Annotated in this window: 107 protein-coding genes (1 of these 107 cut by a window edge); 47 read left to right on the top strand and 60 right to left on the bottom strand. The window is 71.0% G+C overall.

Annotated features, from left to right (window positions below):
- Positions 1–2,371 carry the 3' portion of a glycoside hydrolase family 9 protein gene (locus HD593_RS00535; RefSeq protein WP_185100174.1) on the top strand. Its footprint begins 158 nt before the window's first position, so the window shows 2,371 of its 2,529 coding nt (coding positions 159–2,529); the start codon falls outside the window, past its left edge; it ends in the stop codon at positions 2,369–2,371.
- Between the two features lie 80 nt (positions 2,372–2,451).
- Positions 2,452–2,871, top strand: a complete 420-nt coding sequence (locus HD593_RS00530; protein ID WP_185100173.1) for a hypothetical protein — start codon at positions 2,452–2,454, stop codon at positions 2,869–2,871.
- A 1-nt stretch (position 2,872) separates the two neighbouring features.
- Here HD593_RS00530 and HD593_RS00525 read toward each other — a convergent pair whose 3' ends face one another.
- The 3 genes from HD593_RS00525 to HD593_RS00515 are packed head-to-tail and all read right to left on the bottom strand — an operon-like array spanning position 2,873 to position 4,851.
- Positions 2,873–3,541, bottom strand: coding sequence for a hypothetical protein (locus tag HD593_RS00525; RefSeq protein WP_185100172.1), 669 nt, complete (start codon positions 3,539–3,541; stop codon positions 2,873–2,875).
- 6 nt (positions 3,542–3,547) lie between these two features.
- Positions 3,548–4,546, bottom strand: a complete 999-nt coding sequence (locus HD593_RS00520) for a WXG100-like domain-containing protein (protein WP_185100171.1) — start codon at positions 4,544–4,546, stop codon at positions 3,548–3,550.
- The gene (locus HD593_RS00515; RefSeq protein WP_185100170.1) at positions 4,537–4,851 is read right to left on the bottom strand and encodes a hypothetical protein; all 315 of its coding nucleotides are present in this window, start codon (positions 4,849–4,851) and stop codon (positions 4,537–4,539) included. The genes HD593_RS00520 and HD593_RS00515 overlap by 10 nt, the downstream gene beginning before the upstream one ends.
- A gap of 139 nt (positions 4,852–4,990) precedes the next feature.
- Between HD593_RS00515 and HD593_RS00510 the strand changes: the two genes are divergently transcribed.
- From HD593_RS00510 to HD593_RS00495, 4 genes are read left to right on the top strand one after another with little or no spacing between them, the layout of a single operon-like run.
- Positions 4,991–5,380 (top strand): YbaB/EbfC family nucleoid-associated protein, encoded by a 390-nt coding sequence (locus tag HD593_RS00510; protein ID WP_185100169.1) that lies wholly within the window; start codon positions 4,991–4,993, stop codon positions 5,378–5,380.
- 27 nt (positions 5,381–5,407) lie between these two features.
- Positions 5,408–5,788 carry a YbaB/EbfC family nucleoid-associated protein gene (locus HD593_RS00505; protein ID WP_185100168.1) on the top strand — a complete coding sequence of 127 codons (381 nt, stop codon included), beginning with the start codon at positions 5,408–5,410 and terminating at the stop codon, positions 5,786–5,788.
- A gap of 58 nt (positions 5,789–5,846) precedes the next feature.
- Positions 5,847–6,470 carry a TetR/AcrR family transcriptional regulator gene (locus HD593_RS00500; RefSeq protein ID WP_185100167.1) on the top strand — a complete coding sequence of 208 codons (624 nt, stop codon included), beginning with the start codon at positions 5,847–5,849 and terminating at the stop codon, positions 6,468–6,470.
- A 47-nt stretch (positions 6,471–6,517) separates the two neighbouring features.
- Positions 6,518–7,951 carry a pyridoxal phosphate-dependent decarboxylase family protein gene (locus tag HD593_RS00495; RefSeq protein WP_312903298.1) on the top strand — a complete coding sequence of 478 codons (1,434 nt, stop codon included), beginning with the start codon at positions 6,518–6,520 and terminating at the stop codon, positions 7,949–7,951.
- A 6-nt stretch (positions 7,952–7,957) separates the two neighbouring features.
- Here the strand turns inward: HD593_RS00495 and HD593_RS00490 are convergent, their stop codons facing one another.
- The 3 genes from HD593_RS00490 to HD593_RS00480 all read right to left on the bottom strand — a co-directional run bounded on the left by HD593_RS00490 (position 7,958) and on the right by HD593_RS00480 (position 12,272).
- A complete protein-coding gene (locus HD593_RS00490) occupies positions 7,958–9,082 on the bottom strand; it encodes a monooxygenase (RefSeq protein ID WP_185100166.1) in 1,125 nt (374 codons plus the stop codon).
- A 100-nt stretch (positions 9,083–9,182) separates the two neighbouring features.
- On the bottom strand, positions 9,183–10,265 hold the full coding sequence (locus HD593_RS63150) for a sensor histidine kinase (RefSeq protein WP_185100165.1): 1,083 nt from the start codon (positions 10,263–10,265) through the stop codon (positions 9,183–9,185).
- Between the two features lie 54 nt (positions 10,266–10,319).
- Entirely contained in the window at positions 10,320–12,272 is a 1,953-nt protein-coding gene (locus tag HD593_RS00480) for a family 10 glycosylhydrolase (protein ID WP_185100164.1), read from the bottom strand.
- A 178-nt stretch (positions 12,273–12,450) separates the two neighbouring features.
- Here HD593_RS00480 and HD593_RS00475 point away from each other — a divergent pair, with 178 nt between their 5' ends.
- Entirely contained in the window at positions 12,451–14,022 is a 1,572-nt protein-coding gene (locus tag HD593_RS00475) for a golvesin C-terminal-like domain-containing protein (protein ID WP_185100163.1), read from the top strand.
- A gap of 51 nt (positions 14,023–14,073) precedes the next feature.
- On the opposite strand, the gene HD593_RS00470 is transcribed toward HD593_RS00475, so the two are convergent.
- From HD593_RS00470 to HD593_RS00460, 3 genes are read right to left on the bottom strand one after another with little or no spacing between them, the layout of a single operon-like run.
- Entirely contained in the window at positions 14,074–15,027 is a 954-nt protein-coding gene (locus tag HD593_RS00470) for a S66 peptidase family protein (protein ID WP_221524551.1), read from the bottom strand.
- Entirely contained in the window at positions 15,024–15,785 is a 762-nt protein-coding gene (locus tag HD593_RS00465; RefSeq protein ID WP_185100162.1) for an SDR family NAD(P)-dependent oxidoreductase, read from the bottom strand. Before HD593_RS00465 ends, HD593_RS00470 begins: the two co-directional genes overlap by 4 nt.
- A 19-nt stretch (positions 15,786–15,804) precedes the next feature.
- The gene (locus HD593_RS00460) at positions 15,805–16,383 is read right to left on the bottom strand and encodes a TetR/AcrR family transcriptional regulator (protein ID WP_185100161.1); all 579 of its coding nucleotides are present in this window, start codon (positions 16,381–16,383) and stop codon (positions 15,805–15,807) included.
- 183 nt (positions 16,384–16,566) lie between these two features.
- Between HD593_RS00460 and HD593_RS00455 the strand changes: the two genes are divergently transcribed.
- Together HD593_RS00455 and HD593_RS00450 are read left to right on the top strand one after the other, a co-directional pair.
- Positions 16,567–16,968, top strand: coding sequence for a hypothetical protein (locus HD593_RS00455; RefSeq protein WP_185100160.1), 402 nt, complete (start codon positions 16,567–16,569; stop codon positions 16,966–16,968).
- Positions 16,969–17,012: 44 nt separating this feature from the next.
- Positions 17,013–18,095 (top strand): serine hydrolase domain-containing protein, encoded by a 1,083-nt coding sequence (locus tag HD593_RS00450; protein WP_185100159.1) that lies wholly within the window; start codon positions 17,013–17,015, stop codon positions 18,093–18,095.
- Here the strand turns inward: HD593_RS00450 and HD593_RS00445 are convergent.
- From HD593_RS00445 to HD593_RS00430, 4 genes are read right to left on the bottom strand one after another with little or no spacing between them, the layout of a single operon-like run.
- Entirely contained in the window at positions 18,082–19,290 is a 1,209-nt protein-coding gene (locus HD593_RS00445; protein WP_185100158.1) for a hypothetical protein, read from the bottom strand. The genes HD593_RS00450 and HD593_RS00445 overlap by 14 nt on opposite strands.
- Positions 19,287–19,796, bottom strand: a complete 510-nt coding sequence (locus HD593_RS00440; protein WP_185100157.1) for a SigE family RNA polymerase sigma factor — start codon at positions 19,794–19,796, stop codon at positions 19,287–19,289. The genes HD593_RS00445 and HD593_RS00440 overlap by 4 nt, the downstream gene beginning before the upstream one ends.
- 60 nt (positions 19,797–19,856) lie before the next feature.
- Complete coding sequence (locus HD593_RS00435; RefSeq protein WP_185100156.1) at positions 19,857–20,180, bottom strand: hypothetical protein; 324 nt, start codon at positions 20,178–20,180, stop codon at positions 19,857–19,859.
- Between the two features lie 34 nt (positions 20,181–20,214).
- Positions 20,215–21,270 (bottom strand): glycosyltransferase family 9 protein, encoded by a 1,056-nt coding sequence (locus HD593_RS00430; protein WP_185100155.1) that lies wholly within the window; start codon positions 21,268–21,270, stop codon positions 20,215–20,217.
- A gap of 84 nt (positions 21,271–21,354) precedes the next feature.
- On the opposite strand from HD593_RS00430, the gene rfaE2 reads away from it, so the two are divergent.
- Complete coding sequence (gene rfaE2, locus HD593_RS00425; protein WP_185100154.1) at positions 21,355–22,770, top strand: D-glycero-beta-D-manno-heptose 1-phosphate adenylyltransferase; 1,416 nt, start codon at positions 21,355–21,357, stop codon at positions 22,768–22,770.
- A gap of 39 nt (positions 22,771–22,809) precedes the next feature.
- On the top strand, positions 22,810–23,346 hold the full coding sequence (locus tag HD593_RS00420) for a hypothetical protein (protein WP_185100153.1): 537 nt from the start codon (positions 22,810–22,812) through the stop codon (positions 23,344–23,346).
- Here the strand turns inward: HD593_RS00420 and HD593_RS00415 are convergent.
- Positions 23,343–24,887, bottom strand: coding sequence for an IucA/IucC family C-terminal-domain containing protein (locus HD593_RS00415; protein ID WP_185100152.1), 1,545 nt, complete (start codon positions 24,885–24,887; stop codon positions 23,343–23,345). The genes HD593_RS00420 and HD593_RS00415 overlap by 4 nt on opposite strands.
- An 80-nt stretch (positions 24,888–24,967) precedes the next feature.
- On the opposite strand from HD593_RS00415, the gene HD593_RS00410 reads away from it, so the two are divergent.
- The 4 genes from HD593_RS00410 (at position 24,968) to HD593_RS64175 (ending at position 30,343) form a co-directional block, all read left to right on the top strand.
- On the top strand, positions 24,968–26,512 hold the full coding sequence (locus HD593_RS00410; RefSeq protein WP_185100151.1) for an IucA/IucC family protein: 1,545 nt from the start codon (positions 24,968–24,970) through the stop codon (positions 26,510–26,512).
- A 112-nt stretch (positions 26,513–26,624) separates the two neighbouring features.
- Complete coding sequence (locus HD593_RS00405) at positions 26,625–27,380, top strand: STAS domain-containing protein (RefSeq protein WP_185100150.1); 756 nt, start codon at positions 26,625–26,627, stop codon at positions 27,378–27,380.
- A gap of 49 nt (positions 27,381–27,429) precedes the next feature.
- Positions 27,430–28,440: a chemotaxis protein CheB gene (locus tag HD593_RS00400; protein ID WP_185100149.1), complete on the top strand. Its 1,011-nt coding sequence runs from the start codon at positions 27,430–27,432 to the stop codon at positions 28,438–28,440.
- Between the two features lie 28 nt (positions 28,441–28,468).
- Entirely contained in the window at positions 28,469–30,343 is a 1,875-nt protein-coding gene (locus HD593_RS64175; RefSeq protein WP_185100148.1) for a CheR family methyltransferase, read from the top strand.
- Here the strand turns inward: HD593_RS64175 and HD593_RS00390 are convergent.
- From HD593_RS00390 to HD593_RS00380, 3 genes are all read right to left on the bottom strand, one after another.
- The gene (locus HD593_RS00390; protein ID WP_185100147.1) at positions 30,340–31,449 is read right to left on the bottom strand and encodes a sialidase family protein; all 1,110 of its coding nucleotides are present in this window, start codon (positions 31,447–31,449) and stop codon (positions 30,340–30,342) included. The genes HD593_RS64175 and HD593_RS00390 overlap by 4 nt on opposite strands.
- 157 nt (positions 31,450–31,606) lie before the next feature.
- Positions 31,607–32,314: a class F sortase gene (locus HD593_RS63140; RefSeq protein ID WP_281402438.1), complete on the bottom strand. Its 708-nt coding sequence runs from the start codon at positions 32,312–32,314 to the stop codon at positions 31,607–31,609.
- A gap of 2 nt (positions 32,315–32,316) precedes the next feature.
- Positions 32,317–32,892 (bottom strand): hypothetical protein, encoded by a 576-nt coding sequence (locus tag HD593_RS00380; protein WP_185100146.1) that lies wholly within the window; start codon positions 32,890–32,892, stop codon positions 32,317–32,319.
- A gap of 208 nt (positions 32,893–33,100) precedes the next feature.
- On the opposite strand from HD593_RS00380, the gene HD593_RS64170 reads away from it, so the two are divergent.
- Positions 33,101–34,507, top strand: a complete 1,407-nt coding sequence (locus HD593_RS64170; protein WP_185100145.1) for a dihydrolipoyl dehydrogenase family protein — start codon at positions 33,101–33,103, stop codon at positions 34,505–34,507.
- 138 nt (positions 34,508–34,645) lie between these two features.
- Here HD593_RS64170 and HD593_RS00370 read toward each other — a convergent pair whose 3' ends face one another.
- The 4 genes from HD593_RS00370 to HD593_RS00355 form a co-directional block, all read right to left on the bottom strand.
- Complete coding sequence (locus HD593_RS00370) at positions 34,646–35,077, bottom strand: STAS domain-containing protein (protein ID WP_185100144.1); 432 nt, start codon at positions 35,075–35,077, stop codon at positions 34,646–34,648.
- 44 nt (positions 35,078–35,121) lie between these two features.
- Complete coding sequence (locus HD593_RS00365) at positions 35,122–35,661, bottom strand: MarR family winged helix-turn-helix transcriptional regulator (protein ID WP_185100143.1); 540 nt, start codon at positions 35,659–35,661, stop codon at positions 35,122–35,124.
- 73 nt (positions 35,662–35,734) lie between these two features.
- Positions 35,735–36,730 carry a hypothetical protein gene (locus tag HD593_RS00360; protein WP_185100142.1) on the bottom strand — a complete coding sequence of 332 codons (996 nt, stop codon included), beginning with the start codon at positions 36,728–36,730 and terminating at the stop codon, positions 35,735–35,737.
- A 141-nt stretch (positions 36,731–36,871) separates the two neighbouring features.
- The gene (locus HD593_RS00355) at positions 36,872–38,077 is read right to left on the bottom strand and encodes a hypothetical protein (protein ID WP_185100141.1); all 1,206 of its coding nucleotides are present in this window, start codon (positions 38,075–38,077) and stop codon (positions 36,872–36,874) included.
- A gap of 293 nt (positions 38,078–38,370) precedes the next feature.
- Here HD593_RS00355 and HD593_RS00350 point away from each other — a divergent pair, with 293 nt between their 5' ends.
- The 3 genes from HD593_RS00350 (at position 38,371) to HD593_RS00340 (ending at position 42,949) form a co-directional block, all read left to right on the top strand.
- Positions 38,371–40,509, top strand: a complete 2,139-nt coding sequence (locus HD593_RS00350; RefSeq protein WP_312903297.1) for a transglycosylase domain-containing protein — start codon at positions 38,371–38,373, stop codon at positions 40,507–40,509.
- Positions 40,510–40,737: 228 nt separating this feature from the next.
- The gene (locus HD593_RS00345) at positions 40,738–41,709 is read left to right on the top strand and encodes a LacI family DNA-binding transcriptional regulator (RefSeq protein ID WP_185100139.1); all 972 of its coding nucleotides are present in this window, start codon (positions 40,738–40,740) and stop codon (positions 41,707–41,709) included.
- Positions 41,696–42,949, top strand: a complete 1,254-nt coding sequence (locus HD593_RS00340; RefSeq protein WP_185100138.1) for a serine/threonine-protein kinase — start codon at positions 41,696–41,698, stop codon at positions 42,947–42,949. The genes HD593_RS00345 and HD593_RS00340 overlap by 14 nt, the downstream gene beginning before the upstream one ends.
- Positions 42,950–43,038: 89 nt before the next feature.
- Here HD593_RS00340 and HD593_RS00335 read toward each other — a convergent pair whose 3' ends face one another.
- On the bottom strand, positions 43,039–44,415 hold the full coding sequence (locus tag HD593_RS00335; RefSeq protein WP_185100137.1) for a glycoside hydrolase family 12 protein: 1,377 nt from the start codon (positions 44,413–44,415) through the stop codon (positions 43,039–43,041).
- Between the two features lie 262 nt (positions 44,416–44,677).
- Between HD593_RS00335 and HD593_RS00330 the strand changes: the two genes are divergently transcribed.
- Positions 44,678–45,739 carry a lytic polysaccharide monooxygenase gene (locus HD593_RS00330; protein ID WP_185100136.1) on the top strand — a complete coding sequence of 354 codons (1,062 nt, stop codon included), beginning with the start codon at positions 44,678–44,680 and terminating at the stop codon, positions 45,737–45,739.
- Complete coding sequence (locus tag HD593_RS00325; protein WP_185100135.1) at positions 45,736–46,263, top strand: hypothetical protein; 528 nt, start codon at positions 45,736–45,738, stop codon at positions 46,261–46,263. The genes HD593_RS00330 and HD593_RS00325 overlap by 4 nt, the downstream gene beginning before the upstream one ends.
- A 211-nt stretch (positions 46,264–46,474) precedes the next feature.
- Here the strand turns inward: HD593_RS00325 and HD593_RS00320 are convergent, their stop codons facing one another.
- Both HD593_RS00320 and HD593_RS00315 read right to left on the bottom strand, forming a co-directional pair.
- A complete protein-coding gene (locus HD593_RS00320; protein ID WP_379478845.1) occupies positions 46,475–49,318 on the bottom strand; it encodes a glycoside hydrolase family 9 protein in 2,844 nt (947 codons plus the stop codon).
- Positions 49,261–52,152 (bottom strand): glycoside hydrolase family 48 protein, encoded by a 2,892-nt coding sequence (locus HD593_RS00315; protein WP_312903296.1) that lies wholly within the window; start codon positions 52,150–52,152, stop codon positions 49,261–49,263. Before HD593_RS00315 ends, HD593_RS00320 begins: the two co-directional genes overlap by 58 nt.
- Before the next feature lie 319 nt (positions 52,153–52,471).
- On the opposite strand from HD593_RS00315, the gene HD593_RS00310 reads away from it, so the two are divergent.
- Entirely contained in the window at positions 52,472–54,829 is a 2,358-nt protein-coding gene (locus HD593_RS00310) for a glycoside hydrolase family 6 protein (protein WP_379490933.1), read from the top strand.
- Between the two features lie 126 nt (positions 54,830–54,955).
- Here HD593_RS00310 and HD593_RS00305 read toward each other — a convergent pair whose 3' ends face one another.
- From HD593_RS00305 to HD593_RS00285, 5 genes are all read right to left on the bottom strand, one after another.
- On the bottom strand, positions 54,956–55,354 hold the full coding sequence (locus HD593_RS00305) for a DnaJ family domain-containing protein (protein WP_185100133.1): 399 nt from the start codon (positions 55,352–55,354) through the stop codon (positions 54,956–54,958).
- A 13-nt stretch (positions 55,355–55,367) separates the two neighbouring features.
- Positions 55,368–56,267 (bottom strand): dihydropteroate synthase, encoded by a 900-nt coding sequence (gene folP / locus HD593_RS00300; protein ID WP_312903295.1) that lies wholly within the window; start codon positions 56,265–56,267, stop codon positions 55,368–55,370.
- A gap of 33 nt (positions 56,268–56,300) precedes the next feature.
- Positions 56,301–56,774, bottom strand: coding sequence for an ATP-binding protein (locus tag HD593_RS00295; RefSeq protein ID WP_185100132.1), 474 nt, complete (start codon positions 56,772–56,774; stop codon positions 56,301–56,303).
- Positions 56,775–56,876: 102 nt separating this feature from the next.
- The gene (locus HD593_RS00290) at positions 56,877–57,926 is read right to left on the bottom strand and encodes an NAD-dependent epimerase/dehydratase family protein (RefSeq protein ID WP_185100131.1); all 1,050 of its coding nucleotides are present in this window, start codon (positions 57,924–57,926) and stop codon (positions 56,877–56,879) included.
- A 52-nt stretch (positions 57,927–57,978) separates the two neighbouring features.
- Positions 57,979–59,160, bottom strand: coding sequence for a zinc-dependent alcohol dehydrogenase (locus HD593_RS00285; RefSeq protein WP_185100130.1), 1,182 nt, complete (start codon positions 59,158–59,160; stop codon positions 57,979–57,981).
- A gap of 80 nt (positions 59,161–59,240) precedes the next feature.
- Between HD593_RS00285 and HD593_RS00280 the strand changes: the two genes are divergently transcribed.
- The gene (locus HD593_RS00280; protein ID WP_185100129.1) at positions 59,241–59,519 is read left to right on the top strand and encodes a hypothetical protein; all 279 of its coding nucleotides are present in this window, start codon (positions 59,241–59,243) and stop codon (positions 59,517–59,519) included.
- Between the two features lie 79 nt (positions 59,520–59,598).
- Positions 59,599–60,957 carry a carbohydrate-binding protein gene (locus HD593_RS00275; protein WP_185100128.1) on the top strand — a complete coding sequence of 453 codons (1,359 nt, stop codon included), beginning with the start codon at positions 59,599–59,601 and terminating at the stop codon, positions 60,955–60,957.
- On the opposite strand, the gene ispG is transcribed toward HD593_RS00275, so the two are convergent.
- Together ispG and HD593_RS00265 are read right to left on the bottom strand one after the other, a co-directional pair.
- Positions 60,954–62,120 (bottom strand): flavodoxin-dependent (E)-4-hydroxy-3-methylbut-2-enyl-diphosphate synthase, encoded by a 1,167-nt coding sequence (gene ispG / locus HD593_RS00270; RefSeq protein WP_185100127.1) that lies wholly within the window; start codon positions 62,118–62,120, stop codon positions 60,954–60,956. The two genes, HD593_RS00275 and ispG, sit on opposite strands and share 4 nt — an antisense overlap.
- Positions 62,108–63,856, bottom strand: a complete 1,749-nt coding sequence (locus HD593_RS00265) for a 1-deoxy-D-xylulose-5-phosphate synthase (protein ID WP_185100126.1) — start codon at positions 63,854–63,856, stop codon at positions 62,108–62,110. The genes ispG and HD593_RS00265 overlap by 13 nt, the downstream gene beginning before the upstream one ends.
- Before the next feature lie 122 nt (positions 63,857–63,978).
- Between HD593_RS00265 and HD593_RS00260 the strand changes: the two genes are divergently transcribed.
- The 5 genes from HD593_RS00260 to HD593_RS00240 are packed head-to-tail and all read left to right on the top strand — an operon-like array spanning position 63,979 to position 71,105.
- Positions 63,979–65,028, top strand: coding sequence for a polyprenyl synthetase family protein (locus tag HD593_RS00260; protein ID WP_185100125.1), 1,050 nt, complete (start codon positions 63,979–63,981; stop codon positions 65,026–65,028).
- Between the two features lie 15 nt (positions 65,029–65,043).
- Entirely contained in the window at positions 65,044–65,985 is a 942-nt protein-coding gene (locus HD593_RS00255) for a 4-hydroxy-3-methylbut-2-enyl diphosphate reductase (protein ID WP_185100124.1), read from the top strand.
- A gap of 30 nt (positions 65,986–66,015) precedes the next feature.
- A complete protein-coding gene (locus HD593_RS00250; RefSeq protein WP_185100123.1) occupies positions 66,016–67,431 on the top strand; it encodes a family 2B encapsulin nanocompartment shell protein in 1,416 nt (471 codons plus the stop codon).
- A 46-nt stretch (positions 67,432–67,477) separates the two neighbouring features.
- Positions 67,478–68,854: a family 2B encapsulin nanocompartment shell protein gene (locus HD593_RS00245; protein ID WP_221524550.1), complete on the top strand. Its 1,377-nt coding sequence runs from the start codon at positions 67,478–67,480 to the stop codon at positions 68,852–68,854.
- Positions 68,855–68,861: 7 nt separating this feature from the next.
- Positions 68,862–71,105: a terpene synthase family protein gene (locus tag HD593_RS00240; RefSeq protein WP_312903294.1), complete on the top strand. Its 2,244-nt coding sequence runs from the start codon at positions 68,862–68,864 to the stop codon at positions 71,103–71,105.
- Here the strand turns inward: HD593_RS00240 and HD593_RS00235 are convergent.
- Complete coding sequence (locus HD593_RS00235; protein ID WP_185100121.1) at positions 71,029–71,379, bottom strand: STAS domain-containing protein; 351 nt, start codon at positions 71,377–71,379, stop codon at positions 71,029–71,031. The genes HD593_RS00240 and HD593_RS00235 overlap by 77 nt on opposite strands.
- Positions 71,380–71,848: 469 nt before the next feature.
- Between HD593_RS00235 and HD593_RS00230 the strand changes: the two genes are divergently transcribed.
- A complete protein-coding gene (locus tag HD593_RS00230; RefSeq protein ID WP_185100120.1) occupies positions 71,849–72,322 on the top strand; it encodes a C40 family peptidase in 474 nt (157 codons plus the stop codon).
- A 151-nt stretch (positions 72,323–72,473) separates the two neighbouring features.
- Here HD593_RS00230 and HD593_RS00225 read toward each other — a convergent pair whose 3' ends face one another.
- From HD593_RS00225 to HD593_RS00205, 5 genes are all read right to left on the bottom strand, one after another.
- Complete coding sequence (locus HD593_RS00225; protein WP_185100119.1) at positions 72,474–72,776, bottom strand: hypothetical protein; 303 nt, start codon at positions 72,774–72,776, stop codon at positions 72,474–72,476.
- A gap of 468 nt (positions 72,777–73,244) precedes the next feature.
- Entirely contained in the window at positions 73,245–73,547 is a 303-nt protein-coding gene (locus tag HD593_RS00220) for a hypothetical protein (protein ID WP_185100118.1), read from the bottom strand.
- 340 nt (positions 73,548–73,887) lie between these two features.
- A complete protein-coding gene (locus tag HD593_RS00215; protein ID WP_185100117.1) occupies positions 73,888–74,190 on the bottom strand; it encodes a hypothetical protein in 303 nt (100 codons plus the stop codon).
- Between the two features lie 332 nt (positions 74,191–74,522).
- Positions 74,523–74,969 (bottom strand): MarR family winged helix-turn-helix transcriptional regulator, encoded by a 447-nt coding sequence (locus HD593_RS00210; protein WP_185100116.1) that lies wholly within the window; start codon positions 74,967–74,969, stop codon positions 74,523–74,525.
- On the bottom strand, positions 74,966–75,583 hold the full coding sequence (locus HD593_RS00205) for a DJ-1/PfpI family protein (RefSeq protein WP_185100115.1): 618 nt from the start codon (positions 75,581–75,583) through the stop codon (positions 74,966–74,968). Before HD593_RS00205 ends, HD593_RS00210 begins: the two co-directional genes overlap by 4 nt.
- Before the next feature lie 61 nt (positions 75,584–75,644).
- Between HD593_RS00205 and mads6 the strand changes: the two genes are divergently transcribed.
- Positions 75,645–76,991, top strand: a complete 1,347-nt coding sequence (gene mads6 / locus HD593_RS00200; protein WP_185100114.1) for a methylation-associated defense system protein kinase MAD6 — start codon at positions 75,645–75,647, stop codon at positions 76,989–76,991.
- A gap of 82 nt (positions 76,992–77,073) precedes the next feature.
- On the opposite strand, the gene HD593_RS00195 is transcribed toward mads6, so the two are convergent.
- Complete coding sequence (locus HD593_RS00195; protein WP_185100113.1) at positions 77,074–77,877, bottom strand: FKBP-type peptidyl-prolyl cis-trans isomerase; 804 nt, start codon at positions 77,875–77,877, stop codon at positions 77,074–77,076.
- Between the two features lie 108 nt (positions 77,878–77,985).
- Between HD593_RS00195 and HD593_RS00190 the strand changes: the two genes are divergently transcribed.
- On the top strand, positions 77,986–79,029 hold the full coding sequence (locus tag HD593_RS00190; RefSeq protein WP_185100112.1) for a DUF2293 domain-containing protein: 1,044 nt from the start codon (positions 77,986–77,988) through the stop codon (positions 79,027–79,029).
- Between the two features lie 10 nt (positions 79,030–79,039).
- Positions 79,040–79,414, top strand: a complete 375-nt coding sequence (locus tag HD593_RS00185) for an MmcQ/YjbR family DNA-binding protein (RefSeq protein ID WP_185100111.1) — start codon at positions 79,040–79,042, stop codon at positions 79,412–79,414.
- Here HD593_RS00185 and kynU read toward each other — a convergent pair.
- Genes kynU through HD593_RS00150 form a run of 7 tightly spaced genes read right to left on the bottom strand, consistent with a single transcriptional unit; the run spans position 79,407 to position 85,870 of the window.
- Positions 79,407–80,615, bottom strand: coding sequence for a kynureninase (gene kynU / locus HD593_RS00180; RefSeq protein WP_185100110.1), 1,209 nt, complete (start codon positions 80,613–80,615; stop codon positions 79,407–79,409). The genes HD593_RS00185 and kynU overlap by 8 nt on opposite strands.
- Positions 80,612–81,742, bottom strand: coding sequence for an ABC transporter substrate-binding protein (locus HD593_RS00175; RefSeq protein ID WP_185100109.1), 1,131 nt, complete (start codon positions 81,740–81,742; stop codon positions 80,612–80,614). Before HD593_RS00175 ends, kynU begins: the two co-directional genes overlap by 4 nt.
- Before the next feature lie 13 nt (positions 81,743–81,755).
- Positions 81,756–82,724 (bottom strand): amidohydrolase family protein, encoded by a 969-nt coding sequence (locus HD593_RS00170; protein ID WP_185100108.1) that lies wholly within the window; start codon positions 82,722–82,724, stop codon positions 81,756–81,758.
- The gene (locus HD593_RS00165) at positions 82,725–83,240 is read right to left on the bottom strand and encodes a 3-hydroxyanthranilate 3,4-dioxygenase (RefSeq protein ID WP_185100107.1); all 516 of its coding nucleotides are present in this window, start codon (positions 83,238–83,240) and stop codon (positions 82,725–82,727) included.
- A complete protein-coding gene (locus tag HD593_RS00160; protein WP_312903293.1) occupies positions 83,237–83,674 on the bottom strand; it encodes a RidA family protein in 438 nt (145 codons plus the stop codon). The genes HD593_RS00165 and HD593_RS00160 overlap by 4 nt, the downstream gene beginning before the upstream one ends.
- The gene (locus tag HD593_RS00155; protein ID WP_185100106.1) at positions 83,671–84,468 is read right to left on the bottom strand and encodes a 2-keto-4-pentenoate hydratase; all 798 of its coding nucleotides are present in this window, start codon (positions 84,466–84,468) and stop codon (positions 83,671–83,673) included. Before HD593_RS00155 ends, HD593_RS00160 begins: the two co-directional genes overlap by 4 nt.
- On the bottom strand, positions 84,461–85,870 hold the full coding sequence (locus HD593_RS00150) for an aldehyde dehydrogenase family protein (protein ID WP_312903292.1): 1,410 nt from the start codon (positions 85,868–85,870) through the stop codon (positions 84,461–84,463). The genes HD593_RS00155 and HD593_RS00150 overlap by 8 nt, the downstream gene beginning before the upstream one ends.
- Positions 85,871–86,010: 140 nt before the next feature.
- Between HD593_RS00150 and HD593_RS00145 the strand changes: the two genes are divergently transcribed.
- From HD593_RS00145 to HD593_RS00125, 5 genes are all read left to right on the top strand, one after another.
- Positions 86,011–86,715: a dienelactone hydrolase family protein gene (locus HD593_RS00145; protein WP_185100104.1), complete on the top strand. Its 705-nt coding sequence runs from the start codon at positions 86,011–86,013 to the stop codon at positions 86,713–86,715.
- A 54-nt stretch (positions 86,716–86,769) separates the two neighbouring features.
- On the top strand, positions 86,770–87,324 hold the full coding sequence (locus HD593_RS00140) for a VanZ family protein (RefSeq protein ID WP_185100103.1): 555 nt from the start codon (positions 86,770–86,772) through the stop codon (positions 87,322–87,324).
- 141 nt (positions 87,325–87,465) lie between these two features.
- Positions 87,466–88,218 (top strand): GntR family transcriptional regulator, encoded by a 753-nt coding sequence (locus HD593_RS00135; protein WP_185100102.1) that lies wholly within the window; start codon positions 87,466–87,468, stop codon positions 88,216–88,218.
- Between the two features lie 123 nt (positions 88,219–88,341).
- On the top strand, positions 88,342–88,584 hold the full coding sequence (locus HD593_RS00130) for a hypothetical protein (RefSeq protein WP_185100101.1): 243 nt from the start codon (positions 88,342–88,344) through the stop codon (positions 88,582–88,584).
- Between the two features lie 164 nt (positions 88,585–88,748).
- Complete coding sequence (locus HD593_RS00125; protein WP_185100100.1) at positions 88,749–89,315, top strand: hypothetical protein; 567 nt, start codon at positions 88,749–88,751, stop codon at positions 89,313–89,315.
- Positions 89,316–89,319: 4 nt separating this feature from the next.
- Here HD593_RS00125 and HD593_RS00120 read toward each other — a convergent pair whose 3' ends face one another.
- Positions 89,320–90,378, bottom strand: a complete 1,059-nt coding sequence (locus tag HD593_RS00120) for a coiled-coil domain-containing protein (protein WP_185100099.1) — start codon at positions 90,376–90,378, stop codon at positions 89,320–89,322.
- Positions 90,379–90,528: 150 nt separating this feature from the next.
- On the opposite strand from HD593_RS00120, the gene HD593_RS00115 reads away from it, so the two are divergent.
- Positions 90,529–91,050: a gamma carbonic anhydrase family protein gene (locus HD593_RS00115; protein WP_379478844.1), complete on the top strand. Its 522-nt coding sequence runs from the start codon at positions 90,529–90,531 to the stop codon at positions 91,048–91,050.
- Here the strand turns inward: HD593_RS00115 and HD593_RS00110 are convergent.
- Positions 91,022–91,783, bottom strand: a complete 762-nt coding sequence (locus HD593_RS00110; protein WP_185100097.1) for a hypothetical protein — start codon at positions 91,781–91,783, stop codon at positions 91,022–91,024. The genes HD593_RS00115 and HD593_RS00110 overlap by 29 nt on opposite strands.
- Positions 91,784–91,977: 194 nt before the next feature.
- Between HD593_RS00110 and HD593_RS00105 the strand changes: the two genes are divergently transcribed.
- Positions 91,978–93,294 carry a hypothetical protein gene (locus tag HD593_RS00105; protein WP_221524549.1) on the top strand — a complete coding sequence of 439 codons (1,317 nt, stop codon included), beginning with the start codon at positions 91,978–91,980 and terminating at the stop codon, positions 93,292–93,294.
- A gap of 499 nt (positions 93,295–93,793) precedes the next feature.
- Here the strand turns inward: HD593_RS00105 and HD593_RS00100 are convergent, their stop codons facing one another.
- The 7 genes from HD593_RS00100 to HD593_RS00070 form a co-directional block, all read right to left on the bottom strand.
- Entirely contained in the window at positions 93,794–94,075 is a 282-nt protein-coding gene (locus tag HD593_RS00100; protein WP_080044376.1) for a metal-sensitive transcriptional regulator, read from the bottom strand.
- A 29-nt stretch (positions 94,076–94,104) separates the two neighbouring features.
- The gene (locus HD593_RS00095) at positions 94,105–95,172 is read right to left on the bottom strand and encodes a glycosyltransferase (protein WP_185100095.1); all 1,068 of its coding nucleotides are present in this window, start codon (positions 95,170–95,172) and stop codon (positions 94,105–94,107) included.
- Entirely contained in the window at positions 95,169–95,963 is a 795-nt protein-coding gene (locus HD593_RS00090; protein WP_185100094.1) for a hypothetical protein, read from the bottom strand. The genes HD593_RS00095 and HD593_RS00090 overlap by 4 nt, the downstream gene beginning before the upstream one ends.
- A 147-nt stretch (positions 95,964–96,110) precedes the next feature.
- A complete protein-coding gene (locus HD593_RS00085; protein ID WP_185100093.1) occupies positions 96,111–98,216 on the bottom strand; it encodes a (Fe-S)-binding protein in 2,106 nt (701 codons plus the stop codon).
- 139 nt (positions 98,217–98,355) lie between these two features.
- Positions 98,356–98,940 (bottom strand): TetR/AcrR family transcriptional regulator, encoded by a 585-nt coding sequence (locus tag HD593_RS00080; RefSeq protein ID WP_185100092.1) that lies wholly within the window; start codon positions 98,938–98,940, stop codon positions 98,356–98,358.
- A gap of 30 nt (positions 98,941–98,970) precedes the next feature.
- Entirely contained in the window at positions 98,971–99,744 is a 774-nt protein-coding gene (locus HD593_RS00075; protein WP_221524548.1) for a class I SAM-dependent methyltransferase, read from the bottom strand.
- On the bottom strand, positions 99,741–100,550 hold the full coding sequence (locus tag HD593_RS00070) for a sugar phosphate isomerase/epimerase family protein (protein WP_185100091.1): 810 nt from the start codon (positions 100,548–100,550) through the stop codon (positions 99,741–99,743). Before HD593_RS00070 ends, HD593_RS00075 begins: the two co-directional genes overlap by 4 nt.
- 56 nt (positions 100,551–100,606) lie before the next feature.
- Between HD593_RS00070 and HD593_RS00065 the strand changes: the two genes are divergently transcribed.
- Genes HD593_RS00065 through disA form a run of 5 tightly spaced genes read left to right on the top strand, consistent with a single transcriptional unit; the run spans position 100,607 to position 104,577 of the window.
- A complete protein-coding gene (locus HD593_RS00065; protein ID WP_185100090.1) occupies positions 100,607–101,305 on the top strand; it encodes a class I SAM-dependent methyltransferase in 699 nt (232 codons plus the stop codon).
- Between the two features lie 42 nt (positions 101,306–101,347).
- Positions 101,348–101,716, top strand: a complete 369-nt coding sequence (locus HD593_RS00060; RefSeq protein ID WP_185100089.1) for a MerR family transcriptional regulator — start codon at positions 101,348–101,350, stop codon at positions 101,714–101,716.
- Between the two features lie 2 nt (positions 101,717–101,718).
- Positions 101,719–102,024, top strand: coding sequence for a thioredoxin (gene trxA / locus HD593_RS00055; protein ID WP_221524547.1), 306 nt, complete (start codon positions 101,719–101,721; stop codon positions 102,022–102,024).
- A 30-nt stretch (positions 102,025–102,054) separates the two neighbouring features.
- Complete coding sequence (gene radA, locus HD593_RS00050; protein WP_185100087.1) at positions 102,055–103,461, top strand: DNA repair protein RadA; 1,407 nt, start codon at positions 102,055–102,057, stop codon at positions 103,459–103,461.
- A 39-nt stretch (positions 103,462–103,500) separates the two neighbouring features.
- Positions 103,501–104,577 (top strand): DNA integrity scanning diadenylate cyclase DisA, encoded by a 1,077-nt coding sequence (gene disA, locus HD593_RS00045; RefSeq protein WP_185100086.1) that lies wholly within the window; start codon positions 103,501–103,503, stop codon positions 104,575–104,577.
- A 137-nt stretch (positions 104,578–104,714) separates the two neighbouring features.
- Here the strand turns inward: disA and HD593_RS00040 are convergent, their stop codons facing one another.
- The gene (locus tag HD593_RS00040; RefSeq protein ID WP_221524546.1) at positions 104,715–105,410 is read right to left on the bottom strand and encodes a hypothetical protein; all 696 of its coding nucleotides are present in this window, start codon (positions 105,408–105,410) and stop codon (positions 104,715–104,717) included.
- A gap of 229 nt (positions 105,411–105,639) precedes the next feature.
- Here HD593_RS00040 and HD593_RS00035 point away from each other — a divergent pair, with 229 nt between their 5' ends.
- Positions 105,640–106,401: an HhH-GPD family protein gene (locus HD593_RS00035; protein WP_246547338.1), complete on the top strand. Its 762-nt coding sequence runs from the start codon at positions 105,640–105,642 to the stop codon at positions 106,399–106,401.
- 17 nt (positions 106,402–106,418) lie between these two features.
- On the opposite strand, the gene HD593_RS00030 is transcribed toward HD593_RS00035, so the two are convergent.
- Genes HD593_RS00030 through HD593_RS00020 form a run of 3 tightly spaced genes read right to left on the bottom strand, consistent with a single transcriptional unit; the run spans position 106,419 to position 107,738 of the window.
- Positions 106,419–106,880 carry a GNAT family N-acetyltransferase gene (locus HD593_RS00030; RefSeq protein WP_185100084.1) on the bottom strand — a complete coding sequence of 154 codons (462 nt, stop codon included), beginning with the start codon at positions 106,878–106,880 and terminating at the stop codon, positions 106,419–106,421.
- 51 nt (positions 106,881–106,931) lie between these two features.
- Entirely contained in the window at positions 106,932–107,348 is a 417-nt protein-coding gene (locus HD593_RS00025) for a cupin domain-containing protein (protein WP_185100083.1), read from the bottom strand.
- A gap of 12 nt (positions 107,349–107,360) precedes the next feature.
- Entirely contained in the window at positions 107,361–107,738 is a 378-nt protein-coding gene (locus tag HD593_RS00020; protein ID WP_185100082.1) for a cupin domain-containing protein, read from the bottom strand.
- 61 nt (positions 107,739–107,799) lie between these two features.
- Here HD593_RS00020 and HD593_RS00015 point away from each other — a divergent pair, with 61 nt between their 5' ends.
- Complete coding sequence (locus HD593_RS00015; RefSeq protein ID WP_185100081.1) at positions 107,800–108,270, top strand: MarR family winged helix-turn-helix transcriptional regulator; 471 nt, start codon at positions 107,800–107,802, stop codon at positions 108,268–108,270.
- 4 nt (positions 108,271–108,274) lie between these two features.
- On the opposite strand, the gene HD593_RS00010 is transcribed toward HD593_RS00015, so the two are convergent.
- Together HD593_RS00010 and HD593_RS00005 are read right to left on the bottom strand one after the other, a co-directional pair.
- Complete coding sequence (locus HD593_RS00010) at positions 108,275–109,213, bottom strand: sugar phosphate isomerase/epimerase family protein (RefSeq protein WP_185100080.1); 939 nt, start codon at positions 109,211–109,213, stop codon at positions 108,275–108,277.
- Between the two features lie 576 nt (positions 109,214–109,789).
- Positions 109,790–112,225 (bottom strand): ATP-dependent Clp protease ATP-binding subunit (locus HD593_RS00005; protein WP_185100079.1); only part of this gene is annotated, 2,436 nt, incomplete at its 5' end.

Below are 112,225 nucleotides of genomic sequence, written 5' to 3'. Positions count from 1 at the left end.
CACCGTGCAGGACGGCCGGGCCTGCGCCGACATCCCCGGCGGCACCGCCAACCCGTGGGACGTCATCATCGGCCAGAACGACCTCCCCCTGGTGGAGGGCGAGACGTACGCCTACCGGTTCTTCGCCTCCGCGACCCCGGCCAAGGTCGGCAGGGCGCTGATCCAGCTCCCCGTGGACCCCTGGACGCAGTACCTGTCGGCCGCGCCGGAGATGAGCGTCTCGGGCAACAGCTACTCCTACACGTTCACCGCTCCCGTGTCGCTGCCGAACGCGCAGGTGGTCTTCCAGTTGGGCGGCAGCGCCGAGCCTTGGAGGTTCTGCATGGACGACGTGTCGCTCAAGGGCGGCGCCGAACCAGAGGAGTACGAGCCGGACACCGGCCCGCGCGTCCGCGTGAACATGGTGGGTTACCTGCCCGCGGGCCCCAAGAAGGCCACGCTGGTCACCGAGGCGACCGAGCCGCTGGAGTGGGAGCTGAAGAACGCCGACAAGGAGACGGTCGCCAGCGGCGAGACCGTCCCCAGGGGTGTGGACGCCAGCTCCGGCCAGAACGTGCACACGCTCGACTTCGGCTCCTATCGCAAGGCGGGCGAGGGCTACACGCTGACGGCCGACGGTGAGACGAGCAGGCCGTTCGACCTCGCGGCCGACCTCTACGACCGGCTCCCGGTGGACGCGCTGAAGTTCTACTACACCCAGCGCAGCGGCATCGAGATCCGCGACGACCTCAGGCCGGGTTACGGCAGGCCCGCGGGCCACGTCGGCGTCGCGCCGAACCAGGGCGACGTGGAGGTGCCCTGCCAGCCGGGCGTCTGCGACTACAGCCTGAACGTCAAGGGCGGCTGGTACGACGCCGGCGACCACGGCAAGTACGTCGTCAACGGCGGCATCTCCGTGCACCAGCTCATGGCCACCTACGAGCGCGACAAGGCCGCGTTCGGAGACGGCCAGCTCGACATCCCGGAGAGCGGCAACGGCCGGCCGGACATCCTGGACGAGGCCCGCTGGGAGCAGGAGTTCCTGCTGAGCATGCAGGTGCCGGACGGCAAGCCGTTCGCGGGCATGGCGCACCACAAGATCCACGACCAGAACTGGACCGGCCTGCCCCTGCTGCCGCACCTGGACCCGCAGCTCCGCGAGCTGCACCCGCCGTCCACGGCGGCCACGCTGAACCTGGCGGCGACGGCCGCGCAGGCCGCCCGCCTGTACGCCCCGTACGACGCCGCGTTCGCCGCCAGGAACCTCGCGGCGGCCCGCAAGGCGTGGGCGGCGGCCAGGGCGAACCCCGAGAAGTACGCCGACCCGAACGACGGCGTCGGCGGCGGCGCGTACAGCGACGGCGACGTGAGCGACGAGTTCTACTGGGCGGCGGCGGAGCTGTTCATCACGACAGGCGAGAAGGAGTTCAGGGACTTCGTGCTGGCCTCGCCGCACCACACCGGCGACGTCTGGCGCGAGCGCGGCTTCGACTGGGGCAACACCGCCCAGCTCGGCCGCCTGGAGCTGGCGACCGTGCCGAACGCGCTGCCGGACCGGGCCCGGGTGCGGGAGTCGGTGGTCGAGGGGGCCGAGAAGTACCTGGCGATCCAGACGGCGCACCCGTACGGCCTGCCGTACAACCCGCCGGACTTCGACTGGGGCTCCAACAACCTGGTGCTGAACAACATGGTCGTCATGGCCACCGCCTACGACCTGACCGGCCGGGAGAAGTACCGCGCGGCCGTGCGTGAGGGCATGGACTACATCCTCGGCCGCAACGCGCTCAACCAGTCGTACGTCACCGGTTACGGCGAGGTGGCCTCGAAGAACCAGCACAGCCGCTGGTACGCCCGCCAGCTCGACCCCGCCCTGCCGAACCCGCCGGTCGGCACGCTGTCCGGCGGCCCGAACTCCGCCATCCAGGACCCGCTCGCGCAACGGCTGCTCACGGGCTGCAAGCCGCAGTTCTGCTACATCGACCACATCGAGTCGTGGGCCACGAACGAGCTGACCATCAACTGGAACTCCCCGCTGGCCTGGGTCTCGGCGTTCCTGTCCGACAGGGGCGGGCGCGCGGACTGCCGGGTCCGCTACACCGCGCACGGCGCGTGGCCCGGCGGGTTCACCGCGCAGGTCGTGATCGAGAACACCGGCAAGGAGCCGGTGGACGGCTGGAGCCTGCGCTGGTCGTTCCTGAGCGGTCAGCGCGCCGGGCACGCCTGGGGCGCGGCGCTGTCGCAGTCCGGCTCGGTGGTTACGGCGAAGGACCTGCGCTGGAACGGAAAGATCAAGCCGGGGCAGAAGGTGACGTTCGGGTTCAACGGCACGAACGCCTCCGGCCCCAACCCGGCGCCCGAGGTGTTCCACCTCAACGGCGTGCGCTGCAAGTAACGGAGAGAGTCCCCTGGGCGTCGCGGATGCCCAGGGGATTTCCGAATGAGCCGATCGGGGTCCTGATACGTCCTAGGGACATGAGGATCTGGCGAATCGTGCTCCTGCCCGTGCTCGTGCCGGTGCTGAGCACGTCCATGGCTCCGGCGCAGGCGGAGGTCGCCCCGAAGCGGGTGCTCGTGGAGCTGCGCAAGCAGGGCGGCTTCGCGGGGCTGAACGACCGCGTGATCGTCTTCGGCAACGGGTGCGCGCGGCTCAGCCGCCGTACGGGGCCGACCATCGACAAGTGCCTGACCGCCAAGGAGGAGCGCAGGCTGCGCGGCCAGCTCAGGCACCTGAAGATCGGCCGGTCGCAGCGGGCGCCGCAGGGGGCGGACTTCATCACGTTCACGCTGGCCTACGACAGGCGCCGGGCCAGTGTTTACGACCTGCCCGCGACCTGGCAGCCTGTGGTCAGGCACCTGGACCAGATCATGGAGAAGTACTGGGCGCCCGACTGAGTCAGTCTTCGTCCTCCAGCAGGCCTTGGGCGAACGAGCGGATCTCCTCGTCCTCCGCGGCTGCGGCGTGCATGAGCAGGTTCGGATCCTCCTCGGACCAGCGTGCGGCGACCGCGGCGGCGAACAGCCTGGCCACGAGGTCCGGCCCTTCGAGCCGGGCCACGACGTCACGCGGATCGGGCTGCTCGTCGTCGTGCCGGACCAGCCACTCGGCCGACTCCTTGACGCGGCCCGGTTCCAGGCTCATCGCCCCTGCTCTGAGCTGCTCGGTCGAGGCCTCGAACAGGAACCCGAGCACCTTCCAGCGAACGGCGCTCTCGGGATCCAGGCTCAGGTTCATGGTCTGGGCGATAAGCGGGCCGTTCCAGGTCCGGCCGTTGACGAGCACGACGTCGATCGCGAAGAAGCGCACCTGACGCAGCGGATGGGACAGCAGAGCGGGGACCTCGCCGATCAGCGCGCCGCCGAGCTCCCCCAGCTCGGACAGCAGCCAGGCGCCGGTCCGGATGAGCTTGTCGTCACCGCTGTGCAGCAGCCTGACGAGGTTGGTGACGGGGTAGCCGGCCCAGAACTCGTCGAGCAGGTCGTTGGAGGCCGGGCCTACGACGGCGTCGTCGGCCGCATGCGTCAGGAGACGCTGGATTAGGTCGTCACCGGTTTGTGTCTGCATCGGCCATCACCACCATCTCTTCCGCTTGCCTTCCTCTTCGATCTTGCGAAGAGCCTCCTGCTCTCTGCGAATTCTCTCCTCGTGCCCGACCTCCTGGCCGAGCCGGTCCTGCTCCTGCCGTCTCTTCCTGATGCTTCCCCGTAGCGCGTCCCTGGCCGCCTTGCCCTGCTCCTCCGACATGCCCCTCGTTCCGTTGGGCAGTTCGCCGTGCACCTTTCCTGTCGAGTCTCTCCTGAACCAGCCTCCGCCACCGCCGCTGCTGCCGCCGCTGCTGCCTCCACCCCGTCCGCGGCCCCTGCCACGGCCTCCGGAGTTGTCCCTGTTGTTGCGGCGGCCCATCTGGGCCATGCCGTCCCGGACGGAGCGCGGGCCGTTCGGGTTCCTGAGCCCGGAGGGCCGGACAGGCACCCGGCCACCGGCTCCGGCCAGCGCCGGAGTTCCTCCGGGGCCTCCCGGGCGGCGCAGGTTGTCCAGGATGCGGCGCATCGGATCGGTCACCCGGCGGGCCATCGCAGGAGCCAGCACCCTCCCGGTGCCCTCGGCGCCCTCGCGCATCACCTTGGCCATGGCCTGCCGCGTCAGGTACATCCGTGCGGTGGCCGCCGTGACACCCACCGCGCCGCCGAAGGCCACCGCCTGGACGACCGAGGCCAGCCCGGCCGCCGCTTGCATGCCCACGGCCACCTTCACCGCGCTCACCACGGCGGCGGTGCCGTCGAGCGCCACCGGCGCCACCCGGGCGGCGGCCGCGGCCTGGGAGACGTGGCCGCTGTCGCCGCCGACCCGGTTCCAGTGCTGCGCCGCCGCCATGGCGGACTCACCGCGGTGGAACTGCTGCGTCCTGCGGACCGACGCGTCGGCGGCCTCGCCCACCGGCTGCGATCCGGCCTGTACGGTACGCCAGGCGCCGGCGTCCTTCTTGATCTCGTCCTCGTCGATGTTCGGCCACGGCACGCCGAGCATCCCGAGGAACCCGTTCAGTTCGGGCGGGAGTGTCAGGCCCATGAGATGCGTCCCACGTCCTCGGCGATGACCGCCTCGGCCGCGCTCGTGGTTCTGGCCGTGGCGGCGAGCCCTTCTCCGGTGCCGGTGATCTCTCCAGAAACCCCCAGGAGAGCCATCAGCGAGACCTGGGTGCACTCGGCGTAGGCGGCGGCGAAGCCGCCGAACAGCCCGTCGTCACCCCAGGAGGAGACTCCGTTGCCCCGTTCCCACAGCCGCTGCAGCGCGGCCTGGTAATCCGCCCCGTGGGTGCCGACGTGCTCGGCTTCGCGCCCCATCGCACCCGACGCGATCTCGAATCCCGTCATGGCCGGTCACCATAGCGACATATGTCGGTGATCGCGTAACTATCACCGTTCATGAGATACACATCTCACTGTCAAGATCGAGGTGGGTGTGTGCCACACTGAGCCATCGATCTGTTCTGCAACGTTCACGGAGGTCGACATGCGGTCACCTGCGCCCGAGGACGACGCCGAGTACCTGGCCCAGTACCTCGCTCAGAGCCGCCAGATCATGCGTGACCTGCAGGCGGCACGGGCGGCCATCCTGCAGGTGGAGGGCCGAGCCCGCAGCGACGACGGCCTGGTCGAGGCGAGCGCCGACGGGCACGGCGGGCTGACCGGGCTGCGCATCGACCCGCGGGCGCTGCGTTCCGGCGAGGTGGAGCTCGGCCGGAAGGTGACGGAGGTCCTGCGCTCGGCCCAGGAGGACGCCGCCCGCCACGCGCAGGAGATCGCCGACAAGGTCGCGGGCAGCAGCGCGGCCCTGCCCGAGCCGCTCGACGAGACGTTCGTGCGAGCGAGGGTCGAGCAGGCGGCCCAGGATCTGCTCTAGCAAGCGACCTTCTACAGGAGGCAACACGTGTTCGGCCCGCAACTCGACCCCGCCCACATCAGAGACGAGGATCTCGATGAGGCGGCCCAGCAGGGTGAGCGGATGCTGGCCTGGCTGGAGACGGCACGGGAGGAGCTCGAGCAGGTCACCGGCGCAGGCGAGAGCCCGTCGGGCCAGGTCAGGGCGCGCGTGGACGCGAACGGCAGGGTCCTCGACGTCGCGTACGGCACCCGTGCCCTGCGGATGGGCAGCCAGGAGCTGGCGGACGAGACGCTCGCGGCGGTGCGCGTGGCAGGCGCGGACGCCGAGCGGCAGATTCACGACCTCATGCGGGAGGCGATGCCCGGCTACGACCCGGTTGCGGCCCGCGCGGAGCTGGAGGGGCTGCTGGACGGCGAGCCGCACTAGCTCTCGCTCTCCATCAAGTGATTGACCGGGAGGATGCGACCGAACTACCTTCGGTCGCATGACCTCAGGCCAGGCCGACGCGATACTCAAGGTCGCTACGCAGCTCTTCGCGGCGCTCGGCTACGACGGCACCTCCACCCGCCAGATCGCCGACGCGGCCGGGCTGAACATCGCGACCGTCAACTATCACGTGGGCGGCAAGCGGGAGCTCTACCTCGCCGTCATGGAGGCCGCGCACCGTGCGGAGAAGTCGGCGCTGGACCAGGCGCTGGCCAGGCTGGAGGACGGCGACGACCCCGTGGCCGCCATGCACCGGCTGGCCGACGACTACCTCGACTTCTGCGTGACCCACCCCGAGGTGCCCGCCCTGTGGATGCACCGCTGGCTCTCCGACGCCAGTGACGTCGCGGAGCTGGAGCGCCAGTACGTGCAGCCGCTGCTCGACGCGGTCTCCGCCGCGCTGCGTCCCGCGGTCGAGGCCGGGCTGATCGCCGCCGAGACGGATCTCGACTACACCGTGTGGAGCGTCATCTGGACCGTGCACGGTTTCGCCAAGGGCGGCGTGCTCGACGCGGAGGGCCGCCGCAGGGCGGCCGGCGACCGGGCCGCGCTGCGCCGCTTCCGCGCCCACCTGCACCAGTGCCTGCACCGCATGCTCGGCCTGCCCGGCAACCCCCGGTGAACCGGCTGCGGGCCATGTGCCCGGCTCACGACGGAGAAGGAGCTCGTGTGAACCTGCCGCCGATGGGGAGGCCCGTCGCAGACCTGCTGGCCGAGGTGGCCCGGCTCAAGCAGCACGACCTGCCGGTACGCGGCGGCCAGGTGACCGCCTACGTCTACGACACCGGCCGGGCCGAGGTGAACGACGCCGCGACCCGCGCGTACCTGGAGATGCTGGAGGTCAACTGCCTCGACCCGACCGCGTTCCCCAGCGTGGTGGAGATGGAGAAGCAGGTCGTCGGCGCGGTCGCGGACCTGCTCGGTGGTGGGCAGGGCGGCGGCCACGGCATCTTCACCAGCGGCGGCACCGAGTCGATCATGCTGGCCGTCAAGGCCGCCCGCGACCTGGCCGCCCGCCCCCGGCCGAACCTGGTGCTGCCGGTCACCGCGCACCCCGCCTTCCACAAGGCGGCCCACTACCTGGGCGTCGAGGTCAGGGCCGTGCCGGTGGACCTGGAGACGTACAAGGTGCGGGCCGGCGACATGCAGGAGGCGATCGACGGGAACACGATCCTGGTCGTGGTCTCCGCGCCGTCCTACCCGCAGGGCGTGATCGACCCGGTCGGGGAGGTGGCGGCCGTGGCCGCGGCGGCGGGCGTGCCGTGCCACGTGGACGCGTGCGTGGGCGGCTGGCTGCTGCCCTGGCTGCGGGAGGCCGGCGCGGCGGTACCGCCGTTCGACCTGTCGGTGCCGGGGGTGACGTCGATCTCCTGCGACCTGCACAAGTTCGGCTACGCGCCCAAGGGCGCCTCGGTGCTGCTGTTCGCCGACCCGGCGGCGCGGCGCAGGGCGTACTTCGCGTCGGCGGCCTGGCCCGGGTACACGATCATCAACGCGACCGTGCAGAGCTCCAGGTCGGCGGGCCCGCTCGGCGGCGCCTGGGCCACCCTGCAGGCGCTGGGCCGCGCCGGCTACGCCGAGCTGGGCCGGGCCACGCTGGAGGCGACGCGCAGGCTGCGCGCCGGCCTGGCCGCGATCCCGGGGTTACGGGTGCTCGGCGAGCCCGAGTCGTCGCTGGTGGCCTTCGCCGGCGACGGCGTGGACGTGTTCGTGCTGGCCGACGAGGCGCGGGCGCGGGGCTGGTTCCTGCAGCCGCAGCTCTCCTACGCGGGCATCCCGGCCAACCTGCACATCACGGTCACCGGGGTCACGCTGGCCGGGGTCGAGGCCATGCTGAAGGTGATCGCGGAGTCGGCGCAGGCGGCACGCGAGCGCGGGCCCGTGGTGCTGCCGGAGGGGCTGGTCGAGCTGGTGGCCGGGCTGGACCTGGAGGCGATCGACGACGCGGCGTTCGCGGGGCTGAGCTCGTCGGTCGGGGTGGACCTGCGCCCGGGGGCGGGGCAGCCGGAGATGGCGACGGTCAACACCGTCCTCGACTCGCTGCCCGCCCCCGCGAGGGAGGCGGTGCTGGTGCGCTTCCTGTCGGTCATCTACGGCCGCTGATCCACCTCAGGCGGCCGACGTGATGGCGATGCCCAGGCACATCTCGTCGCTGGTGCCGTCGCCCCAGACGACGTACCGGGGTGGGGTGTCGCGCAGCTGCGGCAGCAGGGCGCGCAGGCCGGCGTCGTGCGTGCAGGTGACCCGTACGACGTCGCCCTTCCGGACCTCCACCGGGGCGGGCAGCAGCCGCAGCGACTGGTCGTCGAAGTTGTACTGGGGCACGTCGAGCAGCGTGCGCGCCTTGGCGGTGCCCGGGTTGAGCTCCACCTTGATGGCGCGGCCGAGCAGGTGCATGTGCCCGGCCAGCGCGTGCACCGTGAACGGGGCCTCGACGGGCACGTCGCAGTGCTGGGTCGGCCCCGGCTCGGCCGGGCCGCAGTACCGCTCCAGCAGGCGCACCTGCGTCAGGCTGTCGCGTCCGAACCGCTTGCCGACGTCCCGCACGGCGGCGTCCCTGTCGCACAGCGGCCCCGACTCGCTCGGCGTGCAGGGCAGCTCGACGGGGGCGAAGAACAGCCCGGTCTCCAGCGGCTCCAGCCGCCGGTCCGTGACGCGCAGGCGGATGCCGGAGCGGTCGGTGCCGGGCTCGCCCTTCACGCCCAGCAGGTTGTAGTGCACCTGCATGATCAGGCGGCTGCCCGGCGGCAGGTCGTAGCCGTACTTCGGGTCGAGGAGCGCCTCCTTGGTGCCGGGCGCCCAGTGCGCCACCCAGCCCGCGTCGCCGATGCCGGCGTCGCCGAAGCAGGACCAGCCCTGGCCTGGGGTGCTCTCGTCCAGCTCGCGCGCCCGCTCGACCTGCTCGGGCGCGAGCCTGAAGAAGATCGCGTGGTGCACGATGGCGGTGTTCTGGGGCTCGAACCGGGCGCCGGTCAGCGACACCCGGCCGGTCAGGCCCGGGTCGATGAGGAAGCAGCGGTAGTCGTCCGTGCCGCCGTTGGGCGGCCCCGGCGTGTACGGCTCCGCCATGGAGAGGTCGAGGAACCGCTCACCCTGCCGCAGCGGGGACGCCACGGGTGCGGGCTCGGAGGCGTGCCCGGAATGCCCCGGTGAAGCCGGAGCCGCCGGAACGCCGCAGGAAGCGAGCAGGACGGCCGCGGCGAGCGCGGCGGCCGTCCGGGCGAATCGCGTCATGACGTCAACCCTCGCCCGCGGAGGGCCGCCGGGCATCCTTCCCCGGGATGCTTTCGCTACTTCCCTGGGATGACCCGCCCGTCACACCACGGTCGCGCTCTCAGGAGGTGGGGAAGGTGGCCTCGACGCGGAAGCCGCCGTCGTCCAGCGTGCGGCACACGAGCGTGCCGCCGGCCAGCTCCACGCGCGTCCGCAGGTCGGGCAGGCTCATCCCGGGGCCGGCGGCGGCCACCCAGGCGTCCGGCAGGCCGCCGGTGTTGCGGACCACGATCCGCACGTTGCCCGGCGCGTACCGCACCTGGACCCGTACCTCCGCACCGGGCGCGTGCTTGCGCACGTCGGCCAGGGCCGCCTCGGCCACCAGGTACGCCGTCCGCCCCACCAGGCCGGAGACGGGCACCGGGGTGCCGTCCACCGTCAGCTCGACCGGCACGCCGTCGCGGGCCGAGTCGATCACCAGCGGCCGCAGGTCGGGCAGCGGCAGCCCCAGGTCGAAGCCCTCGCCGGTGCCGCGCCGCAGCAGCGCCACCATGTGCCGCAGCTCGTCGAGCGCGTCGCAGCCCGTCGCGCGGATGTCCTCGGCCGCCGCCCTGGCGCGGTCGTCGCCGGCGGCCAGGGCCAGCACGCCGGCCTGCAGCACGATCCGGCTGACGCGGTGGGTGACGACGTCGTGCATCTCTCCGGCCAGCCGTTCGCGCTCGATCCGCTCGGAGCGCTCCGCCAGCTCGGCGCGGAGCCGGTCCCTGGCGGAGACGTACAGGCCGTACGTGACGGCGAGCGCGATCACCGCCTCGCTCCTGGTGATCAGTTCGAGCCGGTCGGGCAGGGTCAGCACGGCGAAGGCGATCACCAGCACCGGCGTCCAGCGGCACAGCGGGCGCCGGTCGGCCGCGAACACCACCGCGCCGTACGCGGCGAACGGCGCCGCCGGCGGCCACAGCGGCGCCCCTTCCGCGGGCAGCGGGACGGCGAACGGCACGACCAGGGCCAGCACCGGCACGGCGAGCGCGGTGCCCGCGCAGATCCACGCGACGGCGAGGGGCGCCCGGCGCATCCACAGCAGCGGCAGCGCCCCCGCCAGCACGATCACCAGCCCCGGGCCCGCATAGCCTGTCGCGGGCGTCAAGCCTGCCGCGACCAGGACCGCGGCAGCGTCGATCGGTCGCGCGCGGGCACCGTCCACCGCCTCATCGTACGATCACCCGGCGTGTCTGCCCATCCCCGGACGCGTAGCGGATCAGAGCCTGGTGATGCGGACCGCGTCGGCGATGACGTACCCCGTCGTGGAGGTCCAGCGGCTCACGCCGACCACGTTGTAGGTGCCGGCGTTCAGCGTGAAGGTGCCGAGGTCACGCCAGGCGCCGCCGCCCGTGCGCTGGTCGACGGTGACCGTCCGGTTGCCGCCGGAGGCCGCCACGACGTACGGCGTCGCGCTGTTGTAGCCGGCGTCGGCCGGGTACCACACCTCCACCCGGTAGCTCCCCGCGCTGGGCACCGCCGCGCGGAACCAGGCCGGGTCGCTGGCCGCGACCGGCTCGGCGAAGCGGTAGTCGGTGCCGTGGAGCTGCCCGGAGTACGTCGAGGTGCCCCAGGCCGAGCCGGCGGCGAACCCGGCGTCCGCGTTGTCGATCACCACGCTGAACCCGCCGGGCGACGTCGAGGTGACGGCCCGGCCGGCGCTGGGCGCGCTCTCCTGGTGGGTGCGGTTGAGCGCGGTCACGTAGTACGTGTACGCGGGTCCGGTGGCCGTGGTGTCGGTGAACGTGGTCTGCCTGGTCGTCCTGACGAGGTTGCGGGCGTCGGCGAAGAAGCACGGGTCGGCCGCCGGCGGGGTGCCGTCCACCCGGTAGACGGCGTACGACGTGCCGGAGCCCGTCCAGGAGAGCTGCACGCCGTTCGACCCCCGGGTGGCCGAGGTGATCGCGGGCGCGGCGGGCGCCGCCGCGGAGCCGCGCGCGGGCAGCAGCGCGGGCTTGCTGTAGTGCGCGTTGACGACCCTGGTGAACGCGCCGATCCGGTCGGCCTTGACGTCCTTGGCGCTGAAGTAGATGTCGCCGGCCACCTCGGGATGTTGCCGGTTGTCGTGCAGGTGGTCGCTCAGCTCGGCCGGGTCCTGCCACGCGGCGTCCTGCCCTGACGCGCCGGCCCGGTAGGCCGCCTGGCCGATCACGAGCTGCACCCCGGTGCCCCTGACCTGCTCGGACCACCAGGCGGTGAGCACCTCGTAGGCGGCCGTGGAGAAGCCCAGGTGCCAGTAGATCTGCGGCGCCAGGTAGTCCACCCAGCCCTGCTTGACCCACTGCCGGCTGTCGGCGTAGATCGCGTCGTACGACTGCAGCCCCGAGGTGCGCGAGCCCAGCGGGTCGGTGCCCGCGTTGCGCCAGATCCCGAACGGGCTGATGCCGAAGGAGACGTGCGGCTTGGCGGCGTGGATGCGCTGGTCGAGCTCGCGTACGAGCAGGTTGACGTTGTTCCGCCGCCAGTCGGCGACGTTGCCGAACGAGCCGCCGTACCTGTCGAACGTGGCCGCGTCCGGGATGCTCTGGCCGCTCACCGGATACGGGTAGAAGTAGTCGTCGAGGTGCACGCCGTCCACGTCGTAGCGGGAGACGGCGTCCATGATCGCGTCCTCGATGAAGTCGCGTACCTCCGGGATGCCCGGGTTGTAGTAGAGCTTGCCGCCGTAGGCGAAGCGCCAGCCGGGGTTCCGCCGTGCGGGGTGCGTGGCGACCAGCCTGGACGGGTCGTCGTGGTTGGCGATCCGGTACGGGTTGAACCAGGCGTGGAACTCCAGGTTGCGGGCGTGGGCCTCGTTGACCATGAAGGCGAGGGGGTCGTAGCCCGGGTTGCCGCCCTGGGTGCCGGTCAGCCACTGCGACCACGGCTCGTACGGCGAGGGCCAGAACGCGTCGGCCGTCGGCCTGACCTGCACGACCACGGCGTTCATGCGTTTGGACACGGCCAGGTCGAGCCAGGCCCGGAACTCCGCCTGCTGCGCCGACACGCTCAGCCCGGTGCGGCTGGGCCAGTCGATGTTGGCGACCGAGGACACCCACATGGCTCTGAGCTGCCGCTTCGGGGTGGCCGGATCGACGGTGCAGGCGGCTGCGACTGCGACTGGGGGGTGGAGTGGACTGACGAACGCGGCGATGAGCACCGCGAGGACGACGGTACGCAGGAGCGCGGTCACGAAGGGAAGTTTCAGCGCATTCGACAGAAAGCGCAATAGTCTTCACAAACATCGGAGGTCACTCAACCTCCGAACAAAGGCGATAAGTTTCACTTAACTCAGATGTAATGTCAATTATCGACATCAGTCAGAGGATTGTCGTAGCGTGCACCCGTCACCTGTGAACGAGGAGCACCCCATGACTCTCGCCCGCACGCGATTAGTAGCAGCCCTCGCCACCTCGATCCTCGCCCTCGCCCCCCTCACCGCCGCCCAGCCCGCCTGGTCGCAGACCCAGGCGGCAGCGGTCAAGGAGACCCCGCTGGCCGCGGCCTTCGCCAAGGCGGCCGCCGCCCACGACGTGCCCCGCGACCTGCTCGTCGCCCTCGCCTACGCCGAGACCCACCTCGACGGCCACAACGGCGAGCCCAGCGCCAGCAACGGCTACGGCGTGATGCACCTGGTCAGCAACCCCACCAACCACTCGCTGGAGAAGGCGGCCGAGCTCACCGGGCTCCCCGCCGACAAGCTCAAGGCCGACGACGAGGCCAACGTGCTCGGCGGCGCGGCCGTGCTCCGCTCCCTCGCCGACAAGCTCGGCCTCGACGCGACCGCCAGGAAGGACCCCGGCGACTGGTACCGCGCCGTCGCCCAGTACGGCAACGCCTCCTCCCCCGAGCTGGCCCGCCTGTACGCCGACGCCGTCTACGAGCAGCTCGGCCTCGGCATCGACCTGCGCGGCGTCCAGGTCAAGCCGCAGGAGATCACCGCCGACCGCGGCGAGTACGCCGGCGTCCGCGACCTGAACGCCCGGGCCGGCAAGCAGGCCGGCGAACCGGCCGAATCCCCGGTCGCCATCGCCAGCACCGACTACCCGCCGGCCGCGTGGGTCCCGGCCAGCTCCAGCAACTACCGCGTCTCCAGCCGCGAGACCAGCTACAACATCGACCGGGTGGTCATCCACGTCACCCAGGGCTCCTACGCCGGGACCATCTCCTGGTTCCAGAACCCCAGCGCGCAGGTCTCCGCCCACTACGTGGTCAAGTCCTCCAACGGCGCCATCACCCAGATGGTCCGCGACAAGGACGTCGCCTGGCACGCCGGCAACTCCACCTACAACAACCGCTCCATCGGCATCGAGCACGAAGGCTGGGTCAGCGACCCCTCCTGGTTCACCGACGCCATGTACCGGGCCTCGGCCGCGCTGACGCGCTACCTCTGCGACAAGTACGGCATCCCGAAGACCAGGACCGGCATCATCGGCCACAACGAGGTCCCCGGCGCCACCCACACCGACCCGGGCTCGCACTGGAACTGGACCACGTACATGAACTACGTGACCGGTGGCGGCGGCACCCCCTCGTGGACCACCACGGTCGACAACGCCACCTCCGGCCAGTTCACCGCCAGCGCCAACTGGGGCACCTCCACCTACTCCAGCCAGCGCCACGGCACCGACTACCGCTTCGCCGACCCGGTCGCCGCCAGCGACCCGGCGTGGTACTCGGCCACGATCCCGAGCGCCGGGACGTACCAGGTCGAGGTCTGGTATCCGGCCGATCCCGGGTACAACAGCTCGGCGCCGTACATCGTGGCGACGTCCGGCGGCAACCAGACGGTGTACGTCGACCAGCGCTCCGGCGGCGGGGCCTGGCGCAGCATCGGCTCGTTCTCGCTGAACGCCGGCACCTACAACGTGGTCGGGGTGAGCCGGTGGACCTCCGGCACCGGCTACGTGATCGCGGACGCGGTCCGCATCAGCAGGCAGTAGCCCCCTTCCGGGTGACGGCCCGCGCCCGCAACCCCTCCCGGGCGCGGGCCGTCACGCCACCGCCGGCTGGACGACCAGGGTTCCCGCGTACGTGTCGATCGTCGCCTCGCTGCCGAGCGGGATGGTCGGCGGGTCGTCAGCGTGCCCCGCGGGCAGCCCGCCGAGCACGGGGACGCCCAGCCCGCACAGCCGGTCGCGCAGCACGTCGGCGATCCCCCACCCGCCGAGCGCCGGATCGCCCAGATCGCGCTCGAACCCCAGGAACTGGCCCAGCGCGATGCCCCGCACCCCGTCGAGGGCTCCGGAGCGGATCAGCTGGGTCAGCGCCCGGTCGACCTCCCCCAGGCCGGTGCCGCGCTGGTGTTCCAGGAAGAGGATCGCTCCCCGGAGGCTCGGCAGCCCGGCTCCCGCCTCCGTACGGATCGCGTCCAGGTTGCCGCCGAGCAGGATGCCCGTGGCGGTGCCCTCGACGGTGACCGGGGCGGTGGTCTCCGACGGGTTCCGGCGGACGGTGACGGGCTCGGTGGTCATCAGGGCCCGGCGCAGCGCCCGCGCCGATTCGGGGCCGGTGGCCGGCTCGTACCAGTTGACGAAGGGCCCGTGGAGGACGGCCAGCCGGCAGCGGGCCCACGCGGCGAGCAGGAGGTGGGTGATGTCGCTGAAGCCGACCAGGGGTTTCGGGTCCCGCCGCAGCGCCGTGTAGTCGAGCTCGTCCACGATCCGGTAGGTGCCCTTGCCGCCCCTGGTCGCGAACACCGCCCGGACGCCGGGATCCCGGAACGCGGCGTCCAGATCGGCGACGCGGTCCTCGTCGCGGCCTGCCAGGTAGCCCCACTGATCGAAGACGTGCTCGCCCAGCTCGACCCGCAGGCCCCAGGAGGTCAGCAGCTCCACGCCACGGGCCACCAGGTCACGGTCGGGCGGGCAGGCGGGGGACACGAACCGGACTCGATCTCCGGCTCTCAGGCGCGGCGGCCGTAAGATCGGCAGGCTGTCGGCGCTCACGCCGTGGCCCCTCCGTCGATGACGTGGTCGGCTCCCACCACGAAGCTCGACTCCGATGACGACAACCACAGCGCCGCGGCCGCGATCTCCTCGGGGGTCGCCACGCGCCCGATGGGCAGCGCGGTCCGCATCCGCTCGTCCCGCTCCTCCCGCGTCTCCCCCGGGCGCGACGACATGGGCGTGTCGATCGGCCCCGGGCTGAGGGCGTTGATGCGGACGCCGTCGGCGATGTGGTCGCGGGCGGCAGCACGCGTCAGGTGGCTGACCGCGGCCTTCGAGGCGACGTACGCGCTCGCCCCCGCCAGCCGCCAGTGCGCCCCGAGGTTGGAGGAGATGTTGACGATGGCCCCTCCGCCGTGCGCGCGCATGTGGGCGATCTCGTGCTTCATCGACAGGTACACCCCCTTGAGGTTGACCGCCAGGACGTCGTCCCAGACATCCTCGTCGTAGTCGGCCAGCGGCGCCAGCGTGCCGAAGACTCCGGCCGCGTTGAGCGCGACGTGGAGACCGCCGAAGCGGGAGACGGCGGCCTCGACCATGGCGGCGGCCTCGGTGGAGCGGGTGAGGTCCGCGGTGAACGCGCCGGCCCGGCCGCCGCCCTCCTCGACGAGCTTCACGACCTCCGCCAGCCGGGCCGCGTCACGGCCGGCGACGAGGACCGCCGCGCCCTCCCGCGCGTACGCCAGCGCCGCCGCCCGCCCCACGACCCCGCTCGCGCCCGTGACGAGCGCGACCTTGCCCTCAAAACGTCCAGTCATTATTCAAGACCAATCATTCTCAAATTTGGACAGCCGTCATGGCCTGCTCGACCGCGTCCCGCAGCCTGCGCGGGTCCGGGTCGGCCCGGCCGAGCACCCTGAGCCCCTGCAGCAGCACGAGCAGGAACCTGGCCAGCGCGTACGGATCCTTGCCCGCCGGGATCTCCCCCTGGGCGCGCGCCCTGACGAGCGTGCCGGCCAGTGCGGTCTCCAGCCCCGCCCAGCTTGTCGCCACCTTGGCCAGCACGGTCGCGTCGCGCGAGGCGAACTCCACGGCCGTGTTGACCACCATGCAGCCCCGCCGCAGGTCATCGGCCAGGATCTCGGCGACGTACGAGTCGAGCAGGGCGCGGATGGCGGGCAGCGCGGGCCCCGGCTGGGACAGCGACCCGACCACGTTGCGCTGCTCCAGGTAGCGCTCCAGCGCCTTCAGGTACAGCTCGCGCTTGCCGCCGAACGTCGCGTAGATGCTCGCCCGCGCCACGCCCAGCCGCTCCACCAGGTCGGCCATCGAGGTCGCCTCGTAACCGCGCTCCCAGAACAGCTCCAGCGCCTGCTGCAGCGCGGCCTCCGGATCGAACTCCTTGCTCCTTGCCACGCGACGAACGCTAGCACTATTGAGAACGATCGGTCTAGTTAGGGATCGGCAGGCGGAGTGGTATCAGGGGCCGCGTCAGCACGGCGACAGGCCGGTGTCAGCGCGGTCCGCGATCGTCATCGACATGAACGGCGCGACACCCCGCCCGTTCCACCCGAACCTCACCCAAGGAGCGCACCCGCCATGTCGATCACCCTCTCCGACCAGGACCAGCTCACCCTCCGCACCGCCGCCTGGGGCGCCGTCTCCCTGATGTCGGCCGCCGGCGCCGCCGGCTCGGCCCACAAGGCCGCCACCAACGGCTCCATCGCCCTGACCTCCGCCACCGGCCTGACCGGCCACGTCCTGGCCAAGGCCCCCAAGGGCCTGTCCGGCAAGACCGTCGCCGCCCTCGCCGACCAGGTCCTGCCCGCCCTGACCGCCTCCACCGCCCTGCTCAAGCAGCACGCCCCCGACGAGGCCGGCAACTTCCGCCGCACCGTCACCGTCGCCATCGACGCCGCCCTCCAGTCCCAGACCGGCGACCCCAGCCCCACCATGACCGAGATGGCCCGCAAGATCACCGAAGCCCTCGACGCCGCCTGACCCCACGACCTTCAACAAAGACACCCAGCAAAGGAGCACCTCACATGTCCACCACCCACGACCGCCCCGAACTGCGGCGGATCCTCCAGGAGATGATCGACGCCGGGTTCGTCGGAGTGACGCTGCGCGTCAACGACGAGCAAGGCGAGTGGACCGGCAGCGCCGGAACGAGCGAGCTGGGCGGCACCGAGCCGGCGCCGATCGACGGTCACGTGCGGATCGGGAGCAACACCAAGACCTTCACCGCCGCCGCGGTGCTGCGCCTGGTCGCCGAGGGCCGGATCGACCTGGACACCCCCGTGCACGACTACCTGCCCGAGTTCGGCCTGGACCAGCGGATCACCGTCCGCATGCTGCTGCAGCACACCAGCGGCATCTTCAACTTCACCGGCGAGTACTACGAGGACGGCACCTTCGTGCCCGGCATCCCCGCCACCCAGGCGGGCAAGGACTGGGTGGACAACCGCTTCCACACCTACCAGCCCGAGGAACTGGTCCGCCTGGCCCTGTCCAAGCCCGCCCGGTTCGAGCCCGGCACCGACTGGAGCTACGCCAACACCAACTACGTGCTGGCCCGCCTGCTGATCGAGCGCGTCACCGGCCGCCCGATCGCCGAGGAGATGCAACGGCTGATCATCGGCCCGCTCGGCCTGACCGGCACCCACCAGCCCACCACGGAAACCGACCTCCCGGCCCCGCACCCGCACGCGTACTACCGCGTCGAGGAGGAGACGGTCGATGTCACCCGGCTCAACCCGTCCTGGATCTCCAGCGGCGGCGACATGATCTCCACCACCCGCGACCTGCACACCTTCATCACCGCCCTGCTGACCGGCAAGCTACTGCCCGCCGGGCTGCTCGCCGAGATGTGCACCCCGGAAGCCAAGGCCAGTTACGGCCTGGGCCTGTTCATCCAGCCGGCGCCCGGCGGCGGCACCCTCATCACCCACAACGGCGGCGCCGCCGGCCACGCCGCACTCATGTACAGCACGCCCGACGGCGCCACCACCCTGACCGCCACGCTCAACTACGTCGACGACGCCACCATGTCCATGGCGGCCGCCTTCCAGGAGGCGAACCAGCGGCTCATCCAGGCGGTCTTCGGCACCGGCGTCACCTCGGAGTGAGCACCCAGCGCCAGGCGCCGTCACCGTTGCTGTCGCGGTTGGCGGCGAGCTGGGTCATCCTGGAGCCGTCCACGCTGACCAGCACCAGGCCGTTGTTGAACTCGTCCTCGCACTTCCCCGCACAGCCCAGGGCGATGACGTTCTCGTCATCCGCCCAGGCGTGCAGTTGCAGCACCCGTTGCCGCCCGGCGACCTGCCCCGTCCCCACCTCGGTGATCTTCGTGGGCAGGCCGTCGTCACCCAGCACGAGCCGGCCATTGGGGGAGATGGCGGAGATGCCCGTCATACGGCGGTACTGCTCCCCCTCGGGTGCGTCCGTGGGCTCGCCGTCCAGGGTGTAGAAGAGCCGGTCGGGCTCGGTGACCGTGGGCGCCCAGATCAGCGTGCCGTCCAGGCTCCAGCCGAGGTCCTGGCGGTTGTTCATGTTGAACGGCTTGCCTGGCTCGTCGCCGGGGAGACTGTCGCCCAGCGGAGGCAGCTCGTGGTAGGCCGTCTCGCCCGTCCGGGTGTCGATGACGTAGTAGCCGGTACGCGGGCTGCCGGTCCTCACCGGGTGCATCTGGTCGCCCTCGCCCTCCATGAGGTCGGGGTAGCTGGAGTAGGCGGTGGCCAGGATCCTGGTGCCGTCCGGGGACCAGGCCACGGATCCCACGGAGTGCTCCAGCTCGAACCAGCCCAGCATCTGCCGGGTGTTCAGGTCCATCACCCCGACCCGCCTGCCGAGCAGGTCCCCCTCGATCACCGCCGCGACCTGCATCCCGGGGGCGACGTCCACCCACGCGTACGGCGTCTGCTCGTAGCCGTCGGTGCGCGGGTCGTACAGGGACCAGGTGTACCGCATCCGCTTCTGGTCGCCGGAGACCGGCTCCAGGCTGGTCCGGTAGTACGCCGACACGGCCATCCGGCCGGCCGCGATGAGCTTGGCGGGCGGGCTGTGCTCGACGTCCGTACGCACGTCCGTGGGCGCGGGCGACGGCCGGGGCGGCAGCGGGATGCCGGTGGCCGGCCGTACGACGGGCTCGGGCTCGCCCTGCCCGGTGACGAACACGGCGATGGCCGCGATCATGGCCGCGACCAGCACGGCGGCACCGTACGGCTTCCAGGCGCGCCTCCGTAGCGCCCGGTCGGCCAGGCCAGGCGGCACCCTGGCCTCGTCGGCCCAGTCCTCCAGCGTGTCGCGAAGCAGCCGGGTCACGTGGTCACCTCCAGGTCACGGGCCAGCTCGGGGGCGATCTCGCGCAGCCGCGCCAGCGATCGGTGCGCGGTGCTCCTGACCGTGCCGATGGAGCAGCCCAGGACCCGGGCCACGTCCTGCTCGGGCAGGTCCTCGTAGTACCGCAGCACCAGCACCGCGCGCTGGCGGGCGGTGAGCCTGGCCAGCGCGGAGCGCAGCACCAGGCGCAGCTCGCTCTGGTGGTGCGCGTCGCGCGCCTCCCGTTCTGGCGGGCCGGCCTGCAGCACCTCGCCGCGCCGCGTGCTCGCCCGCCACCAGCTGATCTGCTGCCGGTACATGATCTGCCTGGCGTACGCCTCCGGCGCGGCCACCCGCCGCCATCGGGCGGCCAGCTTCGTCAGCGCGGTCTGCACCAGGTCCTCGGCCGCGTGCTGGTCACCACCGGTGAGCAGGAACCCGAGCCGCATGAGGGCAGGAGAACGCGCGTCCACGAACTCGCGGAACCGTTGCTCGTCCGCGGCGTCCACGGTCACCTCCAGGGGATCGACATCACCCTCTCAGACGCCGCGCGGCACCTCCCGCTATGCCTACCGCATCAGATCGGGGCCCTCGTCCTCCTCCGGCCAGGCCGACCGGTGCTCCTCCGGCGGCCCGGCCTGCCTGGGCACCTCCAGCAGCCCCAGCGTGTCCTGCTCGCCCCTGCGGGCGATCACCTCGTTGATCGCCTCGGTCAGCTCCCGCTTGTCGTAGGGCCCCTCGGGCAGCTCGTTGAGGTGCGTCAGCAGGTCCGCGGACAAGTTCACGTGCCGGGAGGCCTGCGCGTACACCTCCCGCATCACCACCCGTTCGCGCCCCTGGAACGCCTCCTCAATGGCCTGTCGCAGCTCGTCGAGCACGGCGTGGTCGGTCATCGGTCCTCCTCAGGCAGGGTCGGCACCCGCTCGGTCATCGGTCCCCCTTGGCCAGCAGGTCCTCCACCTGCTCCGTCACCATGTCCACCGAGACGTCGCGCACCCAGGACTCGTCGTGCGGGCAACGTTCGGCGGCCGGGTCCACGCCGTCCGCGCCGCAGCTCGGGCAGGACGTGGTCCAGGAGATCAGCGGCCGGTGCGCGGTCCTGCTGAGCGGGCCGGCCTGGATCAGGTTGCCGCACCAGTAGACGGCGACCGTGGGGGTGCCGACGGCCGCGGCCAGGTGGCGGGGGCCGGTGTCGTTGGCGATCAGGAGGTCGCAGCGTTCGTACAGGGCGGCGAGCGCGCCGAGGCCGAGCGCGCCCACGACGGGGATGGCGGGCCGCCGCATCGCCTCGACCACGCCCATCACCAGCTCCCGCTCCGCCCGCGTGCCGGTCACGACCACGGGCCGGCCGGTCAGGTCGGCCACCTCGGCGAAGCGCTCCACCGGCCAGCGCCGCCGCGGGTCGGTCGCACCCGGATGCACGGCCACCAGGCCGGCCGGCGGCTGCCCGAGCGCGCGCGACAGCTCGGCGCGGTCGGCCCCGGTGACCGTCACCCGCGGCTCCAGCCCGCCGTCCACCGCGCCGACCAGCGCCGCGACTTGCAGGAACCGCAGGGTCTCGTGGTGGTAGTCGGTGTACGGCACCCAGCGGTCCAGCCGCTCGGCCCCCGGCGCGCGCAGCCCGGCGGTCACCCGGGCCCCGAGCCGGCGCACGAACGGGTTGGAGAACCGGCCGCCACCGTGGATCTGCACCGCCAGGTCGAACTCCCGCTGCCGCAGCCGCGCGCACAGCTCCTCGGGCGCCGGGTGGCCGGGCTCCCGGGTGGAGACGCCGGAGATCGGCGGCAGCGCCACCACGTCGTCCACGGGCCCCGGCCGCCCGGTGAGGAAGCCGGCGTGCCAGGCGGTGCCCAGCAGCGTCAGGCGCGCGCCGGGGTAGGCGCGCTTGAGCGCGTCCAGGGCGGGCACGGCCATGAGGTAGTCCCCGATGGCGTTGGCCCGCAGCACGGCGATCCGCCGGACGTCCCCGATCAGCGCTGTCATAGCGGCCTGGCTACCCGGGGCCTCGCGTGCGTAACTTCCGCTATATGGGGTTTGAGCTGGTCTTTTACTGGTACTCGCTCCTTTATGGGCACAGATGGGATCGTCAACGCCGTGGTCGTCGGCGACGTCATGCTCGACTCGTGGCTGCACGGCTCGGCCAAGCGCCTCGCGCAGGAGGCGCCGGTGCCCGTGATGAGCCTGGAGCTGACCGAGGACGCCCCCGGCGGCGCCGCCAACACCGCCGCCAACCTGGTGGCGCTCGGCGCCCGTGTCCGGCTCGTCGGCGTGATGGGCGACGACGCCTGCGGCGAGAAGCTGGAGCGCTCGCTGCGGATGCTCGGCGTCGGCGCCGACCTGGTGACCGTGCCGGGGCGGCGCACCGCGCACAAGCGGCGGCTGATCACCAGCGGGCAGCTCACCGCCCGCTACGACGAGGAGGATCTGTCCGTCATCCCGGAGGCGGCCGAGCGCGAGCTGCTCGGGCGGGTCGTCGAGGCCGTGGCGCAGGCCGACGTGGTGGTGGCGTGCGACTACGGCGGCGGGGTGTTCACCCCGGCCGTCCGGCAGGCGCTGGTGGGGCTGCCGCTGCTGGTGGTGGACGCGCACGGGGTGGCGCCGTGGCGGGAGTGCGCGCCGGCCGCGGTGCTGCCGAACTACGCCGAGGTCGTCCGCCTGCTCGGCGACGACGGCGGAGCGGTGGACCGGCCCGCGTACCTGATGGGCCGGTCCGAGCGGCTGCTGGAGCTGACCGGCGCCGGGATCGTGGTCACCACGCTGGACGGCGAGGGCACGCTGCTGCACAGGAAGGGCCATCCGCCGTACCGGACCTACGCCAGGCCCGCGCCGCAGCACATGGCCACGGGAGCCGGCGACACGTACACGGCCGCGTTCGCGCTCTGGCTGGCGACAGGGGCCTCGCCGGAGGAGGCGTCGGAGGCGGGGCAGGCGGCGGCCGGCGTGGTCGTACGCCGCCAGGGCACCGCCGTCTGCACCCGCTACGACCTGCTGCGCGCGCTGCGCCGCCAGGAGGGCACGGTGCAGACGGCCGAGCGGCTGGCCCAGCTCCTGGACGAGCACCGGCGCAGGGGCGAGCGGGTGGTGTTCACGAACGGCTGCTTCGACGTGCTGCACCGGGGCCACGTGACGTACCTGGAGCAGGCGGGGCAGCTCGGCGACGTGCTGGTGGTGGCGGTCAACAGCGACGCCAGCGTGGCCAGGCTGAAGGGCCCCGGCCGGCCGGTGAACCCGTGCGAGGACAGGATGTCCGTGCTGGCCGCGCTCAACGACGTGGACTACGTGACCGAGTTCGACGAGGACACGCCGGAGCGGCTGATCAGGATGATGCGGCCCGAGCTGTACGTGAAGGGCGGCGACTACACCGCGGAGATGTTGCCGGAGGCACCGCTGGTCCGCGCGCTCGGCGGGGAGGTGCGGGTGCTCGGCTACCTGCCCGACCGCTCCACGACCGCGATCATCGGCCGCATGCGCTCGCTGCCGTAGCGAGGTTTAGCCGCCGTGCCGTTCGGTAGTCGGGACTCCATGACACAGACCCTGCAGACCCCTTCCCACCTGCGCGGACACGTACAGCCCGAGCGGGAGCGCAAGCCGATCGCGCGGGCGGCCGCCAGGGGCGCGATCGCCTCCATGGCGATGTCGGGGCTGCGGCAGCTCACCACCGCGCTCGGCATGGTGCCGAGCACCCCGCCGGAGTCCGTGATCGAGCACACCGCGCCCAGGGCCTTCCACGACGTCCCCGCCGAGCGGCGGCCTGCCGTGGTGGAGATCGTGCACTGGGTGTACGGGGCGGCCGGCGGCGCGTTCTTCGGCTGCCTGCCACGGGCGGTACGCCGGCGGCGGTGGGCGGGGCCGGCCTACGGGCTGCTGGCCTGGGCCGCCTTCGAGGTGGCGATCGCGCCCTCGCTGGGCCTGCAGCGCCGGCACGGCACGGCCGAGCGGCTGGCGCTGCTGGCCGACCACGTGCTGTACGGCATGGTGGTGGCCGCTTCGCCGTGGCCGCACGAGGACCGTCCCGCGAAGGACCGCGAGCAGCCGCCCTGGCTCCAGGAGCGCCCCTAGGGGGTGAAGAGCCGCAGCGGGTTGGGGATCGGCACCCAGCGCATGGCCGCGCCATCGGCGTCCAGCCAGCGCAGCAGCAGGTTGGCCTTGGCGGGGATGTGCGCGGCGGCCAGCAGGTCGCGCAGCTCCGGCGGGTCGCCGTACTCCTTGGCCGCGGCGGCGAACGCGGCTCTGGCCCGCGCCCACAGCTCGTCCCGCAGCCGGGGGTGCCGGGCCGTCACCGCGCCGGCGATCTCGCACAGGTTGTTGGTGAGCAGGCAGTACACGAGCCGCTCCCAGGCCCGGACGCCGCCCAGCACGGGCGCGCCGAGACCCGGATGGCGCTCGGCGACGAGCTTGATCCCCTCGTGGTCGCGGAACAGCGCCTGCCCCGGCATGCCGTGCTCGTCCACCGCGATCAGCACGTTCTGCAGGTGACATTCGAGCACCACCCCGTGCCGCAGGTACGCGTGCAGGACCGGCGGCACGACGTGCTCCAGGTACCGCTCCCACCACACGAGCGCCCCGTCCTCGTCGAGGGCGTCGAGCGGGTTGCCGGGGAAGCCCTCGCTGATCCCGGCCGCCAGCAGCGCGGTCAGCCCGGGGAGCAGGTGCTCGCCCAGCCCGTCGCGGACGATCACGGCCAGCGCCTCGCCCCCGTCCCCGCCCAGCCGGGCGCTGCGCCAGCCGCGGTCGCGCAGCACGGCCGGGCGCGGCAGGTGGCGGGGCAGGTCGTCGAAGGCCACGTCCACCAGGGCCGCCACGAGCGAGAGGCGGCGCAGGTCGTGCAGCCACAGGCGGCGGACGTCGTTGGTGATCCGCACGTCCAGGCTGAACTTGCAGAACAGGTCGGCCTCCGGCAGGTACACCGTGCGGATGGACGCGGTGGCCACGGCGGCGGCCGTGACGCCCACGGGGCGCAGGCCGGTCCCGCCCAGCAGCTCCAGTTGCCAGGGATGGGCGGGCAGCAGGGTCAGGCCGTCGCCGGGGAGGCCGCCGAGCCGGTCCAGGGCGCTCGCGTCCCCGTCCTCCACGAGGTCGTCGGCGGGCACGCCGAGCAGCGGCAGGGGGAAGCTCGCCCGCACCTCGGGCGAGTAATGCAGCCAGGACTCCGGACGGCCGCCGCCGCGGGCCTTGGGCGCGGGGTGGTAGCGGTGCCCGGCGACGAGCGCCTGCTCGGAGCGCAGGTACGCGTCGGCGGGCGGCACGGTCGTGCGCCTGGCCGCCAGCAGGGTGGCCGTGACGTCCCGGCTGTCGAGGATCTCGGCGGGCAGCACGTCGTTGGCGACGCCGGTGGCCGCCCGCAGCTCGGCGGCCGTCAGCGCGACCAGCTCCGGCAGGGGCAGCGGGCACCAGCCGTCGGGGGTACGCAGGGCCGGGGCGGAAGGGAACCGGGTGCCGCCGACCCGCAGCAGGTGACCGCTCGCGGGCAGCAGGAAGGTGCCGGGCTCGGCGGGCCTGGCCACCTCGCGGATGAGGCAGTTCAGCAGCGCCGTCACGGCGAGGGACTCTGCTTCGAGCCCTGACCCTGCGGCGGGCAGGAGGCCGTCGGTGAAAGCCATGGCGACCCTACTCCTACCCTTTGTCCCCATTGGTGCCCTCAGCGTAGCTATCAGGCTTGTTTCTGGGGAAGATGGGGGTTATGAGGCGTTTAGAGGGTGAGTTCGCCGCCGAACTGGCCCTCGTCCGGCCCGACCTGTCCGACCGCTACGCCGCGGCACTCCCCGGCGCGCGGGCCGCCGTCATGGGCAGGTTGTGGCGGGGACTGCTCTACGAACCGCTCCCCGGCCTGACCGCCGCCGGGCACGCGCGGCTGCTGCTGGCCGACGGGCGCGAGCTGACGGGGCGGGAGCGGCGGCCGTACGACCTCGGGGAGGAGCCCGCGCTCTGGCTGGACGGGCGGCCCCACACCCACCCGGCCGAGCTGCTGGCCGCCCTCGGCCTGCCCTGCACGGACCGGCTGGTCGAGGACCTCGACCACAGCGTCGCCTCCATGGCCCTGTCCCGCGCCGGCGCCTCACCGCAGCCGGGCGACACCCCGGAGGATCACGAGCAGAGCGTGGTGGACGGCCACCCCTACCATCCGGGGTGCCGCAACCGGCCGGGCGTGTCCGTGGCCGAGCAGCTCGCGTACATGCCCGAGCACCGCCCCACCGTCGCCCTCGACCTGCTGGCCCTGCTCCTGCGCGACTGCCTCGTCTCCGGGCCGTGGCCCGCCTCGCTCGTGGACGGCGACCGGCTGCTGATGCCCGTGCACCCGTGGCAGAGCCGGCACGTCCTGCCCGCCCTGGGCCTGCGCCCGCACGCCACGGGCGCCATCAGGGCCCGCCCGCTCATGTCCGTACGCACCCTCGCCCCCCTCGACGGCGGCCCGCACCTGAAGACCGCGTTCACCACCCGGATGACCTCGGGCGTCAGGGACATCTCCCCCGGCTCGGTACGCGACTGCGTCCCCCTGTCGAGCCTGCTCACCACGCTGTCCGCCCGGTGCGGCGGCGGCCTGCGCATCGCCCGCTACCTGACCGGGGCCGCCGGCCTGGTGAACGGCGAGCACAGCGCCGACCTGTCCTGCATGCTCCGCGAGCCCACCCCCGAGAAGGGCCCCGTGCTGCCCGTCGCCGCCGTCACCCGGGCGATGGCGTACGACCCGGCCGCCTGGCTGGCCGCGTTCGCCCGGCTCGCCCTGGCGGACACGCTGGGGATGCTGGCACTCGGGGTGGCGCTGGAGGCGCACGGGCAGAACCTGCTGGTAGCGCTCGGCGGGGACGGACTGCCGTACCGGCTGATCTACCGCGACCTGGCCGACGTGCGGATCAGCCCCGCCAGGCTGGCGCGCAACGGGATCGAGCCGCCGCCGGTCAGCGCCAGGCTGCTCAGCGACGATCCGGCGGTCCTGCACGCCAAGCTCTTCGGCTCGCTGGTGGGCACCACGTTCGGCAGCCTGATCGCCCTTTTCGGCCGGCGCGACAGGGTGGTCGAGCGGCGGCTCTGGGCGATCGTGGCCGCCGCCGCCCGCGAGGCGTCCGGGGCGCTGCCGGACACGCGGGACGTACGCGCCGACCGGGAGGCCCTCTTCGCCGAGCGCATCCCGGTGAAGGCCCACCTGGTCGCGCGGCTGGACGGCGCCCCGCCGGGCGACAGCTGGACCGGTCTGCCCAACTTTCTCAGCGTCCGGCAGGGTAGTTGACGGGGAATCGCCTGGCCCTTTGGGCTGCCGGGCGAGAGGATGGAGGGCGAGCCGGAATCTGCCACGCGCGGCCGTCCCCAAGGCGCGCCGACACAGAGAGAGGGGGCTCGCCATGATGCAGCTGTCGGTGCGCCTCGTGCCCGTCGACGACGTCACCCTGGTGATCGCGCTGACCGGGGAGCTCGACTCGACGACGAAACCGGTCCTGGCGGCCTTCCTCGACCCGCTGCCGCAGACCCCGGTCAAGCAGGTGCTGGTGGCCGCGGGCGACCTGTGGTTCTGCGACCTGAACGGGCTCGAGCTGCTCGCCCGTACGCACCGCGCGTTGCAGGAGAAGGACGGTTACCTGGCCCTGGCCGAAGCGCAACCGTCGCTGCGCCGGCTCATCGCGCTGATGAGCGAGCGGTCCCCGGCGATCCCCATGTTCACCAGCATGCCGGAGGCCCTCGCGGCGGCCGGCGTCGAGGCGTACCGGACCCCGGAGCCGCCCGTGAAGCGCCGTCACCTGCCGCGCATGCGTCCCGTGCTCCGTACCCAGCCCTCCGCCCGGGAGCAGGCCCGGCCGCGACGCGAACCGGAACCCGCGCAGGCCCGCCCGGCCGACCCGCCCATCGAGCTCGACGCGAGCCGGCTACCGAAGATCATCTTTGAGTCGCGCTCGCTGCGCCACGAGATCCGCCATCAGCAGCAGGCACTGCAGGACCGGCTGCACATCGCGACCGAGGCCCGCACGCGGCTCCTCAGGAGCCGCCGCCGCTGCGACGACAGCCTGCTGGCCATGCGCAGCAGCCTCTCGGAAGCACGGTCGATCCTGACACTCGGCCAGACACGCCGGGTGACTCCGCACTTTTCCGATCGCGGGCCCTGACCGGGCACGCGCATGCATGAGGCCCGCCCCCGCGGATAGAGGGCAGGACATGGTGCCTGCAGGACGTGACGTGGTCGTGGTCGCCGCTTCGGCGGGCGGTGTCGAGCCGCTGCGGGTCCTGCTGAGCGAGCTGCCGTCGGACCTGCCGGCGGCGGTGCTGGTGGTGTTGCACGTGCCGCCGCAGGGCAGCAGCGTGCTGGCCAGCATCCTGGACCGGGCAGGGCCGCTCAAGGCGGCCCCCGCGGAGGACGGAGAGACCCTGCGCCCGGGCCGCGTGTACGTCGCCCGGCCCGATTTCCACCTGCTCCTGAACGAGGGTCAGGTCCGCCTGTCGCGGGGCCCGCGGCACAACGGGCACCGCCCGGCGGCCGATCCGCTGTTCATGAGCGCGGCCCTGGACGCGGGAGCACGCACGGCGGCCGTGGTGCTGAGCGGCACGCTCGACGACGGGGCGAAAGGATGCGAGGCGGTCGACAGGCGTGGGGGCGCGGTCGCCGTACAGGATCCGGAGGAGTGCGCCTTTCCCGGCATGCCGGCGGCCGCCATGAGGGCGGTGGCGGCAGCGCGGGCGCTCCCGGTACGCGAGATCGCCCGGTGGATCATGGAACAGAGCCGCATCCCTGTGAGTGCGGAGGACCAGGTGTGCGACAGCGAGATGGAGCGTGAGGTCGAGCAGTTCCTGCGGGAGGCTCCGTCGCTGGGGGAGCCCGAAGGAGAGCTGATCGCCTTCAGCTGCCCGGAATGCAACGGGCCCATCTACGAGCAGCGGAGCAGCACGACCCACCGGTACGTCTGCAGGGTGGGTCACGCGTGGTCCCGGGACAGCATGATGAACGCGCAGTCGGACGCTGTCGAACGGGCCCTGTGGGTCGCGATCCAGCGGCTGGAGGAGCGGCTGCGCGTGCTCGAACGCATGCGCCGCTCCGCCGAGGAGCGGGGCCAGCACGTGTCGCTGCGTTACTTCGACGAGGAGCTGGAGCGTACCAGCGAGGCGTTGAGCACCATTCGCATGCTGCAATCCAGCATCGGTCGCGATGGTGACACCCTGCTGACGGATTGAGCAGCCAGGATCGGCGTAGGCTTCGTTCGTGACCACAGAGGAAGAGCGTGAGTTCGACGACCTCCTCCTTCTCCTCAAGGAGACACGCGGTTTCGACTTCACGGGTTACAAGCGCAACACCTTGATCCGGCGGATCGCCCGCCGCCTCGAGGCGCTGAAGCTGCGCGACTACGGCGAGTACCGCGACCTCCTGGAGCTGGAGCCGGAGGAGTTCACGCGGCTCTTCGACAGCCTCCTGATCAACGTCACCAGCTTCTTCAGGGACGCCGCCGCGTGGCAGCGGATGCGCGAGCTCGTCATCCCCGCCCTGCTCGGCCAGAAGCCGGCGGGCCAGCCCATCAGGATCTGGAGCGCCGGCTGCGCCACCGGCGAGGAGGCCTACACCATCGCCATGGTGCTGGCCGAGGAGCTCGGCCTGGACGAGTTCCGCGACCGGGTCAAGATCTACGGCACCGACCTCGACGAGAAGGCGCTGCACGCCGCCAGGACGGGCGTCTACACCGACCGGTCGCTCGCCGACGTGCCGATCGATCTGCGCGAGACCTACTTCGAGCAGGTGGACAACGGCTTCACCTTCCGCCGCGACCTGCGCCGCCAGCTCATCTTCGGGCGCAACGACCTCACCCACGACGCGCCGATCTCCCGCGTCGACCTGCTGCTGGCCCGCAACACGCTGATGTACTTCAACACGGAGATGCAGCTCAACATCGTCCGGCGCTTCCACTTCGCGCTGTCCGACCCGGGGTTCCTGTTCCTGGGCAAGGCGGAGATGCTGCTCAACCACAGCGACAAGTTCGAGCCGGTCGACCTGCGGATGCGCCTGTTCAGGAAGATCAGGTCCGTCCACCACGGCAACCGCGCGCCGTGGTCGGTCGCCGGCGCCGCCGCGGACCTGGCCGCACGCCTGCCTACGCTGGCGTCCGTGGCGCTCAGCTCCGGTCCCGTGGCCCAGATCGTCGTGGACGTCTCGGGCAACCTGGCGCTGGCCAACTCCAGGGCCGAGGCCCTGTTCAACCTCAACCCGCGCGACATCGGCCGCCCCTTCCAGGACCTGGAGGTCTCCTACCGCCCGGTGGAGCTGCGCTCGGTCATCGAGCAGGCCCGCCACGACCTGCGCCCGGTGGAGCTGCAGGAGGTGGTCTGGCACCGCGTCGGATCACCGGAGGCCGGCGTCTTCGACGTCTCCGTCGTCCCCCTGCTGGGCTCGGGCAACCTGGTCGGGATGGGCATCCACTTCTACGACGTCACCCGCTACCGCAAGCTCAGGGACGAGCTGGAGCAGGCCAACAGGCAACTCGAACAGGCCTACGAGGAGCTGCAGTCGCTCAACGAGGAGCTGGAGACCACCAACGAGGAACTCCAGTCCACCAACGAGGAGCTGGAGACCACCAACGAAGAGCTCCAGTCCACCAACGAGGAGCTGGAGACGATGAACGAGGAGCTCCAGTCCACCAACGACGAGCTCCAGCACATCAACGACGCCCTGACGGCCCGCACGATCGAGCTCGACGACGTCAACAGCTTCGTCTCCTCGGTGGTGCGCAGCCTCGGCGACGCCGTGGTGGTGCTGGACGGCGACCTGCGGGTGGTGGTCTGGGGGCCGGGGGCCGAGGAGCTGTGGGGGGTGCGCTCCGACGAGGCCGTCGGCGAGCCGCTCTCCGGGCTCGACATCGGCCTGCCGCTGGAGCTGCTCCTGCCGCGCCTGCGCACCGCCCTCGCCGACGGTTCCAGCCCGCTCTCGACGGTGGACGGGCTGGTCCTCGACGCGGTCAACCGCCGCGGCCGGCCGGCGCCGCTGACCGTGCAGCTGTCACACCTGCGTACGGAGGACGACGCCGTACACGGGCTCATCATGGTGATGAACATCCTCAACGCCGACGGCCGGACTCCGGCCGGCCCCTAGGCAGGCGGCGCGGCCAGCTCCGAGACGGGGATGCGGCGGAAGGCGATGCTCTCGTACGGGCCGAAGTTCCCCGTCTCGAACAGCAGGCCCACCGTGTCGCCGTCCACCCGCACCAGGTCGGAGTAGGCGGCGGGCAGCCCGGACACCGTGTGCACGGCCCGCCAGGTCACGCCGTGGTCGTGGCTGGCGCGCACGGTCATCAGCGCCCGCGCGTCGGGCGCCGCCGGGCCCGAGAACAGCAGCACCTCCGGCGACTCGCACCACAACACGCTGCCCTCCACCACCGGCCCTGCCAGCCCCGCCTGCGGCCGGAACGGCAGCTCCAGCGTCTGCCCGCCATCGGCGGAGTAGGCGTCGGCCCTCGTGCCGGGGGCGGTGGAGTCGGTGCGGGTGTTGACGTAGATCCGGCCGCCGGGCAGCTCGGTGCCGGTGGTCTCGTTCACGTTGACGTACCCGTCGGGGTTGTCGTCCACGTACCCGATCCGCCAGGTCTGCCCGCTGTCGTCGCTCAGCAGCGAGTGGCCCCCGTTGTACTTGCCCTCGGTCCCGTTGTCCTGCCCGCTGGGCGGCAGCGAGTGGTTGGCGGGAACGACGACGCGGCCCGCGTGCTTGCCCTGGCGCAACACGAGCGCGTGGCCCGGCGTGGTCGCGTACCACCGCCACTCGGGCCGCTTCGTGCCCTGCGTGATCTCCCTGGCCTCCGACCAGGTGACCCCGTCGTCCTCGCTGACCTGGACGAACACCCGCCGCCCGTCGGCCGCCGAGACCTGGCCGCGCCTGATCTTCTCCTCGGTGGCCGAGGGGCCCTGCCGTACGAAGACCAGCAGGATCCGGCCGTCGTCCAGCACCACCGGCGCCGGGTTCCCGGCCGTACCCCGCCGCGGCTCCGTCGCCACCACCTGCAGCTCGCCCCACGTGCGGCCGCCGTCGGACGATCGTCTCAGCACCAGGTCGATGTGCCCGGAGTCGGACGCCGATCCCCGCCGCCCCTCCGCGAACGCCAGCACCGTCCCTGCCCGGGTCACCACCGCCGCGGGGATCCGGTAGGTGTGGTAGCCGTCGGTCGACTGCCGGTACGGGACCGAGGTGGGGTAGTCATCCGCCATGCGGGCACGCTACGGCGCGCGGGTTAACGGACTGCGACGCCGGCGGTACGTGACGGCGAATGCGACCTGCGACGGCCGTCGTACGTGACGGCGAACGCGGGCATGGCTGTGCCGCCGGGGAGGTGTCTCCTCGGCGGCACGGCCCCGCGATGTCACCTCAACGGGCGAACACGATGACGTTGTCGCGGTAGCTGCGGCGGGTGCGGTCGAACGTGCCGCCGCAGGTGATCAGCCGGAGCTGAGCCCCCGGAGCGGGACCGTAGACCTCCTTGTCCGGGATGCGGCTCTTGGGATAGCGGGCCAGGCGGCCGACCGTGAACGTGACCGTGCTGCCGTCGGCGCGGTCCACGTGGATGCGGTCACCCTTGCGTAGCTGGCGCAGGCGGTAGAAGACCGCCGGCCCGGTCGCGGAGTCGACGTGACCGGCGATCACGGCGACCCCCTTCTCGCCGGGCTCCGGGCCCGACCTGTTCCACCCCACCCGGTCGAACCTGGTGGGAGCGACCAGGTGGCCCTTGGCGTCGAGTCGCAGCGGGATCACGCGGGTGGACAGCCTGATCGCCGGGATCCGCAACCGCACAGGGTCCGCCACGTCCCCGGCACTGCCACCGGCCGACCACGCCCGGCTCGCGGCACCGGCACCCCCGTAACCTGCACCGCCCGCCGCCCCAACGCCCTCGAAACCTGCACGGCTCGCAACTCCCGCACCCACTTGATCTCGGCCACCCGGGACACCGGCACTCCCGTGGAAGGAGCCGCTCGGGGCGGACGCCGCCTCCGGCTGGGTGGCGGTGGTGGCGTTGCCGGTGGCGCAGGCGGTGGCCGTGACCATGAGGCACGACACGGCCGCCAGCTTGGTGCGCATGCTCAGCTGCTCGCGAAGAACGTGCGCCGCAACCAGTACGCGCCGACTCCCAGCAGGGCGGCGCCCGCCAGGCTCAGCGGCACCAGAGGCACCGACCCGCTGTCGCCGGCCTCACTGCCGGCGGATTCACCTGCCCGCGAGTTGCTGACGTTGACCGCGTCCAAGCCGGTCTGCGTGGACTCGGTCAGACTGGTGCTGTCTTCGACGGCTCCCTTGCCGGCAGTCCCGCCCATGCCGGTGTCGACGCCACCACGCGGCGCGCCGTCATCGTCGTCATCGTCGTCGTCTCGCGCGACCGAACCGCCGACGCCGGTGTCCACCCCGCCTCGGGGAGCACCGTCGTCGTCGTCATCATCGTCCCGCGCGGCCGACCCGCCCGCGCCCGTGTCCACCCCGCCCCGGGGTGCGTCGTCGTCATCGTCGTTGCCGCCACCGTCATCGTCGTCATCGTCGGCCGTCGTCTGGATGCTCGTCAGAGTGACCGCGTACGCCCCGGTCGTCGTGACGAGTGTGGCGGCGGCGCCCAGCCCGAGTGCGATCGCCAGGGCGAGCAGCGCTCGCCTTAATGCCTGAGCCATGTGCTCCTCCTAGAAGCCGGTCGCGGGATTTCCGCGGCTGGACTCAGGTTGTCGGGGGGCCGTTGGACCACGATGAGGTCGAGATGAAAGGACTCTCACGGCTCCCGGCCGGCTCGGGCCGACGCACCGGCCTGGGGGACGTTCGCAGACCGGCGACCGCGCGTGAAAGCATTTCCTCCATAACCGAACGAGTCTTGTGGAGGCAGGGGTGGCTGACGAGTTCGATGTCATCGTGATCGGGGCGGGGCCCGCCGGTGAGAACGTCGTGGACCGGGCCGTGCGGGGCGGCCTCACGGCGGCGATCGTCGAGGAGCGGCTGGCCGGTGGCGAGTGCTCCTACTGGGCGTGCGTGCCGAGCAAGGCGCTGCTGCGGCCGATCGACCTGGCGGCCGAGGTGTCGCGGGTGCCCGGCCTCTCGCTCGGGCCGATCGACGCGGCCAAGGTGCTGGCCAGACGCGACGAGGCCGTGTCCGGCTACGATGACGCAGGTCAGGTGCGCTGGGTCGAGAGCGTTCCCGCCGAGTTCGTACGCGGCCGCGGCCGGCTCGACGGCCCCAAGCGCGTACGCGTGACGACGGAGACCGGCGAGGAGCGCGTCCTGACGGCCCGCCAGGCCGTGGTGCTGGCCACGGGCAGCACCGCCGCCATCCCGCGCACGCCCGGCCTGGCCGAGGCGTCCCCCTGGACCAGCCACGAGGTGACGGCGGCGACCGCGATCCCCGAGCGGCTGGTCGTGATCGGGGGCGGCGTGGTCGCCTGTGAGATGGCGCAGGCCATGCACGGGCTGGGCGCGCGGCAGACCACGGTGCTGGTACGCGGCGGCCGGCTGCTCAACCGCATGGAGCCGTTCGCGGGGGAGCTGCTCGCCGAGTCGTTCGCCGAGGCGGGCATCGACGTTCGCACCAACACCGACGTCGCCAGGGTCGAGCGCCCCGAGCCCGGCGGGAAGGTCACCGTCCACCTGCCGGAGGGCCCGCCGCTGGAGGCCGACGAGCTGCTGGTGGCGACCGGCCGCCACCCCGCGACCCGCAACCTCGGGCTCGCCTCGGTGGGCCTGCCGGAGGACAAGCCGGTCGAGGTGGACGACAGCCTGCGGGCCACCGGGGTCGAGGGCGGCTGGCTGTACGCCGTGGGCGACGTCAACGGGCGGGCGCTGCTGACGCACATGGGCAAGTACCAGGCCAGGGTCTGCGGCGACGTGATCGCCGCGCGGGCGCGGGGCGACGAGCTGCCCGCGATGCGGGATCTCGCCGGCGGCTACGGCGCGCCCCAGGTCGTCTTCACCGACCCGCAGATCTGCGCGGTCGGCCGGACGGAGGAGGCGGCGCGCGCCGACGGCTTCCGGGTACGGGTCGTGGACTACGACATGGGGGCGGTCACCGGGGCGTACCTGCTGGGTGACGGCTACCGGGGCAAGGCCAGGGCCGTCGTGGACGAGGACAGGAAGGTGCTGCTCGGCGTCACGTTCGCGAGCCCTGGTGCGGCGGAGCTGCTGCACGCGGCCACGATCGCGGTGACCGCCGAGGTGCCGCTCGACCGGCTCTGGCACGCGGTGCCGTCGTTCCCGACGGTGAGCGAGATCTGGCTCCGCCTGCTGGAGGCCTACGGGCTGTAACGCACGACCGGACGTGGCCGGCCGCCCCGCGCACGAACGCGCGGCCGGCCACACCGGCGCAGCGGCCTCCCGTGCCGGGTCACGGCCTGTGCAGCGGCCTGATCGCTTGTGTGATGGGCACGGCCGTCGCGTACGGGTTCAGCCGTGATCGCGCCGTACGTTCAAGCGCGAGATGATCGGCGAGCGTGGGATCGTGGAGCGCTCGGCGATCCCGGGATCCCCCGACTGCAGCATCAGCTCCGCCACCGTCTGCTCGACGCTGTCCCGCAGCTCGACGTGCGGGAGCAGGTCCGTCAGCCTCAGCACCGACAGCAGGTGGTCGGAGGGGCGGACGACGAAGATCCGGCCGCTGCCCTCCTCGGCCATCCGCTGCATCGCCATCGCCAGCACCCCGATGACCGACGAGTCGTAGAAGTCGAGGTCGGCCAGGTCGAGCACGAGGGTGGGCCCGGGCGACCAGTCCCACACGGAGTTGATGCGGGCACTGAACCGGACGCGCCCCGCGTGGTCGAGCACGCCGCTGGCGCGCATGACCGTGCAGTGCAGATGCCGGGTCGTCTCGATTCGCAAATCGCTCGTGCCCACACGAATCAACTGCCCGGTGAGCGGCGTTATCACAGGTGATCGCCATTTTTCCGGGTCCATTGGGCACCGCCGTCCCCGCGATTACCAAGAGGACCGTTGACCAGCTTGCGCATGAGCTCGGAGAGCGTTTCGACGTCCTCGGGGGTGAGCGGGGAGGCCAGGCGGGCGAGGTTGGCGGCGTGCTCGGTGAGCGCGTCGTCGATGACCCGCAGGCCCTCCTCGGTCAGCTTGACCCGGAAGCTGCGCCGGTCGGCCGGGTCGAGGCTGCGCTCGACCAGGCCGGCGGCCTCCAGCCGGTCGAGCCGGTTGGTCATGCCCGCGCGCGACATCATCAGCACGTCCGACAGCTCGGACGGGATCAGCGTGTACGGCGCCCCCGCCCTGCGCAGCGCGGCCAGCACGTCGAACTCGCCCTGCCGCAGCCCGCGCTTGGTGAAGACCTGGTCCACCTGGGGCACCATCAACCGCGTGACCTGGGCGAGCCTGCCGAAGACCCCCATGGCCGACAGGTCGAGGTCGGGCCGCTCACGCCGCCACTGCTCGATGATCCTGTCGATGGCGTCGCCCATGACCTCGCATCTTAGCCGTCACTTCCGCCACCCCCCGGCCGCCGCCGGCGCCCGGGCATGCGAGGCCGGGATTCTAGTGGGCGGTGCCCGACTCCAGGGTGGGCACCGCGTCCGGGCACGGGCCGAGGATCACCAGCAGCGGCGAGCCGGCCGGGCTGGCCAGCTCCAGCTCGGTCACGTTCCCGCGCACCGTCTGCTCGGGCGCCCCCAGATCCCCGTCCCTGAAGCTGAGGATCCGCTCCACGGACGGCGCCGCCGAGTGCAGCAGCTTCCTGGTGGCGTGCCGGAGCCAGCGCAGCTCGCTGTTGACCCGCCGCCACGTCGCGGGGATCATGCTCACCGCCTCCGCCCTGGTGCCGAGCCGCAGCGTGATGCGCCCGCTCGACCCGAACCGGTCCTTCAGCACCGGGTTCACCACGAACATGCCGGACCGCAGCGCCCGTACGCCCTGCCGGTTGACGTTGGCCAGCCCGCCCGCGCTGATCAGCGAGTACAGCTCGCAGCGGAACCCGTCGAGCGTGTCCGGGTCGTAGTCCACCGGCGGCGGCTCCTCGAACACGACCTTGTCCAGCCGGATCCCGGCCACGCCGTCGGGTGCGACGCGCCCGGACACGGCCTGGCGCACCGCGTCGCAGACGCCGTCGCCCTCGGTGATGTCCAGCGCCTCGACGCAGATCAGGCCGTCGTCGGGGATCTCCTCCGGCGTCAGGTCGAAGGCCACCCTGGCGTGTGCCTTCCTGCCGCGCAGCAGCACGCACTGGCGCAGCCGGCCCTGGGACCGGATCTGTACGAGGCGCGGCTGCGTGGGGGTCTCGGCATGACCGTTCTGCCAGCCGCTCACCGACCGCTCGTCCGCCGACAGGGACACCTGTACCCGTAGCGGCCGTCCCTGCGCCGAGACCTTGAACCCGGCCAGCCCGGACGTCTCGAACCTGCCCACGATCTGGCTGCCTCGCTGCAACCGGTCGGTGACCTGCAAGGGGGCGACCTGGCCGCTGGTCAGGTGCACGGGCGGGATGGCGGGAAGGATCACCTGGTCCAGGTCGGTGGCGGATCCTGAGCTGCTCATGTGAGGCTCCTGGAGGGAATAGGTCCGGCCGTGTCGTGGCGGCCGCTCATCGGATGCTGCGGACGGGGATCGGCCCCGCCATTCGAACAAACCCGCCGGGATCGTTCCCGCCAGGTCGAACAGGACGGAGCTCGGCCCCGGTCATCGGGCGCTCCCCAGGGCGCCGAGCGCCGCAGGGTCGTGGAAGTCGAATCGGGTGAGCAGGGGCTCGCGCCGCTCCCACATCCGCGCGACGGCCCCGTACAGCGGATCACCGCCGGGCTCCACGTGCCGCAGGTTGACGGCGAGCGCCCGCGCGTAGTCGTCCCCCTGCTCCCAGTGCGGCAGGAGCTGGCTGGGCACGTCGGCCCCGCAACGGCGCAGCCACAACCACAGCCGGGCGCGTTCACGCTGCTCGGGCCCGAGGATGGACTCGCCCTTGGCATGCTTGGCGATGGCCTCCCCGAGCAGCCGCCGGTGCTCGTACGGCGAGCCGGCCACGTGCGCGCCCCCGCAGGCGCCGCCCTCCGACCAGCCGGCCTGGATGACGGGGATGCCGAAGGCGGGCAGGTCGCTGTCGCCGAACGCGACGCCCACGTCCGCCATGCTCCACAACATGGTGGTCGACAGGGCCCCGCCCACGCACCGGATGCGGGGATGGTCGGCGGCGGGCACGGGGTCGAGGAAGAGCCAGTTGGCGCTCTCGTCGGCGCCGGCGAACTCGGCCGTCGTCCCGAAGAGCTCCGCGTCCCGCGCCGGCGCGTGCCCGAGCACCGCGATCGTGGGCCGGTCGGCGTCGAAGCCGAGCCGGGCGCAGCCGTGGTGGCGGAGCTGGCGGCGTTCGGTGTCCGTACGGAGCTGGTAGCCGTTCCTGGCCCGCCAGGCGACCCGCTCGGCGCTGGGCCGGATGAGCTCCCTGTGCGGCCAGACGTGCCGCTCGAAGAAGGCGCCGACCCTGGCGGGCAGCTCGTCCTGGAGGGAGCACGGCCCCTGGTCGGGGAAGAGCGCGTACGCCTGCAGCGTCCCCGTCCCGTGCACGTGCACGACGGGGAGGTCGCGCGGCACGGCCCGCTCGGCCTTGCTGGTGACGAGCGCGGCGGGCGGCAGCTCGGGGCGCGGGTCCTGCGCGGCGCCGAACGCCCGGGCCAGCGGCATCCACTCGGGCCTGGTCAGGACGGCCAGCCGAGCGGAGAGCAGCCCGCAGACGGCCTTGGCGACGGTGAGCGTCCGCACCACGGTGCGCAGGTCCTCGTCGTACGCCTCCGCCACGACGCATCCGTCACCGGCGGGACTCTCTCCCCAGCAGGTCCTGGCGGCGGCGAGCAGCCGATCGGCGTGCCCGCCGTCGCCGCTGACGCGACGACGCATTAGCCCCTCCACCATGGCAGCAAGAAAATGCCCTGGTAGACGTTGCCAGACGGGCCCCGACCGGCCGCGCGGGCGACACGGTTCTTTGCCTCAGCGTGGCGGAATGCCGAAGAATCTCAGGGGTATCACCAGCCCCACGCTGCACGAACCAGCCGATGACCCCGATTTCGGCGAAAAACCCCGAACAATCCGGCCTTGCCAGACGTCCAACTTTTACCTGGAGCATGTCATGCCCGGGTTTAGGATGCACCGTATTGCCAGGATGGGGAGGTTTTACCAGCATGGGTTCCCGTTTGTCGAGTGTCGCACGCCTGACGGCGGCGGCCGCCGCGGCCGGCGTGGTCGCCGCGGCCATCGCGCTGCCCGCGGTCGGGGGGACAGGGGCGATGTTCGTCTCGGCATCGGAGGACCTCGGGATCAAACCCGAGGACCTCAAGGAGCCCCCTCTCGCGGAGAAGACCACGGTCCTGGACGCCAACGGCAACCAGATCGCGCAGTTCTACGAGGAGTACCGCGAGACGATCACCCTCGACCAGGTCGCCCCGATCATGAAGACGGCGATCATCTCCATCGAGGACTTCCGCTTCTACGAGCACGGCGCGATCGACATCGAGGGCACCATCCGCGCCCTGGCCAAGAACTTCACCTCCGGCGGCATCGCGCAGGGCGGCTCGTCCATCACCCAGCAGTACGTCAAGCAGGTGCTGCTCAACTCGGCGACCACCGACGAGGAGCGGAACGCGGCCCTGGAGGCCAGCTACGCGCGCAAGCTCAGGGAGCTGCGCTACGCGATGGCGGTCGAGGACAAGTACACCAAGGACGAGATCCTGGAGAAGTACCTCAACATCGCCTACTTCGGCGCCCACGCCAACGGCATCGAGGCGGCGGCCAAGCGCTTCTTCGGCGTGAAGGCCTCCGAGCTGAACCTCGTGCAGGCGGCGACCCTGGCCGGCGCCGTGCAGGACCCCAACGCCACGGACCCCAACCTGGGCAAGGCGCAGCGCAAGAAGCTGCTCAACCGGCGCAACGTGGTGCTGGACCGGATGGCCGAGCTGAAGAAGATCACGCCCGAGGAGGCGGCCGAGGCCAAGGAGAAGCCTCTCGGCTACAAGGGCACTCCCCTGCCCGGCGGCTGCGAGGCCAGCCCGTATCCGTACTTCTGCATGTACGTCCGCAACGAGGTGCTCAGCAACAAGGCGTTCGGCAAGTCGGCCAAGGCCAGGAGCCAGTTCCTCAACCGGGGCGGCCTGACGATCCAGACCACGCTGGACCCGAAGATGCAGAAGGCCGCCGAGAACGCGATCAAGAAGCACGTGTTCGCCTCCGACAACCCGGTGGCCTCCGAGGCGCTGGTGCAGCCGGGCACGGGGCAGATCAAGGCGATGGCCGCCAGCCGCAAGTACGGCCAGAACAAGCGCAAGAAGGAGATGTCGTACAACGTCGTGGCGGACGCCGTGCACGGCGGCGGCGTCGGCTTCCAGGCGGGCTCGACGTTCAAGACGTTCACCCTGCTCACCGCCCTCAAGGAGGGCATGAAGATCAACGATGGGTTCTCCGTCGGCAGCGGGTACCGCGCGCCGTACTACTCGACCTTCAAGAACTGCAAGGGCGAGAACATCGGCGACCCCACCCACACCGTCACCAACGACGAGGGTGGCGGCGGCTTCAAGTCGCTGCAGACCGGCACCTGGGGCTCGGTGAACACCTTCTTCATGAAGCTGGAGGAGCACGTCGGCCTCTGTGACACGATCAAGACGGCCAAGTCGCTGGGCATCAAGCGCTCCGACGGCCTGGCGCTGACCGAGTACGAGACGTTCACGCTGGGCACCAACGAGATGGACCCGGTGACCGTGGCCACCGCGTACGCGGCGATCGGCGCGCGCGGCAAGTACTGCAAGCCGATGGCCATCACGAAGATCACCGACCGCAACGGCAAGGTGACGAACTACAAGCCCGACTGCAAGCAGGCCCTGGACCCCGAGGTCGCCGACGCGGCCGCGCACATCCTGTCCGGGGTGTTCACCCAGGGCACGATGCGCAGCGTCGGAGGCATCGGCCGGCCCGCCGCGGGCAAGACCGGCACCACCGACGCGCAGGCCACGGCCTGGTTCGCCGGCTTCACCCCGGACCTGGCGGGCGCGGTCAGCATCGGCGACTCGCGCGGCGCGCAGAAGTACAAGCTGAACGGCGTCACCATCGGCGGCAAGTACTACGGCTCGGTGTTCGGCGCCTCGATCCCCGGGCCGATCTGGAAGGACACCATGCTGGCCGCGCTCAAGGGCACGCCGGCGACGGAGTTCACCCCGATCAACAGCAGCCGCTTCGGTGGCTGTGGCTCCGGCTGCCAGCCGGTGGACCGCTCGGACGAGCCGCGCGGCGACGACGACTCGGACGGCCAGCTGGAGGACGTGGACGTCGCCGATTTCGACTGATCTTGGGTAGGAGGGGTTTCCTGATCGCCGGATAAGACAAATCGGGCATGGATAATATGCCGTGATCCACATCCGGCACAGAAACCTCTACCGGTTACCAGTGCCCCTAGCTGAGCAAATTCGGAGTGCGTCCGTACTGCCGGACGCACTCCTTGCAAAGGCCCTATTAACAGCGGCGAAACATTGGTAACGTGGGAGCGCTCCCAGGATCTTTCCGCGAGGTGCTCCATGACCGAGCAGCCCACACTGGCACAGGTGGCGGCCGCTGCAGGGGTTTCCCCCGCGACCGCATCTCGAGTCCTCACAGGCTCGGTGCGGGTCAGTACCTCGACCCGCCGCCAAGTCTACGACGCCGTGTCCCGAATGGGATACGTCCGACAACGCGCACCCCGGGGAACGGCCGCCAAGACCATGGCCGACGGTGTCACAGCAGTGGTCTGTGACCATTTACCCCGGCTCTTCTCCGAGCCCTACTACGCCAGGCTCCTGTCCGCAGCGGGTGCCGTGATAGCCGAGCACGGCACCCACCTCATGGTGACCACCGTCACCCCCACCTCCTCCACGCTGCCCGCCTTATCAGGCGCGGTGCTGATCGTGGGGGCGCGAGAGCGTCACCCCCTGGCGATCAAGTTATCCACCTCGGGCGTCCCCGTCCGCAACATCGGACGCCCGCCCCACGACCTCAAGCTGCCGTTCGCCGACGTCGACAACCTCGACGGCGGCCGCCAGGCGGCCGAGCACTTCCTCCTCACGGGCCGCCGTAACGTGGCCGCCATCGGCGGCCCGCCGTCGTTACCCGGCGCCCGCGACCGGCTGGAGGGTCTGGTACGCACTCTGCAGGCGGCGGGAGCGCCCGACGTCCCCGTGGCCTACGGAGACTTCACCGCGGCGTCGGGCACCCATGCCATGCAGTGGCTGTTGCGCCATGCCCCGGGCCTGGACGCCGTGTTCGTCGCCTCCGACCTGATGGCGGCGGGCGCGATCCAGGCCCTGCGCAGGGCGGGACGCAAGGTGCCGGCGGACGTGGCGGTGATCGGGTTCGACGACGCCCCGGTCGCCAGGCACACCGTCCCGGCCCTGACCACCATCCGCCAGCCCGTCGAGGAGCTCGCCACGGTCGCCACCAGGCTGCTCCTGACGGGGGCCGCGGGGATCGACCCCGTGCTCCCAACGGAACTGGTCGTCCGTGAGTCGGCTTGAGCCTGGGGACGTCCTGGCCCGCAGGTATCTGTTGCTGGACCCGCTGGCCCGCGGCGGCATGTCGGTCATCTGGCGTGCCTTCGACCAGTCCCTGCACCGGATGATCGCGGTCAAGGTGCTCACGGCCTCGCTGCACACCGACCCCGGAGAACGGGTCAGCGTGCGCAGCGAGGCCCGGGCCGCGGCCAGGTTCATCCACCCCGACTCCATCGAGATCTACGACTACGGGGAGACCGTCACCACGAGCGGCGGCGTCGCGGCCTACGTCGTGATGCCGCTGCTCGACGGCACCCCGCTGGCCGAACGCATCGAGAAGGGGCCGCTGCCGTGGCCCGAGGCGGCGGCCATCGCGCTGCGGCTGGCCCGCGTGCTGATGGCCGGGCACGCCCGCGGCCTGGTGCACAGGGACGTCACGGCGGAGAACGTGCTGCTCACCGCCGGCGGCCCCAAGCTGCTCGACTTCGGCATCGCGGCGTGGGCGGGCGACCCCGACGACGACCGCGGCACCCCTCCCTACGTCGCCCCCGAGCGGCTGCTCGGCGCGCCGACCCACCCGGCCGTCGACGTGTACGCCCTCGGCGTGCTGCTGCACACCATGCTCACCGGGCGCACGCCGTACCCGGGGACGACGTGGGAGGAGATCGAGGCGGCACACAGGACCGAGCCGCCGCCCCGGGTGGCGGGGGTGCCGTACGCGCTGGCCTCGCTCTGCCAGCGATGCCTGGCGCACGAGCCGGAGGACCGCCCGACCGCGGCGCAGATCGTCTCGGGGCTGACCTCCACGCTCGGCACGGCGACGCTGGGCCGCCACGTGCGGCGCGGGCTCACGGTGACGGGCTCGGCGGCCCTGGCCCTGTCGGCGCTGCTGTGGTTCCAGCAGCCGCCGGCGCCCGAGCCGCCGCCGAAGCAGGCCCAGCCCGCGCCGTCACCCACGGCCAGGCTGATCGAGAGCACGCCGAGCGCGGTGATCACCGTCGAGCAGGCCGCGGCCGGCTTCACGACGGTGCTGCGGGCGCGCACCCCGTGCGGCGCGACGGATGACGACGTCGTGCTCGACCTCACGCAGGTCCTGCAGAACGCCCTGACGCCGCAGCACGGCCCGTCGGCGCGCGCCTCCGGCACCAGGAGCCTGCGCCAGAAGCTCTCCGACCGGCTCAGGGAGGGCAGGCTCACCCCCGCCTGCCTGAGCGAGCTGGAGGCGCGGCTGGACGATCTCGACACGGCGCTGCGCCACGACTGACCGATTTGATGAGGGGTACGGCAGCACCAGCCGTACCCCTCCGTCGCGCGGGCCGGGCCCCTCGCAAAGCGACGTGCCCGCGCGAGTCCTCATGCGCAGGTGTATCCGCTGGGCACCTGCGTGTTCCCGGCCGGCCGCGTGGCCTGGTAGCCGAACGAGGTGCTGGCTCCCGGCGCCAGGCTCCCGTTGTGGGCCAGGCTCCTGACCGTCACCGTGCCGCCGCTGACGGTGTGGCTCGCGTTCCAGATGCCGGTGATCGTGTGACCGGACGGCAGCGGGAACGTGACCGTCCAGCCGTTCAGCGCGGACGTGCCGCGGTTGGTGACCGTGACCGGCTGGATGACGTACCCGTTGTTCCAGGAGGTCTGGGTGGTGGGCGTGACGGCGCAGCCTCCGCCGCCGGTGCCCGGCTGGGTGGTCACCGTGACGGCCGCCGATTCGGGCGAGAGGTTGCCGGCGGCGTCCCTGGCCCTGATCCGGTAGCGGTAGGTGGTGGACGGGCTGAGGCCCGTGTCGGTGTAGGAGGTGGCGGTGCCGCCGCCGACCCGGGTGAAGCTGTCACCGGTGGCGCGCAGCACGTCGTACCCGGCCACGCCCACGTTGTCGGTGGAGGCCGCCCAGGTGAGGGTGGCGGAGGACGAGGTGACGTTCGAGGCCGCCGGCGTGCCGGGGGTGCTCGGCGGGGTCTGGTCACCGGTGCCGCCGCCCGTGCCGAACGAGAAGGAGTTGACCGCCAGGCCGGTGCCGCCGATCCAGGGCTCGAAGCCGGCCTGCACGCTGGTCAGGTACCACGACCGCTGGCCGTAGCCCCGGCTGACCACGTCGGAGTAGAAGGTGTCGATGGTGAAGTCGAGCGAGGTCGAGGGCGAGGAGCGCACGTACGAGATCACGTTCCAGCCGATGTTGCCGAACCAGACCTGCCACGTCGCGCCGGCCAGGTTGACGGTGCCGACCTGGGATCCGATCGGCTGGATGGAGCCCTGCCGGTTGAGCCAGATCATCAGCTCGGCGCCGGTGTTCTGGCCGTCGGTGCGGGGCGTGGGGTCGAACCACAGGTCGTAGGAGGCGTTGTAGGTGCCGGAGCCGGGATAGCTCATGGTGACGCTGCTGCGCAGCGCGGCGAAGCCCGGGGCGCTGGCCTGCATGGGCAGGTTGCTGCCCGTGGTGCAGTTGGCGTAGTGGCAGCCGGCGAAGATCGACGGGTATCCGGCGGGGGCGCCGCTGGTGGAGTTGTTGTGCGCGGACTGGGTGACGGTGAAGCCGCCGCTCTGGTTGACGTCGATGCACTGTGCGGTGTCGGCGCCCCAGACGTTGTTCTGCACGATGTAGCGGTTGCTCTGGATGCTGGTGGAGCCGTACTTCTCGCAGATCACCGGCGCGGCCTGGGCCGGCGTGGCGAACAGGCCCAGTCCGGCGAGCAGGGCGAGTAACGCCCCGATGGTCAGGTGGATGTGCGCATGCCTCATGGCGTGTTGCTCCCGCCTCTCTGACAGGGGAGTGTAGTGGGAGCGCTCCCAGCCTTCAGCCTCCTTTGGGGTAACGAACGCGGCAAGCACGTACGCATGCCACCGGGGCAGGGCGAGCCAGGCCACCAGCGGAAACCGTGACCAAGATCGGCTGAAAGTTTCACAGAACGTTGTCGGATCCGCGCCGCGCGTGATTCAATGCGCTCGCCGGGCGGGCAGGTCGTGGGCAGGTTTCCTCTGTCGTCAGCGCAAGGGAATCCCCATGAAGTTCTTCAAGTCGGCGGCGATCACCGCCGTCCTGGTCCTGATCACCTCTGTCTTGATGGCGCCCACGCAGGCGCAGGCCCACGGGGTGTCGATGTTCCCCGGCAGCCGTACGTTCCTGTGCTGGCAGGACGGCCTGCGAGACAACGGGCAGATCCTCCCCTACAACCCCGCATGCGCCGCAGCGGTCAACCAGAGCGGCGCGACCCCCCTGTACAACTGGTTCGCGGTGCTGCGCTCCGACGGCGCCGGCCGGACCACCGGATTCATCCCCGACGGGCAGATCTGCAGCGGCGGCACCGGCGGGCCCTACGACTTCTCGGCCTACAACGCGGTCCGGTCCGACTGGCCGCTGACCCACTTGACCTCCGGGGCGAACATCCAGATGCGGCACAGCAACTGGGCCGAGCACCCCGGCTCCTTCAACTACTACGTCACCAAGAACGGCTGGAACCCGAACGGGCCGCTGAAGTGGTCCGACCTGGAGCCGTTCGGCAGCGTCACGAACCCGCCCAAGTCCGGCGGCGCCGGCGGGCTCAACTACTACTACTGGAACGCCCAGCTCCCGTCCGGCAAGAGCGGCCGGCACATCATCTTCACCCACTGGATCCGCTCGGACAGCAACGAGAACTTCTACAGCTGCTCCGACGTCACCTTCGACGGCGGCAACGGCGAAGTGACCGGGGTCGGCCCCGGCGGCAGCACCCCCGGCCCGTCCCCGACCATCACGCCCACCGACCCGCCTCCCCCTGGTGGCTGCACGGCCACGTGGAAGGCCACCAACACCGGCTGGGCCGGCCACTTCCAGGGCGAGGTGACCGTGAAGAACACCAGCACCAGCTCGATCAACGGCTGGACGGTCAAGTGGACCTACAACAACGGTGAGGGCTTCGACGGCTCACCGTGGAACGGCGTGCTGACCACACAGGCGCCCAACGTGACGGTCAAGAACGCCAGCTACAACGGGCAGCTCGCGCCGAACGCGTCCACCGCGTTCGGGTTCAACGCGACAGGCTCGGTCCCGGCCACCGCCCCGACCCTGACCTGTACCAGCCCGTGATCAAAACCCGTCGCGGGCTCATCGCGGCGATCGTCACCCTGGCCGGCGTGGTGCTGGCCGGGGTGACGTTCTTCGTTGCCAGGCAGCCGTCATCGACGCTCAACGACGAGCTCGCCGCCCAGGTGACCCTGATACTCGAGCAGGCCTCGCCAGGCGAGCACCACGCCCACGGGCACAGCGGCTTCGAGTCCGGTGTCGTGTGCGCCGTGGAACCCTTCGGCACCGAGCCCCCGAACGCCACCTCGCTGGTCGAGGTGCGGTGGGTCTACGCCCGCCACATGTGCGCGATCACCGGGGAGAGCCCGGACTGGGCGGCCTCCGTACGGGCCTCCGGGCCCATCGCCGTGAAGATCGACATCCCGCCCGAGGTGCGGGTGCCCAAGGCCGGGGCCGGCTATCCGGACCGGGTCAGGCAGCTCATCCCCGAGCGCTACCACGCGCTGGCGTTCGAGGAGTTCTCGGACGACTCGGCGATCGAGGCCGCGCGCGAGCGGTTCGCGCTGGCCTCCTCGACAGCGAAGTAGGCGTGCAAACCTCTTCAACAGCGAAACAGGCGCAGAAAAACGGACGCGGCCGAAGTGGAGGTTTCGGCCGCGTCCGTCCCATCCGGGCGGGATGGTTTTCGGGCAGGGATTCGATGGGTTTAGTGCCTCACCTCCTCATACGCACCTACGGGTCTCGGAGTTCAGTTGGAGCCGCCCCCGCCGCTCCTGCGGCGGGGGCGGGATCGTGGGGTCAGGCCGGGGTGCAGGTGATCGGGTCCGGAGTGGCGGACGTGCCGCTGGCGATGAAGCCGAACGTGGTGGTCGCGTTCGGCGCGAGCGCGCCGTTCCACGCCTCGTTCCTCACCGTGACCGTGCCACCGGACGCGGTGTGCTTGCCGCCCCAGAGCTGCGTGATCGAGTTCGACGAGCTCCAGGTGACCGTCCACGCGCTGGTCGCGGACGTGCCGGCGTTCTTCACCGTCACCTCTGCCTGGTACGCGCCGCTCCACGAGTTGACCACCTTGTAGGTGGCCGTGCACCCGCCGTCCGGCGCGTCGGTCGTGGTGAACGCGGTGCCGTCGGAGGCGGTCGAGCTGTTGCCCGCCGCGTCCCTGGCCACCACGGTCACCGTGTACGCGGTGCCGGGCGTCAGCCCGCTCAGGTCGAACGACGTCGTCGTGGCCGTGCCTGCCCTGGTGGACCCCAGGTAGACGTCGTAACCGGTCACGCCGACGTTGTCCGTGGACGCCGCCCAGCTCACCCGTGCGCCCGTGGCGGTGATCCCGGACACCGAGGGCTTGCCGGGCTTGCTGGGCGGCGTCCCGTCCACCGTGTCCGAGGTGGTGAACGCCGTGCTGTCGGACTGCGCCGAGGTGTTGCCTGCCGCGTCCTTCGCCACCACGTGGGCGGTGTAGTCCGTGGCAGGGGTGAGCCCGCTCAGGTCGAACGACGCCGTGGTGGCCGTGCCTACCTTGGTGGACCCCAGGTAGACGTCATAGCCGGTCACGCCGACGTTGTCGGTGGAAGCGGTCCAGCTCAGCCTGGCCGAGGAGCCCGTGATCGCCGAGACGGCGGGCTTGCCCGGCTTGCCGGGCGCGGTCGTGTCCTCTTCCACCGGACCGGGGGGCTCACCCCAGATCTTGGTGGCGCCGCTGTGGAGGGTGATGCGGTCCGTACGCGCCGGCGTCGTGCCCGGCGTGGTCGGGATGCCCGCGTAGGACCAGTCGTTGGCCGGGTCCCAGGTCCCCGAGCTGCTGATCCTGAACTGCACCTCCCTGCGGTGCTGCGACTGCCCGGCGGGCGCGATGTCCTGGCCCGAGCAGTCGATCGACACGTAGTACGTGCTGCCGCTCGCCTGGTGCAGCGTCGGCGCCTTGCACTGCGTGTAGGCCGACGACACGCTGATCTGCGAGGCGGTCGTCGAGCCGTCGAGGGTGAAGTAGTAGCGGAACGAGCCGTCGGACAGGACCCTGGCGGGCCAGGCCGACTGGTTGCGGACGATCGCCTTGATCTCGGTGAAGTTGCTCCCCGAGGCGTTCACGCCCGCCTCGACGAAGATCTCGGGCCCGTCCGGGGTCTCCGCCACCGGGAAGTTCGCCGCCGGAGCGCCGCCGTACTCCTTGTAGAGGCGGGCCAGCGCGCTGGTGAAGCCGGCGTTGTAGTCGGTGGCGACCTCGTTCATGACGTAGTCGTCGCGCTTGTCGGTGTAGGCGTCGTCCGGGCTCGGCGGGCCGCCGACGAGCGCGCCGTACAGGGTGTGGCGGGTCTGCTCGGGGTTGGTGATCTGGTCGGTCCACGAGCCGTGCGCCGTGCGGTGGTGCGGGTTCTTCGGCGGGTTCGCGCCGAAGCCGACCACGTAGGAGGAGTTGCGCGGGTTGTCGCCGAGCGCGTAGTTGATCTGCCGTACCGCGAAGTCGTGGTAGCGGGCCTTGCGCGTGGCGTCGGTGATCGAGTCGCTGTGCACGAGCGCCGCGAACGAGGTGTTCGCCGCGTAGCGCAGCGAGCCCCACCGGTCCAGGACGGCCTGGCCGCCCGGCGAGTACGCCACCTTCTGGCCGTTCACGCCGACCGTCCAGAAGTCGAGCCAGCGGTTGGCGTCGTCCAGGTACTGCTGCTTGCCGGTCAGCTTGTGCAGCAGCACGTAGGCCCCGTACGACTTGTCGTCCCAGGCGATCGTCCACTTGTACGACTTGGTGGTGCTCTGCGGCTCGGTGCCCAGGTTGGCGTAGCCGCTCTCGGCCTTGGCCAGGTAGGAGGCGTCGTTCGTGGCCCGGTAGAGCCAGATCGCGCCCCACACCAGCTCGTCGTTGAAGCCGCTCCAGGAGTTGTAGAAGCTGGAGGCGTCGGTGATGCACTCGCTGTACTTCTTCCTGACGGTGTCGGCGAAGGAGTACAGCTGCTTGGCGTGCGTCACCAGCGTGTCGGCGTACGACGGGTTCGTCGGGCGGAAGACGATCGAGGAGGCCGCCATCGCCGCCGCCGTCTCGCCCGCCAGGTCCGACCCGCCGCACGAGGCGTCGATCTTGTACGCGGGCCGGTTCATCGCCATCGCCTCGGCCGGGCCCCACCAGGCGTGGTCCGTGCCGCCGTTGCCGACCTGCCCGTAGAGCACGTTCGGCGACGGGTGGGCCTTGATGAAGTAGTCGTTGACGAACTTGAGGTTGTTCAGCAGGTGGGTGAGCTGGCCGGAGCCCGCGTACGCGTCGCGGTACTCCACCGCGCCCCAGGCCAGCATGGTGGCCGAGAACGCCATCGGGAAGCCGAACTTGACGTGGTCGCCCGCGTCGTACCAGCCGCCCGTGAGGTCCACGCCCACGTCCTTGCCGTCGTTCAGGCCCGAGTCGCCGCGCCAGGAGACGCGGTTCCAGTCGGGCAGCGCGCCCGACTGCTGGGCCTCGTAGAACCACAGCGACTTCTGCAACGCCTCGCCGTAGGCGAAGGCGGGTGCGGCTGCGTTTGCGGCATGGGCCACCGGCCCTGCCCCTACGCAGAGGGGCAGGACCAGCGACGCCGCAGCGATCAGAGCTGCCTTTCGGATCACGGGAAGAGCCGTCCGTACTCGGCCAGGGCGACGGCGACGTCCACCTGCGCCCAGAACCGGTGGTAGTTGAAGACCGGCGCGGGGCCGGTGCCGTTCAGGAACGCCTGGACCTTCGGCCAGTCCGGGTCGTCCTCGTAGAACGACCTGATCGACAGGAACGTGGAGTTCGAGTTGATCGGGTCGCCGTTGGGCATCTCGCCGCTCCAGCCCGGCGGCACGTAGACGGGGTCGTCCACGCGCTGGTAGTCGGTCTTGGTCTCCGGCACCGAGACGCCCTCGGCGTCACGGTTGTCCCAGATGCCGTCGAGCAGCGCCTTGGCCGTGTCGCGCGCCTCGGCGTGGTTGGCCTTGGCCGCGTAGTACATCAGGACCTTGGCGTACGCGCCGGCGACGCCCACGTCCTGCGTGTGGTCCACGACGGTCACGTGCAGGCCGGGGTTGGCCGGCGGCATGCCGCTGGTGGCGTTGAAGTCACCCGCGGGCTGGCCGGTCCAGCGCAGCGTGGACGGGATCTGGTAGCTGCCGTCGGCGTTGATCGTGGTGTTGTCCAGCGCCCACGTCACCCACTTGTCGAGCAGCGCCTTGGCGTTGGCGTTGCCGGTGGCGTAGTAGAGCTGCGCCACCCGGTCCATGGTCCACGCCTGGAAGCCGAACCACTGGTTCGACGGCGGGTCGTGGTAGACCGGCTGCCAGTCGTAGGTCATGCCGTGGAACTTCGGCAGACCGGCGGGCGGCGTGCTGTAGCTGCCGTTCCAGCTGTTGGTGGCGCCACCGGCGATGGCGCCCTCGGCCGACTGCAGCCAGGTGTAGAACTGCAGCTGGCGGGTCAGGCTGGTGCTCCAGTCGGCCGCGCCGGTGGAGCTCTTGGGCCTGAGCTCGGTCACGTTGGACAGCGCCCAGGCGGCGAACGGGTTCTGGTAGCCGGAGTGGTTGTGGCTGGAGCCGATGCGCCAGGCCCAACCGGCGCTGGAGTCGGTCGCGCCGCCCCAGGCGTAGTACCAGCTCAGCAGGTAGTTGGAGGCGTTCTTGCCGGTGCCGGCCGGGCACGACGGGCTGGTGCACCCGGGCTGCTTGAAGTACTTGTCGTACATCGCGTAGCGCAGGTAATCGCCCATCTTGGCGGCCTTGGCCACGGTGGCGGAGATGTCCGCGGCCTTGTTCTGCTCCTTGGCCCAGGTCAGCGCCCAGTAGGCGGCCTGGACGGCGCGGGCGTCGGCGTCGGGGGCGTTGGTGTACTTCCACTGCTTGGCGTACGAGGCGTCCTTGGTGAACAGGTCCAGGTAGCCGTTCGGGCCGCCGTGGGCGAAGGTGTCGCAGGACGGCTGCGGGATCGTCTCGAAGACCGACTCCTCCGGGCCGCGCTGGTAGGTGTTGATGTAGGCGGGCCTGGTCGTGCCGTCGCCGCAGCGGCCGAAGCCGTAGGTGTTGTCGACGTCCAGCAGCCAGTGCATGCCGTAGATGTCGCGGGTGCCGTACGCGGTCTGCAGCTCGCTCGCGATCGGGTCGGTGCCGACCGAGACGCCGCTGTCGAGCTGCGACGGGTAGTTGCTGATCGTGTTGTGCTCGGGCGCGTACGTCGCCGGCTTCGAGGCGTTGTAGAACGAGTTCGTCGGCTGGTCGGCGGTGGCCGGGATGATGTACTTCTCCATCGACGCCCACGCGGTGTTGAACTTCGACCAGTCGCCGGTCACCCGGCCGTACGCCGCCTCCAGCCACAGGTAGTAGCTGTAGGCCTCGGACGTGGTCTCGTGCCCGTGGTCCGGCGCCTCGACCATGAAGGTCTCGATCGAGTGGTACGGCACGCCCTCGGGCGAGAAGTACCCGTTGGCCGGGTCGTGGAGCTCGTTGTAGAGCTCGACGAAGCGCTGGACGTAGACGTTGTCGCCGCCGACGTCGTCGTCCGCCTCGTTGGCGGTGACGTCCACGGGGGTGTAGCCGGTGGCGCTGACCCGGAAGACGGCCGAGCCGGCGGTCGTGTCGGCGTCGTCGGCCGCGCCGAGCGTGAAGGTCTGCTCGGTGTTCCAGTTGGACGGGGTGAACGTCCTGGACGCGGGCGTGACCGTGAGGTCCGTGTCACCGCTGGCGCGGGCGGCGGAGACGGTCACGTTCGCCGAGGGGGCCTGCGACAGCTTCACGCCGAAGTTCGCGGTGCCCGTCTCGGGCACGGACACGGTCGTCGGGCTCACCACGAGCGCCGGGCCCGTGTCCGGCGAGACCGTGATGCCGACCGGGGCCGAGGTGGTGACCAGGCCGGCGTTGTCGGTCGCCCTGGCGGTGATCGAGTAGCTGCCTGCCGCCACGTTCTGCCAGTTGTAGCTGTACGGCGAGGAGGTGTCGGTGCCGAGCAGCGTGGAGCCCTGGTAGAAGTCGACCTTCGCCACGGTGCCGTCGGCGTCGGCGGCGTTCGCCGAGATCGGCACGGTGGCCGGGGCGGTGAACGTCTGGCCGGCGGTCGGCGAGGTCAGCGACACGGTGGGCGCGGTGCCGGTGCCGCCGCAGGTGACGCCGTTCACGCTGAACGAGGTCGGGTTCGGGTTGCTGCCCGTCCAGGTGCCGTTGAAGCCGATGTTGGTGGAGGCGCCGGTGGCCAGGTTGCCGTTCCACGGCATGTTGGTGCCGGTCACGCGGGTGCCGGACTGGCTCCAGTTCGCGCCCCAGCCGGTGGGGGTGTACCGCTGGCCGGTGGTCGGGTAGTCGAAGGCCAGCGTCCATGACGTGATGGGGTCGCCGGTGTTCTTCAGCGTGATGTTGGCGGTGAAGCCGCCCTGGTTCTGGCCGCTCGTCCACTGGTTGGCCGCGTACGTCACGTCGCACGCCACGGCCGCCTGGGCGGGCGCGGCCGTAACGGCCGAGGTCACGCCCGCCACGAGGACAAGGGTGGTGGCCACGGCGAGGCGTTTCGATAAGCGGGTCAAAAGGATGGGAGGTCTGTACTTCACGAGGTCTCCATGGGAGTAGGGGTGTGGGAGCGCTCCCAAAGTGGATTGTGGGTGCCCTCCGGCGTATGTCAACGGAATGGCGTCGCGGTAACCCCCGTGTTTCCTCTCACCAGGCTGCCCGGGATGAAAGTTTCATCCTCGTTCCGGGGCATTCAACGAGCATGCGGGGCGGTGGACACCCTGCCGGCGGGGGGCCGATTTACACAGCCCGGACCACGGCACACCATGGGAGCGCTCCCAGCCATCTAAGTACTGGAGATGATCGCTCGTGAGACTCCACCGCGGCCTCCGCAAATGGGCCGTGACGATGACCGCCGCGAGTGTCGCGGCCTTAGGGCTCGTCGTCGGCCAGACCACGGCCGCGAACGCCGCCGTCGCCTGCGACGTGACCTACACAGCCAACTCGTGGACGAGCAGCCCTGGTCAGGGCGGATTCACCGCGAGCATCACGTTGAAGAACACCGGTGACCCGCTGACCTCGTGGTCGCTGGCCTTCGACTACCCGACCACCGGCCAGAAGTACACCCCCACCGGCTGGGGCGCGAACTGGAGCCAGTCCGGTACGCGCGTGACCGGCACCAACATGCCGTACAACGGCAGCCTGGCCACCGGCGCGTCCGTCTCCATCGGCTTCAACGGCACCTGGTCCGGCACCAACCCGAACCCGGAGTCGTTCAGCGTCAACAGCACCACCTGCGGCGGCACGGGCCCGACCACCCCGGCGGTCGTCACCTCCTCCAGCGCGGTGGCGGTCAACGAGGGCGGCACGGCCACGTTCACGGCCAGGCTCTCCTCCGCGCCGAGCTCGAACGTCACCGTCACCACCGCCCGGACCAGCGGTGACACCGACCTGACCGTCACCTCCGGCGGCTCGCTCACCTTCACCCCGAGCAACTGGAACACCCCGCAGACCATCACCCTGGCCGCCGCCCAGGACGCCGACACCACCGCGGGCACCGCCGCCTTCAGCGTCGGCGGCACCGGCGTCACCGGCGTCACGGTCAACGCCACCGAGGTGGACGACGACGCGACCGTCGAGCAGTCGATCGTCGTGACGCCGACCGCGGTCACCGTCTCCGAGGGCTCGACCGGCACGTTCACCGCGCGCCTGGCCGCCCAGCCCAGCTCCAGCGTGACCGTCACCACGACGGCGGGCAGCGGCGACAGCAGCCTCACCGTCAGCTCCGGCGCCTCGCTCACCTTCACCACGTCGAACTGGAACACCCCGCAGACGGTCACCCTGGCCGCCGCGCAGGACACCGACACGACGAACGGCAGCCGCACCTTCACCGTCGCCTCCACCGGCCTGACCTCCCGTACGGTCACCGCCACCGAGGCCGACGACGACGGCGGCCCCAACCCCACCCACGTCGAGAACCCGTACGCCGGCGCCACCGGCTACGTGAACCCGAACTGGAGCGCCAAGGCCGCGGCCGAGCCCGGCGGCTCGGCGGTCGCCAACACCTCCACCGCCGTGTGGATGGACCGCATCGCCGCCATCGCCGGCAACGCCAACGCCATGGGCCTGCGCGCCCACCTCGACGAGGCCGTCAGGCAGGACGCCGCCAACGGCTCCGCACCGCTGACCATCCAGGTCGTCATCTACAACCTGCCCAACCGCGACTGCTCGGCGCTGGCCTCCAACGGCGAGCTGCTCATCGCCCAGGACGGGTTCAACCGCTACAAGACCGAGTACATCGACCCGATCGCGGCCATCATGCGCGACTCCGCGTACGCCAACCTGCGCATCGTCACGATCATCGAGCCCGACTCGCTGCCGAACCTCGTCACCAACCTCAACTCCTTCGAGAAGTGCCGCGAGGCCAACGGCGCCGGCGGCTACCGTGACGGCGTCCGGTACGCGCTCAACCAGCTGCACGCCATCACGAACGTCTACACCTACATCGACGCCGCCCACCACGCCTGGCTGGGCTGGGACTCGAACTTCCAGCCGTCGGTGAACCTCTTCTACGAGACCGTCGCCGGCGCCACCGCCGGGGTGGACAGCGTGGACGGGTTCATCGTCAACACCGCCAACTACTCCGCCACGTCCGAGCCGCACTTCACCATCAACACCACGGTGGGGCCGAACAACACCTCGGTCAGGCAGTCCAAGTGGGTGGACTGGAACTACTACGTCGACGAGCAGACCTTCGCCGTCGCCCTGCGCAACGCGCTCGTCGCCAAGGGCTTCCGCTCCGGCCTGGGCATGCTGATCGACACCTCCCGCAACGGCTGGGGCGGCAGCGCCCGCCCGAGCGGGCCGAGCACCTCGACCAACGTGGACGAGTTCGTCAACCAGTCGCGCGTCGACAAGCGGATCCACGCCGGCAACTGGTGCAACCAGAGCGGCGCCGGCCTGGGTGCCCGCCCGACGGCCAGCCCGGCCGCCGGCCTCGACGCCTACGTCTGGATCAAGCCCCCGGGCGAGTCCGACGGCGCCAGCCGGGACATCCCGAACGACGAGGGCAAGAAGTTCGACCGGATGTGCGACCCGACGTACACCGGCAACAGCCTCAACGGCAACAACATGTCGGGTGCCAAGGCCGACGCGCCGCTCTCGGGCCAGTGGTTCTCCGCCCAGTTCCGCGAGCTGCTCGCCAACGCCTACCCGCCCGTCAACTGAATGGACCCGGCCGGCCGGGGACCCGCCTGACCCGGGCCCCCGACCGGCCCGAGGGGCCCGCCTGACCCGGGTCCCTCATCAACCAGAAAGGGGCCCGGGCCGCACGCCCGGGCCCCTTTCCCGTGCTCACCGCGACTGCCGCCACTCCGAGACGATCCGGTCCACGTCGAAGGGCACCAGGTTGAGCGGCGGCCCCGGCAGCCCCGTGCGGATCGCCTTCCGGATCTTGTCGTTGATCTCCTCGACCGTGCGCCGCACCTCGGTCTCCGACCGCGCCCCGCGCGCCGCGGCCAGCGCCTCCTCGGCCTCCTTGCGCAGCGCCAGCGTGGGAGGCAGCGGCATCGACAGCCCTTCGCTCTGGACCTTCTGCTTGATCCACCACATCTCGTCGAGCGGCCGCCCCTCACCGGGCAGCGGCTTGCCCTTCCCGGGCAGGTCCTGGAACTCGCCCCGCTCCTCCGCCTCCCTGATCTGCCGGTCGATCCAGCTCTCGAAGGGCATCCCGATGGGCTTGCGATCGGTCACGTACGGATCCTCCTCACGCCAGGTTGTGGGTCGGGGCGACCGGACCGCGCCACCCCAGCACGGCCTCGGTCATGCGGACGGACGCGACGGTGGCCGCCACGTCGTGCACGCGCAGGATGCGGGCCCCCTTGAGGATGGAGACCACGTTGGCGGCGATCGTGCCTTCCTTCCGCTCGCCCTGGGGCCGGTCGAGCGTCTCCCCGATGAAGTCCTTGTTGGACAGCGCCACCAGTGTCGGATAGCCGATGGCGGTGATCTCCTCCAGCCGCCGCGTCAGCTCCAGGGAGTGGAAGGTGTTCTTGTTCAGGTCGTGCCCCGGATCGATGATGATCTTCTCCGGGGCGATCCCGGCCTTCAGCGCGGCCGAGACCCGCTCGCGCAGGAAGTCGGCCACCTCGCTGACGACGTCGGCGTAGCTGGGCCGGAAGACGCGCCGGCCCGGCCCGCCGAGGCTGTGGGTGACCACGACGCTGGCGCCGGTCCCGGCCGCGACCTCGGCCATGCCGGGCTCGCGCAGCCCGTTGGTGTCGTTGATCACGTCGGCCCCGGCCTCGACGGCGGCCGCAGCCACCTCGGGCCGGTGGGTGTCGACCGAGATCACGGCGTCGGTGGCGGCCCTGACCCTGGCGATGACCGGCACCACCCGGTCGATCTCCTCGTCCACCGCGATCTGCGCCTGGGCGGCGCTGAAGGCGAAGCCGCCGATGTCGACCCAGTCGGCCCCCTCGTCCACGGCCTTCGTGGCGGCCGCGACGGCGCTGTCGAGCTCGAAGGTGCGCCCCTGGTCGTGGAAGGAGTTGGGAGTCCGGTTGACGATGGCCATGATGGCGACCTGGCGTTCGAAATCGAACTCGCGCCGGCCGATGCGCCGGACGGGTGAGATGATCTCAGGGGAAAGCTTCTCGCCGCTCACCCCTCGAGCCTACCTGGCAGGCGCAGGCGCAGGTCAGGCGGTGAACCGGCCGAACGGGCGCCCGCCCGGGGCGGTGACCCTGATGCGCCGCATGCGGCCGCGGGAGTTCAGCCCGGCCGGACGCGGTAACCGCATGGTGAGCAGGACGGTGGTGCCGGTCGGCCCGGTACGGAAGTCGGCGGCATCGCACAGCCTGCGGATCAGGTAGATGCCCCGCCCCGTGTACGACGAGTCGGACGGCCGCTTGGCCCCGTTGACGTACGGCTCGGGGATGCCCGCCCCCCGGTCACTCGTCTCGGAGCAGATGACGCCGTCCACGGTGTAGAGCTTGAACCGCCCGCACCCGCCCGCGTGCTCGACGGCGTTGACCACGCTCTCGTGGACGGCGAGCACGAAGTCGTCCAGCCGCGGCCCGTGCAGCCCGCAGGTCTCGGCGTGCTCGGCGACGACGTGACGCAGCTTGCTCACGTCCTGAAGGGTGAAGGTCTGGGCGATCAAGGTACGCATGCGCTCCTCCGTGTCGTCCGATTCGACACGCAGGCCGCGCTTCAGGACCTCGCGTGGTCATTCCTTTTCCCCGGCCGACGGAACTTACACACAGTCATCTGGTTACGGACGTCCGCCAATTCCCGTCGCGAGCTCGCGTACCCGCGCGACGGGACCGGCGTCGGGCGCCAGCGGCGCGGTCTCCATGCCCGCACCGTCGTGCAACCCTTCGAACAGCTCTCTGATGGCCTCCTCCGACGCGTACCGAGGCTGCCAGCCGAGCACTTCGCGGGCCCGATCGATCTTCATGACCGGAACCCGAAGGGCCAGCTCCAGCAGCCCGGGCGCGGCGGGGATGAGCCTGAGGTGCCAGCCCGCGGCCACGGCCGCGGTGGCCAGGCCGCGCGGCACCCGTACCGTGCGCGTGTCCAGCACCCTGGCCAGCTCGTACGCGTCGAGCACCGGCTCGGCCGCGAGGTTGAACGCGCCCCGCACGGGTTTGACCACGGCCAGCCGGTACGCCTGCGCCGCGTCCTCGGCGTGCAGCGCCTGCAGCCGCAGCCCGGGAATGTCGGGCACGAACGGGATCCGCCCCGCCTTGACGAGCCGCCGCGGCAGGAACGGCCCGGCGAACAGCCTGCGCTGCTCGGTGGCCGCGGCCCGCTGGAAGATGAAGCCGGGCCGCATGCGGACCACGCGAATGTTCGGGTGGTCGTGCTCGAAGACGTCGAGCACCCGCTCGACGTACGCCTTCTCCCGCCCGTACGCGGCGCCGGGCCAGCCGTGCGTCGGCCAGCTCTCGTCCACGGGCCGGTCCTTGGGCCCCGGCGAGTACGCCCCCACGGAGGAGGCGTGCACCAGCGCGGGCACCCCGGCCTCGGCGGCGGCGCGGAAGACGCGCATGCTGCCCAGGACGTTGGCCCGCCAGGTGGTGGCGGGGTCCCTGGTCGGCTGGAACAGCCACGCCAGGTGCACCACCGCGTCGGCGCCGTCGAAGATCCGCGTCAGGTCGGCCGTCGCGACGTCGGCCTGACGCCAGTCGGTGCGGTCGATCCGCCATCCGGGCAGCCGGCGGGCGACCCCGACGATCGAGGTCACGCCGCCGTCCGCGGCCAGCGCGCGCACCACGCTGGTGCCGACGTTCCCGGTTGCTCCCACCACCACGACTCTCATGCGTGCTCCGCTGCCCCGCTCCCCGGGCACGAAACACTGTGAGCTGCGGATTTCAGGGCTGGAGCATGACCTTCACGGCGCCGTCGGCCTTCCTCTGGAACATCTCGTACGCCTGAGGCGCCTGCTCCAGCGGCATCCGGTGGGTGGTCAGGTCCATGACCCCGAGCGGGTCGGCGTCGTCCGTCACCAGCGGCATGAGCATCGGGATCCACCGCTTGACGTGGGCCTGGCCCATGCGCAGCGTGATGCCCTTGTCGAACAGGCGCAGCATCGGCATGGGGTCGGTCATGCCGCCGTACACGCCGATGATCGAGATGACGCCGCCGCGCCGGACGGAGTCGATGGCCTGGTTGAGCGCCGCCAGCCGGTCCACGCCGGCGTTCGCCATGAGCGGCGCGGCCATCGCGTCGGGCAGCAGCCCGGTCAGCGTCTGGGCGAGCTTGGCGGCGGGCGAGCCGTGGGCCTCCATGCCGACGGCGTCGATGACGGAGTCGGTACCGCGCCCGGAGGTGCGCTGCCGGATCTCCTCGGGCACGTCGTGCACCTCGCTGGCGTCGATGACCTCGATGCCGTGGCGGCGGGCCATCTCCAGGCGGGTGGTGATGCCGTCCACGCCGATCACGCGGTGGCCGAGGTGGCGCGCGATGCGGGCGCACATCTGGCCGATGGGGCCGAGCCCGAAGACGGCCACGCTGCCGCCGTCGGGGATCTCCGCGTACGCGACGGCCTGCCAGGAGGTGGGCAGCACGTCGGACAGGTACAGGAAGCGCTCGTCCGGCGGCCCGTCGGGGACCCTGATCGGGCCGAACTGCGCCTCGGGCACCCGCAGGTACTCGGCCTGCCCGCCGGGCACCTGGCCGTAGAGCTTGGTGTAGCCGAACAGGGCGGCGCCCATGCCGCGCTCGCGGACCTGGGTGGTCTCGCACTGCGCGTAGAGCTCCATCCCGCACATGTGGCAGTGGCCGCACGCGATGTTGAAGGGGATCACCACGCGGTCGCCGGGCTTGAGGCCCTCGACTCCGGCCCCCACCTCCTCGACGACGCCCATGGGCTCGTGCCCCAGGATGTCGCCCTCGGCCATGAAGGGCCCGAGCACCTCGTACAGGTGCAGGTCGGAGCCGCAGATCCCGGTGCTGGTCACCCTGATGATGGCGTCGTTGGCCTCCTTGATGGCCGGGTCGGGAACCTCCTCGACCCGTACGTCCCGCTTGCCGTGCCAGGTGACTGCTTTCATAAATGCCGCATACCCCCACATATGCCTCCAAACGGCTCCAAGCGGCTCCGAGCGCTGCCCGCCGCCCTAGACTGCGCCGCATGGAACGCACGGAGCCCACGCCGCTCACCCCCGACGAGATGGCCAGATTCCTCCCGGCGATGACCGACTGGCTCGCCAGGGAACTGCTGGAGAAGGGCTCGGTCCGCCTGGCCGCTCTCGACACCCCCGGCAGCCAGCGCAACTTCCAGGAGGTGGCCGGCCGGGTGAGCACGATGCTCGGGCGGCGGGTGATCACCGTGACCAGCAGCCACGGCATGACGTTCGAGCTCGCCGACGAGCAACTGCCTGACCAGGGGCGATCCGCCATAACACGGTGATAGGTGTTTTTTGACACGACCACTCCTCGTATCGGGTCCCGTACGGTGACGGCACCCCCCAGTACGAGGAGAGTTCACGATGCTCCCCAGAAAGACCCTGACGGCCGGCATCGCGTTGGCGGCCGTCGCCCTGATCGCGGTCCCCGCCGTCGCGCTCGCCGCGCGGCAGGACGACTCCCTGTTCGCCGCGGCCAGGGCGAGCGCGTCCGTCACGGCCGACCCCCCTCCCGGCCTGGTGGACGCGCTCGCCCGCGACCTCGGCGTCACCGGTGAGCAGGCCGAGCAGCGGCTGCTGAACGAGGCCGCCGCGGCCGGGATCGAGCCCAGGCTCCGGGCCCTGCTCGGCCCCGCGTACGCCGGCACCTGGGTGACCGGCCCCACCGCCACCCCGGTCGCCGCCACCACCGACCCGTCGAAGGCGCCCGCCATCACGGCCGCCGGCGTCGAGGCCCGCGTGGTCACCCGCTCGCTCGACCGGCTCGACCAGGTCAAGGCCGCCCTCGACCAGGCGTCCGCCAAGGCCCCGCGTACCGCGCCCGTCTGGTACGTGGACCTCGTCGAGAACACCGTGGTCGTCCTGACCTCCACCCCCGCCAAGGCCGCCGCCTGGGTCCGCGCCAGCGGCGCCGACGCCTCGGCCGTCCGCGTGGTGCGCTCGCATGAGCAGCCGCACCCCTACTACGACGTACGCGGCGGCGACGCCTACTACATCGGCTCGGGCTCGCGCTGCTCGGTCGGGTTCTCGGTGACGCGGGCCGGCTCTCAGGGCGGCTTCGTGACCGCGGGACACTGCGGCACCACCGGCGCCACCACCTCGGGCTCCAACCGGGTGGCGCAGGGCACGTTCCGCGGCTCGTCCTTCCCCGGCAACGACTACGCCTGGGTCGAGGTCAACACCCAGTGGACCCCGGTGGGCGTGGTGAACGGCTACAGCGCCGGCATCCTGCCGGTCCGCGGCTCGACCGTGGCCCAGCCGGGCTCGTCGATCTGCCGCTCCGGCTCGACCACCCAGTGGCGCTGCGGCTCGGTGCAGCAGCTCAACACCAGCGTCACCTACCCGCAGGGCACGGTCAGCGGCGTCACCAGGACCAGCGTCTGCGCCGAACCCGGCGACTCGGGCGGCTCGTTCATCTCCGGCGACCAGGCCCAGGGCGTGACGTCGGGCGGCTCGGGCAACTGCAGCTCGGGCGGGACGACGTACTTCCAGCCCGTCAACGAGATCCTCTCGACGTACGGGCTGACCCTGGCCACCCAGGGCGGCGGCCCCTCGCCGACCGTCACGCCGACGAACCCCGGCGGCACGTGGGCGCCCGGCACCGCGTACGCGGCCGGCGCCACCGTCACCTACGGCGGGGCCACCTACCGGTGCCTGCAGGGCCACACCTCGCAGGCCGGCTGGGAGCCGCCGAACGTGCCCGCACTCTGGCAGCGGATCTAACCAGAGCTCCCGGGCCGGGGAGCCCCCTCCCCGGCCTGGGCCTCCCGATCCTCGGCCAGGCGCATGGCCTCCTCGGCCAGGCGCATGGCCTCCTCGACCAGCGTCTCCACGATCCGCGACTCCGGCACCGTCTTGACCACCTCGCCCTTGACGAAGATCTGCCCCTTGCCGTTGCCCGAGGCCACGCCCAGATCGGCCTCGCGGGCCTCGCCGGGCCCGTTGACCACGCAGCCCATCACGGCCACCCGCAGCGGGTACGGGAACCCGTCGAGCGCGGCCGTCACCCGGTCGGTCAGCGTGTAGACGTCCACCTGGGCCCGCCCGCACGACGGGCAGGAGACGATCTCCAGCCGCCGCTCCCGCAGGCCCAGCGACTCCAGGATGCCGATGCCGACCTTGACCTCCTCCACCGGAGGCGCGGACAGCGACACCCTGATCGTGTCGCCGATCCCCTCGTCGAGCAGCACCCCGAAGGCCACCGCCGACTTGACCGTGCCCTGCATGAGCGGCCCGGCCTCGGTCACGCCCAGGTGCAGCGGGTAGTCGCAGCGCGCGGCCAGCAGCCGGTAGGCGGCCACCATCACCTGCGGGTCGTGGTGCTTGACCGAGATCTTGATGTCGCGGAACCCGTGCTCCTCGAACAGCGAGCACTCCCACAGCGCCGACTCCACCAGCGCCTCGGGCGTGGCCCTGCCGTGCCTGGCCAGCAGCCGGGGGTCGAGCGAGCCGGCGTTGACCCCGATCCTGATCGGCACGCCGCTGCCGGCCGCCGCCCTGGCGATCTCGCCCACCCTGTCGTCGAACCTCTTGATGTTGCCGGGGTTGACCCGCACCCCCGCGCACCCGGCGTCGATCGCGGCGAAGACGTACTTGGGCTGGAAGTGGATGTCGGCGATGACCGGGATCTGCGATCTGCGGGCGATGTCGGGCAGCGCGTCGGCGTCGTCCTGCGACGGCACCGCCACCCTGACGATCTGGCAGCCCGCCGCGGTCAGCTCGGCGATCTGCTGCAGCGTGGCGTCCACGTCGGCGGTGACCGTCGTGGTCATCGACTGCACCGAGACGGGCGCGTCGCCGCCGACCGGCACGTCCCCCACCATGACCTGCCGGGAGGCCCGCCTCGCGCGGCGGACGGACGGCAGGCCCAGCTCTACAGCGGCCATCTGTTCAGCTCCTTTCTGATCGCGTACGCGATGCCCTGGCCGGTCAGCCCGGCCTCGGCGAGCAGCTCCGAGCGGCTGCCCTGGCCGATGAACTCGCACGGCAGGCCCAGGTTGAGCACGTGCTGGCCCGGCGCGCAGGCCTGCCGCACCAGCGCGCCGGCCCCGGAGGCTGCGATGCCGTCCTCGACCGTGACGACCAGCCGGCTGCCGCACAGGGCCTTGCGCAGGTCGGCGGAGACCGGGATGACCCAGCGCGGGTCGACGGCGGTGACGCCGAGGCCGGCGGCCGACAACATGGCGGCGGCGCTCAGGCACGGCTCGGCCATCGGGCCGACGGCCACCAGCAGCACGTCCTGGCCGGTGGAGGAGAGCACGTCGACGTCGCCGACGCTGCCCGCGGGCGGGATCTCCGCGCCCGCCGCGGCCTTGGGGAAGCGCAGCGCCGTGGGGCCGTCGTGCTCCACCGCCTCCTCCAGCAGCTCCGACAGCCGCACCGCGTCACGCGGCGCGGCCACCCGCATGCCGGGCACCATGGCCAGCGCCGCCAGGTCCCACATGCCGTGGTGGCTGGGCCCGTCGGGGCCGGTGATCCCGGCCCGGTCGAGCACCAGCGTGACGGGCAGCCGGTGCAGCGCCACGTCCATCAGCACCTGGTCGATGGCGCGGTTGAGGAAGGTGGCGTAGACGGCGACCACCGGGTGCAGGCCGCACATGGCCAGGCCCGCCGCCGAGGCCAGCGCGTGCTGCTCGGCGATGCCGACGTCGAACATGCGCTCGGGGAACCGCCGGCCGAACTCGGCCAGCCCCGTCGGGCCCGGCATGGCAGCGGTGATGGCGACCAGGTCGGCGCGCCGCTCGCCGAGCGCGCACAGGTGGTGGGCGAAGGCGTGCGTCCAGGTGGTGGTACGCGGCGACAGCGGCCGCCCGGTCGCCGGGTCGGTGACCGGGATCGCGTGCAGGTGCTCGTCGAGATCCTGCTCGGCGGGCTCGTAGCCGAGCCCCTTGCGGGTCAGGCAGTGGATCACCACCGGCGCGCGCAGCTCCAGTGCCGTCCGCATGGCCTGCTCCAGCGCCTCGATGTCGTGCCCGTCCACGGGGCCGAGGTAACGCAGGCCGAGGTTCTCGAAGACGGTGACGCCGGGGGCGGCGCGCAGCCGGCCGAGGTGGTCGGCGCAGCCGCCGACCGTGGGGGCGTAGGAGCGGCCGTTGTCGTTGAGCACGACGATGACCGGCCGGTGCCGGGCCGCGCCCAGGTTGTTGAGCGCCTCCCAGGCGACGCCGCCGGTCAGCGCGCCGTCGCCGACGACCGCGACCACGGCCCGCGCGTCGCCGCCGGCGATCCCGCGCGCCTTGGCCATGCCGTCGGCGTAGGCCAGCGCGGTGGAGGCGTGCGAGCTGGCCAGGTGGTCGTGGGGGGACTCCTCCCTGCTGGGGTAGCCGCTCAGGCCGCCCCGGCAGCGCAGCGTGTCGAAGCCGTCGCGGCGGCCGGTGAGGATCTTGTGGACGTACGCCTGGTGGCCCGTGTCGAACACGATCACGTCGTCGGGCGAGCGGAACACCCGGTGCAGCGCGATCGTGATCTCCACGATGCCGAGGTTGGAGCCGAGGTGACCGCCTCTGGCGCTCACCTTGTCGATCAGGAAGTCGCGGATCTCGCGGGCCAGGCCCGGCAGCAGCTCGGCAGGCAGGGACCGCAGGTCATCGGGGGTTGAAAGGTAAGGCAGCAGGGTCTTCATGACATCCCCAAAGGTGGGACTGCTGTGGCAAAAGAAAGCTTGAGCCGCAAAAGACACTTTACACGCTCCGTATTCAATGAGTAACTAGGGGTAGTGACCGACTGACAGAAGGAGCCGTGCGCATGCCGGTGAGCTTCACTCAGCCCTCCCTTGGCTCACGTATCGACCGGCGGCTGAGCGGATTCCTCGACGCCTGGCGGAACCCCGTGTCCGATCCGGGCGTCGAGGCCGCGTACGGCCTGCTGGTCGACTTCATCCTCGGCGGCGGCAAGCGAGTGCGCCCGCAGCTGTGTTACTGGGGCTGGCGCGGCGCCGGCGGCGACGACTGCGAGGAGATCATCAGCGCCGCCGCCGCCTTGGAGCTGTGCCACGCCGGCCTGCTCATCCACGACGACATCATGGACGGCAGCCAGCTCCGCCGCGGGCAGGCCACCGTGCACAGGAGTCTGACGGACCTGCACCAGGGGCCGGGCGCGGAGGCGTTCGGCCGGGCGGGCGGCATCCTGCTGGGCACGCTCAGCCTCGCCTGGTCGGACGCGCTGCTGTCGTCGTGCGGGGTGGAGGCGGCGCGGCTGCGTGCCGCCCACCACCTGTTCGACGCCATGCGCACCGAGGTCATCAGCGGCCAGTACCTCGACGTCCTGGCGCAGCTCCGCTCGGGCGCGACCGAGGCCGAGGCGCTGACGGTCATCCGCTACAAGAGCGCCAAGTACACCGTCGAGCGGCCGCTGCAGATCGGCGGCGCGCTGGCCGGCGCCCCGCCGGAGCTGCTGGACGCGTACTCCAGGTTCGGGGTTCCGCTGGGTGAGGCGTTCCAGCTCCGCGACGACGTGCTGGGCACGTTCGGCTCGTCGTCGGAGACCGGCAAGTCGGCTCTCGACGACCTGCGCGAGGGCAAGCAGACCGTGATGTACGCCCACGCCGTGCAGAACGCCACCCCCGCGCAGCTCCGCCACCTGAGGGCCTGGCACGGCAACCCGGAGCTGACCGAGGAGCGCGCCGCCGAGGTGCGCCTGATCCTCACCGACACCGGAGCGCTGGCCCGGGTCGAGGAAATGATCGAACAACGCGTGCGCGAGGCCATGACCGCGCTGGGCGAGGCCCAGATCAAGCCCGAGGCCGCCACGGTGCTGGCCACGATGGCCGACCAGCTCGCGCACCGCACCAAGTGAGGGGCTTCATCCACCATGGGACAGGTACTACTCGCGGCTCCGCGCGGCTACTGCGCGGGCGTCGAACGCGCGATCATCACGGTGGAGGAGGCGCTCAAGCGCTTCGGATCCCCCGTCTACGTGCGCAAGCAGATCGTTCACAACACGTTCGTGGTCGACGACCTGAGCCGCCGCGGCGCGATCTTCGTCGAGGAGCTCGACGAGGTGCCCGACGGCGCGCTGGTCGTCTTCTCCGCCCACGGCGTCTCGCCGGCGGTGAAGCGGGAGGCGGCGCGGCGCGGGCTGCGGACCATCGACGCCACCTGCCCGCTGGTCACGAAGGTCCACAAGGAGGCCGTCCGGATGGCCGAGGCGGGCTACGAGATCGTGCTCATCGGCCACGCGGAGCACGAGGAGGTCGAGGGCACCCTCGGCGAGGCCCCCGAGCGCATCCACGTCATGGACCCGGCCGCCCCCGGCGACCTGGAGACCGGCGGCACCAGGCGGCTGAGCTGGCTGTCGCAGACCACGCTGGCCGTGGACGAGACCCTCCAGGCCGTCGAGAGGCTGCGCGAGCGCCACCCCGACCTGGTCGACCCGCCCAGCGACGACATCTGCTACGCCAGCCAGAACCGCCAGGAGGCGATCATCGGCATCGCGCCCCGCTGCGAGCTGGTCATCGTCGTCGGCTCCGCCAACTCCTCCAACTCCCAGCGGCTGGTGGACGTCGCGCTGAGCGCGGGCGCCGGCGCGGCCTACCTGGTCGACCGGGCGGCGCACGCCGACGAGCGCTGGCTCGACGGCGTGCGGACCGTCGGGGTGAGCTCCGGCGCCTCGGTGCCGGAGGGGCTGGTCACCGAATTACTGGACTGGCTCGCCGCCCGGGGGTTCGCCGACGTGCGGCCCGTGACCCTGACCGAAGAGACCCTGACCTTCTCCCTACCGCTCGAACTCCGCTCCAACCGCAAGCCGGGCTAGCGCCCACACCGAGATTGGTGGTGCAGCACGATGACCGAAACGACCCACTCCACCGCACCTGAGAACGGCAACGGCAACGGGCAGCTCAGCCTCAGTACCGATGCCGCCAGGCAACTCGCGACGACCACCAAGACTCCGCCGCAGATGCAGGAGATCACCACCCGCTGGCTGCTGAAGCTGCTGCCGTGGGTGCAGTGCTCCGGCGGTGTGTTCCGGGTGAACCGGCGGCTGACGTACACGCTGGGCGATGGCCGGATCACCTTCACCACCACCGGCGCCGAGGTGCGGGTGATCCCGGCCGAGCTGACGGAGCTGCCGATGTTGCGCGGCTTCGACGACATGGACGTGCTCGAAGCCCTGGCCGACCGTTTCACCCAGCGCGAGGTGGAGCCGGATGAGGAGATCGTCTCCGAGGGCGGCCAGGTGGACCAGCTCGTACTGATCGCCCACGGCCGGGTGGCCAAGGTCGGGCGCGGGGCGTACGGGGACGACCAGAACCTCGGCGTGCTGGCCGACGGCGACTACCTCGGCGAGCAGGCGCTGGTCCAGGGCGGCGAGTTCGAGTACAGCGCGCGGGCCAGGACGGCCACCACCGTGCTCACGCTGTCCAGGCAGGACTTCGAGCAGATCGCCGAGCAGGCGCCGGCGCTGCGCGAGCACATCGAGGCCTGGCGCACCAGCGGCGACCGCGACCAGAACGACTACGGCGAGGCCGCGATCAACATGTCGTCCGGCCACGTCGGCGAGGCCGTGCTGCCCGGCACGTTCGTCGACTACGAGCAGGCCCCGCGCGAGTACGAGCTGAGCGTGGCGCAGACCGTGCTGCGCGTGCACAGCCGCGTCTCCGACCTGTACAACCAGCCGATGAGCCAGCTCGACCAGCAGCTCCGCCTCACGGTCGAGGCCCTGCGCGAGCGCCAGGAGCACGAGCTGATCAACAACAAGGAGTTCGGCCTGCTGCACAACGCCGACTTCGGCCAGCGCATCCGCACCCGATCGGGCCCGCCCTCCCCCGACGACCTCGACGACCTGCTGTCCACGGTCTGGAAGGACCCGTCGTTCTTCCTGGCGCACCCGCAGGCGATCGCCGCGTTCGGCCGCGAGTGCAGCAAGCGCGGCATCTACCCGCAGTCCACCGAGGTCGGCGGGCACCGCGTGCCGGCCTGGCGGGGCGTGCCGATCTTCCCGTGCAACAAGATCCCGGTCACCGGCACGCGGACGACGTCGTTCATGCTGATGCGGACCGGACAGGAGAACCAGGGCGTCGTCGGCCTGCACCAGACCGGCATCCCCGACGAGTACCAGCCCAGCCTGTCGGTCCGGTTCATGAACATCAACGAGAAGGCCGTCATCTCCTACCTGGTCAGCGCCTACTACTCGGCCGCCGTCCTGGTGCCGGACGCGCTCGGCGTGCTGGAGGACGTCGAGCTCGGCAGGAACGGCTGACCCAGCCCCGCTCTCGTCCGTCCGGCCCCACGGAATGGTGGTGACCATGTCATCGGAGTCCGAACAGCGGCTGAGCCTCGACACCGGGGCGGCGCGGCAACTCGCCACGACGACCAAGACACCCCCGCAGATGCGGGAGATCTCCCCCCGATGGTTGCTCCGGGTGCTCCCGTGGGTGAGCGTCGCGGGCGCGGTCTACCGGGTGAACCGGCGGCTGACGTACCGGGTCGGCGGCGGCCGGGTCGGCTTCTCCAACTCGGGGGCCCGGGTGCGCGTGGTGCCGCCGAGCCTGACCGAGCTGCCGCCGCTGCACGGGCTCCAGGACGACCGCGTGCTCGACACCCTCGCGGGGCTGTTCGAGCAGCGGGAGTTCGCACCCGGTGACACCATCGTGCGGGCCGGACGGCCGGCGCACGAGCTGATCCTCGTCGCCAGGGGGAAGGTGGACAAGGTCCAGGCAGGCGCGTACGGCGACCGCGTCCTGCTCGGCTCCCTGGCCGGCGGCGACCACGCGGGCGCCGACCCGCCCGCGGACGGCGAGGTGTGGGCGTACACGCTGGAGGCCGGCACCGCGTGCACGGTACTGGCCCTGCCGTGGGAGGAGTTCCACGCGGTGACCAGCCAGTCGCCGTCGCTGCGCGCCCAGCTCGACCGGTACCGCGCCCGTCGGGCGGCGCCGCAGAACAGGTGGGGCGAGGCCGAGATCGTCACGGCCGCCGGGCACCGGGGCGAGACCGTGCTGCCCGGCACGTTCGCCGACTACGACCCGGGGCCGCGCGAGTACGAGCTGAGCGTGTCGCAGACCGTGCTGCGCGTGCACACCCGGGTGAGCGACCTGTTCAACCAGCCGATGGAGCAGAAGGAGGAGCAGCTCCGGCTGACCGTCCAGGCCGTGCGCGAGTCGCAGGAGCGCGAGCTGATCAACAACCGCGACTTCGGGCTGCTGCACCAGGCCGACCCCGGCCAGCGCATCTACCCCAGAAGCGGCCCGCCGGGCCCCGACGACCTCGACGAGCTGCTGTGCCGCAGGAAGAAGTCGCGGTGTTTCCTGGCCCATCCGCTGGCCATCGCCGCCTTCCACCGGGAGTGCAGCGCCAGGGGCGTCTACCCCGACAGCGTCGTGCTCGACGGCTCCAGGCTGACCGCCTGGCGCGGCGTGCCCATCCTGCCGTGCGACAAGATCCCGATCAGCCGCCACGGCACGAGCACGATCCTCGTCATGCGCACCGGCGAGGAGGACCAGGGGGTCGTGGGCCTGTACCAGAGCGGCGTCCCCGACGAGCGCGAGCCGGGGCTCAGCGTGAAGTTCACCGGGATCGACGCCAGAGCCGTCGCGTCGTACCAGGTCAGCGCCTACTACTCGGCCGCGGTCCTGGTGCCGGACGCGCTCGGGGCGCTGGAGAACGTCGAGGTACACAGGTAAGGGAGTGATGATGTCCCAGCCGTTCGAACTGCCGGACTTCTACGTGCCGTACCCGGCCCGGCTCAACCCCCATCTGGAGGAGGCGCGCGCGCACTCCAAGCAGTGGGCCCGCGACATGGGCATGCTCGAAGGCTCGGGCGTCTGGGAGGAGGCCGACCTCGACGCCCACGACTACGCGTTGATGTGCGCCTACACCCATCCCGACTGCGACGGCGTGGAGCTGGGGCTGATCACCGACTGGTACGTCTGGGTCTTCTTCTTCGACGATCATTTCCTGGAGGTCTTCAAACGCACCGGCGACCTGCGGGGCGGAAAGGAGTACCTGAGCCGGCTGGCCCGTTTCATGCCGATGGGCGCCGACCTGACCGTGCCGGAGCCGACCAACCCGGTCGAGGCGGGCCTGGCCGACCTGTGGCCGCGTACGGTGCCCAGCATGTCCCTGGACTGGCGGCGCCGGTTCGCGGAGAGCACGCGCAACCTGCTGAACGAGTCTCTCTGGGAGCTGGCCAACATCAACAGCGGCCGGGTGGCGAACCCGGTGGAGTACATCGAGATGCGCCGCAAGGTCGGCGGCGCGCCCTGGTCGGCGGGGCTCGTGGAGCACGCCGTACGCGCCGAGGTGCCGGCCGTGCTCGCGGGCACGCGGCCGCTGCGGGTGCTCAGGGACTCCTTCTCCGACGCCGTGCACCTGCGTAACGACCTGTTCTCCTACCAGCGGGAGGTGGGCGACGAGGGCGAGCTGAGCAACGGGGTGCTGGTGCTGGAGAAGTTCCTCGGCTGCACCACGCAGGAGGCCGCGAACGCGGTCAACGACCTGCTGACCTCGCGGATGCAGCAGTTCGAGCACACGGCGGTCTTCGAGCTGGGGCCGCTGTTCGTGGAGCACGCCGTCGATCCGCTCAGCGCGGCCGACGTGCTGGCCTACGTCAAGGGGCTGCAGGACTGGCAGTCGGGCGGGCACGAGTGGCACCTGCGCTCCAGCCGCTACATGAACGAGCGGGCGCGGGCCACCCGGCCGCTGGGCATGTCGTCGCTGGCCGACCTGCTGGGGGCCAAGCGGCTGCGGAACTTCGCGCACGTGCCGTACCAGCGGGTGGGGCCGTCCGTGATCCCCGAGCTGCACATGCCGTTCGAGCTGAAGCTCTCGCCCCACCTGGACGCCGCCCGGCGCCACGTCGTGGCCTGGTGCGCGGCGATGGGCATGCTGGAGCCGCAGCACGGGGTGGTCGGCTCGGCCGTGTGGGACGAGGCCAGGCTCATCGACATCGACCTGCCGCTGTGCGCGGCGGGCCTGCATCCGGACGCCTCGCCGGAGGAGCTGGACCTGGCCTCGTTCTGGCTGGCCTGGGGGACGTACGGCGACGACTACTTCCCTGTCGTCTTCGGCCGGTCGCGGAACCTGTCGGCGGCCAAGGTGACGGTGGACAGGTTCGGGCTGTTCATGCCGCTCGACGGCACCCCTCCGCCGCCTCCCGCGAACGCGCTGGAGCGGGGGCTGGCCGACGTGTGGGCGCGGACGGCCGGGCCGATGCCGCCGGAGGACCGGGCCAAGCTGCGCGCGGCGATCGAGGAGATGTGCGCGGGCTGGCTGTGGGAGCTGGCCGGCGAGATCGCCCGCCACGTCCCCGACCCGGTGGACTACATGGAGATGCGCCGGGCGACCTTCGGCTCCCAGTTCACGATGAGCCTGTGCCGGCTGCGGCACACCAAGGGGATACCGGAGGAGTTCTACGCCAGCGGGCCCGTCGTGGCGCTGGAGAACGCGATGATGGACGCCGCGACGCTGGTCAACGACGTGTTCTCGTACCAGAAGGAGATCGAGTTCGAGGGCGAGGTGCACAACTGCGTGCTGGTGGTGCAGACCTTCTTCGACTGCGACTACCCGACGGCGCTCGGCATCGTCAGGGACCTCCAGGAGTCGCGGGTGCGGCAGTTCCAGCACCTCGTCGAGAACGAGCTGCCGGTCGTCTGCGACGACTTCGGCCTGGACGCCGAGGCGCGCCGCGACGTGGACGCGTACGTGACCGAGCTGCGCAACTGGCTGGCCGGGATACTCAACTGGCACCGCGGCTGCTTCCGCTACGACGAGCCGACGCTGCTCCGGCACAACCTCCCGCCGAGCCGGCGGCTGGCCGGGCCCAGCGGCCTGGGCACCTCGGCCGCCATGATCGGCCCTACCGGGGCACGTGGTGGGCCCTGGGCTGGTAGAACCAGCCCATCATGCGCAGGAGTCTCCGCTGGTACGGGGTGACGTTGTGCAGGCGGATCCACCGTTGTGAGGGAGGCAGGGTCGGCATGACGAGCACGCGCAGCCCCGAGACGTCGATGAAGCGCAGCTCTCCGGTGTCGACCACGATGTAGGCGCCCTGCCCCGGGCTCCGGCAGCCGGCCAGGGTGGTGGCCAGCGCGGGGCTGTTGGAGGCGTCGATCTCACCGATGAGCGCGACGGCGGGCACCCCTGGCGCCGTCGCCATCACGATGGTCAGCTGCCCGTCCTGATAGAGCAGCCGCTCCTGGACGCTCACGCTCCCCGCACCCCCCAACACGCGCTCTGGGGGTCGTCTTGCCGATCCGGGATGGCCGCCGGCACTGCGCGCCGGCGGTTTGACCCGAGACCAGATTACACGACAGATGTTTGCCGATGTAATTTTCGTGGGAAAATGACCGACTTTTCGGACAATCCTGAACATCTCCGTCAGGCGGCTCCAGTCAAGCACCGGCACGCCCGGCATACGCGTGGCAGCGGCGGGCTTGCCGAGGATCTCCCGTCAGGGGGCCGGCCCTGCCGCCCTCCACCGCACGCATCCAAATAGCACGAAATATCCGCTTATTGCGTGCGCTTTTAGATGGCGTTTTATCGCAATAGAAGCGAGAAAAGGAGGCAGATAAGACAACTGCGTACAGGTCGGCGGTCAAGCCCCCGGACGCCGCTCGGAACGGGAGCGCTGATATGCCATGAAGCAGAAAGGGAGAACACGGCGGATAATCGCGGCGGTGTGCGCGATCGGATGCGTCGCCTGGCCGGTGCCGGCGACGGCGTCCGCCTCGGGGAGCATCGCGCTGAGGGCCGCGCTGGAGATGATCGGAGTGCCCTACTCGTGGGGCGGGGGCGGGGTGCACGGGCCCGGCTACGGCATCGGGCGGGGCGCCAGGACCAAGGGGTTCGACTGCTCGGGGCTGGCCGAGTACGCCTACGCGCGGGCGGGGATCCTCATCGGCACGACCACGACGGAGCAGTGGCGCTCAGGCGTACGAATACCTGAAGAGCTGCTGGAGCCAGGGGACCTGGTCTTCTACGACAGCGACACCAAGCGGCCCGGACCCGAGCACGTGGGGCTGGCCGTGGACCGGGAGCGGATGGTGCACGCTCCGTACACGGGCGCGCTCGTGCGGATCGACCCGCTCGACAGGCCTGACCTGCTCGGCGTGGTACGGCTGGACCTGGGCCGCGGGGATGCGGGGGTGTGAGCGTCCCGCTCACCGCCTGCCGTACGTCCCCTCGGGCACTCCTCACCCGAAGCGCGCGGGGGACGTACGGCCGCCGTTTGGTTCGAGGTCCGGGAGCCGGGCCGTGGTCTCGCGAGTCACCACGGCCGGCTTTCCCGCTCATCGAAGGGTGTTACTCGGCCTTGGCCTGGCCGTTCTCGATCTCGGTGTCCTTGTTGTGGTCGCCGACGGAAGGCTGGTTGTTGTTCAGCAGCTGGAGGTCGACCTCGTCCAGGATGTTGATGATCTCGACCTCGAGGTCGTTGACCGAGTGGTTCAGCACGTCGTTCAGCGCGTCGTCGATGATTTGGAACTGGGACAGCAGGGCCTGGCCCTTGTTGCTCGGGTTGGGGCCGACGCCTGCGGACGCGGCGGAAGCGGAGAACCCGAGGGCGGCGGCCGCGATAGCGGCACCGGCCAGAATACGACGGATCATTTTTTTGCTTTCCTCCATGGATCGGCGCGGGACTCCCGGCGCCGTTTTCATACGTGCATAGCTGTGAGGTGCCGCAGTCAACGATCGTGGCGGACATCGGAGATGGCAAACTCGAAATGCCCTCATGGAGGTCAAGGAGGCGCTTGGATTCTTTGGCACTGGATTTCGGCGACCGGAGAAGTCGTCGTTGAGTATCGGTGTCCGTGGATATCGGCGTCCGTGTCACTCACGATTCTCCCGGCCGGCTCCGGCACAAGCTCGGAGGCGTCTGCCGTACGTCCTCGGGTGACCTTGCTCCGTCACGCCGAGGACGTACGGCCGCCGAACACCTCAGTGCCCCGAAAGCCGCTCCGTGGCCTCGCGAGTCTCCACGATCAAGTTCTTTCGTGCACCTGGGAGAGAGGAGGGCGGTTGGCCACGCGGCCCGCTCCGGTGCGGTGCCGCCGCGCCTCCTCCGGCCTCCTGGACTTACTCGGACTTGGAGTGCCCGTTGTCGATCTCGGTGTCCTTGTTGTGGTCGCCGACGGAGGGCTGGTTGTTGTTCAGCGCCTGGACGTTGACCTCGTCGAGGATGTTGATGATCTCGACCTCGAGGTCGTTCAGCGAGTGGTTGGCGACGTCGTTCAGGATGTCGTCGATGATCTGGAACTGGCTCAGGATGGCCTGGCCGCCGTTGAACGGGTTGGGGCCGATGTCTGCGGACGCGGCGGTCGCGGAGAACCCGAATGCGGCGGCCGCGATAGCGGCACCGGCCAGAATACGACGGATCATGATTGCTTCCTCCATGGATCGGCGCGGAATTCGGCGCCATAGTCGTTCGTGCAGGGCTGTGAGGTGCCGCCAATAACAATTGCGGCGGGCGGCGGAACCCGCAACCCGGAAAGGCCTCATGGAGGTCAAGAAGCCGCCTCGATTTTTTGGTGTCAGGTTTTCGCGGTCAGGAAACCGGCATGCGTGCGGCACGGTCGCCCACCCGAAACATCGACGGCGCTTAAGTCTTTCCATGGCCTCGCGGATCGCCACCGCCGGCTCATTCGCATACGCGCGGGCGGGAGAGGGGCCGGGTCATGGCGCCCGGCCGCCGCCCCTTCCGTCCGTGGACGCCCTGGGCCTACTCGGAGCTGGCCTGGCCGTTGTCGATGTCGGTGTCCTTGTTGTGGTTGCCGACAGTGGGCTGGTTGTTGTTCAGCAGCGGAACGTTGACCTCGTCCAGGATGTTGATGATCTGGACTTCGATGTCGTTGGCCGAGTGGTTCAGCACCTTGTTCAGCGCATCGTCGATGATCTGGAACTGGCTGAGGATGTCGGCGCCCTCGTTGAACACGTTGGGGCCGACGTCGGCGGACGCGGCGGTCCCGGAGAACCCGAATGCGGCGGCCGCGATGGCGGCACCGGCCAGAATACGACGGATCATGATTGCTTTCCTCCGTGGATCGGCGCGGAATTCGGCGCCGTGGTCGTTCGTGCAGGGCTGTGAGGTGCCGCGAATAACCCTCACGGGATGCGACGAAAACCGCAACTCGGAAAGGCCTTGGCTAGGTCAAAGTGCCGCCTCCATTTTTTGGCCTCGGGTTTTCCCGGCCTGCCGCGGCACCGCCCTGTACAGGACTTCGGCGATCCGCCATTCAACCGGTGTTCCGGCCCGGCGAGACGTCCACGGGGAATTCGTTCACCGCTCTTTGGACAAAGTTCGACCGGCTCTTTGAGAGTTCTTCCGGCGCCGGCGCGTTTGCCGCCGGCGCCGGGTCACGACCCTTGCCCCAGGCGGTCGAGGGCGGCCGAGAGCCGCTGCAACGTCTCCAGGCACCGCCGGGCGTCCTCGGCCCCCAGCTCCCCCACGAGCCGGTCGGCGAACTCCTGGTGGCCGGGGTCGATCCTCGCGATCGCCTCCCGTCCGGCCTGCGTCGGCTGCAGCAGCTTGGCGCGCCGGTGCGCGGGGTTGGGCCGGTACTCGGCCAGGCCGCGCTCCACCAGCAGGTCCGCGATGCGCTGCACGCCCTGCCTGGTCATCCCCATGGCGCGGGCGATCCCCGCGACGGGCAGCGGCTCGCGCAGGACGGCGCCGAGCACCTGCCACCACGCGGCCGTCACCCCGGCCGGCCGCGCCAGCTCCTCGGCGACCTGCAGGAACTGCCCGTTGAGCCGGAAGGCCCCCAGCGCCAGGCCCGACAACAACTCGCCGCTCTCGCTCACGCCGCCATCAACACCTCGTAGGCCGAGGCGTCGCTCCTGGCGAACAGCCGGAACCAGGCGTCCAGCACCTCGGGCCGGTAGACGTCGAGCCGCCGGAACGCCTCCCTGGCGAAGGCCACCGGCTCGGTCGGGCCCGCCGTGACGAGATCGCCGTCGAGCACCGCGTCCCGGTCGAGGTAGTGCTTCGCTCCCGCGTACCCCTCCTGGGCATCCAGGTACTGCGGCACGGCGCTGGTGTGGTCGCGCTCGTCGAGCAGGCCCTCGCGGGCCAGCCCCGCCACGGCGCCGCAGATGGCGGCCACCGGCACCCCGGCGTCGAGGAACTCGCGGGCCTTGCGCGCGAACGGCGCCAGAGAGTCGCCCGCGTCCCACAGGTCGGCGCCGGGCAGGACGAGTAGCTCGCTGCCTGCCGGGGAGAGGTCTGCCAGCGCGAGATCGGGGGTGATGCGCAGGCCGCCCATGGTGACGACGGGGTCGGTCGTCAGGCCGACGGTGACGACCTCGTATCCGCCCGGCTCGCGATGGTAGTTGCCGTTGCGCAGGTGGGCGGTGAGGTGACCGGTCTCCCAGTCGGCGAGGGTGTCGTAGACGGCGTGGTGAACGATTCGCTTCATGACAGTATCTTGTCATTTCGACAGCATGCTGTCAATCGATAACCGTGGAAGGATAGGCCGCATGGCAGAGATCGTCGGCGGAGGACGTCCGGTCAACGACGCCGAGCGGCGCGTGATCGCTTATCTCCGTGACCACGCGCCCGCCGACTGGCTGCTGCTGCACAACGTCGAGGTCCCGCGCGGCTCCGACATCTTCGAGGTCGACCTGCTCGTGCTGACCGGCCACTCGCTCGTCGTGGTCGACGTCAAGGGCACCCGGGGGCGCATCGAGGTGTCCGGCACCCGCTGGTTCCCGCCGCGCAGGGAGGCGTTCGGGTCGCCGGTGACCAAGCTGCGCGGCACCGCCAAGGCGCTCAAGGGCCTGCTCATCTCCAGGGCCACCCAGCTGGAGCGCGTCTACGTCGACAGCCTGGTCGTGCTCACCTCGCCCGACGCCGAGCTGGTCGACCCGGCCGGGCGCGACGCGGTCAACGTCACCGACCTGCCCGGCCTGCTGCCCACGCTGAGCGACGTCTCGCGGGTCAGGCGCGGGTGCAGCCCCGACGCCAGGCCGTACCTCACCGCGATCCTCGACGCGCTCAACCAGACCGTACGCCGCAGCACGGCCCCGCCCAGGTACGGCAACTGGGAGGTCGAGGAGCAGCTCGGCGGCGACGCCAAGGTCACCGAGTACCGCGCGTTCAACGTCACGCTGCCGGGCAGCGAGACCGTGCTGCTGCGGGTCTACCAGGCCGACCCGCTGGCCGACCAGCAGGCGCGGGCGGCCGAGCGGCAGCGCATCGCCAACGCGTACCAGACGCTGGCCAGGATCCCGCCCCACCCGTGCGTGGCGCGCCCGCGCGACTTCTTCGCCATCGACGACGAGAGCCGGTTCGTGCTGGTGCTCGACGACGTCCACGGCGAGGCGCTGCACCTGGCGCTGGGCAAGGGCGCGCCGCTCGGCGTGATCCAGGACCTGCTGCGCGGGCTGGCCCACGCCCACGCCAACGGCGTCGTGCACCGGGCGCTCACCCCGGCCGCCGTGCTGGTCACCGACGACGGGCACGCCGTGCTGACCGGGTTCGACTACGCCAAGCCGGGGCCGCGCAACTACACCGTGGCCCACGAGCTGGGCAACATCCTCGACGCCGCGTACGTGGCGCCGGAGTGCCAGGAGCGGGCCGACCTCATGACGACCGCCTCCGACGTGTACTCCGCCGGCGTCATCGCCTTCCAGCTCCTCACCGGCCAGCTCCCGACCAGCGGCGACGCCCACGGGCCCGACGTGCCCGAGGTGGTGCGGCGGATGCTCGACCACTCCCCCGCCAAGCGCCCGTCGGCGGCCGAGGCGCTGGAGATGTCGCGCGGCGCCCCCGTCCAGGGCTCCCGGCTCAGGCGGTTCGTCCGCCGCATCGTGTCGCGCTCATGACCGTCCGGCTGCGCGGCTCCGCGGCGTGATCCGCGCGGGCCTCGGCTGAGGGCAGGCCGGGCAGCGAGAGGTGCCGCCCGGCCTACGCGCGCGTGATCGTGTCGAGGATGTCGATCACGTAGAGCATGGGCCGCGGCCCCGGTGACGGCACCGCCACCCGGCTGCCGACCCGCCGGCCCGCCAACGCGCCCGCCCAGGCCGCCGGCACCGACCCCGCCTCCAGCGTGAACGCGCTGGGCCCGCCCCGCCGGTACGAGGAGTCCACGACGGTCCTCGACGGCCACGACGCGGCCACGTACTGGACGACCACCCTCGAACCCGCCACGACCTCCGGGCCGGACCCGTCGATCAGGGTGCGCGGCGGCGCGTCGGGCGTGAGATCGGCGGGGACGACCGGCAGCGTACGGCCGACGAGGCGCGCGTCGGGCGGGTAGCCGCCCAGGATGTCGAAGACGAGCACCAGCGTGTCGGCGGGCGATACGCCGGTCAGCGGCACGTTCGGCCCCACGGCCTCCCCCGCCGGGCTGACCAGCATGACGCGGCTGCCGGCCGGCCGGCCGATGAGCGACTGCCGCCACGTCTCCGTCACCTGCCTGCCGTCGAAGACGACGGTGGTGGGCTGGTTGCCGTCGTGGGTGCTCAGGTACGGCCGATTGCCCGACCAGCGCCTGATGTCCACGTCGGCGAGCACCACGTCCCCCGGCACGGTACGGCGCCCGCTCCCGACCGACAGCACCGTGATCCGCGGGGTACGCCCCGGCTTGCCCTGGGGAATGGAGACGATCGGCTTGCTGCCGAACCTTCCCGTCACGACGGGTTGTGTGCCCTCCTCGGCCACACCGCACGAGGTGGTGAGCACGAGGAGCGCAGGCCAGAACAGACGCACGATTTCCTCCAGAACCAGATCCGAACGGGGCCGAATCCAGAGGAGTTACTTGCCGCATCCGCCCCAAGGAAAGCTTCGAGGCTCGCCATCTCACGACAAACTTGGACCGTGAGTAAGCCCAACCTGGCGCGGCGGGTCGCGGAGGCGGCCGAGATCGCGCTGACCACCCGCAAGTACGTGACGTTCATCGACGTGGTGACCGGCCTGCGCTGGCTGCACTCCAGGCACGTGGACACCTGGCGGCAGGGCAGGGCGGCCACGCTGGCGGAGCTGGCGGCCGTGGACGAGGACCGCCTGCTCACCGCGGCCGGCCTGCTGCGCGACTGGGCGCGGGCCAAGGGGCTGCGGCCGGTGGACACCCCGTACGTGGCCGGCACCCGCGACCGCCGCGAGCTGCGCTTCACCACCCGGCACGAGCAGGAGCCGTTCCGGGTGCACTGGCTCTCGCCCGACCTCAGCGAGGCCAGGGTGCGCCGGCTCACCGAGGCGCAGAGCAAGGCGCCCGACCTGGTGGCGGTGGCCCCGCTGGAGGCGTGGACGTGCGCGTCCTGCGCCGACACCGGCCCCTACCTGATCATGGAGGACGACCGGCCGCACTGCCTGACCTGCGCGGACCTGGATCACCTGGTGTTCCTGCCGTCGGGCAACGCGGCGCTCAGCCGCCGGGCCAAGCAGGAGAGCGGCCTGTCGGCGGTGGTCGTGCAGTACAACCGGCGGCGCAAGGTCTACCAGCGCATGGGCCTGCTGGTGGAGGAGGCCGCGCTGGCCGCGGCCGAGGAGCGCTGCCTGGCCGACGAGGAGGTACGGCTGCGCCGCCGTGAGCGCGATCGGGTGCGCAGGGCGGAGCAGGACGTCGAGTACCAGGCCGCGATGGCCGCCGAGATCGCCCGGCTGTTCCCCGGCTGCCCCGGCGAGCGGGCGCGGGAGATCGCCGAGCACGCAGGCCAGCGCGGCAGCGGCCGGGTGGGCAGGTCGGCGGCGGCCAGGGCGCTCGACGAAAACGCCATCACGCTCGCCGTGATCGCCTCGATCCGTCACCTCGACACCGACTACGACAACCTGCTCATGTCCGGCGTCCCCCGGATGGAGGCCCGCGAGCGGATCAGGGCCGGTATCGAACGCAGGCTCGAAGAGTTCCGCCGTCCGGGCTAAGGTCGGAAGCATGAGCGACGACTGGCACGACGTCAGGGAAGAGCTGCGCGCCTTCGCGCTCGGCCTGCCGGAGACCCACGAGGACCACCCCTGGGGCGAGACCGTCATCAAGGTCAACAAGAAGGTCTTCCTCTTCCTCGGCATCGACGAGCAGACCGAGAAGTGGGACCCCACGTTCGGCGTGAAGCTGCTGTCGGAGGCGCACGGCCACGCGCTGACCGTCGAGGGCGCCCAGCCCAGCGGCTACGGGCTGGGCAAGGCGGGCTGGGTGACCGTGCCGTTCCTGTCGCCGCTCCCGGAGACCGAGGTGCTGCTCGACTGGGTGGAGGAGAGCTACCGGGCCATCGCGCCCAAGCGGGCGGTCAAGGAGCTGGACCTCAGGTGACGGCCAGGCGGGTGGCGTACCTGTCGTCCCGCCACAGCTCCTTGTCCAGCACCTCCAGCAGCGTGGTCGCGGCGTCGTACACGTCGGTGTAGCCGATGTAGAGCGGTGCGAAGCCGAACCGCAGCACGTCCGGCGCCCGGAAGTCGCCGTGCACGCCCCGGTCGATCAGCGCCCGCATCACCGGATACCCGTCGGAGTGGCGCAGCGACACCTGGCTGCCCCGGGCGGCCGGGTCGGCGGGCGAGGCGAGTTCCAGCCGGTCGCCGACCAGCTCCACGAACAGCTCGCCCAGCGCCATGCTCTTGGCCCTGACCTGCGCCATGGGCACCCGCTCCCACACGTCCAGGGCCGCCTCCAGCCCCGCGAACGACAGCACGTGCGGGGTGCTCACCGCGAACCGCCGCACCCCCTCGGCCGGCCGGTAGCCGGTCTCGAACGCGAACGGCTCGGCGTGGCCGTACCAGCCGGACAGCACGTTCTCGGCGGCGGCCTGGTGGCGCGGGTTGACGTAGAGGAACGCGGGCGCGCCGGGACCGGCGTTCAGGTACTTGTACGTGCAGCCGACCGCGAAGTCCGCCTCCGAGACGTCCACCTCCATGGCGCCCACGCTGTGGCACACGTCCCACACGATGAGCGCGCCGGCGGCGTGCGCCTCGGCGGTGACAGCTCGCACGTCCTGGCGGGCGCCGGTGCGGTAGTCGACCTCCGACAGCAGCACCACGGCCGCGTCGTCGAAGCGCCGATCGGCCAGATCGCGCAGCTCGTAGCCGCCGAGCAGCGAGGCCAGCCCCTGCACCATGTAGTGGTCGGTGGGGAAGTTCCGCGTGTCGGAGACGATCACGCGCCGGTCCGGGCGCAGCCTCAGCGCCGCCGCCACGGCCTGGAAGACCGCGATCGAGGTGGTGTTGCCCACGACGACCTGGCCGGGGCCCGCGCCGATCAGCGGGGCGATCCGGTCGCCGGCGGTGAGCGGCTGCTCGTACCAGCCGGCGTGGTTCCAGCCACCGACGAGGTGCCTGCCCCACTCGTCCTCGACGGCCTGGCGCAGCCGCTCGGCGGCACGGCGGGGCGGCGCGCCGAGTGAGTTGCCGACGAGGTAGATCACCCCTTCCGGCAGCACGAACTCGTCCTTGAACTCCCGCAGCGGGTCCGCGGCGTCGAGCGCGAGGCACTGGTCGCGATCCAAGGTCACTCCCGTCATGGAGGGATGGTGGCAATCACCCTGTTCACCCCATTCTGGTACTGACGGGCGTACCAGTTCTGCACCGGGTTGTGCGCGGCGTCCAGCCGGAACGTGCCGCGCGGGCCCGCCAGCTCGCCCACCTCGCCCAGCGCGCGGGTCAGCTCGCCGCCCCTGGCCAGCGCCGCGTCGATGAGGCGCATGGCGTCCCAGCTCTGCAGGGCCACGGCGGACGGGTTCGCGCCGGTCCTGGCCCGCCACCTGGCCACGAACGCGGCGTTGTCCGGGTTGTCCAGCGCGGGCGAGTACATGCCGACGCTCGTGATGCCCTCGGCGTCCGGGCCGATGGCCCGCAGCACGTCCTCGTCCGTGAGGTTCATGCAGGCCAGCAGCTCGATCCGGGTGTCGTAGCCGAGCTGCTTGAACGTCCTGGCGAACGCGACCGCCTCGCCGCCGGCGTAGAACGCGAACAGCAGCCCCGCCTCGGGCGGGATCTGGTCGAGGTACGGCTTGAGGTCGGTCACCCGGCCGTGCGGGGTCAGGATGCGCTTGAGCGGCTCGGCCCCGTACCCCTCGGCGAAGCCGTCGAGCGTCTCGACGCCGGCCGAGTAGTCGGAGGCCATGAGCACCGCGCCGCGCCGCCCGTACCGCTCGGCGGCGTAGCGGCCCGCGGCCGAGCCGTGGGCGCGGTTGGTGTAGGAGACGCGGAAGACGTTCGGGCCGTCCAGCTCGTCGGAGCCGGCGTTGGCGACCACCACCGGCGTCCCTCCGGCGGCCTCGTCCACCACCGAGACGGCGACGGGCGAGGCGATCAGGCCGGTGAGCACGTCCACGCCCACGTCGTCGATCAGCCTCCTGGCCTCCTTCCTGGCCTGCTCGGAGCCGCCCCCGTCGTCGGCCACCACCAGCTCGGCCGCCCTGCCGCCCAGGCGGCCGCCGTGGTCGTCGAGGTAGAGCCGCATGGCGGTCTCCATGTCGTCGCCGAGCATGGCGTACACGCCCGTCTGCGAGATGATCGCGCCGATCTTGACCGGGAGCCTGTCCTCGTCGGGCGGCGGCACCGTCCCGCCGCAGCCGGCGGCCATCAGCACCGCCAGGCCGACCACCGCCTGGCCGACCACGGGCAGCCCCGGCACGGGTGCGCGCATGGGGAGGCTCCCTTCAGCCCAGGAACGCCTCGGCGTTGGCTGCGAGCAGCTTGGCGCGGGCCGTACCGGACAGGAAGGGGGCACGCCGGATCAGGTCACCGGAGGGTGACTCGCCCAGCGGGTAGGGAAAGTCGCTGCCGAGCATCACATGGTCCTCCCCGAGAGTGTCGACGAGCAGCCGCAGCGCGCGCTCGTCGAAGACGGCAGAGTCGACGCTGAACCTGCCGAGGTAGTGGGACGGCGGCCGTTCGGAGACGCCGACCAGGTCGTGCCTGCGGTGCCAGGCGTTCTCGAACCGGCCGAGCCAGAAGGCGAACGAGCCGCCGCCGTGCGCGAAGCAGATCCGCAGGGTGTCCGGCACGCGGTCGAACACGCCGCCGAGGATCATCGCCAGGATGGACAGGTGCGTCTCCGCCGGCATGCCCACCAGCCACTGCGCCATCCACCGCTCGACGCGCGGCCCCGCGGACATGTCCCACGGGTGCACGAAGACAGGAACGTTCCTTTCCGCGCAGTGCTGGAGGAACTGCACGACCCCGGGGTCGTCGAGGTCGCGGTCGCCGGCGTGGTTGCCGATCTCCACGCCCCGGTGCCCGGCGGCCACGCAGCGGTCGAGCTCCGCACAGGCCAGGTCCGGGTCCTGCAGCGGCACCTGGCAGAACGGGATCAGCCGCGGGTCCGCGCAGATCTCCAGCGCCAGGTCGTTGAAGACCTTCGCGATCCGTACGCCCTGCGCGGCCGGCCGGTCGTAGCCGAAGAAGACGGGGGTGGGCGAGACCACCTGCCGGTCCACGCCGTCCTGGTCCATGCGTTCCAGCCGGACTCGCGGATCCCAGCAGTCATCCTGAATTTTCCGGAAATCACGGTCGTTGACGAGGATCGTCGCCTCGCGCTCCGAGTCGATCCTCAGCCGGGGCGCCCCGGGCCAGCCCAGCTCGGGCCAGCCCCTGGGCACGAAGTGCGTGTGTACGTCGATGGACATTCAGCCCTTGCCAGGATGTAGCGCGCCGCATTGACCGCAGGTACGGGCCTTCTCGTCGCCGTAGAACGCCTCGAAGACGGGCGGCAGGTCCTTGACGATGTCACGTACCTGCAGCTCGACCTCGTGCACCAGGGCACCGCACTCCATGCAGTACCACTGGAACCTCTCCAGCTCGCCCTCCGGCCTGATCCGCTCGACCACCAGGCCCACGGACCCGGCCTCCGGCCGCTGCGGCGAGTGCGGCATCCGCGGCGGCAGCAGCCACATCTGGCCCTCGCGGATGTGCACGGTCTCCGGGCCCTTCTCCGTGACCACGTTCACGTGCATGTTGCCGCGCACCTGGTAGAACAGCTCTTCGTACGGATCCACGTGGAAGTCCGTCCTGGAGTTGGGCCCGCCGACCACCATCACGATGAAGTCGTTCGCCGCCTCGAAGACGACCTTGTTGCCGACCGGCGGCTTGAGCAGGTGGGCGTGCTCGTCGATCCACGCGGTGAAGTCGATGGGAGGGATCATGAGATCTCCTGGGGGTGATAGGCGACGGCTTGCATCTCGATGAGCAGGTGCGGGTGCGGGAGCTGGTGCACCGCGACCGTGGTCCTAGTGGGGCCCTCCTCGTCGAAGAACTCGGCGTAGACCTCGTTGTAGCCCTTGAAGTCGTTCATGCTCACCAGGTACGTGGTGATCTGCACCAGGTCGGCCAGCGAGCCGCCGGCGGCCTTGAGTATGTCGCCGATGTTCTCGATGACGGCCCTGGTCTGGGCGCGGATGTCCAGGCTCGTCGCGCCGTACTTGTCCACCTCGACGCCCACGAACGTGTCGTCGGGGCGCCGGCAGCTCGTGCCCGAGACGTACAGGAAGTCACCGGCCCGCTTGACGTGCGGGAACCTGCCTCGCGGGGTGGCCTTGCCGGGCACGCGCATGGCCTTCGGCCGTACTTGGGGGTTCACTTGCCGAACACCGCCCGCACCGGGCCCAGCCCCTCGATCCGCGCCTCGAACACGTCACCCGGCTCGACCGGCACCACCGGCCCGAGCGCGCCGGTCAGCACCACGTCACCGGCCCGCAGCGGGTATTCGGTGCGGCCCAGGCGGGTGGCCAGCCAGACGGCGGCGTTGAGCGGGTGCCCCAGGCACACCTCGCCCGAGCCGGTCGAGACCTCCTGGCCGCCCCGCGTCATCGTCATCCGCGCCGCCCGCAGGTCCAGCCCGAGCAGCGGGACGGGCGTGCCGCCGAGCACGAACGCGCCCGCCGAGGCGTTGTCCGCGATCGTGTCGACCAGCTTGATGTCCCAGCCGGCGATCCGCGAGTCGGCGATCTCGATCGCCGGCAGCGCGAACTCCACCGCCCTGATCACGTCGGCCACCGTGAACGGGCCGCCCTTCAGGTCCCTGCCGAGCACCAGCGCGATCTCGGCCTCGGCCTTCGGCTGCAGGAACCGGTCCGGCGGGATGGGCTGCCCGTCGCAGTAGCAGGCGTCGGCGAACAGCATGCCGAAGTCCGGCTGGTCGATGCCGAGCTGCTGCTGCAGCGTCGTGTTCGTCAGGCCGATCTTCCTGCCGACCGGCCGCCGCCCCGCGCCGAGCGCCTGCCTCGTGCCCAGCTCCTGCACGGCGTACGCGTCGGCCGCCGTGCCCACCAGGTCCCTGATCGGCGCGCAGGGCAGGCCGGTACGCGCCGCCTCGGCCAGCCGGTCGGCCGCCTGGGCGCGCGCGTCCACTGCCTGGGACCATTCGTCATGCATCGGGCTGCTCCAGTTTGATGGTGATCGTGGTGGGTTCGGAGTAGAAGTCGAGCGAGCGGGTGCCGCCCTCCCTGCCGATGCCCGACAGCTTCACACCGCCGAACGGGGTACGCAGGTCGCGCAGGTACCACGTGTTGACCCAGACGAGCCCCGCCTCCAGGCGCTGGGCCACGCGATGGGCGCGGTCGAGGTTCGTGGTCCACAGCGTGGCGGCCAGGCCGTACTCGCTGCCGTTGGCCAGGTCGACGGCCTCGGCCTCGCTGTCGAAGGGGGCGACGTGGCACACGGGACCGAAGATCTCTTCTCTGTTGAACCTCGACCATTCAGACAAGCCTGTCACCACCGTCGGCTCCACGAAATAGCCGGAATCGCGATGATCGCCGAACACGGGGACACTGCCTCCTGCGAGCACCTTGGCTCCCTCCGAGCGGGCCAAGGCGTAGTAGGAGAGCACCTTCTCACGGTGCTCCGCCGAGATCATGGGCTGGAGTTCCACCTCCTGGGCACGAACCGCCAGCCGGGCGCAGAAGTCCTCGAAGATCGAGCGGTGCACGTAGACGCGCTCGGTGCACAGGCAGACCTGGCCGCCGTTGGTGAAGACCGACTTCACCGTGCCCTCGACCGCCTTGTCCAGGTCGCAGTCCTCGAAGACCAGCGCCGCGTTCTTGCCGCCCAGCTCGAACGAGATCGGCTTGACCCGGTCGGCCACCGACTTCATGATCGCCGACCCCGTGCCGGTCGAGCCGGTGAACGTCACGGCGTTCACCCCGGGATGCTCGACCAGGAGCTGGCCGGCCGAGCCGTACCCGAAGATGATGTTGACCACGCCGGGCGGCAGGCCGGCCTCGGCGCAGAGCTCGGCGAACACGGCGGCAGAGCCGGGCGTCTGCTCCGACGGCTTGACGACGACCGTGTTGCCCGCGACCAGGGCGGGCGCCAGCTTCCAGGTCATGAGCAGGAACGGCAGGTTCCACGGGACGATCACCGCGACCACGCCCAGCGGCCTGCGCACGGTGTAGCTGAGCATGCCCGACAGGTGGAAGGCGTCCTCCGGACGCTGCGCGGCGATCTCGGCGAAGGCGCGGAAGTTGGCGATGCCGCGCGGGATGTCGAGGGTACGGGTCTGGTCGAGCGGCTTGCCCGTGTCGGCGATCTCCGCCGCCACCAGGTCGTCGAAGCGCGCCTCGATGCCCTCGGCCAGCCGCCGCATCCACCCGGCGCGCTCGCCGACAGGCATCGCCGCCCAGTCGCGGGCCGCCTCTCTCGCCGCCCGCACCGCCCGGTCGACCACCTCGGGATCAGCCTCGTGGACCTGCCTGACCACCGCGCCCGTGACCGGGTCATGGACGGGGAACGCCTTGCCCGCGGCCACCGGCTGGCCACCGATGAAATGGGTCAGCACAACTGTCTCCTCATTTCTCCCTCGCCTCCCGGTATAGATCGTTGTGCGGCTCGTGGACAACAGGATGTTCCGGGACACGGAACCTCCGATCGCATCGTCTCGCCCGAACGCGGCGCGCGCCATGAGCGATGCTGGTGGACATGCAGACCCGTACAGATCACATCGCCGCCCACGACGGCACCTTCGACGTCCACGTGTGGCTGCCCGACTCCGGCTCGGGCCCCGGCATCCTCCTGGTCCAGGAGGTCTACGGCGTGGGCCCGTACATCGAGAAGGTCGCCGCCGACCTGGCCTCGCGCGGCTACGTGGTGGCCGCGCCGGATCTGTTCTGGCGCCTGCGGCCGAACTGGCTGGGCGAGCACACGCCCGAGGGCACGCAGGCCGCGATCGAGCTGTCCCAGGGCTTCGACCTCGCGCACGGCGTGTCCGACTGCGCGCTCACGGTGGCCCATCTGAGCGCCATGCCGGAGGTGAGCGGCGGCGTGGGAGCGCTCGGCTTCTGCCTGGGCGGCTCGGTGGACTACATGCTCGCCACCCAGGTCGAGCTGGCCGCGGTGCTGTCCTTCTACGGCTCGGCCGTGCCCGACGCGACCGGGCTGATGGAGCGCATCCAGTCGCCGCTGCTGCTGGTGTTCGGGGGCAGCGATCCGTACATTCCGCGCGAGCGGGTGGCCGCCGTGGAGAAGGCCGCCGAGGGCCGGCCGAACGTGGTCATGTACGTCGAGGAGGAAGCCGGGCACGCCTTCCACAACAGCGAGTCGCCGATGTTCCACCAGCCGGAGCCCGCGGCGCGCGCCTGGGAGGTGGCGATCGCGTTTCTGAACGAGCATCTGCCCGCCCGGTGACCTGTCCGTCAGGACAGCTTCCGGTATCCCTAGATCAACCGCCATGATGTGCGAATGGCGCGGACGTGGGAATTGTGGGGAAACGTCATTATTGCTGGTACCTTTGCACTCCCCCTGGGCTTGCTAGCAATCATGCTCCTCTCCCGCCACCGCGCCCGCGCCGGCCATCCCGCGCCCCTGCGCGCCTCCCTCGCCGACGTCGGCATCCTGGTCGGGACGGCGCCGTGGATATGGATGATCCTGACCCCGTCGGACGGCCCCTCAGGGGTGAACCTCGTGCCGTTCACCGACCTCGCGGACCTGGCCGCAGCACCGTGGGAGGCGGTGTTGGTGCAGGTCGGAGGCAACCTGCTGGTGTTCGCCGCGCTGGGCGCGCTGCTGCCGGTCCGCAGCCGCGCGATGTCCTCACTCGGCCGCGTTGCGGCGGTCGCGGCGGCATTTTCGGTCCTGGTCGAGGCCCTCCAGTACGTGTTCCGTCTGGGGCGTCTGTCCTCCGTGGACGACGTCATCCTCAATGCGGCAGGTGCGGTGATCTTCGCTTTGGTTACTCGCCGCTGGTGGGCCCGGTCGAATACCGGCCGGGATCGTTCCACGATTACGGTCAGCTAAAACATTCCGGAATTCACCACTCGGGCACGATCCTCTCAAAATCTGCCCGCGACCATGGCCTGCTTCTGTGCGATCGTGGACAAGACGGGGCAAGTTCTCTGGAGACGCCACAACCTGGTTGGTGACAGAGGGTGATCAAAGTTGTCTGAATCCCCGGTACCCCACGAGCCCCCTATCTATCGACGCATCGCCGACGGCCTCCGCGCCCGGATTCTGTCCGGCGAACTGCGCGACGGGGACCGACTACCGGGCGAGAACGCGCTTATGGCCGAATACGCAATCGCACGAGCCACCGCCAGGCAGGCGCTTGCCGTACTCATCAACGAAGGGCTGGCGGTGCCCAGACGAGGCTCGGGGGTTTACGTGCGGCTGTTCAAACCGATCCGCAGGCACGGCTCACGCCGCCTGTCACGAGAGCAGTGGGGCCAGGGACGGGCCATCTGGGACGCCGACACCCGCGGCCGCCCCTTCGCCGTCGACGCGTTAGAGGTGATGTTGGAGCGGGCCACCGAGGATGTGGCCGCCGTGCTGGAGAGCGGCGAGGTCTGGGTACGCCGGCGCCGCTACTCGGTCGACACCAGGCCCGTGCAACTGGCCACCTCCTACTTCCCCGCCCGGCTGGTGGAGGGCAGCGCGATCACCCTCGCCGACACCGGCCCCGGCGGCGTCTACGCCAGGCTCAGCGACCTGGGCCTGCCCCCCGCCCACTTCACCGAGGAGGTACGGGCCCGCATGCCCAGCCCGCGCGAGACCAGGCTGCTCGACCTGCCCGCCGGCACGCCGGTCATCGTGATCGCGCGCACGGCGTACACGTCGGGCGGGCTGCCGATCGAGCTCAACGAGATGGTGCTGGACTCCGCGGCGTACGTACTCCAGTACGACTTCGACGCCTGATTCAAGCCGATCTGTCAAGCGATAGGTTGACCTGTCCCTGACGATCATTGTGCTCTCTAGAGAAGTGCCGCATCTTCTAAGGAGATGGAACCTCGCCTGGGGGCCCGGGAAAGGTGGACAGCGATGTCCTTTGATCGGCATCTCGCCGAGATCGCCCGGGAGTACCCCCAGTGGACCATCTGGCGGAGCGACGCCGGCCGCTGGTGGGCCACGAGACACCATCCGCTCAGCGCGGCGCAGCGCGATGCCGGATGTGCGATGACCATCGACGCGGACGACCCGGACGGCCTGCGCGACCGGCTCCGGGACCAGGAAAGGCGGGCCGGCGAGCAGCGTACGTGGCGAGCCGGGCCCGCACCACCCTGACGCGGGGCCCGTGCGGCCCGCGTCCACGAGCAGCCCGGTGCCGGGTCCAGCGTCTCGGCGGCCCCGGTACCGGGCCCCCACATTCAGGAGGGGCCACGAACGCGGAAGTCTCCGACCCGATCGGGGGCGGGGGCTTCCGCTCCCTCCACCCCTAGGGTGTGGGCATGCTGTTCGAACGGCGGTTGCGTGAAGGCGTACAGAACGGATCGATCACCCTCGCCTTCAGGCGCTGGAAGCGTGCCCAGGTCACGGCGGGTGGGCGGTATCGCATGGGCTCCGGCCTGATGGCCGAGGTCACCTCGGTGGCGGTGACCTCGGCCGCGGACGTGACGGAGGGGGACGCCAGGGCGGCGGGCTATCCCGGCCGCGCCGCCCTCCTGGCGGACCTCGACGCGCGCGGCCACGACCCGATCCACCGGGTCGGCCTGCGCCTGGTGACCGAGCCCGACCCGCGCGACGTGCTGGCCGCCACCGCCTCCCTGACCGCCGGCGACGTCGCGGAGCTGGACAGGCGCCTGGACCGGATGGGGCCGTGGGCGGTGCGCACGCTGGAGCTCATCGCGGAGCGCCCCGGGGTCAGGGCCGGGGACCTGGCGCCCGAGGTGGGGCAGGAGCTCGCCCGCTTCAAGCTGAACGTGCGCAGGCTCAAGGAGCTCGGGCTGACGATCAGCCTGGAGACCGGCTACCGGCTCTCACCCCGGGGCGAGGCGTACCTGTCGGCCAGGGGTTGAGCCGCTACTTGCGCGACTCGGAGAGGCGGCCGATGTTCACGTCCGTGTCGTCGGAGATGACACCCTCCCGCTGCTCGGGCTCGTCCTCCTTGACGATCACCCGCACGGTCTGCTCGGGGTCCTCGTCGTTCTGCGGCGCGGGCGGCTCGGGCTGGGCGGGCTGGACGGGCTGGGCGGGCTGGGCGGGCTGGGCGGGCTGGGCGGGCTGGGCGGGGGGAGCCTGCTGGGCGGGCGGGGCGATGGCCTCGGGTACCAGCGGCCCCGCGTTCGCCTCGGCCCGCATGAGGTCGCCCAGCACCGAGCTGATCTCCGTCAGCCGCCGCACCACCTCCGTGTGCGTGTTGCTCAGGTACTCCACCCGGCGCCCCGCCTGCTCGTCCAGCGCCGCGGCCCGCTGGTGCGCGGTGGCCAGCATGTTCTCGGCCTCCTTGTGCGCCCCGGACAGCGCCTGCTCGGCCTGCGCGCCGGCGGACTGCATGAGCTGCTCGGACTCGGCCCTGGCCATGGTGACCGTGCGCTCGGCCTCCGCCCTGGCCTCCTGCAGCGTCTCCTCGGCCTCGGTGCGGGCGGAGGTGAGCTGCTCCTCCGCGTCGCTGCCCGCCTGGGCCAGCATGCGCTCGGCCGCCTGGGTGGCCTCGCTCACCCGCCGCTCGGCCTCGGCCTGGGCGGAGGTCAGGATCTTGTCGGCCGTCTCACGGGAGGTGGTGACGAGCCGCTCGGCCTCGGACTTGGCCGCGTCGCGCACGCTGGCGGCCTCGGCCTCCGCGTCCTCGCGCTTGGCCGCGGCCTCCTCCTCCCCGAGCCTGAGGATCTGCGCGAGCCGGGGGCTGAGGTCCTCGTAGCTCTGCGGCGTCTCGACCATGCGCCGCCTGGCCTCGGCCAGCTCGATGCGGCCCTGCTCCGCCTGCTCGATGGCCCGTGCCAGCCGCTCCTCCAGATCCCTTATCTGGTTACGGGTGCGGATGATGTAGTCGTGGACCTGGCGGCGGTTGTAGCCGCGCATCACGACCTCGAAGGTGTCCTCTTGCATCAGATCGGGAATGCTCTCGTGCTGGTTCATCATGGCGATTACCTGGGGGTTTCGTCGTGAGGCGGGGGAAAACTAGCGGGTTGTGAGGGTCTGGCAACGGGACGTCAGGAAACGACTTTCCTGCCATCTGCCCACGTCCGCAACCCGAACGCCATACCCCGAGCTGGAATTACGATGTCTCGAATGTACATAGCAGCGTTGGACAACGGAGCAGTCCCGGACATACACCCTGAAGCGTACATAGCGCCTGGTGCGGTCGTGGTCGGCAACGTACGCGTGGGCCGGGCGTCCAGCATCTGGTACGGCTCCGTACTGCGCGGGGACGACGAACGGATCGAGATCGGCGCGGAGTGCAACGTGCAGGACCTGTCGTGCCTGCACTCCGACCCGGGCGAGCCCGCGATCCTGGAGGACCGCGTCAGCCTGGGCCACAAGGCCATGGTCCACGGCGCCCACGTGGAGTCCGGCGCGCTGATCGGCATCGGCGCGATCGTGCTGGGCGGCGCCCGCGTCGGCGCGGGCACCCTGGTGGCGGCCGGAGCCCTCGTGGGCCCCGGCAAGAAGATCCCGGCAGGCGTGCTGGTCGCGGGCGTGCCCGGCAAGATCGTACGCGAGCTCACCGACGACGACCGCGACTCCTTCGCCCGCACGCCGGACAACTACCAGGCCAAGGCGCTCAGGCACCGGCAGGCGTCATCGCTTTGACCAAGACGGCGTCCGACACCGACGCCGGGTTGAGCGGGTCGGCGTAGTCAGGCAGCTCCGGCCTCAGGAAACGGACGAAGTCGACCGTGAGCTTGAGGTCGGGCGTGCCCTTGACCTGCTTGGCGTTGCCCTTGGTCGCGTCCTTCTTGAGCGTGCTGTAGCTGTCCCAGTCGGTGTAGGCGGTCACGCCCCACTGGAGCACGTCGGGCAGGTTGGACGGCCAGCGCTGGGCCACCTTCCACGTGCCCTTGTCCTCCTTGTAGAGCGCGACGAAGACCCGGCCGACCCTGGCCAGCGCGAGGTCCACCCAGCCGCTCTTGACGGCGATCTCCTTGGGCTTGGAGCTGCCGTCCTGGGTGAGCTTCGCCTCGACCTGGCCGCTCTTCTCGGCGGTGCCGGTGGTGACCGAGACCCAGTTGGGCTTGGCGTACGAGCCCGGCTGGCGGGCCATGAGGCCCCCGAGCGAGAACTTCCGCTTGGGCTGGCCGCCGCTCTTGCCCTCGACCTTGACCCGGGCGTGCATGACGATGTCGCCGGCGAGCTCCTGGTAGACGAAGGGCCCGCGGAAGCCGTCGAACCAGGCGGAGACGTCGGGCTCCAGGTACATGGCGCCGTTCACGGTCTTGTTCACGTCGTACTTGTTCAGCCGGTCGACGTCCTTCTCGGTCTCGCTGAGCTTGGACCACATCTCCAGGTCGGCCGCGTCGTCGAACTCCGTGGAGGCCTCGCCCACCTCCCCGCCGGGAGCCGGCGGGGTGGCGTTCTGTAGCGTGAGAATGCCGGGTCCGGTGGGTGTCGGCTGCGCCACTGTCGTCGTACCGCAACCGGAGAGCACGCCAACGACCGCCAACGTCCCTGCAACCTTCGCCCTCATAGCGGCCATTCTGCCGTGAAATGCCGATGGATGATCCGAGTACCCCCAGTACGATGACCGCCGTGCCACCCTGGGATGCGTTCACCGCCACGGAGGCGGAGGTCCGCGCGATGGTCGCGGACCCGCGCTGGCGAGGGCTTTCCGTGCCCGACCGCGCCCACGTGCTGGCTGCCAGGATTCTGGTGAGCCCGGACGGCGACCGCTGGTTGTTCGGCGCGCACGCGCGCTGGCACCTGCACGACCCCGCCGACGGCCGCTGGCATCCGGCCCCGCCGCCGCGCGGCACGCGGGTGCGCCGGGTCACGCACGCCGCGGCGGTCCTGCCCGGCGCCGTGGTGCCGCCGGGCCACGACTTCCACGCCGAGCCCGGCTCCACCCAGTCGTTCGTCGGCCCTGACGTGCCAGAGCGCCTCACAGAGCAGCTCAGGGTCCTGGTACGCGGCTGCGGGCGCAAGTCCGAGCTGGACTACCCGCTGTCGGCCTTCGGCGAGATCTTCGCCACGGACGTGCCGAGCACGGTGGCGGCCGTGTGGGGCACGATCATGTGGTGCGCGTACGCGCCCGCCTTCGACGGCAACGAGCGGCTGATCACCGTCTTCGGCGAGTACCTGCGCCGTTCCCTGCCCGGCGACGAGTGGGTGCGCTGGTTGCAGGCGCCGCCCCTGCTCGATCTCGTCACGCTGGTGGCCGAGCGGATGCGGGCGGGGCGTCCCCGCGCCGCGCTCAGGCTGGCCGCGGTGATGGCCGACACGGCCCAGATCCTGCTGCTGGACACCCGGTTCAGGCCGCGGGCGCTGGCGCTGCTCACGATGGTGGAGCCGCTGCTGCGCCGGCCTCGCTTCGGCGACCCGTACGAGGACGACGCGGCGATGCGCAGGGAGTGGCTGGAGCGCTGCCCCGCCCGCCTGAGCCGGGCGCTGCTCGTGGAGAGCGACCCCGGGGCGCACTTCTCCCACACGGTCTACGACCTCGTGGACGCCCTGTCGTTCACGCCGGAGCCGCGCCGGGCCGCGGCCGCGTTCCTGGCCGACCTGTCCGACTCCAAGGGGGCGCTGCCCGGCCGGCTGGACCACCGGCTGCGAATGGCGTACGAGGAGCTGCGGCACGCGGGTCTCACGGGCACGTCCGCGGCCGAGACGACGCAGCCGGAGGGTTTCCCCGTCCGTACGGGCGAGGCCGCGCCGGTGTTCGAGGTGGAGCCGCCTGACAGGGGAAGCGCGGCGGCGGTGCTCGGGGCCGCGTACGCCATGGGGCTGGCGTGGGGCCGGCTGACGGGGGCCAAGCTCCCGGAGCACGGCCTGGCGGGGCAGTCGGCACTCGTACGGAAGATCGTCCACGAACGGGACGACCACCACACAGGGCACATGTAAACCACTAATGCCGCTATTTCCCCCTTACTCCTCCTATATCGTTCTAACCCCCCAGATAACAGCAATTTCGCTGAATTGTGATCTCGGATTCGGGAAATGATCCTGACGGGGCCCCCGAGGCGCGGAAAGGAATGACTCCGATGGGCCATGTCGCCGGAAGGGCCTCCGCCGTAACCTCGTAGAGGGTGTGGGCTGCGGAAGGAAGGACGACGCGGTGGGGCACGATGACCTGGACTCTCGGGTCCATGACCGTGTCGCGTTGGACGAGATTGCGCTCTACGCCGAGGTGCTCACCGCCGTGGCAGTCAGTGAGCGGCGGCTGACCTTGGACGAACTCGACGACGCGCTCGGATTGCGGACTTCGGCGAGTCGCTGAAGAACCAACTCGATTAACCAAGACCCCGGGGACCTAGTTCCCGGGGTTTCACATAACTAGTCAATCCACGGCTGGATCATCCGACTTACGGATGAGGCTCTCAGGACAGAGGGCTAGACCCTTCTAGGAACGCACGAGGCGCGCGATCGCCGCCGACGCCTCCTTGACCTTCGCCTCGGCCTCCGGGCCGCCCGTGTTGATCGCGTCGGCCACGCAGTGCGAGATGTGCTCCTCCAGCAGCCCCAGCGCGACCGCTTGCAAGGCCCGTGTGGCGGCGGAGACCTGGGTGAGCACGTCGATGCAGTAGGCATCGTCGTCGACCATACGCTGCAGACCCCTGATCTGGCCCTCGATTCGCCGCAGGCGCGTCAGATATGCCTGCTTGTCTCCGCTGTACCCATGCATGCTTCTACGGTACCCGTAAGGAGTATGGGCTAGCGGAGATCGGTGATGAGCTTCTCCCACTGCTCGGCCACCTCGTCGGCCGAATGCCGCACCGCGGTGTCGAGCGCGCCCGCCGCCAGCGAGCGCCGCCTGCGCTCGTCGTCGATCAGCGCCAGCAGCGCCGCCGCGAAGAGCTGCAGGTCACCCTCGGACTCCGGCACCAGCACCCCGTTGTAGCCGGTCGCCACGAACTCCCGAGGCCCCTTGGCGCCCTCGAAGGCCACCACGGGCACCCCGCACCCCATGGCCTCCAGCACGGTCATGCCCAGGTCCTCGCTGCGCGAGGTGGTGGCCACGATCGACGCCTTGGCGAACTCGCCCGCCAGGTCCGGCGTGGTGCCCATGAAGTAGACGTGGTTGTGCAGGTTGAGGTCGCGCACGAGCGAGCGCAGCCGCCGCTCCTCGGGGCCGCCGCCGTACAACCTCAGCCGCCAGTCGGGCCGCTTGTCGGCCACGATCGCGAACGACCTGATCAGCCTGTCGTACGCCTTCACCGGCACCCACCGGCCACCGGCGGCCACGATCCTGTTGTCCATGCGCGAGCGCGGCCACGGGCCGCCCGGCAGCGCGTCCAGCACGCTGTGCACGACGGGCCCGTCGCCGAGGAGCCTGCTCCACTCCTCCTGCGCCGACTCCGTGGCCGTCACGACGGCGCTCAGGCGCGGATAGAAGCGCTGCACGGGCCCCGGCACGGCCGGCCTGCTCCACTCGCGGGCGATCTTGATGGTGTCGCGCGGCGCGTGCCTGGCCGCCTGCACGCCGATCCCCGGCCTGGTCGTGATCAGGACGTCTGACCTGAGGTTGCGCAGCACCCGCCACAGCGCCACCTCGGTACGCACCTGCCCGCGCGGCAGCAGGTGCCTGACCCCCGGCCGGGCGTCGACCACGCTGCGCATGCTCACCTTGGGGCCGACGGGGAAGAACGGCTTCTCCTTCTGCCGCCTGACGCTGATCACCTCGACGTCGTGCCGCTCGGCCAGCGCGGTGGCCAGGTTGAGCGTGGCGCGCACGTCGCCCCGCATGGCGTACGCCGAGGCGAGGACCAGGCTGACCTTCATCCGCCGACCTCGATCCGCAGCTCGTCGTCGGCGGTGTAGCAGGGTTTGATCAGCACGCCGTCCACCCGGGCCGACGGGTAGTGCAGCCGGCGGCGCTTGCCGTCCACGTCGTCGAGCCGCGAGCCGAGCCGCATCTCCGTGGGCACGCCCTCCACCCGCAGCGCCGGCTCCCACATGCCGGAGCCGTCGGGCTCGGCGGCCAGCACGTCCACCAGCGAGACCGCCGCGTGGAAGCGCACGCCCTGCACCGTGGCCGTGGCCTTCAGGTGGGCGCCCGTCTGCCTGCGCTCCAGGGTCAGCACGGCCTCGTGGCGGGAGTCGTCGTCCTCCAGGCCGGTGTAGGCCAGCAGGCCCATCACCTCGAAGCGGCCCTCCCTGAACCAGATGGAGCGCACCTCCGCCACCGGCTCCGCTTCGGAGATCTTCAGCGCGAGGAAACCGTTGCGCGTTCGATACGAGCGGTAGGCGAGCGTGCGCCTGCACAATGCATACGCGTCGAGATGGTCGAGCGAGAACCCAGGATCGACGCTGCGCAGCCTGCTGCGCTTGCCCTCGTGGCGCAGGTACGCGTCCCAGCGGCCGGCGCTGAGCTCCAGCGGCGCCAGGGAGACCGCCAGCGTGGCCTCGCGCGCCCGCGCGCCTGGGCTGCCGAGCAGCACGTCGCGTTCCACCCCCGTGGTGCGATGCCTGAGAACGAGTTCGGTGCCGTCTTCCAGTGGTTCGTCGATGGCGAGTCGCAGGGAGAGCACGTCGGCCAGGGTGACTTCGGCGTCCGTGACGACGACGCCCATCACGAGCCCCCTCCCCGTCGAATAAGGCCATGCGACGTTGAGGTTACCGTGATTTTCCCGTTATGTGGATGCCGGATTTCTTCCAGCCCCACCCGTAGACAGGCGAAACTCCTCCACACCAGGTGTGGAGGAGTCCGACATCTCCCGTCAGGAAGCGCCCTTGACGGACTTGATCAGAAGCTGCGCCACGTCCACGACTTCCAGCGATTCCTTGGCCTCGCCGTTGTTCTTCTTCTCGTTGATGGCGTCGCCCAGCATGACCATGCAGAACGGGCAGGCGGTGGAGACCGTGTCGGGGTTCGTGGTCAGCGCCTCGTCCACGCGCTCGGTGTTGATGCGCTTGCCGATGCGCTCCTCCATCCACATGCGCGCGCCGCCGGCGCCGCAGCAGAAGCCGCGGTCCTTGTGGCGGTGCATCTCCTGCGTCTGCACGCCGGGCACCTTCGACATGATGTCGCGCGGCTGGGAGTACACCTTGTTGTGGCGGCCGAGGAAGCACGGGTCGTGGTAGGTGATCTTCTCCTCGATCGGCGTGATCGGGGTGAGCAGCCCCTCGTCCACCAGCTTCGACAGCAGCTGCGTGTGGTGCACGACCTCGTACGTGCCGCCGAGCTGCGGATACTCGTTGGCCAGCGTGTTGAAGCAGTGCGGGCAGGTGGCCACGATCTTCTTGACGCCGGCCTCGTTCAGGGTCTCGATGTTCTGCTGGGCCAGCATGTTGAACAGGTACTCCATGCCGAGCCGCCTGGCCGGGTCACCGGTGCACGCCTCCATGGGGCCGAGCACCGCGAACTTCACGCCCGCGATGTGCAGCAGCTCGGCGACGGCCTTGGTGGTCTTCTTGGCCCGGTCCTCCAGCGCGCCCGCGCAGCCCACCCAGAACAGGTACTCGGCGTCCTCGGGCATCTTCTCCTCGACGACCTCGACCTCGAAGTCGAGCTCCTCGATCCAGTCGGCCCGCTTCATCTCGGACATGCCCCACGGGTTGCCCTTGTTCTCCAGGTTCTTCACCATCACTCCCGCCTCCGACGGGAACGACGACTCCACCATCACCTGGTAGCGGCGCATGTCGAGGATGTGGTCGATGTGCTCGATGTCCACCGGGCACTGCTCGACGCAGGCGCCGCAGTTGGTGCAGGACCACAGCACGTCCGGGTGGATGACGCCTTCCTCGCCGACGAGCGGCTTCTCCAGCAGCGCCAGCACGTCGGTGTCCTTGTGCTCGACGCCCGCCGAGGCGGCCATCAGGTACGGGGCCACCTTGAAGGCGTGGTCACGCTGGTCGAGGATGAGCATCTTCGGCGACAGGGGCTTGTCGGTGTTCCACGCCGGGCACTGCGACTGGCAGCGGCCGCACTCCGTACAGGAGTAGAAGTCCAGGAAACCCTTCCACGTGGTGTCGCCGATCTTGCCGCGGCCGAGCCGCTCCGGGTCGAGGTCCTCGTCCTCGAAGTCGACCGGCTTGCCGTCCACCCGCATCTCGGGCGCGGCGCCGAGGCCGTCGGGGCGGCGCGAGAAGAGCACGTTGAGCGGGGCGGTGAAGATGTGCAGGTGCTTGGAGTTCACCACGATGACCAGGAACACCAGCATGAAGCCGATGTGCAGGAGCAGCGCGATCTCCTCCAGCAGCGCGCTCGCCGGCAGCACGTCGCCGAGCGCGAGCGAGACGAACGCGCCGGAGGAGTACGGGAAGTTGCCGTTGGCCGCCGCCGCGCCCCTGGCCAGGAAGAGCGTCCAGATGATGTTGAAGATCATGAACAGGACGAGCCAGGCGCCGCCGAGGTGCGAGCCGGAGAAGCGGGAGCCGCGGCCCAGCGTCTTCGGGGAGTTCTTGACCCGGATGATCGCGAAGGCGACGAGGCCGAGCAGGCACGCCACCGCGATGAAGTCCTGGAGGAGGCCGAGCACGGCCCAGGTCCCGATGAGCGGGATGTGGAAGTCGGGCGTGCCGGTGATCGCGCCCTGGATGATCGCGCCGTACGCCTCGATGTAGACGGTCAGCAGGATGAAGAACGCCCACATGACGAAGAAGTGCGCGACGCCCGACGGCGTCCACTTCAGCAGCTTCTTCTGCCCGAACACCTCGACGAGCTGCGCCTTGATCTCGTCGCCGACGTGTGTCCTGGCGTACTCGGTCCGCTCGGGCGCGGGCGGGCCCACGGTGGCGAGCTTGAACAGGAACATGACCCTGCGACCGGCCACGGCCACCGCCGCGACGGTCATGACGAGCCCGATGACGGCTACCCAGAGCACGGGGTCCTCCCACAGACGACGTTGGCTGTCAGCGTACGGTCACCCGCTGCGCAGGCATGTAGCAGCAATCCTACCCACGAGTAACTTTACTGGGTTACGCGACATACCCTAAGGTCATCGCCGTCTCCAGAACAATGCTCTATCCCGTGAAGTACCTCTGGATGGTCGGCGCCAGGATCTCCACCAGCTCGTCCTGCCCGGCGCTGGCCAGCGGCTCCAGCTTGAGCACGTACCGGGCCAGGACGATCCCGAGCATCTGCGAGAAGGCCGCCTCGATCCGCAGGTGCGGCACGCCCATCCGGTCGGCCACCTGGTAGAGCAGGGCCGAGGTGAAGAACTCCCTGACCATCCCGACCGCCTGCTCGTTGCTCATCGCCGAGCGGAGCAGCGCCAGCACCGGCGCCCGCGTCTTCTCGTCGGCGGTGAGCCGCAGGATCATCCGGACCAGCCGCTCACCGACCTCCTCGCGCGGCCCGTCGAGCAGCACCGGGATGATCTGCTGAGGGTTGATCGGCAGCTCCATGGCCGCCGCGAACATGCCCTCCTTGGTGTCGAAGTAGTGGTGCACGAGGGCCGGATCGACCTGCGCCTCCCGCGCGATCCCGCGCACGGTCGCCTTGTCGAACCCCTTCTCCGCGAACACCCTCCTGGCGGCGGTGAGGATCTCACCACGCGTGTCCGCCGACCCCGGCCTACGCCCGGGCCTGCGCTTGTCCGTGTTCATGGCCTCACTCCGCGAGGCGGCTCGGTCGCGTCACTTACCCACCGCCAGGTAGACCCGCATCGGCACCGACAGCAGCCCCTCAGGAAATTCCTCCCGCAGCGCCGCCCGCTGCCGCTCCACCACCTCGTCCGCACGCTCGGGCGACAGCGCCGCCATGTACGAGTGCGAGCGCAGGTCCAGCAGGAAGTCCTCGATGCCGATCAGCCGCGTCCACGGGATCCAGCGCTCCTCGATCACCTCGAAGGCCGAGGCGATCGGCGGCACCGACCACTGCTCGACCGCCGGCCCCCAGTACGCGGGCACCTCCTCCGCCAGCCGGGCCTCGTAGGCGGCCAGCCAGTCGGCCTGCGCCGCGTGGTTGAGGTTCCAGCAGCCCACGATGGCGCCCTCCGGCCGCAGCACCCGCCGGGCCTCGGCGATCGAGACCACCGGGTCCAGCCAGTGCCACGACTGGGCGTACGTCACCAGGTCCGCCACCTCGTCGGCCAGTGGCAGCGCGTTGCCGTCGGCCAGCACGGCGCTCACCCGCGTGCCGTTCGGGGCGCCGCCCTTGGAGATGAGGCGGGTGAGCATCGCCTCGCCCGGGTCCACCGCGATCACGTGGGAGCCGCGCGCCCGCAGCGCGTGCGTCATGATGCCGGTGCCCGCGCCGACGTCCACCGTGGTGGCGCCGTCGAGCTCGACGCCCGACAGCTCGCTCAGCGCGCGGTAGACCTCGTCGGGGTAGGCGGGCCTGGCCGCGTCGTAGGCGTCGGCCACCAGGTCGAACGTCCTGCCCAGATCCTTGATCGGCCCCGTGTTCATGTGGACGCCGCCAGGTGCAGCCTGGCGAAGGCCAGGCCCTCCGCCAGATCGTCGATCCGCTCGGTCCTGCTGGCCGCCTTGCGGGTGTTGATCTCGAGCACCACCAGGCCCGAGTAACCGGTGTTCGCCAGCCGCTCCAGCATCGGCGCGCACGGCTGGTTGCCCCTGCCGGGCACCAGGTGCTCATCCTTGTTCGTCACCCCGATCCCGTCGGCCAGGTGCAGGTGCGCCAGCCGGTCGCCGAGCTTGACGGCCATCTCCATGGCGTCGGAGCCCGACACGGCGGTGTGCGACAGGTCCAGCGTGACCTGCGGGAAGTCGAAGTCGATCGGGTTCCAGTCGGGTGAGTAGGGCACCACGTCGTTGCCCCTGGCCCGCAGCGGGAACATGTTCTCCACCGCGAACGTGACGTCCGTCTCGTCCCGCATCCTGGCCAGCCCGGTCTCGAAGTCGCGGGCGTAGTCACGCTGCCAGCGGAACGGCGGATGCACCACGACCGTCGAGGCGCCCAGCCGCTCGGCCGCCTTCTGGGCCTTGACCAGCTTGGCCCACGGGTCGCGGCCCCACACCCGCTGGGTGACCAGCAGGCAGGGCGCGTGAATGGCGAGCACGGGCACCTCGTAGTGCTCGGACAGCCGTTCGATCACATCGATGTCCTGACTCACCGGGTCGGCGCCGACCATGATCTCTACGCCGTCATAACCCAGGCGCGCGGCCAGCTCGAACGCGTCAGGAGTACGTTCCGGATATACCGAGGCGGTGGACAATGCGATCTTCGCATTGGGCACGCGGATGACATCAGCCACGTTGCCAGCCTAAGCCGGAGAAGCCGATCTGGCGCGTCAGCCCCTAGCGTTGGGGCATGACCCGGATAGCGAAAGGTGCGATCCCGAGCCCGAACATCTGGAACACGCCCCAGATCTACGAGCTGGAGAACCGCGCCGTCGACCCCGATGGCGCGGCCGACGCGGCGATGCGCGCCCTGCGCCCGTGGGACGGCGCCACCGTGCTCGACCTCGGCTGCGGCACCGGCTACCACCTGCCCGTCCTGGCCGCGGAAGCCGCCCGGGTGATCGGCGTGGAGCCGCACGGCGACCTGGCCGCGCTCGCCCGCCGCCGCTGCGCCGGCCTGCCCAACGTGACCGTGCACGCCGCGGCGGCCCAGGACCTGCCGCTGCCCGACGCCGGCGTGGACGTGGCCATGGCCCGCTGGGCGTACTTCTTCGGGCCCGGCTGCGAGCCCGGCCTGCGCGAGCTGTCCCGGGTCGTACGGCGCGGCGGCGCCGCCTTCGTCGTGGACCTCGACGCCACCCGGGGGTCGTTCGGGCGGTGGTTCTCGCGTACCGTGCCGGCGTACTCGGCGCGGGAGGTCGAGTCGTTCTGGGACCGTCAGGGCTGGCAGCGCAAGGAGCTCGACCTGCGCATGGTCTTCCAGCGGCGCGCCGACCTGGAGGCCGTGCTGCGCATCGAGTTCGCGCCCGAGGTCGCCGAGCAGGCCATCGCCGAGACGCCCGGGCTGGAGCTGGCCTATCCGAACGTGCTGCGCTGGCGCTACTTCTGAGCCCTTGACCTTGACACTGACGTCAACGTTTACCTTGGAGGCATGCGCATCGGTGAGCTGGCGGAACGCACCGGGGTGAGCACCCGCTCGCTCCGCTACTACGAGCAGCACGGGCTGTTGCGCGCCCGGCGCGCCACCAACGGCTACCGCACCTACAGCGAGGACGACGTCAGGCTGGTCTCCGAGATCCGGGCCCTGCTCCAGATCGGTTTCACGCTGGAGGAGACCCGCCCGTTCGTCGACTGCCTGCGTCAGGGGCACAGCACCGGAGGCTCCTGCGCCGAGTCGGTCGAGGTCTACGAGCGCAAGCTCAGCGAGATCGACCAGGAGATCCGCGTGCTGCTCGCCCGCCGCGCCGAGGTGGCCGCCCAGCTCGCCCAGTCGTGCCCAGGTTGCTTTGTGAGGGGATGAAGATGATCACGCTGACCACGGACAACTTCGAGGAGCAGGTGCTCAGGAGCGACAAGCCGATCCTGGTCGACTTCTGGGCCGAATGGTGCGGCCCCTGCCGGATGGTGGCGCCCGTACTGGAGCAGATCGAGGCCGAGCACGGCCTGACGATCGGCAAGCTGAACACCGACGAGAACCCCGAGATCATGGCCCGCTACGGGGTGATGGGCATCCCGACGCTGATCCTGTTCGAGAACGGCGAGCCCGCCAAGCAGGTCGTCGGCGCCAAGCCCAAGCGCATGCTCGTCTCGGAGCTCGGCCTGGCGTGATTGTCGGTGGCAGCCGCTAGCCTGCTCCGCATGGCCAAGACTGCCCCGAAGCCCGGATACCGCTGCGCCGAGTGCGGCTGGCGCACCGCCAAGTGGGTCGGCAGATGCGGAGAGTGCCAGGCCTGGGGCACGGTCGACGAAGAGGGCGCCAGGGCCGGCGCCAGCGTCGTCCAGGCCGGGGCCACCACCGCGCCCGCCCTGCCCATCGGGCAGGTCAAGGCCGAGGTGGCGACCGCCCGCACCACCGGGGTCGCCGAGCTCGACCGGGTGCTGGGCGGCGGCCTCGTGCCCGGCGCGGTGGTGCTGCTGGCGGGCGAGCCCGGCATCGGCAAGTCCACGCTGCTGCTGGAGGCCGCGGCCCGCATCGCCGAGCGCGCGACCGTGCTCTACGTGACCGGTGAGGAGTCCGCGGCCCAGGTCCGACTGCGGGCCGACCGTATCGGCGCCATCCAGGACCAGCTCTACCTGGCGGCGGAGACGGAGCTGTCGGCGCTGGTGGCGCACGTGGAGAAGGTCCAGCCGCGGCTGCTGGTCGTCGACTCCGTCCAGACGATCGGCTCCGCGCAGGCCACCGGCGTGCCCGGCGGGGTGACCCAGGTGCGCGAGGTGGCGGCCAACCTCGTCCGGCTGGCCAAGGAGCGCAACATGGCCACCGTCCTCGTCGGCCACGTCACCAAGGAAGGCTCCATCGCCGGCCCCCGCACCCTGGAGCACCTCGTCGACGTCGTGCTCAACTTCGAGGGCGACCGCCACTCCAGGCTCCGCATGGTCCGCGCGATCAAGAACCGGTTCGGCCCCACCGACGAGATCGGCTGCTTCGACCTGCACGAGCGGGGCATCGAGGGCATCACCGACCCCAGCGGCCTGTTCGTCTCCCGGCGCAGCGAGCCGGTCCCCGGCACCTGCGTCACCGTCACCGTCGAGGGCACCCGCCCGCTGCCCGCCGAGGTCCAGGCCCTGGTGGCGCGCACCGAGGCGCAGCAGCCCCGGCGCACGTCGTCCGGGCTCGACACCTACCGCGTGCAGATGATCCTCGCCGTCCTGGAGCGCCGGCTCAACGCCCGCCTCGGCGGCTGCGACGTGTTCACCGCGACCGTCGGCGGCATCAAGCTGGCCGACCCCGCCGTGGACCTGTCCGTCATGCTCGCCGTCGCCAGCGCCGCCGGCGACAAACCGCTCCCTCCCCACCTCGTCGCGCTGGGCGAGGTGGGCCTCGCGGGCGAGCTGCGCCCGGTCAAGGACGTACGCAGGCGGCTGACGGAGGCGGCCCGCCTCGGCTTCAAACGTGCCCTCGTCCCGGCCGGATCGCTGGAGGAAGGCGGCCGCAGGCGCGGCGGCCAGCGGGCCCTGGTGCCGGTCGGCCCGGTGGCGTTCGCGCCCGGCTTCGAGGTGGTCCAGGCGGAGAACGTCTGGGACGCTCTCACACACGTCACATAGCACGGCTAAGCTGAGGTGACCGATCGACACGGGGGTCAGGTGGATAGGAGTCTGGACGACCGTCGTCGCGAAGCCCTGGCCGCGGTAGCGCCGGGCACACCTCTGCGCGACGGCCTGGAACGGATCCTGCGCGGGCAGACCGGCGGGCTCATCGTGCTCGGCTACAACAGGGTCGTCGAAGAGGTCTGCAGCGGCGGCTTCGAGCTCGACGTCGACTTCTCGGCCACCAGGCTGCGCGAGCTGGCCAAGATGGACGGCGCCATCGTGCTGAGCGACGACCACAAGATCGTACGCGCCGCCGTGCACCTCGTCCCCGACCCCGCCATCCCCACCGACGAGTCGGGCACCCGCCACCGCACCGCCCAGCGAGTGGCCAGGCAGACCCGCCTGCCCATCATCGCCATCAGCAAGTCGATGCGCATCATCGCCCTCTACCTCGACGGCATCCGCTACGTCCTGGAGGAGTCGGCCGCCATCCTGTCCAAGGCCAACCAGGCCCTGGCCACGCTCGAACGCTACAAGCACCGCCTCGACGAGGTCTCCGGCACCCTGTCTGCCCTGGAGATCGAGGACCTGGTCACGGTCAGAGACGTCGCCGCCGTCGCGCAGCGCCTCGAAATGGTCCGCCGCATCTCCGACGAGATCAAGGGCTACGTCGTCGAGCTCGGCACCGACGGCCGCCTCCTGTCCCTGCAACTGGACGAGCTGGTGGCGGGCGTCGACTCCGAACGCGAGCTCATCATCCGCGACTACCTCCCCGCCCCCTCGGGCCGCCGCCAGAAACGCCTCCTGGAGGCCCTGCACGAGCTGGACAAGCTCTCGGGCGCCGACCTCCTCGACCTCTCGGCCGTCGCCCACGTCCTCGGCCACAACGGCACCGACCAGCTCGAAACCCCCGTCAGCCCCCGAGGCTTCCGCCTCCTGGCCAAGGTCCCCCGCCTCCCGGCCACGGTCGTCGACCGGCTGGTCAACCACTTCGGCAGCCTGCAGAAACTCCTGGCGGCCAGCATCGACGACCTCCAGGCGGTCGGCGGGGTCGGCGAATCCCGCGCCCGCAGCGTCCGCGAGGGCCTCTCCCGCCTCGCCGAATCCTCCATCCTGGAGCGCTACGTCTAAGAGCACGGTCCTCGCTGGTCGCTCGGGCGTTCCTCCCAAACCCCGCCCACCCGTTGCCCATTTACCGGGTTGACCGTCTGTTGCCCGCCCCGAGCAGTCCTCGCCTTCGGCTCGGGCTGTGCTCATCCGGTGCACGGTCAACGCAGGTGGAAGACCCCCTTGTTCGTCCGCATCTTGCCCATCCGCGCCACCGCCACATAAGTCCCCGGCAGGGCGGCAGGGGGCGTGGACCGGCAGTCGGAGCTGGAGCGCCGCCGATCCCATTCCAGCGACCGCACGTACGGCACCCCCCGCTGCAGCTCCTTCACCTCGGTCCCGGGACCGCTGACGCAGTCGGCCGTGGACCAGATGCGGTCGGCGCCCGAGGTGATCTTGATCTCCATGGCGCGCGGCCCCACGTCGGCCTTGCACATGACCGAGCCGGTGTTCACCAGCGTGACCAGGAAGGTGGGGCGGGCGTCACCGGCGTAGATCTCCTCCCTGCCGCCCTGGAGGCTGAGCACGAGGTCCTTCTCCTCGCACGGCTCCCCCGGCCGCCTGGGCCGCTCGGACGGGGCCGCCTTGGGGGTGGGCGTGGGGGACGGGCTCGCGGTGCCCATGGCCAGCGTACGCAGGCCCGCCAGCAGCGGGTCGACGGCCGGCGTGGTCTTGGCGGCGGTGCTGCCGCTCGCGCTGGGTGAGGACTGCGCGCTGGACGTTCGTTCGGGGCCGCTGCCGCCGCTGGAACATGCCCATGCCACAACGGCCACCACGACGAGCACCGCCACCAGCACGCTCATCCGGCGCCGCCAGTAGATGTCACCGCCGTCGCCACGCATCGTATCCGGGTCCATACAGCACAGGATGGTGAGCGGGCAACGACAGTGAGTGACGACACGCCGAGGGATGGCATCTCCTGGAACGTCGGCACGCCAAGGGTTGTCATCGCCCCCTACGCTGGAGCGCGTGGTTGAGCCGAACGTCCTGCACACCGCCGTTCTCGACTGGTACGAGGACAACGCCCGGGATCTCCCGTGGCGGGCGCCCGACGCGACCCCGTGGGGCGTGCTGGTCAGCGAGATCATGCTGCAGCAGACCCCGGTCGTCCGCGTGCTGCCGATCTGGCACGAGTGGATGGAGCGCTGGCCCACCCCGAAGGCGCTGGCCGCCGAGCAGCCCGGTGAGGCCGTACGGCACTGGGGCCGGCTCGGTTACCCGCGGCGGGCGTTGCGCCTGCACGCGTGCGCCCGCGCGATCACCGACGAGCACGGCGGCGAGGTGCCGTCCGATCATGCGACCCTGCTGGGCCTGCCCGGCATCGGCGAGTACACCGCGGCGGCCGTCGCCAGCTTCGCCTTCGGCGGGCGGCACGCGGTGCTGGACACGAACGTCCGGCGGGTGTTCGCCAGGGCGGTCAGCGCCGAGGAGTACCCGCCGACCGCCACCTCGGCGGCCGAGCGGCGGCTGGCGGAGAGCCTGCTGCCCGAGCTGGGCGCCGCCCGGTGGGGGGTGGCGGTGATGGAGCTGGGCGCCCTGGTGTGCTCGGCGCGCTCACCGCGCTGCGCCGACTGCCCGATCACTCACGTGTGCGCGTGGCGGCTGGCGGGCAAGCCGCCGCACGCCGGCCCCGCGCGCAAGGGGCAGACGTACGCGGGCACCGACCGCCAGTGCCGGGGCCGCCTGCTGGCGGTGCTGCGGGAGGCCCACGGCCCGGTGCCGAAGGCGGCGCTCGACGTGGTGTGGGACGACGCGGCCCAGCGCGAGCGCGCCCTGGACGGCCTGGTCGCCGACGGCCTGGCCGAGACCCTCGACGACGGCACCTACCGCCTGCCCCACTCCTCCTGACGGCCCCGCGCGCCTGGTCAGCTCGTGCGCGGTTGATAGTCGGGCGTCCGGAAGGGCCAGTGCGTGGACAGCCAGGCCGTCACGGCCTCGTACAGGGGCACGTCCAGCTCGGCCCGGCCGGCGGTGACCCAGGACGTCACCTCGGCATCGTGGCCGTCGCGGGGTGAGGGATAGATGTACAGGCAGCCGATCACCTCGCCGCCGGGATCAAGGACGGTGTAGGTGAATCCGCGGCGCTGCGCGAAGTCGTCCGCGTGGCGCCGCAGGTCGGCGAGGTTGGCCTCCAGGGTCATGCCGTCCACCGGTGGCCATCCGTGATCCGGGAAACCCGGGGTGGCGCGGATGTGCTCGATGCTGCCGGTCCAGGCGGCGTGGTCGGAGGCGTTGTGCTGGGGGCCCAGGGGTTCCAGGCGGAACCGCGGGGTGACCAGGTGTGCGGGGACGTCGAAGTCGTCGGGGACGAAGGCCTTGTCGGTCATGAGGCCGAGGCTATGAGACAGGCCTCATGCGTCACATCCGTATTTATCCCCTCATCGCACCCACGGCGGCACGAGCCGTTCGGTGTCCTTCGGGGCCAGGCCGCAGGCGTCCGGCTCCGACACACCACCGGGGTTGTACACCTGAGCCCCGGCCGGAGCGACCACGATCGAGACGAACCCGTGCTCGGCATCGGCGACCAGCTGCCTGCTCACGTCCGCGGGCAGCACCATCGTGTCCCCCGCGGCCACCTCGTGCCGCTCACCGCCCAGCTCGACGACGGCGGCCCCGTCGAGCCACGTCCACACCAGCTCGGTGTCGAACGCGTGCACCGGCCCCACCATGCCCGGCCTGGCGTCCACCCGCCAGACGGCCTGCCCCGCGGAGCCCTGCGACGGTGAGGCGAGCGTGGTCATGACCCCGTTCGGGGTGGTGATCTTCCGGGAGTCCGTTCCCAGGTTGACGGTCATCGTTCTGTCCTCTCACACGATCCACGGCGGAACGCCGAAGTCGGCGCCGTCAGGGCTGGAGGCCCTGGCGCCGGCCGGCGCGGTGACGACGGCGGTGTAGCCGTCGGCGGGGTCGGCCAGGACCCGCCGCAAGGTGCGGGCGGGCATGACGACGGTGTCGCCCGCCGCGACGCTGTACGTCTCGCCGCCCAGCTCCACGGTCGCCGCCCCGGCCACCCAGCTCCACACCTGCTCGCTGTCGAAGTCGTGCTCGGGCCCCACGGCGCCCGGCCTGGCCTCGACCTTCCACAGGGACCGCGAGGCCCCTCCCTGCGTCGGCGAGGCGAACGTCGTCATGACCCCGGCAGGAGTCTCCGATCGCCGCGCCTCGGCGCCACGTATGACGGCCATGCCGTCGCACCCCCTAAGATAGGCAACTACGTTGTCCATATAGTTAACCAGGTTGTCTATCGTGTCAAGCCACGTCCCGGGCTTCGAGCTTCCGCTCCGCCTGCTGCTCGCGTTCAGGCTGCTGATCGACGAGCTCCACGCCGAGCTCGGCAAGCAGGGCCACCCGGACCTCAGACCCATGCACGGGTTCGTCATGCAGGCCATCGGGCCCGGCGGCACCACGGCCGTCGAGCTGGGCCGTACGCTCGGCGTCTCCAAACAGGCGGCGGGCAAGACGATCGAGACGCTCGAACGCGCCGGCTACGTCGAGCGCACCACCGACCCCGAGGACACCAGGCGCAAGCTCGTGCGCCTGACCGCGTACGGCGTGGACGCCCTCAACCGCTCGGCCCGCATCTTCGACACCCTGCGCGCCCGCTGGGCGGCCGAGCTGGGCGAGGAGCGGATGCGGGAGCTGGAGTCCGACCTGCGCAGGATGACGCCCGGCAATCCGTGGCGGCTGGACATGCCGGGCTGGTTCGGGAACCTCTAGAACGTCAGGCCGCGAGCTGGAGACCCAGGCCGGTCAGGCTGGTACGCGCCCAGTCCAGCTCCTCGGCCAGCAGCGACACCAGCGCCCCCGGCCCCTTGGCCCGGCCGGGAACGGTCAGGTTGTGCGTCTCGACCTCGATGTGCGCGCTGCCGCTCACCGCGCCCGACAGCATGGCCGCGAGCGTGTCCTGCAGCACGGCTCCCGTGCCCGGCGTCTCGCCCGTGTGGCTGTGCACGTGGCCCACCTTGACCACCGGCGCCCCGGCCTCGGCCAGACCCTTCAGCGCCGCGCCGGGCTCGCCGGCGTCGCAGGCGAGGTGGCAGGCGTCCAGGCACACGCCCAGGTGCTCGGAGTCGATGCCGCCCACCCGCTCCAGCGCCTGCTCGGTCGTCTCCAGCACGCACCCCGGCCACGGCTCGAACCCGACCCTGATCGTCTTGCCGGTCGTGCTGTAGATGCCGCGCAGCTCGCGGGCCAGCCGCTCCAGCCGGCGGGTGGCGATGGAGTGCAGGTCGGCGGGCCAGTCGCGGCGCCAGCCGATCGGGATCGTCGAGATGCTGCCGAAGCGCACGTCCTCGGGGAGCAGGAACGCCAGGATCTTGGCCAGGGCCATCGTGTAGCGGTAGCGCTCGGGCTTGGCCCAGTCGGGGCCCGGGACCTCCTGGTTGCGGCCGCCGGTGCCGTTCAGGCTCACGACCTCCAGGCCGCGCTCCTCCAGGGAGCGGCGCAGGCGTACGAGCTCGATGCGGTCCGCCGTGAGGTGGTCGGCCACGCTGGGGGACAGCCACAGCCCGATCCCCATCCGCTCGACGCCCAGCCGCTTGCGCACCGGGACCGCGTAGCGGGTCAGGTGCGCGATGAGGTTCTCCAGGTCCTCAGCGGGGTGGACGCCTGCGTTGTAGGCGAGGTGAACGAGCGTTCCGTCATCGTGACGCAGGCGCATCGGTTTCCTCCAGGGCTTGCATTAGTGTTCCCGTCGCCCGTCTCTGACGTGCGAACCATGTGAGCATGCCTGCCAGGTGGTGGCATGCGCGTCCGCCCTGAGTCGACCTCTCGCTACTCCCCAGGGAGCAGGCCCCCAGCTTGGGAGCACGCTCTTGTGGCTCACTTGGATGAGACTTGGCGAAGCTCTACGCAGTGTAGTACTACTCGCGGTGGCGGTATACCCGCTGACCCAACAATTACGCAACGACGGCAACCTTCTCACTTCTCCACAGGTGGGATGTGAGGATCGCCGAAGATGACGTACGTGCCGCTCAGGGCCCCGTGCAGGCACTTTCGGACGAACAGACGACCTCGGCTCCATCCAGCACCTCCCACGGGGCCCAGGGGCGATCTCAGGACCGCCCTCGTACACAGCTATGACTGGATAGCCCCCGAAAATGTGACATCGGCCCGGTCCCTGGGTGGGGACCGGGCCGGCAGCCACTGCAGGTAGTCCCGCGGTGCCGGCCGCATCACCCTTCTGACATGCGGAAAGCCCCCGCGCGAGGCGCGGGGGCTTCCGTTGGACCCAGGGTCAGTTCTGGATCGGAGCGGCGATCGCGGCAGCCGAGTCCGGGATCTTCGAGGCGGACTCGCCCTTGAAGATGAACTTGGCGTTGTCGCCCTCGCCCTCGACCGTCACCTTCACGACCTGGCCGGGCCGGAGCTCGCCGTAGAGGATCTTCTCCGACAGCGAGTCCTCCAGCTCGCGCTGGATCGTGCGCCGCAGCGGCCGGGCGCCCATGACGGGGTCGTAGCCGCGGTCGGCGAGCAGCTGCTTGGCCTCGGGCGAGACCTCGAGCCCCATGTCGCGGTCCTTCAGCCTGGCGTCCACCTGGGCGAGCATCAGATCCACGATCTTGATGATCTCGTTCGGCGTCAGCTGGTGGAAGACCACGATGTCGTCGACACGGTTGAGGAACTCGGGCCGGAAGTGCTGCTTGAGCTCCTCCTGGACCTTCGCCTTCATCCGCTCGTAGTTGGACTCGGTGTCGTTGGACTTCGCGAACCCGACCCCGATGCCCTTGGAGATGTCGCGGGTACCGAGGTTGGTGGTCATGATGATGACCGTGTTCTTGAAGTCGACCACCCGGCCCTGGGCGTCGGTCAGCCGGCCGTCCTCCAGGATCTGCAGCAGCGAGTTGAAGATGTCGGGGTGGGCCTTCTCGATCTCGTCGAACAGCACCACGGAGAACGGCTTGCGCCGCACCTTCTCGGTGAGCTGGCCGCCCTCCTCGTAGCCGACGTAGCCGGGAGGCGAGCCGAACAGCCGGGAGACGGTGTGCTTCTCCATGAACTCCGACATGTCCAGACTGATCAGCGCGTCCTCGTCACCGAAGAGGAACTCCGCCAGAGCCTTGGACAGCTCGGTCTTACCCACACCGGAGGGGCCGGCGAAGATGAACGAACCACCGGGACGGCGCGGGTCCTTCAACCCGGCGCGGGTACGCCGGATGGAGCGCGACAGGCCCTTGATGGCGTCGTCCTGGCCGATGATCCGCTTGTGCAGCTCGTCCTCCATGCGGAGCAGGCGCTGCGACTCCTCCTCGGTCAGCTTGAAGACCGGGATGCCGGTGGCGGTCGCCAGGACCTCGGCGATGAGCTCCTGAGTGACCTCGGCCACGACGTCCATGTCGCCGGCCTTCCACTCCTTCTCCCGCCGCTCGCGCTTGAGCTGGAGCTGCTTCTCCTGGTCGCGGAGGGCAGCCGCCTTCTCGAAGTCCTGCGCGTCGATCGCGGACTCCTTGTCGCGGCGGACGTTGGCGATCTTCTCGTCGTACTCTCGCAGGTCCGGCGGCGCGGTCATCCTGCGGATGCGCATCCGGGAACCGGCCTCGTCGATGAGGTCGATCGCCTTGTCGGGCAGGTAGCGGTCGCTGATGTAGCGGTCGGCCAGCTGCGCGGCGGCGACCAGCGCGTCATCGGTGATCGACACGCGGTGGTGCGCCTCGTAGCGGTCGCGCAGACCCTTGAGGATCTCGATCGTGTGGCTGAGTGAGGGCTCGGCCACCTGGATCGGCTGGAAGCGCCGCTCCAGCGCCGCGTCCTTCTCCAGGTACTTGCGGTACTCGTCGAGCGTGGTCGCGCCGATCGTCTGCAGCTCGCCGCGGGCCAGCATCGGCTTGAGGATGCTGGCGGCGTCGATCGCGCCCTCCGCGGCGCCCGCACCCACGAGCGTGTGCAGCTCGTCGATGAACAGGATGATGTCGCCGCGCGTGCGGATCTCCTTCAGCACCTTCTTCAGGCGCTCCTCGAAGTCACCGCGGTAGCGGGAGCCGGCGACCAGGGCGCCGAGGTCAAGCGTGTAGAGCTGCTTGTCCTTCAGCGTCTCGGGCACCTCGCCCCTGACGATCTTCTGCGACAGGCCCTCGACGACGGCGGTCTTGCCGACGCCGGGCTCGCCGATGAGAACGGGGTTGTTCTTGGTCCTGCGGGACAGGACCTGCATGACCCGCTCGATCTCCTTCTCACGGCCGATGACCGGATCCAGCTTGCCCTCGCGGGCGGCCTGGGTCAGGTTACGGCCGAACTGGTCGAGCACCAGGGAGGTCGACGGGGCCGACTCCTGCGGACCGCCCGCCGCGGCCGGCTCCTTGCCCTGGTAACCGTGGAGCAACTGGATGACCTGCTGCCGGACACGGTTGAGATCAGCTCCAAGCTTGACCAGCACCTGGGCCGCCACACCCTCACCCTCGCGGATGAGCCCGAGCAGGATGTGCTCGGTGCCGATGTAGTTGTGACCCAGCTGCAAAGCCTCACGGAGCGACAGCTCGAGGACCTTCTTGGCCCGCGGGGTGAACGGAATGTGCCCCGACGGAGCCGACTGGCCCTGGCCGATGATCTCCTCGACCTGCTGGCGCACACCCTCAAGGCTGATGCCGAGGCTCTCCAGAGCCTTGGCGGCCACGCCCTCACCTTCATGGATCAAACCAAGAAGAATGTGCTCAGTGCCGATGTAGTTGTGGTTGAG

It is taken from the genome of Nonomuraea rubra, from assembly GCF_014207985.1.
GTDB lineage: Bacteria > Actinomycetota > Actinomycetes > Streptosporangiales > Streptosporangiaceae > Nonomuraea > Nonomuraea rubra.
The sequence above is the reverse complement of the archived record's forward strand: the minus strand, read 5'-3'. Positions and strand labels throughout refer to the sequence as shown.

Bases quoted from the DNA above. Each gene is read 5' to 3' on its own strand.
- HD593_RS00530 (WP_185100173.1), top strand. From the start codon at position 2,452: ATGAGGATCTGGCGAATCGTGCTCCTGCCCGTGCTCGTGCCGGTGCTG.
- HD593_RS00525 (WP_185100172.1), bottom strand. From the start codon at position 3,541: ATGCAGACACAAACCGGTGACGACCTAATCCAGCGTCTCCTGACGCAT.
- HD593_RS00520 (WP_185100171.1), bottom strand. From the start codon at position 4,546: ATGGGCCTGACACTCCCGCCCGAACTGAACGGGTTCCTCGGGATGCTC.
- HD593_RS00515 (WP_185100170.1), bottom strand. From the start codon at position 4,851: ATGACGGGATTCGAGATCGCGTCGGGTGCGATGGGGCGCGAAGCCGAG.
- HD593_RS00510 (WP_185100169.1), top strand. From the start codon at position 4,991: ATGCGGTCACCTGCGCCCGAGGACGACGCCGAGTACCTGGCCCAGTAC.
- HD593_RS00500 (WP_185100167.1), top strand. From the start codon at position 5,847: ATGACCTCAGGCCAGGCCGACGCGATACTCAAGGTCGCTACGCAGCTC.
- HD593_RS00490 (WP_185100166.1), bottom strand. From the start codon at position 9,082: ATGACGCGATTCGCCCGGACGGCCGCCGCGCTCGCCGCGGCCGTCCTG.
- HD593_RS00475 (WP_185100163.1), top strand. From the start codon at position 12,451: ATGACTCTCGCCCGCACGCGATTAGTAGCAGCCCTCGCCACCTCGATC.
- HD593_RS00465 (WP_185100162.1), bottom strand. From the start codon at position 15,785: ATGACTGGACGTTTTGAGGGCAAGGTCGCGCTCGTCACGGGCGCGAGC.
- HD593_RS00455 (WP_185100160.1), top strand. From the start codon at position 16,567: ATGTCGATCACCCTCTCCGACCAGGACCAGCTCACCCTCCGCACCGCC.
- HD593_RS00450 (WP_185100159.1), top strand. From the start codon at position 17,013: ATGTCCACCACCCACGACCGCCCCGAACTGCGGCGGATCCTCCAGGAG.
- HD593_RS00435 (WP_185100156.1), bottom strand. From the start codon at position 20,180: ATGACCGACCACGCCGTGCTCGACGAGCTGCGACAGGCCATTGAGGAG.
- HD593_RS00430 (WP_185100155.1), bottom strand. From the start codon at position 21,270: ATGACAGCGCTGATCGGGGACGTCCGGCGGATCGCCGTGCTGCGGGCC.
- rfaE2 (WP_185100154.1), top strand. From the start codon at position 21,355: ATGGGCACAGATGGGATCGTCAACGCCGTGGTCGTCGGCGACGTCATG.
- HD593_RS00420 (WP_185100153.1), top strand. From the start codon at position 22,810: ATGACACAGACCCTGCAGACCCCTTCCCACCTGCGCGGACACGTACAG.
- HD593_RS00415 (WP_185100152.1), bottom strand. From the start codon at position 24,887: ATGGCTTTCACCGACGGCCTCCTGCCCGCCGCAGGGTCAGGGCTCGAA.
- HD593_RS00410 (WP_185100151.1), top strand. From the start codon at position 24,968: ATGAGGCGTTTAGAGGGTGAGTTCGCCGCCGAACTGGCCCTCGTCCGG.
- HD593_RS00405 (WP_185100150.1), top strand. From the start codon at position 26,625: ATGATGCAGCTGTCGGTGCGCCTCGTGCCCGTCGACGACGTCACCCTG.
- HD593_RS00400 (WP_185100149.1), top strand. From the start codon at position 27,430: ATGGTGCCTGCAGGACGTGACGTGGTCGTGGTCGCCGCTTCGGCGGGC.
- HD593_RS00390 (WP_185100147.1), bottom strand. From the start codon at position 31,449: ATGGCGGATGACTACCCCACCTCGGTCCCGTACCGGCAGTCGACCGAC.
- HD593_RS63140 (WP_281402438.1), bottom strand. From the start codon at position 32,314: ATGCGCACCAAGCTGGCGGCCGTGTCGTGCCTCATGGTCACGGCCACC.
- HD593_RS00380 (WP_185100146.1), bottom strand. From the start codon at position 32,892: ATGGCTCAGGCATTAAGGCGAGCGCTGCTCGCCCTGGCGATCGCACTC.
- HD593_RS00365 (WP_185100143.1), bottom strand. From the start codon at position 35,661: ATGGGCGACGCCATCGACAGGATCATCGAGCAGTGGCGGCGTGAGCGG.
- HD593_RS00360 (WP_185100142.1), bottom strand. From the start codon at position 36,730: ATGAGCAGCTCAGGATCCGCCACCGACCTGGACCAGGTGATCCTTCCC.
- HD593_RS00355 (WP_185100141.1), bottom strand. From the start codon at position 38,077: ATGCGTCGTCGCGTCAGCGGCGACGGCGGGCACGCCGATCGGCTGCTC.
- HD593_RS00345 (WP_185100139.1), top strand. From the start codon at position 40,738: ATGACCGAGCAGCCCACACTGGCACAGGTGGCGGCCGCTGCAGGGGTT.
- HD593_RS00335 (WP_185100137.1), bottom strand. From the start codon at position 44,415: ATGAGGCATGCGCACATCCACCTGACCATCGGGGCGTTACTCGCCCTG.
- HD593_RS00330 (WP_185100136.1), top strand. From the start codon at position 44,678: ATGAAGTTCTTCAAGTCGGCGGCGATCACCGCCGTCCTGGTCCTGATC.
- HD593_RS00295 (WP_185100132.1), bottom strand. From the start codon at position 56,774: ATGCGTACCTTGATCGCCCAGACCTTCACCCTTCAGGACGTGAGCAAG.
- HD593_RS00290 (WP_185100131.1), bottom strand. From the start codon at position 57,926: ATGAGAGTCGTGGTGGTGGGAGCAACCGGGAACGTCGGCACCAGCGTG.
- HD593_RS00285 (WP_185100130.1), bottom strand. From the start codon at position 59,160: ATGAAAGCAGTCACCTGGCACGGCAAGCGGGACGTACGGGTCGAGGAG.
- HD593_RS00280 (WP_185100129.1), top strand. From the start codon at position 59,241: ATGGAACGCACGGAGCCCACGCCGCTCACCCCCGACGAGATGGCCAGA.
- HD593_RS00275 (WP_185100128.1), top strand. From the start codon at position 59,599: ATGCTCCCCAGAAAGACCCTGACGGCCGGCATCGCGTTGGCGGCCGTC.
- ispG (WP_185100127.1), bottom strand. From the start codon at position 62,120: ATGGCCGCTGTAGAGCTGGGCCTGCCGTCCGTCCGCCGCGCGAGGCGG.
- HD593_RS00265 (WP_185100126.1), bottom strand. From the start codon at position 63,856: ATGAAGACCCTGCTGCCTTACCTTTCAACCCCCGATGACCTGCGGTCC.
- HD593_RS00260 (WP_185100125.1), top strand. From the start codon at position 63,979: ATGCCGGTGAGCTTCACTCAGCCCTCCCTTGGCTCACGTATCGACCGG.
- HD593_RS00255 (WP_185100124.1), top strand. From the start codon at position 65,044: ATGGGACAGGTACTACTCGCGGCTCCGCGCGGCTACTGCGCGGGCGTC.
- HD593_RS00250 (WP_185100123.1), top strand. From the start codon at position 66,016: ATGACCGAAACGACCCACTCCACCGCACCTGAGAACGGCAACGGCAAC.
- HD593_RS00245 (WP_221524550.1), top strand. From the start codon at position 67,478: ATGTCATCGGAGTCCGAACAGCGGCTGAGCCTCGACACCGGGGCGGCG.
- HD593_RS00240 (WP_312903294.1), top strand. From the start codon at position 68,862: ATGATGTCCCAGCCGTTCGAACTGCCGGACTTCTACGTGCCGTACCCG.
- HD593_RS00225 (WP_185100119.1), bottom strand. From the start codon at position 72,776: ATGATCCGTCGTATTCTGGCCGGTGCCGCTATCGCGGCCGCCGCCCTC.
- HD593_RS00220 (WP_185100118.1), bottom strand. From the start codon at position 73,547: ATGATCCGTCGTATTCTGGCCGGTGCCGCTATCGCGGCCGCCGCATTC.
- HD593_RS00215 (WP_185100117.1), bottom strand. From the start codon at position 74,190: ATGATCCGTCGTATTCTGGCCGGTGCCGCCATCGCGGCCGCCGCATTC.
- HD593_RS00205 (WP_185100115.1), bottom strand. From the start codon at position 75,583: ATGAAGCGAATCGTTCACCACGCCGTCTACGACACCCTCGCCGACTGG.
- mads6 (WP_185100114.1), top strand. From the start codon at position 75,645: ATGGCAGAGATCGTCGGCGGAGGACGTCCGGTCAACGACGCCGAGCGG.
- HD593_RS00185 (WP_185100111.1), top strand. From the start codon at position 79,040: ATGAGCGACGACTGGCACGACGTCAGGGAAGAGCTGCGCGCCTTCGCG.
- kynU (WP_185100110.1), bottom strand. From the start codon at position 80,615: ATGACGGGAGTGACCTTGGATCGCGACCAGTGCCTCGCGCTCGACGCC.
- HD593_RS00175 (WP_185100109.1), bottom strand. From the start codon at position 81,742: ATGCGCGCACCCGTGCCGGGGCTGCCCGTGGTCGGCCAGGCGGTGGTC.
- HD593_RS00170 (WP_185100108.1), bottom strand. From the start codon at position 82,724: ATGTCCATCGACGTACACACGCACTTCGTGCCCAGGGGCTGGCCCGAG.
- HD593_RS00165 (WP_185100107.1), bottom strand. From the start codon at position 83,240: ATGATCCCTCCCATCGACTTCACCGCGTGGATCGACGAGCACGCCCAC.
- HD593_RS00155 (WP_185100106.1), bottom strand. From the start codon at position 84,468: ATGCATGACGAATGGTCCCAGGCAGTGGACGCGCGCGCCCAGGCGGCC.
- HD593_RS00145 (WP_185100104.1), top strand. From the start codon at position 86,011: ATGCAGACCCGTACAGATCACATCGCCGCCCACGACGGCACCTTCGAC.
- HD593_RS00140 (WP_185100103.1), top strand. From the start codon at position 86,770: ATGGCGCGGACGTGGGAATTGTGGGGAAACGTCATTATTGCTGGTACC.
- HD593_RS00130 (WP_185100101.1), top strand. From the start codon at position 88,342: ATGTCCTTTGATCGGCATCTCGCCGAGATCGCCCGGGAGTACCCCCAG.
- HD593_RS00125 (WP_185100100.1), top strand. From the start codon at position 88,749: ATGCTGTTCGAACGGCGGTTGCGTGAAGGCGTACAGAACGGATCGATC.
- HD593_RS00120 (WP_185100099.1), bottom strand. From the start codon at position 90,378: ATGATGAACCAGCACGAGAGCATTCCCGATCTGATGCAAGAGGACACC.
- HD593_RS00115 (WP_379478844.1), top strand. From the start codon at position 90,529: ATGTACATAGCAGCGTTGGACAACGGAGCAGTCCCGGACATACACCCT.
- HD593_RS00105 (WP_221524549.1), top strand. From the start codon at position 91,978: ATGACCGCCGTGCCACCCTGGGATGCGTTCACCGCCACGGAGGCGGAG.
- HD593_RS00100 (WP_080044376.1), bottom strand. From the start codon at position 94,075: ATGCATGGGTACAGCGGAGACAAGCAGGCATATCTGACGCGCCTGCGG.
- HD593_RS00095 (WP_185100095.1), bottom strand. From the start codon at position 95,172: ATGAAGGTCAGCCTGGTCCTCGCCTCGGCGTACGCCATGCGGGGCGAC.
- HD593_RS00090 (WP_185100094.1), bottom strand. From the start codon at position 95,963: ATGGGCGTCGTCGTCACGGACGCCGAAGTCACCCTGGCCGACGTGCTC.
- HD593_RS00080 (WP_185100092.1), bottom strand. From the start codon at position 98,940: ATGAACACGGACAAGCGCAGGCCCGGGCGTAGGCCGGGGTCGGCGGAC.
- HD593_RS00075 (WP_221524548.1), bottom strand. From the start codon at position 99,744: ATGAACACGGGGCCGATCAAGGATCTGGGCAGGACGTTCGACCTGGTG.
- HD593_RS00065 (WP_185100090.1), top strand. From the start codon at position 100,607: ATGACCCGGATAGCGAAAGGTGCGATCCCGAGCCCGAACATCTGGAAC.
- HD593_RS00060 (WP_185100089.1), top strand. From the start codon at position 101,348: ATGCGCATCGGTGAGCTGGCGGAACGCACCGGGGTGAGCACCCGCTCG.
- trxA (WP_221524547.1), top strand. From the start codon at position 101,719: ATGATCACGCTGACCACGGACAACTTCGAGGAGCAGGTGCTCAGGAGC.
- radA (WP_185100087.1), top strand. From the start codon at position 102,055: ATGGCCAAGACTGCCCCGAAGCCCGGATACCGCTGCGCCGAGTGCGGC.
- HD593_RS00040 (WP_221524546.1), bottom strand. From the start codon at position 105,410: ATGGACCCGGATACGATGCGTGGCGACGGCGGTGACATCTACTGGCGG.
- HD593_RS00035 (WP_246547338.1), top strand. From the start codon at position 105,640: ATGCTGCAGCAGACCCCGGTCGTCCGCGTGCTGCCGATCTGGCACGAG.
- HD593_RS00030 (WP_185100084.1), bottom strand. From the start codon at position 106,880: ATGACCGACAAGGCCTTCGTCCCCGACGACTTCGACGTCCCCGCACAC.
- HD593_RS00025 (WP_185100083.1), bottom strand. From the start codon at position 107,348: ATGACCGTCAACCTGGGAACGGACTCCCGGAAGATCACCACCCCGAAC.
- HD593_RS00020 (WP_185100082.1), bottom strand. From the start codon at position 107,738: ATGGCCGTCATACGTGGCGCCGAGGCGCGGCGATCGGAGACTCCTGCC.
- HD593_RS00010 (WP_185100080.1), bottom strand. From the start codon at position 109,213: ATGCGCCTGCGTCACGATGACGGAACGCTCGTTCACCTCGCCTACAAC.